Source organism: Flaviaestuariibacter terrae (assembly GCF_054777635.1).
In genome coordinates, this window is the sequence record NZ_BAAHAL010000006.1 from 857,650 (window position 1) to 970,416 (window position 112,767).

At 58.7% G+C, this 112,767-nt stretch carries 104 protein-coding genes, 1 tRNA gene and 1 other RNA gene (1 of these 106 only partly in view); 62 read left to right on the forward strand and 44 right to left on the reverse strand.

What is annotated here, in order from left to right; all coding sequences use genetic code 11:
• Window positions 1-81: 81 nt before the first annotated feature.
• Window positions 82-2,739, forward strand: coding sequence for a putative LPS assembly protein LptD (locus tag ACYU7Z_RS04465; protein ID WP_460567794.1), 2,658 nt, complete (start codon window positions 82-84; stop codon window positions 2,737-2,739).
• 38 nt (window positions 2,740-2,777) lie between these two features.
• Here ACYU7Z_RS04465 and ACYU7Z_RS04470 read toward each other — a convergent pair whose 3' ends face one another.
• Together ACYU7Z_RS04470 and ung are read right to left on the reverse strand one after the other, a co-directional pair.
• Window positions 2,778-3,518, reverse strand: coding sequence for a lysophospholipid acyltransferase family protein (locus tag ACYU7Z_RS04470; RefSeq protein WP_460567796.1), 741 nt, complete (start codon window positions 3,516-3,518; stop codon window positions 2,778-2,780).
• A gap of 91 nt (window positions 3,519-3,609) precedes the next feature.
• Window positions 3,610-4,281, reverse strand: a complete 672-nt coding sequence (gene ung, locus ACYU7Z_RS04475; RefSeq protein WP_460567798.1) for a uracil-DNA glycosylase — start codon at window positions 4,279-4,281, stop codon at window positions 3,610-3,612.
• A 439-nt stretch (window positions 4,282-4,720) separates the two neighbouring features.
• Between ung and ACYU7Z_RS04480 the strand changes: the two genes are divergently transcribed.
• From ACYU7Z_RS04480 to ACYU7Z_RS04490, 3 genes are all read left to right on the forward strand, one after another.
• Window positions 4,721-7,009 carry a T9SS type A sorting domain-containing protein gene (locus ACYU7Z_RS04480; RefSeq protein WP_460567800.1) on the forward strand — a complete coding sequence of 763 codons (2,289 nt, stop codon included), beginning with the start codon at window positions 4,721-4,723 and terminating at the stop codon, window positions 7,007-7,009.
• A gap of 156 nt (window positions 7,010-7,165) precedes the next feature.
• A complete protein-coding gene (locus ACYU7Z_RS04485; RefSeq protein WP_460567802.1) occupies window positions 7,166-7,789 on the forward strand; it encodes a hypothetical protein in 624 nt (207 codons plus the stop codon).
• Window positions 7,786-8,547 (forward strand): DUF3307 domain-containing protein, encoded by a 762-nt coding sequence (locus tag ACYU7Z_RS04490; protein WP_460567804.1) that lies wholly within the window; start codon window positions 7,786-7,788, stop codon window positions 8,545-8,547. The genes ACYU7Z_RS04485 and ACYU7Z_RS04490 overlap by 4 nt, the downstream gene beginning before the upstream one ends.
• Before the next feature lie 44 nt (window positions 8,548-8,591).
• Here the strand turns inward: ACYU7Z_RS04490 and ACYU7Z_RS04495 are convergent.
• Window positions 8,592-8,663, reverse strand: a tRNA-Arg gene (locus ACYU7Z_RS04495).
• Window positions 8,664-8,721: 58 nt separating this feature from the next.
• A complete protein-coding gene (locus tag ACYU7Z_RS04500) occupies window positions 8,722-9,252 on the reverse strand; it encodes a hypothetical protein (RefSeq protein WP_460567806.1) in 531 nt (176 codons plus the stop codon).
• Window positions 9,253-9,316: 64 nt separating this feature from the next.
• On the opposite strand from ACYU7Z_RS04500, the gene hutH reads away from it, so the two are divergent.
• From hutH to ACYU7Z_RS04520, 4 genes are all read left to right on the forward strand, one after another.
• Window positions 9,317-10,882 (forward strand): HAL/PAL/TAL family ammonia-lyase, encoded by a 1,566-nt coding sequence (gene hutH, locus ACYU7Z_RS04505; protein WP_460567808.1) that lies wholly within the window; start codon window positions 9,317-9,319, stop codon window positions 10,880-10,882.
• Window positions 10,883-11,022: 140 nt separating this feature from the next.
• Entirely contained in the window at window positions 11,023-12,723 is a 1,701-nt protein-coding gene (hutU, locus tag ACYU7Z_RS04510) for a urocanate hydratase (RefSeq protein WP_460567810.1), read from the forward strand.
• Window positions 12,724-12,727: 4 nt separating this feature from the next.
• Entirely contained in the window at window positions 12,728-13,213 is a 486-nt protein-coding gene (locus ACYU7Z_RS04515; protein ID WP_460567812.1) for an SdpI family protein, read from the forward strand.
• An 86-nt stretch (window positions 13,214-13,299) separates the two neighbouring features.
• On the forward strand, window positions 13,300-15,522 hold the full coding sequence (locus ACYU7Z_RS04520; protein WP_460567814.1) for a bifunctional alpha,alpha-trehalose-phosphate synthase (UDP-forming)/trehalose-phosphatase: 2,223 nt from the start codon (window positions 13,300-13,302) through the stop codon (window positions 15,520-15,522).
• Here ACYU7Z_RS04520 and treS read toward each other — a convergent pair.
• Window positions 15,505-18,819: a maltose alpha-D-glucosyltransferase gene (treS, locus tag ACYU7Z_RS04525; protein ID WP_460567816.1), complete on the reverse strand. Its 3,315-nt coding sequence runs from the start codon at window positions 18,817-18,819 to the stop codon at window positions 15,505-15,507. The two genes, ACYU7Z_RS04520 and treS, sit on opposite strands and share 18 nt — an antisense overlap.
• A gap of 125 nt (window positions 18,820-18,944) precedes the next feature.
• On the opposite strand from treS, the gene hutI reads away from it, so the two are divergent.
• Together hutI and ACYU7Z_RS04535 are read left to right on the forward strand one after the other, a co-directional pair.
• Entirely contained in the window at window positions 18,945-20,183 is a 1,239-nt protein-coding gene (gene hutI, locus ACYU7Z_RS04530; protein WP_460567818.1) for an imidazolonepropionase, read from the forward strand.
• The gene (locus ACYU7Z_RS04535; protein ID WP_460567820.1) at window positions 20,180-21,280 is read left to right on the forward strand and encodes a formimidoylglutamase; all 1,101 of its coding nucleotides are present in this window, start codon (window positions 20,180-20,182) and stop codon (window positions 21,278-21,280) included. The genes hutI and ACYU7Z_RS04535 overlap by 4 nt, the downstream gene beginning before the upstream one ends.
• Before the next feature lie 116 nt (window positions 21,281-21,396).
• Here ACYU7Z_RS04535 and ACYU7Z_RS04540 read toward each other — a convergent pair whose 3' ends face one another.
• From ACYU7Z_RS04540 to ACYU7Z_RS04550, 3 genes are all read right to left on the reverse strand, one after another.
• A complete protein-coding gene (locus ACYU7Z_RS04540) occupies window positions 21,397-21,816 on the reverse strand; it encodes an SH3 domain-containing protein (RefSeq protein ID WP_460567822.1) in 420 nt (139 codons plus the stop codon).
• Window positions 21,817-21,822: 6 nt separating this feature from the next.
• Window positions 21,823-22,158, reverse strand: coding sequence for a BON domain-containing protein (locus ACYU7Z_RS04545; RefSeq protein ID WP_460567824.1), 336 nt, complete (start codon window positions 22,156-22,158; stop codon window positions 21,823-21,825).
• Between the two features lie 98 nt (window positions 22,159-22,256).
• A complete protein-coding gene (locus ACYU7Z_RS04550; RefSeq protein WP_460567826.1) occupies window positions 22,257-24,245 on the reverse strand; it encodes an ABC-F family ATP-binding cassette domain-containing protein in 1,989 nt (662 codons plus the stop codon).
• Window positions 24,246-24,407: 162 nt separating this feature from the next.
• Between ACYU7Z_RS04550 and ACYU7Z_RS04555 the strand changes: the two genes are divergently transcribed.
• On the forward strand, window positions 24,408-25,034 hold the full coding sequence (locus ACYU7Z_RS04555; protein WP_460567828.1) for a DUF3347 domain-containing protein: 627 nt from the start codon (window positions 24,408-24,410) through the stop codon (window positions 25,032-25,034).
• Window positions 25,035-25,037: 3 nt separating this feature from the next.
• On the forward strand, window positions 25,038-27,389 hold the full coding sequence (locus ACYU7Z_RS04560; RefSeq protein WP_460567830.1) for a TonB-dependent receptor: 2,352 nt from the start codon (window positions 25,038-25,040) through the stop codon (window positions 27,387-27,389).
• A gap of 141 nt (window positions 27,390-27,530) precedes the next feature.
• Here the strand turns inward: ACYU7Z_RS04560 and ACYU7Z_RS04565 are convergent, their stop codons facing one another.
• Window positions 27,531-28,316 (reverse strand): hypothetical protein, encoded by a 786-nt coding sequence (locus ACYU7Z_RS04565; RefSeq protein ID WP_460567832.1) that lies wholly within the window; start codon window positions 28,314-28,316, stop codon window positions 27,531-27,533.
• A gap of 60 nt (window positions 28,317-28,376) precedes the next feature.
• Window positions 28,377-29,549 carry a hypothetical protein gene (locus ACYU7Z_RS04570; protein ID WP_460567834.1) on the reverse strand — a complete coding sequence of 391 codons (1,173 nt, stop codon included), beginning with the start codon at window positions 29,547-29,549 and terminating at the stop codon, window positions 28,377-28,379.
• Window positions 29,550-29,625: 76 nt separating this feature from the next.
• On the opposite strand from ACYU7Z_RS04570, the gene thrS reads away from it, so the two are divergent.
• The 7 genes from thrS (at window position 29,626) to ACYU7Z_RS04605 (ending at window position 35,742) form a co-directional block, all read left to right on the forward strand.
• Window positions 29,626-31,569 carry a threonine--tRNA ligase gene (gene thrS / locus ACYU7Z_RS04575; RefSeq protein WP_460567836.1) on the forward strand — a complete coding sequence of 648 codons (1,944 nt, stop codon included), beginning with the start codon at window positions 29,626-29,628 and terminating at the stop codon, window positions 31,567-31,569.
• A gap of 93 nt (window positions 31,570-31,662) precedes the next feature.
• On the forward strand, window positions 31,663-32,349 hold the full coding sequence (infC, locus tag ACYU7Z_RS04580) for a translation initiation factor IF-3 (RefSeq protein WP_460567838.1): 687 nt from the start codon (window positions 31,663-31,665) through the stop codon (window positions 32,347-32,349).
• Between the two features lie 112 nt (window positions 32,350-32,461).
• Window positions 32,462-32,809: an MmcQ/YjbR family DNA-binding protein gene (locus ACYU7Z_RS04585; RefSeq protein ID WP_460567840.1), complete on the forward strand. Its 348-nt coding sequence runs from the start codon at window positions 32,462-32,464 to the stop codon at window positions 32,807-32,809.
• Complete coding sequence (locus ACYU7Z_RS04590; RefSeq protein ID WP_460567842.1) at window positions 32,806-33,300, forward strand: VanZ family protein; 495 nt, start codon at window positions 32,806-32,808, stop codon at window positions 33,298-33,300. Before ACYU7Z_RS04585 ends, ACYU7Z_RS04590 begins: the two co-directional genes overlap by 4 nt.
• Before the next feature lie 176 nt (window positions 33,301-33,476).
• On the forward strand, window positions 33,477-33,674 hold the full coding sequence (gene rpmI, locus ACYU7Z_RS04595; protein WP_131445992.1) for a 50S ribosomal protein L35: 198 nt from the start codon (window positions 33,477-33,479) through the stop codon (window positions 33,672-33,674).
• A 50-nt stretch (window positions 33,675-33,724) separates the two neighbouring features.
• Complete coding sequence (rplT, locus tag ACYU7Z_RS04600; protein WP_460567844.1) at window positions 33,725-34,069, forward strand: 50S ribosomal protein L20; 345 nt, start codon at window positions 33,725-33,727, stop codon at window positions 34,067-34,069.
• Window positions 34,070-34,344: 275 nt separating this feature from the next.
• On the forward strand, window positions 34,345-35,742 hold the full coding sequence (locus ACYU7Z_RS04605) for a type III PLP-dependent enzyme domain-containing protein (protein ID WP_460567846.1): 1,398 nt from the start codon (window positions 34,345-34,347) through the stop codon (window positions 35,740-35,742).
• 30 nt (window positions 35,743-35,772) lie between these two features.
• Here ACYU7Z_RS04605 and ACYU7Z_RS04610 read toward each other — a convergent pair whose 3' ends face one another.
• Window positions 35,773-36,213: a hypothetical protein gene (locus ACYU7Z_RS04610; protein WP_460567848.1), complete on the reverse strand. Its 441-nt coding sequence runs from the start codon at window positions 36,211-36,213 to the stop codon at window positions 35,773-35,775.
• Between the two features lie 191 nt (window positions 36,214-36,404).
• On the opposite strand from ACYU7Z_RS04610, the gene ACYU7Z_RS04615 reads away from it, so the two are divergent.
• Window positions 36,405-38,012: a cation:proton antiporter gene (locus tag ACYU7Z_RS04615; RefSeq protein ID WP_460567850.1), complete on the forward strand. Its 1,608-nt coding sequence runs from the start codon at window positions 36,405-36,407 to the stop codon at window positions 38,010-38,012.
• Between the two features lie 110 nt (window positions 38,013-38,122).
• Here the strand turns inward: ACYU7Z_RS04615 and ACYU7Z_RS04620 are convergent, their stop codons facing one another.
• Window positions 38,123-38,566 carry an Hsp20/alpha crystallin family protein gene (locus ACYU7Z_RS04620; RefSeq protein WP_460567852.1) on the reverse strand — a complete coding sequence of 148 codons (444 nt, stop codon included), beginning with the start codon at window positions 38,564-38,566 and terminating at the stop codon, window positions 38,123-38,125.
• Window positions 38,567-38,748: 182 nt separating this feature from the next.
• Here ACYU7Z_RS04620 and ACYU7Z_RS04625 point away from each other — a divergent pair, with 182 nt between their 5' ends.
• The 7 genes from ACYU7Z_RS04625 (at window position 38,749) to ACYU7Z_RS04655 (ending at window position 45,092) form a co-directional block, all read left to right on the forward strand.
• Window positions 38,749-39,165: a BrxA/BrxB family bacilliredoxin gene (locus ACYU7Z_RS04625; protein WP_460567854.1), complete on the forward strand. Its 417-nt coding sequence runs from the start codon at window positions 38,749-38,751 to the stop codon at window positions 39,163-39,165.
• Window positions 39,166-39,292: 127 nt separating this feature from the next.
• The gene (locus ACYU7Z_RS04630) at window positions 39,293-40,591 is read left to right on the forward strand and encodes a prolipoprotein diacylglyceryl transferase (RefSeq protein WP_460567856.1); all 1,299 of its coding nucleotides are present in this window, start codon (window positions 39,293-39,295) and stop codon (window positions 40,589-40,591) included.
• A 243-nt stretch (window positions 40,592-40,834) separates the two neighbouring features.
• Window positions 40,835-41,692, forward strand: a complete 858-nt coding sequence (locus ACYU7Z_RS04635; protein ID WP_131445970.1) for a sigma-70 family RNA polymerase sigma factor — start codon at window positions 40,835-40,837, stop codon at window positions 41,690-41,692.
• Window positions 41,693-41,880: 188 nt separating this feature from the next.
• On the forward strand, window positions 41,881-42,774 hold the full coding sequence (locus ACYU7Z_RS04640; protein ID WP_460567859.1) for a DUF4249 domain-containing protein: 894 nt from the start codon (window positions 41,881-41,883) through the stop codon (window positions 42,772-42,774).
• A 146-nt stretch (window positions 42,775-42,920) separates the two neighbouring features.
• On the forward strand, window positions 42,921-43,868 hold the full coding sequence (gene trxB, locus ACYU7Z_RS04645) for an NAD(P)/FAD-dependent oxidoreductase (RefSeq protein WP_460567861.1): 948 nt from the start codon (window positions 42,921-42,923) through the stop codon (window positions 43,866-43,868).
• A 100-nt stretch (window positions 43,869-43,968) separates the two neighbouring features.
• On the forward strand, window positions 43,969-44,334 hold the full coding sequence (gene folB, locus ACYU7Z_RS04650) for a dihydroneopterin aldolase (RefSeq protein WP_460567863.1): 366 nt from the start codon (window positions 43,969-43,971) through the stop codon (window positions 44,332-44,334).
• A 2-nt stretch (window positions 44,335-44,336) separates the two neighbouring features.
• Window positions 44,337-45,092: a tetratricopeptide repeat protein gene (locus tag ACYU7Z_RS04655; RefSeq protein WP_460567865.1), complete on the forward strand. Its 756-nt coding sequence runs from the start codon at window positions 44,337-44,339 to the stop codon at window positions 45,090-45,092.
• Between the two features lie 116 nt (window positions 45,093-45,208).
• Here ACYU7Z_RS04655 and ACYU7Z_RS04660 read toward each other — a convergent pair whose 3' ends face one another.
• Window positions 45,209-46,552 carry an MATE family efflux transporter gene (locus ACYU7Z_RS04660; RefSeq protein ID WP_460567867.1) on the reverse strand — a complete coding sequence of 448 codons (1,344 nt, stop codon included), beginning with the start codon at window positions 46,550-46,552 and terminating at the stop codon, window positions 45,209-45,211.
• 281 nt (window positions 46,553-46,833) lie between these two features.
• Here ACYU7Z_RS04660 and ACYU7Z_RS04665 point away from each other — a divergent pair, with 281 nt between their 5' ends.
• From ACYU7Z_RS04665 to ACYU7Z_RS04690, 6 genes are all read left to right on the forward strand, one after another.
• Window positions 46,834-47,634, forward strand: coding sequence for a DUF3822 family protein (locus ACYU7Z_RS04665; RefSeq protein WP_460567869.1), 801 nt, complete (start codon window positions 46,834-46,836; stop codon window positions 47,632-47,634).
• On the forward strand, window positions 47,622-48,173 hold the full coding sequence (locus ACYU7Z_RS04670; protein WP_460567871.1) for an RsmD family RNA methyltransferase: 552 nt from the start codon (window positions 47,622-47,624) through the stop codon (window positions 48,171-48,173). Before ACYU7Z_RS04665 ends, ACYU7Z_RS04670 begins: the two co-directional genes overlap by 13 nt.
• Window positions 48,170-48,739 carry a 5-formyltetrahydrofolate cyclo-ligase gene (locus ACYU7Z_RS04675; protein WP_460567873.1) on the forward strand — a complete coding sequence of 190 codons (570 nt, stop codon included), beginning with the start codon at window positions 48,170-48,172 and terminating at the stop codon, window positions 48,737-48,739. The genes ACYU7Z_RS04670 and ACYU7Z_RS04675 overlap by 4 nt, the downstream gene beginning before the upstream one ends.
• Before the next feature lie 28 nt (window positions 48,740-48,767).
• Window positions 48,768-49,805 carry a tetraacyldisaccharide 4'-kinase gene (lpxK, locus tag ACYU7Z_RS04680; protein WP_460567875.1) on the forward strand — a complete coding sequence of 346 codons (1,038 nt, stop codon included), beginning with the start codon at window positions 48,768-48,770 and terminating at the stop codon, window positions 49,803-49,805.
• Window positions 49,805-51,934, forward strand: coding sequence for a ribonuclease R family protein (gene rnr, locus ACYU7Z_RS04685; protein WP_460567877.1), 2,130 nt, complete (start codon window positions 49,805-49,807; stop codon window positions 51,932-51,934). The genes lpxK and rnr overlap by 1 nt, the downstream gene beginning before the upstream one ends.
• Before the next feature lie 115 nt (window positions 51,935-52,049).
• Complete coding sequence (locus tag ACYU7Z_RS04690) at window positions 52,050-53,015, forward strand: polyprenyl synthetase family protein (protein WP_460567879.1); 966 nt, start codon at window positions 52,050-52,052, stop codon at window positions 53,013-53,015.
• Between the two features lie 24 nt (window positions 53,016-53,039).
• On the opposite strand, the gene ACYU7Z_RS04695 is transcribed toward ACYU7Z_RS04690, so the two are convergent.
• The gene (locus tag ACYU7Z_RS04695; RefSeq protein WP_460567881.1) at window positions 53,040-53,432 is read right to left on the reverse strand and encodes a hypothetical protein; all 393 of its coding nucleotides are present in this window, start codon (window positions 53,430-53,432) and stop codon (window positions 53,040-53,042) included.
• A gap of 298 nt (window positions 53,433-53,730) precedes the next feature.
• Between ACYU7Z_RS04695 and ACYU7Z_RS04700 the strand changes: the two genes are divergently transcribed.
• Window positions 53,731-55,446 carry an amino acid permease gene (locus tag ACYU7Z_RS04700; protein ID WP_460567883.1) on the forward strand — a complete coding sequence of 572 codons (1,716 nt, stop codon included), beginning with the start codon at window positions 53,731-53,733 and terminating at the stop codon, window positions 55,444-55,446.
• A gap of 90 nt (window positions 55,447-55,536) precedes the next feature.
• Window positions 55,537-56,556 (forward strand): Smr/MutS family protein, encoded by a 1,020-nt coding sequence (locus ACYU7Z_RS04705; RefSeq protein WP_460567885.1) that lies wholly within the window; start codon window positions 55,537-55,539, stop codon window positions 56,554-56,556.
• An 81-nt stretch (window positions 56,557-56,637) separates the two neighbouring features.
• On the opposite strand, the gene ACYU7Z_RS04710 is transcribed toward ACYU7Z_RS04705, so the two are convergent.
• Complete coding sequence (locus ACYU7Z_RS04710; RefSeq protein WP_460567887.1) at window positions 56,638-58,002, reverse strand: CHAT domain-containing protein; 1,365 nt, start codon at window positions 58,000-58,002, stop codon at window positions 56,638-56,640.
• A gap of 177 nt (window positions 58,003-58,179) precedes the next feature.
• Between ACYU7Z_RS04710 and rnpB the strand changes: the two genes are divergently transcribed.
• From rnpB to ACYU7Z_RS04725, 3 genes are all read left to right on the forward strand, one after another.
• Window positions 58,180-58,656: RNase P RNA component class A (gene rnpB, locus ACYU7Z_RS04715), an RNA gene on the forward strand.
• An 87-nt stretch (window positions 58,657-58,743) separates the two neighbouring features.
• Window positions 58,744-59,436 carry an SIR2 family NAD-dependent protein deacylase gene (locus ACYU7Z_RS04720; RefSeq protein WP_460567889.1) on the forward strand — a complete coding sequence of 231 codons (693 nt, stop codon included), beginning with the start codon at window positions 58,744-58,746 and terminating at the stop codon, window positions 59,434-59,436.
• 29 nt (window positions 59,437-59,465) lie between these two features.
• Window positions 59,466-59,987, forward strand: coding sequence for a hypothetical protein (locus ACYU7Z_RS04725; protein WP_460567891.1), 522 nt, complete (start codon window positions 59,466-59,468; stop codon window positions 59,985-59,987).
• On the opposite strand, the gene ACYU7Z_RS04730 is transcribed toward ACYU7Z_RS04725, so the two are convergent.
• The 3 genes from ACYU7Z_RS04730 to ACYU7Z_RS04740 form a co-directional block, all read right to left on the reverse strand.
• On the reverse strand, window positions 59,984-60,319 hold the full coding sequence (locus tag ACYU7Z_RS04730; RefSeq protein ID WP_460567893.1) for a cupin domain-containing protein: 336 nt from the start codon (window positions 60,317-60,319) through the stop codon (window positions 59,984-59,986). The two genes, ACYU7Z_RS04725 and ACYU7Z_RS04730, sit on opposite strands and share 4 nt — an antisense overlap.
• Window positions 60,316-61,830, reverse strand: coding sequence for a saccharopine dehydrogenase family (locus ACYU7Z_RS04735; protein ID WP_460567895.1), 1,515 nt, complete (start codon window positions 61,828-61,830; stop codon window positions 60,316-60,318). Before ACYU7Z_RS04735 ends, ACYU7Z_RS04730 begins: the two co-directional genes overlap by 4 nt.
• Window positions 61,831-61,966: 136 nt before the next feature.
• Window positions 61,967-62,839 (reverse strand): FxLYD domain-containing protein, encoded by an 873-nt coding sequence (locus ACYU7Z_RS04740; RefSeq protein ID WP_460567897.1) that lies wholly within the window; start codon window positions 62,837-62,839, stop codon window positions 61,967-61,969.
• A 206-nt stretch (window positions 62,840-63,045) separates the two neighbouring features.
• Between ACYU7Z_RS04740 and gyrA the strand changes: the two genes are divergently transcribed.
• Both gyrA and ACYU7Z_RS04750 read left to right on the forward strand, forming a co-directional pair.
• Entirely contained in the window at window positions 63,046-65,652 is a 2,607-nt protein-coding gene (gyrA, locus tag ACYU7Z_RS04745) for a DNA gyrase subunit A (RefSeq protein WP_460567899.1), read from the forward strand.
• 33 nt (window positions 65,653-65,685) lie between these two features.
• A complete protein-coding gene (locus tag ACYU7Z_RS04750; protein WP_460567901.1) occupies window positions 65,686-66,930 on the forward strand; it encodes a hypothetical protein in 1,245 nt (414 codons plus the stop codon).
• A gap of 384 nt (window positions 66,931-67,314) precedes the next feature.
• Here the strand turns inward: ACYU7Z_RS04750 and ACYU7Z_RS04755 are convergent, their stop codons facing one another.
• Together ACYU7Z_RS04755 and serA are read right to left on the reverse strand one after the other, a co-directional pair.
• A complete protein-coding gene (locus ACYU7Z_RS04755) occupies window positions 67,315-68,616 on the reverse strand; it encodes an NAD(P)/FAD-dependent oxidoreductase (protein ID WP_460567903.1) in 1,302 nt (433 codons plus the stop codon).
• 28 nt (window positions 68,617-68,644) lie between these two features.
• Window positions 68,645-69,871 carry a phosphoglycerate dehydrogenase gene (serA, locus tag ACYU7Z_RS04760; protein WP_460567905.1) on the reverse strand — a complete coding sequence of 409 codons (1,227 nt, stop codon included), beginning with the start codon at window positions 69,869-69,871 and terminating at the stop codon, window positions 68,645-68,647.
• A 162-nt stretch (window positions 69,872-70,033) separates the two neighbouring features.
• Between serA and ACYU7Z_RS04765 the strand changes: the two genes are divergently transcribed.
• From ACYU7Z_RS04765 to ACYU7Z_RS04810, 10 genes are all read left to right on the forward strand, one after another.
• Window positions 70,034-71,212, forward strand: a complete 1,179-nt coding sequence (locus ACYU7Z_RS04765; RefSeq protein WP_460567907.1) for a serine hydrolase domain-containing protein — start codon at window positions 70,034-70,036, stop codon at window positions 71,210-71,212.
• A gap of 164 nt (window positions 71,213-71,376) precedes the next feature.
• The gene (locus tag ACYU7Z_RS04770) at window positions 71,377-72,891 is read left to right on the forward strand and encodes an NAD(P)H-hydrate epimerase (protein WP_460567909.1); all 1,515 of its coding nucleotides are present in this window, start codon (window positions 71,377-71,379) and stop codon (window positions 72,889-72,891) included.
• A gap of 37 nt (window positions 72,892-72,928) precedes the next feature.
• Window positions 72,929-73,555: a hypothetical protein gene (locus ACYU7Z_RS04775; protein WP_460567911.1), complete on the forward strand. Its 627-nt coding sequence runs from the start codon at window positions 72,929-72,931 to the stop codon at window positions 73,553-73,555.
• 93 nt (window positions 73,556-73,648) lie between these two features.
• Window positions 73,649-74,353: a hypothetical protein gene (locus tag ACYU7Z_RS04780; protein ID WP_460567913.1), complete on the forward strand. Its 705-nt coding sequence runs from the start codon at window positions 73,649-73,651 to the stop codon at window positions 74,351-74,353.
• 47 nt (window positions 74,354-74,400) lie between these two features.
• Entirely contained in the window at window positions 74,401-74,952 is a 552-nt protein-coding gene (locus ACYU7Z_RS04785; protein ID WP_460567915.1) for a GNAT family N-acetyltransferase, read from the forward strand.
• Window positions 74,949-75,464 carry a GNAT family N-acetyltransferase gene (locus ACYU7Z_RS04790; protein ID WP_460567917.1) on the forward strand — a complete coding sequence of 172 codons (516 nt, stop codon included), beginning with the start codon at window positions 74,949-74,951 and terminating at the stop codon, window positions 75,462-75,464. Before ACYU7Z_RS04785 ends, ACYU7Z_RS04790 begins: the two co-directional genes overlap by 4 nt.
• A gap of 1,524 nt (window positions 75,465-76,988) precedes the next feature.
• Window positions 76,989-77,450: a DUF4265 domain-containing protein gene (locus ACYU7Z_RS04795; RefSeq protein ID WP_460567919.1), complete on the forward strand. Its 462-nt coding sequence runs from the start codon at window positions 76,989-76,991 to the stop codon at window positions 77,448-77,450.
• A 148-nt stretch (window positions 77,451-77,598) separates the two neighbouring features.
• A complete protein-coding gene (locus ACYU7Z_RS04800; protein ID WP_460567922.1) occupies window positions 77,599-78,147 on the forward strand; it encodes a hypothetical protein in 549 nt (182 codons plus the stop codon).
• A gap of 23 nt (window positions 78,148-78,170) precedes the next feature.
• Window positions 78,171-78,734 carry an RNA 2'-phosphotransferase gene (locus ACYU7Z_RS04805; RefSeq protein WP_460567924.1) on the forward strand — a complete coding sequence of 188 codons (564 nt, stop codon included), beginning with the start codon at window positions 78,171-78,173 and terminating at the stop codon, window positions 78,732-78,734.
• 32 nt (window positions 78,735-78,766) lie between these two features.
• On the forward strand, window positions 78,767-79,216 hold the full coding sequence (locus ACYU7Z_RS04810; RefSeq protein ID WP_460567926.1) for a VOC family protein: 450 nt from the start codon (window positions 78,767-78,769) through the stop codon (window positions 79,214-79,216).
• Window positions 79,217-79,248: 32 nt separating this feature from the next.
• On the opposite strand, the gene ACYU7Z_RS04815 is transcribed toward ACYU7Z_RS04810, so the two are convergent.
• A complete protein-coding gene (locus tag ACYU7Z_RS04815) occupies window positions 79,249-79,725 on the reverse strand; it encodes a Gmad2 immunoglobulin-like domain-containing protein (RefSeq protein WP_460567928.1) in 477 nt (158 codons plus the stop codon).
• Window positions 79,726-79,946: 221 nt separating this feature from the next.
• On the opposite strand from ACYU7Z_RS04815, the gene ACYU7Z_RS04820 reads away from it, so the two are divergent.
• The 4 genes from ACYU7Z_RS04820 to ACYU7Z_RS04835 all read left to right on the forward strand — a co-directional run bounded on the left by ACYU7Z_RS04820 (window position 79,947) and on the right by ACYU7Z_RS04835 (window position 85,418).
• Window positions 79,947-82,205, forward strand: a complete 2,259-nt coding sequence (locus ACYU7Z_RS04820; protein WP_460567930.1) for a proton/sodium-translocating pyrophosphatase — start codon at window positions 79,947-79,949, stop codon at window positions 82,203-82,205.
• Window positions 82,206-82,363: 158 nt separating this feature from the next.
• Complete coding sequence (locus tag ACYU7Z_RS04825) at window positions 82,364-83,308, forward strand: sterol desaturase family protein (RefSeq protein WP_460567932.1); 945 nt, start codon at window positions 82,364-82,366, stop codon at window positions 83,306-83,308.
• Window positions 83,309-83,340: 32 nt separating this feature from the next.
• Entirely contained in the window at window positions 83,341-83,724 is a 384-nt protein-coding gene (locus tag ACYU7Z_RS04830; protein WP_460567934.1) for a BlaI/MecI/CopY family transcriptional regulator, read from the forward strand.
• Between the two features lie 2 nt (window positions 83,725-83,726).
• Window positions 83,727-85,418, forward strand: a complete 1,692-nt coding sequence (locus ACYU7Z_RS04835; RefSeq protein WP_460567936.1) for a M56 family metallopeptidase — start codon at window positions 83,727-83,729, stop codon at window positions 85,416-85,418.
• 114 nt (window positions 85,419-85,532) lie between these two features.
• Here the strand turns inward: ACYU7Z_RS04835 and ACYU7Z_RS04840 are convergent, their stop codons facing one another.
• Window positions 85,533-86,555: a PorP/SprF family type IX secretion system membrane protein gene (locus tag ACYU7Z_RS04840; protein WP_460567938.1), complete on the reverse strand. Its 1,023-nt coding sequence runs from the start codon at window positions 86,553-86,555 to the stop codon at window positions 85,533-85,535.
• A 5-nt stretch (window positions 86,556-86,560) separates the two neighbouring features.
• Window positions 86,561-91,660, reverse strand: coding sequence for a PKD domain-containing protein (locus ACYU7Z_RS04845; protein WP_460567940.1), 5,100 nt, complete (start codon window positions 91,658-91,660; stop codon window positions 86,561-86,563).
• A gap of 721 nt (window positions 91,661-92,381) precedes the next feature.
• On the opposite strand from ACYU7Z_RS04845, the gene ACYU7Z_RS04850 reads away from it, so the two are divergent.
• Window positions 92,382-92,861, forward strand: coding sequence for a hypothetical protein (locus ACYU7Z_RS04850; protein WP_460567942.1), 480 nt, complete (start codon window positions 92,382-92,384; stop codon window positions 92,859-92,861).
• A gap of 20 nt (window positions 92,862-92,881) precedes the next feature.
• Here ACYU7Z_RS04850 and ACYU7Z_RS04855 read toward each other — a convergent pair whose 3' ends face one another.
• Together ACYU7Z_RS04855 and pyrE are read right to left on the reverse strand one after the other, a co-directional pair.
• A complete protein-coding gene (locus ACYU7Z_RS04855) occupies window positions 92,882-93,250 on the reverse strand; it encodes a heavy-metal-associated domain-containing protein (RefSeq protein ID WP_460567944.1) in 369 nt (122 codons plus the stop codon).
• Window positions 93,251-93,274: 24 nt separating this feature from the next.
• Window positions 93,275-93,910 carry an orotate phosphoribosyltransferase gene (gene pyrE, locus ACYU7Z_RS04860; protein ID WP_460567946.1) on the reverse strand — a complete coding sequence of 212 codons (636 nt, stop codon included), beginning with the start codon at window positions 93,908-93,910 and terminating at the stop codon, window positions 93,275-93,277.
• A 36-nt stretch (window positions 93,911-93,946) separates the two neighbouring features.
• Between pyrE and ACYU7Z_RS04865 the strand changes: the two genes are divergently transcribed.
• Window positions 93,947-94,525 (forward strand): NUDIX hydrolase, encoded by a 579-nt coding sequence (locus ACYU7Z_RS04865; protein ID WP_460567948.1) that lies wholly within the window; start codon window positions 93,947-93,949, stop codon window positions 94,523-94,525.
• On the opposite strand, the gene coaD is transcribed toward ACYU7Z_RS04865, so the two are convergent.
• The 7 genes from coaD to prfB form a co-directional block, all read right to left on the reverse strand.
• Window positions 94,514-94,993 (reverse strand): pantetheine-phosphate adenylyltransferase, encoded by a 480-nt coding sequence (coaD, locus tag ACYU7Z_RS04870; protein WP_460567950.1) that lies wholly within the window; start codon window positions 94,991-94,993, stop codon window positions 94,514-94,516. The genes ACYU7Z_RS04865 and coaD overlap by 12 nt on opposite strands.
• 90 nt (window positions 94,994-95,083) lie before the next feature.
• Complete coding sequence (locus tag ACYU7Z_RS04875; RefSeq protein ID WP_460567952.1) at window positions 95,084-96,007, reverse strand: aspartate/ornithine carbamoyltransferase family protein; 924 nt, start codon at window positions 96,005-96,007, stop codon at window positions 95,084-95,086.
• 40 nt (window positions 96,008-96,047) lie between these two features.
• Window positions 96,048-96,578 (reverse strand): bifunctional pyr operon transcriptional regulator/uracil phosphoribosyltransferase PyrR, encoded by a 531-nt coding sequence (pyrR, locus tag ACYU7Z_RS04880; protein ID WP_460567954.1) that lies wholly within the window; start codon window positions 96,576-96,578, stop codon window positions 96,048-96,050.
• Window positions 96,579-96,705: 127 nt separating this feature from the next.
• On the reverse strand, window positions 96,706-97,401 hold the full coding sequence (locus tag ACYU7Z_RS04885) for a porin family protein (RefSeq protein WP_460567956.1): 696 nt from the start codon (window positions 97,399-97,401) through the stop codon (window positions 96,706-96,708).
• Window positions 97,402-97,492: 91 nt separating this feature from the next.
• Complete coding sequence (locus ACYU7Z_RS04890) at window positions 97,493-98,086, reverse strand: porin family protein (protein WP_460567958.1); 594 nt, start codon at window positions 98,084-98,086, stop codon at window positions 97,493-97,495.
• A gap of 90 nt (window positions 98,087-98,176) precedes the next feature.
• Window positions 98,177-99,826, reverse strand: coding sequence for an L-glutamate gamma-semialdehyde dehydrogenase (pruA, locus tag ACYU7Z_RS04895; RefSeq protein ID WP_460567960.1), 1,650 nt, complete (start codon window positions 99,824-99,826; stop codon window positions 98,177-98,179).
• Between the two features lie 124 nt (window positions 99,827-99,950).
• Window positions 99,951-101,046 (reverse strand): peptide chain release factor 2 gene (gene prfB, locus ACYU7Z_RS04900; RefSeq protein ID WP_460567962.1). Its coding sequence is split into 2 segments (ribosomal slippage): window positions 99,951-100,985 and window positions 100,987-101,046, totalling 1,095 coding nucleotides; the frame shifts between segments, so codons are not numbered across the junction.
• Between the two features lie 176 nt (window positions 101,047-101,222).
• Between prfB and ACYU7Z_RS04905 the strand changes: the two genes are divergently transcribed.
• Window positions 101,223-101,372, forward strand: a complete 150-nt coding sequence (locus tag ACYU7Z_RS04905) for a hypothetical protein (RefSeq protein ID WP_460567964.1) — start codon at window positions 101,223-101,225, stop codon at window positions 101,370-101,372.
• A 33-nt stretch (window positions 101,373-101,405) separates the two neighbouring features.
• On the opposite strand, the gene ACYU7Z_RS04910 is transcribed toward ACYU7Z_RS04905, so the two are convergent.
• From ACYU7Z_RS04910 to ACYU7Z_RS04925, 4 genes are all read right to left on the reverse strand, one after another.
• Entirely contained in the window at window positions 101,406-102,209 is an 804-nt protein-coding gene (locus ACYU7Z_RS04910) for a class I SAM-dependent methyltransferase (protein ID WP_460567966.1), read from the reverse strand.
• A 162-nt stretch (window positions 102,210-102,371) separates the two neighbouring features.
• Window positions 102,372-102,590: a hypothetical protein gene (locus tag ACYU7Z_RS04915; RefSeq protein WP_460567968.1), complete on the reverse strand. Its 219-nt coding sequence runs from the start codon at window positions 102,588-102,590 to the stop codon at window positions 102,372-102,374.
• 148 nt (window positions 102,591-102,738) lie between these two features.
• On the reverse strand, window positions 102,739-103,227 hold the full coding sequence (locus tag ACYU7Z_RS04920) for a GAF domain-containing protein (RefSeq protein WP_460567970.1): 489 nt from the start codon (window positions 103,225-103,227) through the stop codon (window positions 102,739-102,741).
• Between the two features lie 78 nt (window positions 103,228-103,305).
• Complete coding sequence (locus tag ACYU7Z_RS04925; RefSeq protein ID WP_460567972.1) at window positions 103,306-103,695, reverse strand: hypothetical protein; 390 nt, start codon at window positions 103,693-103,695, stop codon at window positions 103,306-103,308.
• A gap of 64 nt (window positions 103,696-103,759) precedes the next feature.
• Here ACYU7Z_RS04925 and ACYU7Z_RS04930 point away from each other — a divergent pair, with 64 nt between their 5' ends.
• Complete coding sequence (locus ACYU7Z_RS04930) at window positions 103,760-104,125, forward strand: bleomycin resistance protein (protein WP_460567974.1); 366 nt, start codon at window positions 103,760-103,762, stop codon at window positions 104,123-104,125.
• Entirely contained in the window at window positions 104,122-105,027 is a 906-nt protein-coding gene (locus ACYU7Z_RS04935) for a CPBP family intramembrane glutamic endopeptidase (protein WP_460567976.1), read from the forward strand. The genes ACYU7Z_RS04930 and ACYU7Z_RS04935 overlap by 4 nt, the downstream gene beginning before the upstream one ends.
• Here the strand turns inward: ACYU7Z_RS04935 and ACYU7Z_RS04940 are convergent.
• Window positions 105,021-105,422, reverse strand: a complete 402-nt coding sequence (locus tag ACYU7Z_RS04940) for a hypothetical protein (RefSeq protein ID WP_460567978.1) — start codon at window positions 105,420-105,422, stop codon at window positions 105,021-105,023. The genes ACYU7Z_RS04935 and ACYU7Z_RS04940 overlap by 7 nt on opposite strands.
• 96 nt (window positions 105,423-105,518) lie before the next feature.
• Window positions 105,519-105,938 carry an EVE domain-containing protein gene (locus ACYU7Z_RS04945; protein ID WP_460567980.1) on the reverse strand — a complete coding sequence of 140 codons (420 nt, stop codon included), beginning with the start codon at window positions 105,936-105,938 and terminating at the stop codon, window positions 105,519-105,521.
• Between the two features lie 143 nt (window positions 105,939-106,081).
• On the opposite strand from ACYU7Z_RS04945, the gene ACYU7Z_RS04950 reads away from it, so the two are divergent.
• Window positions 106,082-106,663, forward strand: coding sequence for a fasciclin domain-containing protein (locus ACYU7Z_RS04950; RefSeq protein WP_460567982.1), 582 nt, complete (start codon window positions 106,082-106,084; stop codon window positions 106,661-106,663).
• 149 nt (window positions 106,664-106,812) lie between these two features.
• Here ACYU7Z_RS04950 and ACYU7Z_RS04955 read toward each other — a convergent pair whose 3' ends face one another.
• From ACYU7Z_RS04955 to pdhA, 4 genes are read right to left on the reverse strand one after another with little or no spacing between them, the layout of a single operon-like run.
• The gene (locus ACYU7Z_RS04955) at window positions 106,813-107,532 is read right to left on the reverse strand and encodes a (Fe-S)-binding protein (RefSeq protein ID WP_460567984.1); all 720 of its coding nucleotides are present in this window, start codon (window positions 107,530-107,532) and stop codon (window positions 106,813-106,815) included.
• Window positions 107,529-108,035, reverse strand: coding sequence for a 6,7-dimethyl-8-ribityllumazine synthase (gene ribH, locus ACYU7Z_RS04960; protein WP_460567986.1), 507 nt, complete (start codon window positions 108,033-108,035; stop codon window positions 107,529-107,531). Before ribH ends, ACYU7Z_RS04955 begins: the two co-directional genes overlap by 4 nt.
• 7 nt (window positions 108,036-108,042) lie before the next feature.
• Window positions 108,043-108,744 (reverse strand): tetratricopeptide repeat protein, encoded by a 702-nt coding sequence (locus ACYU7Z_RS04965; protein WP_460567988.1) that lies wholly within the window; start codon window positions 108,742-108,744, stop codon window positions 108,043-108,045.
• Window positions 108,745-108,774: 30 nt separating this feature from the next.
• On the reverse strand, window positions 108,775-109,770 hold the full coding sequence (pdhA, locus tag ACYU7Z_RS04970) for a thiamine pyrophosphate-dependent enzyme (RefSeq protein ID WP_460567990.1): 996 nt from the start codon (window positions 109,768-109,770) through the stop codon (window positions 108,775-108,777).
• A gap of 244 nt (window positions 109,771-110,014) precedes the next feature.
• Here pdhA and recF point away from each other — a divergent pair, with 244 nt between their 5' ends.
• Together recF and ACYU7Z_RS04980 are read left to right on the forward strand one after the other, a co-directional pair.
• Window positions 110,015-111,100: a DNA replication/repair protein RecF gene (gene recF, locus ACYU7Z_RS04975; RefSeq protein WP_460567992.1), complete on the forward strand. Its 1,086-nt coding sequence runs from the start codon at window positions 110,015-110,017 to the stop codon at window positions 111,098-111,100.
• A gap of 155 nt (window positions 111,101-111,255) precedes the next feature.
• Window positions 111,256-111,537, forward strand: a complete 282-nt coding sequence (locus ACYU7Z_RS04980) for a DciA family protein (RefSeq protein ID WP_460567994.1) — start codon at window positions 111,256-111,258, stop codon at window positions 111,535-111,537.
• On the opposite strand, the gene ACYU7Z_RS04985 is transcribed toward ACYU7Z_RS04980, so the two are convergent.
• Window positions 111,531-111,971: a CBS domain-containing protein gene (locus tag ACYU7Z_RS04985; RefSeq protein ID WP_460567996.1), complete on the reverse strand. Its 441-nt coding sequence runs from the start codon at window positions 111,969-111,971 to the stop codon at window positions 111,531-111,533. The two genes, ACYU7Z_RS04980 and ACYU7Z_RS04985, sit on opposite strands and share 7 nt — an antisense overlap.
• Window positions 111,972-112,094: 123 nt before the next feature.
• Window positions 112,095-112,767: the 3' portion of an ABC transporter permease gene (locus tag ACYU7Z_RS04990; RefSeq protein WP_460567998.1), read on the reverse strand. It continues 374 nt past the right edge of the window; the window shows 673 of its 1,047 coding nt (coding positions 375-1,047); its start codon lies beyond the right edge, outside the window; the stop codon is at window positions 112,095-112,097.

A 112,767-nucleotide genomic window follows, 5' to 3' on the forward strand; every position in this document is an offset into this window, starting at 1 on the left:
GGCTATTTTTGTTCAGCTTATATGATCGGTACGCACAAATTTAGTTTAAAAAAACGCTATCCGGTACCGGTACTATTCGCATTGTTTTGTGTTTTAACGTGGGCGCTAAACGCAAACGGTATCCCGGGCCCACGGATTAACAGCATTCTAACAGCCGACACCACGAAACCAGGCTCCGACAGCAGCAAGGGACGGCGCCCCGACAGCAGCCGCCTGCGGCAGGATACCACCGTTCCGGGCGACTCCGGCCGGCTCCGCCAGCGCACCGACACCTTTTCTTATAAGCTTTCCAAAGACAGCCTCGACGGACCCGTGCACTACGAGGCCGAAGACAGCGCTGTCATCCTGGTGCCCGAGAAGCGGATCGTACTCTATGGGAAGACGCACACCACCTACCGCGACGTCGTACTCGATGCACCGAAGGTGGAGCTCGACCAGAAGACCAATATCCTCGTAGCCACCGGCACTAAAGACAGCCTCGGCGACGTGGTGGAGCGCGCACGCATGCAGGAATCGGACAACAAGTTCCAGAGCGATACGATCCGCTACAACTTCAAATCACAGAAAGGCCTGCTCACCAACACCATCACGCAGCAGAATGAAATGTTCATTCATGCCGACGTGTCGAAAAAGGTGGATGCGAACACGGTCTTCATCAAAGGTGGCCGCTTTACTACCTGCGATCTCGACGAGCCGCACTTCGCCTTCCGCGCCAACAAGATGAAGATCATCAACAACAAGGTCGCGGTATCGGGCCCGATGCACCCCGAGTTCGAAGGCGTGCCTGTTCCGATCTACCTGCCTTTTGGCTATTACCCGCTAAGCCGCGGGCGCCACTCGGGGCTTATCGCGCCGCAGTTCGTGGCCACCGAGAACCAGGGCATCGGCCTTGAGGGTCTCGGCTACTACAAGGTGCTCAACGATTACTGGGATGCCACCGTGCGCGTCAGCGGGTACAGCTATGGCGGCTGGCGCGCCGACCTCACCACCGGCTACCGCAAGCGCTACCGCTACGATGGCAATTTCAACCTGAGCTTTCTTACGGCGAAGCAAAGCTTCCGCGGCGACCCGGATTATTATTCGCAAAAGACCTTCAATATTACCTGGGGCCACCGCATCGACCAGCGCGCCCGTCCCGGTGTTACCTTCTCAGCCAACGTCAACGCAGGCTCTACGAAGTACAACAGCCTCGTGGCCGCCAACCTGCAGCGGAACCTGACGAACCAGATGACGTCTTCGATCAGCTACACGAAGAACTGGATCGGCAAGCCCTACATGCTGACGCTATCTGCCAACCACAGCCAGAACAGCGTCAACCGGGTCATCAACATCACACTTCCCGACGGAAACTTCAACGTCAACACCATCTATCCGTTCCAGCGCCGCGACGTCGTGGGCGCGCAGAAATGGTTTGAGAAGCTTGGCGTCGGCTACAACGGAAGCTTCAAGAACACGGCCTCGTTTGTCGATACCAGCTTCAGCATCAAAAAGCTTGTCGACACGATGTCCTGGGGCGCCACGCACTCCGTGCCGCTCACCATCAGCCTGCCCAGCCTCGGGCCGGTGATCGTGGCACCCGGGATTTCCTTCCAGCAGCAATGGATCATGGCGCGCCGCTTCCTGACCTGGAACGAAGCGAAGCAACGCGTGGACACCGTATCGCAGAAAGGCCTGTACACGGCTACCAGCATGGCCTTCAACCTCGGTGTCAACACGAGCGTTTTCGGCACCTACCAGTTTCACGGCTCGCGGCTCCTGGCGATCCGCCACACGGTGCGCCCCACGGTCTCCATTAACTATTCGCCCAACCTGGCGCGCGGCTATTACCGTAATTACCAGAGCGACTCGCTCGGCACCATCACGAACTACAACATCTACTCGGCGGCCGGTCAGAATCTGTACACCGGCTTTTCGAACATCGAGTTCGGGGGCATTGGCTTCGGCATCGAAAACATACTCGAAGCCAAGTGGCGCTCGAAGAAAGACAGCGGCGACAATGCGATCAAGAAGATCCACCTGATCGACGGCTTCGGCTTTTCGTCGAGCTACAACTTCCTTGCTGACAAACGGAAGCTCGGAAATTTCGAGCTGCACCTGCGCAGCACGCTCTTCGATAAGGTGAACCTGAATTTCCAGGGAAATCTATCGCCCTACGGCGTGGATCCGCAGGGCCGCGAAACGGACGCCTATGCGTGGAAGACGGGCTACGGCCTCGGCCGCGTTACGAATATGACGATCTCGCTTTCGTCGCAGTTCCGGAGCCAGCCCCGCGATCCGTCCAAGAAAAGCGAGGTGCTGCCCGTGAGCAACAACCGCATCACCGACGCCAACGTGCTTGCCGACCAGGGCCGCCTGCTTGATTACATGCGGCGCAACCCGTCGGAATTCGTCGACTTCAACATCCCCTACGACCTCGGTCTCGACTTCGCCTTCAACGTGACGCGGAATTACAAGCCCGACTACGTGGTGGAGCGGGTCATCAGCTCGGGAATCAACTACCACAGCTCCTTCAGCCTGACGCCGAAGTGGAACTTCAGCACCTTCGGTTACTATGATTTCGGAACAATGAAGCTGACGGCGCTGTCGCTCAACATCAACCGCGACCTGCATTGCTGGCAGATGTCGATCGGATTGTCGCCGCTCGGAAGCCAGCGCTTCTTCAGCATCAGCATCAGCCCCAAGTCGGGCCTCCTCCAGAACCTCAAGATCAACCGTACGCGGTACTTTACGGATTTCTAAACCGTGCTCCCGCGGCGGGATCTGCGTTCGTTCGCTGCTTACGCCTTCGTCGTCTCGTAATACTGTTTCATGATCCCGAACACTTCCTCGCGCAGCTGCTCCGTGGTTTTGCCTTCCGGCGATACGGGCGGGAGGAAATGCATCGATACAGGATGTGGCCAGAAGAAAAACGTCTTGTTGTTGGGAAGCACCTTGTCGCTGTTGAACAGGAGCGCGGGGATGACGGGTGTGCCTGTTTCCACGGCGAGGCGGAAGGCACCGTCGTGAAAGCGCGTGAGGGATTCACCGGTACGGTTGCGTGTGCCCTCGGGATAAATGCACATATGCAGGCGAAGCTTCGTCAGCACCTCGCGCATGCGAACGTACGACTGCTTGCGGCTTTCCTCGCTCTTGCGGTCTACGAGAACGCTCCCGCGGCGGTAAATGGTGCCGAACAGCGGGATCTTCACCATCTCGGCCTTGGCGATGGTCTTGTTGCCACCGGCGATACCCGGCGTTGACAGCGGCGGATCGAGGTAGGAGCGGTGGTTGCTCACCACGATATACGGAACGCCCTTGCGGAAGTTCTTGCGGCCCACATAGCGGCGGCGCACGCCGGTGCCGAAAAAGAAGACGGCCATCCAGGCGCGGAAAATGGGCTGCATCAGGTGGGAGCGCCGCGGCTCATCCACAAGCCCCAACAGCCACAAGGGTATGAGCACGATGAGGAGTGTGACGACAAAAAGGAGGGCGGCCCACAGGGCGAAGACGCGGCCCAGGACGTTTTTGATGGCGGACATGGCGCGAAGATAAAACAGGAGGCGCCGGAATCCCGAGGTCGGTACGCTTCACGTCAGCAGCTGCTTCTCACGTCCGCCTTCCCTACCTTTTTCAGAGAGCCCAGTCGATCGGGTGCTCGCCGTGCTTCATCAGCCAGTCGTTGGTTTTGGAAAAGGGCCGGCTGCCGAAGAAGCCGGTGCTCGCGGACAGGGGAGAGGGGTGTGCTGATTTGAGTACAAGGTGCTTGCGGGTGTCGATCAAGGCTTCTTTCTGCTGCGCAAACTTTCCCCATAAGATAAATACCACGTGCGGACGTTTCTCGGACACGGTGCGGATCACGGCATCGGTGAAATGATGCCAGCCGATCTTCGAATGGCTCATGGGCTCCTGGGCCCGCACCGTGAGGGAGGCGTTGAGCAGGAGGACCCCCTGTTCGGCCCAATGCTCCAGGAACCCGTGCCTGGGAATGGGAACGCCCACATCGTCGTGCAGTTCCTTGAAGATGTTGACCAGCGAGGGCGGCGGCTGCACGCCTTGCTGCACGCTGAAGCTGAGGCCGTGTGCCTGCCGCGGGCCATGGTATGGGTCCTGGCCGAGGATGACGACCTTGACCTTTTGGAAAGGAGTGGCCGCAAAGGCATGAAAGATATTGGCGCCTGCGGGGTAGATGGTCTTGCCTTGCGCACGCTCTGTTTTGAGGTGCTCCACGACACCCTTGAAATAGGGCTGCCTGAATTCATCCGCGAGCACTTTCTTCCAGCTTTCCTCGATCTGTACGTTCATACCGCAGCCTGATTTTGCGGGGAAAGATAGGCAAAAACAAAACTGGGGAAGGCCATCCACAGACCCCTGAACGTTACTGTTAGCAGCTATGCCGCGTCAGCTCATCCGCAAGCCGGCAAAGGGACCTGCGGCCAAAGCGCATCCGCATGATGCCCTTCCGGAATGCAACCGTTACTTGTAGTTCTACGGTCGAGCTGCTGCCCATTTTGGGACCGATGGTCCCCGAATTGCATAGAAGGGTTTCACGGTGCTACATCCGAACATCCGGTACCCGATCCTCCATCCTGCGTCAAAACCAACTGACCAACTTTCATTCGCACACAGGCGCTGACGCTTGACATATGACCCATAACTCCAGTCCTGATTCGCAACGATCCCGGCAACCGCTGACTGGCATCGCCTGCCCCAATTCGTTCATTCTTAATTCAAACAGATACATATGAAGACTTGTTACGCACTTCTCTGGAAATTTTCAGCCAGCACGACGAAACGCCTGCTTCCCTTGCTGGTACTGATATGTGCGTCGGCCCTTTGGCTGACGGTTGCTGCCCAATCCTGCCCGACCGCCTCTATTTCGTACGGACGCACCTCGTTCTGTGCCGAGGAAGGCCGTGTGTACGTCACCCTGAATGGCTCGCCCGGTGGCACGTTCAGCTCCTCCTCGGGTCTTATGCTCAACACGACGACGGGTAGCTTCACCACGATCGGATCGGGCCTCGGCACGTATACGGTCAGCTACACGATCCCGGCGGCCGGCGGCTGCCCCTCGGTGAGCAGCAGCACCAGTGTTACGATCCTCGAAACACCCGTTGTAAACGGCCTTCCGAACGTGGCCGTCTGCTCCGGCACAACGGTATCGATCCCGGGCTTCACCGGCTCGATGAACGGACTTGCCTACACCTGGACGAACGACAATCCCTCGATCGGCCTGGCTGCTTCCGGCTCCGGCAACATCGCGAGCTTCACGGCAACCAACAGCAGCAATGATCCGCAAGTGGCGCACATCAAAGTGATGGCCACCTACAACTCCGGTGGTGCCACCTGCATGAGCAAGCCTATGAGCTTCGCGATCTTCGTGAATCCCGTTCCGGCTGTAGCGCAAATGGGCAACGCTGTATACTGCAATGGCTCCACGGTGCCCACGACCACCTTCACCGGACCCACGACCGGCGACGGCGTGCGTTACTTCTGGACGAGCAACAACACCGCTATTGGTATGCGCAGCAACGGTACCGACATGATCCCGTCGTTCACGGCTACGAACACAACGAACGCACCCATTTCGGCTACGGTAACGGTGACGCCCTATTTTATTCGCGGCTCCCGCTGCCCGGGCAGTCCGATGTCGTATACCATCACGGTGAACCCGACGCTTCCCGGCAGCGCTTCGTTTGATTATGGCGCTACCCCGTATTGCAACAACGCGGGCACGGTTACACCTACCTTCACCGGTACGTCCGGCGGCACCTTCACGTCCACCGCGGGGCTCAGCATCAATGCCGCCACCGGCGCTGTGAACACGGGCGCCAGCACGCCCGGCACCTATACGGTCAGCTATACGGTTAACAACGCCGGCGGCTGCGCCGAAGTGAATACCGCCACGATCACGATCGATGCAGCCTCGGCGGCCATCAGCTATCCCGGCACGGCTACGTATTGCACATCCACTACGACGATCGCACCGACGGTCACCGGCACCACGGGCGGTACTTTCTCCGCTCCGGCCGGCCTCTCCATCAATCCCGCTACCGGTGTGATCGACCTGAGCACGAGCACGACCGGCGAATACACCGTTACCTATTCGGCCAACACGAGCAACTGCGGTACTGTTGTTACAACGACAATTGTTCGTGTGATCCTGACGCCTACCGTCAACGGACAGCCGAACCAGGCCATTTGCTCCGGCGGATCCACGGCTCCGGTTAACTTCATCTCCAACGACCCGGGCGCCAGCTTCGTTTGGACCAATAGCAACACCGCGATCGGCCTGGCCGCTGGTGGTCATGGCGACATCGCTCCGTTCACACCGGCTAACAACACGGCTGCGCCGCTCACGGCCCGTATCCTGGTTACACCGGAAATCACCCGCTTCGGCAGCACCTGCGTCGGACGCCCCATCGCGTTCAATATCGTCGTCAACCCGACACCGGTGGTAACAGCGATCGCAAACCAGCCCGTATGCGTCGGCCAGGCTACGGCACCGATCACGTTCTCGAGCACAGTCAACAACAACGTTACCTACAGCTGGACCAACAGCAACACGTCGATCGGCCTGGCTTCTTCGGGCACCGGCAATATCCCGTCGTTCACACCCACGTCGGCTGGTAACGCTTCGATCGCCGTACGCGCTATCTATCATGGCAGCAGCGTCTGCACGAGCAGCCCCATTGGCTTTGCGATCCAGGCAGCCGTTTGCGGCAACACACCCGTGGGCACAGGCGGCGGTGGCTCTACCGGCCGTTTTGCTACAGCCCAGGACCAGTTTGAAAGCCAGGTAACTGCTGCGCCCAACCCGGTAGCCAACACGCTGAAAGTAGCGTACAGCGGCTCTGAAGGACCTCTGACAGTGCGCCTGCTCGATCTCTACGGCCAGCCCCTGAAGGTTGATCGCAGCTTCAGCACGAGCACCTTGATCGACATGAGCAGCCTGCGCCCCGGCAACTATGTGCTGCAGGTCATCGACGAGCAACGCAAGTTGACCGTACAGCGCAACATCATCAAGCTGTAAGCTTAGCTGAGTAGGATATCTGGAAAGCCCCCGGCCTGTGCCGGGGGCTTTTTTTTGCTTTCCCCCGAACCAAATTGTATAGACCGAAAAACCTATATCGATGATTTATAGACTTAAAAGCCTATATTGCGATAATATAGCCTCAATCATCTATACATGAATGGAATAGCAGCTGTGCTCACAGCGGATATAGTAAACTCTACAGCGCTCGGCCAGGCTGCTTCAACGGAGCTGCGGGCGGACCTGGAAACCGGCATGAAGGCTGAGCTCTTTGAGTTCTTCCGCGGCGACTCCTTCCAGGCTTTGCTGCGCGATCCTGAAGAAGGGTTGAAGGCCGCACTGGCGGGACGCTGCGCGGCGCGAAGCTTGGGCACCGAATACGATGTCCGGTGCAGCATCGGGATAGGTCGCGTCGACGGAGCAATTACGCAGCTCGCTACCGCCTCCGGGGAAGCGTTCCTGTTGTCAGGCCGTGCCTTCGACAGCCTGGGTTCGGACCAGCGGCTTTCGATCGTTTCAGGCAACGCCGCCTGCAACGCCGCCTTCCGGATTCTCGCCGCATACTGCGATCACCTTTTCCAGGGGCTCACTGCGAAGCAGGCATCGGTGGTCCTTGCGCTGCTATCGGGAAAGACCCAAACCGAGGCGGCGACGCAACTCCAGGTAACGCAGGCCACCATCAGCAACCACGCGCACTCGGCCGGCTGGTCGAAGATCGAGTGGCTGCTTGCGGAGTACGCCGCACTCTGCCGAACCCTCACCCAAAACGATCGGTCATGAATTTCATTCCGCTGCTGCAGCTCCTGCTGGCGCACCTGCTTACCGACTTTGTATTGCAGCCCAAAAGCTGGGTCGAGCGTCGTGGCCGCCTGCATTTTGCCGCCAAGGAATTGTACCTCCATGGCGCGATCACCGCGCTCGTAGCAGGCCTGCTCACCGGCTTTCAATCGTGGACGGTTGTGCTGCTGATCTTCAGCTCCCACACGATCATCGACGGCGTCAAATCGTATGCAGCGCCGAAGCTCCTGTACTTTTTGCTCGACCAGTTGGCGCACCTGCTGGTGCTCATAGGTTGCTGGCTTCTTGCCTGGCAGGGAAGCCTTTCACTGCCACGATGGGAAGAGCTCTTCACGGTGCGGCACCTGGTTCTCGCGACGGCCTTTGTGTTTGTCACGAAGCCGCTGGGCATCTTTATCGGCCAGTTCACCGCGAAGTGGCGCGAGCGCCTCAACACGGAGCTGGTGTCGGCAAAGCAGGTGGGCGATCCCTTTGCGACGAAAGCCGTAAACGACGACAGCCTCGCCACCGCCGGCTCCTGGATCGGGATGGCCGAGCGCGTCATCATCCTGATTCTTGTACTTAAAGGTCAATACGAAGCCTTCGGCCTGCTGCTGGCAGCCAAGAGCATCATCCGCTTCAGCGATTCGCAACGCACCGAGGCGAAGACCGAGTACCTGCTGATCGGAACGCTGACGAGTGTGCTGCTGGCACTGGGCACGGGCTTGCTCATTCAAAAGTTGCTGCACCTGGTACACTGACATAAAAAAACCCGGATGGAAGTCCGGGTTAAAAAGTTTATCGGTAGCCCCACTAGGAATCGAACCTAGATCACCAGCTTAGAAGGCAGGCGCTCTATCCATTGAGCTATGGAGCCGTTCCGGCATACACGCGTGGCGCATGCCGAAAGGCGGCAAAGATAAGCCTCAGCGGGATTATACCAACTTGCGGGCCGCGGCAAAACGGAAGGATTCGAAGAAGGCATCCTGCCGGCGGAAATCGGTGATGGAAATATTGCGGATGTAGAGCACGGCCATGAGTGTGCCGTCGGTCCAGCCAACTACTTTCCAGTCTTTGCCATCGGCGTCCTGCCAGTATTCGCTCATACCCACCACTTCGGGGAAGTCGGGATGCTCGATGCCGTGATCGAGGCCGGCGGTGCAATCGATGTTATAGTGCGGGTGGAGCTGCTCCATGAACAGGAACAGGCGCTGCTCGGCAAGCATGCGGTCGGAGAGGGGATTGGCGAGGCGGCAGGTCACAAAGCCATACATCACCTTGCGGTCGAGGCTCTGGCCGGTGAAGATCTCGTTGCCTTCCTCGTCGTACGACTGGTGTACAAAGGGCGCTTTGTAAAATTCAAGGGTGGCGCCGGCGCTGCAGCAGCGGAAGCGGCGGGTTTCTTCGTTCTTCGGAGCGAGGCGGCCTAATAGTGCCGTCGCCAGCGCGGAAATCAGGTTGCTCATAGGGCGGATTATTGGGTAAAAGCTTGTCGCTCTAAGTTAAACGTTATTTTCGCTTCCCACTGTTATGATACTTCCATTTTTCTTCGGAACCGATATTTTAAGCGTTGAAAGCGCCCTTTCGCTGGCCGCAGGCACCCGCCCCGGCAAGCTGGATGCGGCCACCATTGCCCGTGTACGTCAAAGCCAGGAAGATGTGCAGGCGATCGTCCGCTCCGGGCGCACCGTTTATGGCATCAACACCGGCTTCGGCATCCTCGCCGATACCGCCATCAACGAGGCCGATACGCGCCTGCTGCAGCATAAGATCCTTCAAAGTCACAGCGTCGGCGTCGGCGACCCGATCCCGCGTGCAACCGCGAAGCTCATGCTCATTACCAAGGTGCAGGCGCTGGTACAGGGCCACTCGGGTGTACAGCTGAGCACGATCGAGCGGATCCTCTGGCATATTGACAACGACGTTATCCCGGTGGTGCCGGAGAAAGGCTCCGTCGGGGCTTCCGGCGACCTCGCGCCGCTGGCGCATCTCTTCCTGCCCCTCATCGGGCTGGGTGAAGTATATCATAAAGGGGAGCGGAAACCTTCTTCTGCCATGTTGCAGTCCGAAGGCCTCGAGCCGATCACGCTCGGACCGAAGGAAGGACTTGCCCTCATCAACGGAACGCAGTTCATCGTCGCCTTTGCGCTGCAGGGTGTGCAGCGCTTACACAACTGCCTCGAAGCCGCCGACATCGTGGGTGCGATGAGCCTCGAAGCCCTCACCGGCACCAAGGCTCCCTTCGACGACCGCCTGCACCAGCTGCGGCCGTACACCGGCAACCGCCTTGTGGCCCAGCGCCTCCGCGGGCTGCTCGACGGCTCCGACATTATGCAAAGCCACGTTGATTGCGGGCGTGTGCAGGATCCGTATTCGCTGCGCTGCATGCCGCAGGTACACGGCGCCTCACGCAATGCCTGGCTGCACCTGAAAGAGCTCGTATCGATCGAAGCGAATTCGGTGACCGATAACCCGATCGTTTTCGGCCCCGAAGACACGATCAGCGGCGGCAACTTCCACGGGCAACCGCTGGCGCTCCCGCTCGACTATGCCTGCCTGGCCGCGGCCGAGATCGGCAACATCTCCGACCGTCGCTGCTACCTGCTGCTGGAAGGCAAGTGGGGCCTGCCGCTGCTGCTGATGAAGAACGTCGGACTGAACAGCGGTTTCATGATCCCGCAATACACGACCGCGGCGCTGGTGACCGAAAACAAAACGCTTTGCTTCCCCGCCTCGGCCGACTCCATCCCGACCTCCCTCGGGCAGGAAGACCACGTGAGCATGGGCTCCATCAGCGGCCGCAAGCTGGCCAAGGTGCTCGACAACCTGGAGTACATCCTGGCCATCGAGCTCGTGAGCGCCGCGCAGGCCATCGAGTTCCGCCGCCCGCTCCGCAGCAGCGCCCTGCTCGAATGCGCGCACCAGCACCTCCGCGAGACCGTCGGCTTTGCCGAGGAAGACCGCATCTTCGCCGACGATATCCAGAAAGCCCATGCCATCATTGCCAGCGGCAGTCTTGTACAACAGGTGAACGCCTGTGCGGCGGCGGCGGGAAGAAAACTGAATGAAGGCTTCGATAACTTTACACTCAAATAAGTTCTTAAGGTTCTTAAGGTTCTTAAGGTTCTTAAGGTTCTTAAAGTTCTTAAAGTTCTAGGGGTTGGGGTATCAGTCTCCGAAACCTCCAGAACCTTCAAAACCATTAGAACCTTCAAAACCTAACTAAAGCTTGCTCTATGTCCGAACTCATTAAGTCGAAATACGACCCGATCAAATACAAGACACCCACCGGAACCGGGCTTTCCTGCAAAGGCTGGATCCAGGAAGCGGCGCTCCGGATGCTGCTCAACAACCTTGACCCGGCCGTTGCCGAGCGCCCCGATGACCTGATCGTGTACGGAGGCCGCGGAAAGGCCGCGCGCAACTTCGAAGCGCTCGACAACATCATCGCCGCGCTGAAGGTGCTGGAGAACGACGAGAGCCTGCTGATCCAAAGCGGCAAGCCCGTGGGGATTCTCAAAACCCACAAGGACGCGCCGCGTGTGCTCCTTTCCAACTCGCAGCTCGTACCCAACTGGGCCAACTGGAAGCACTTCGAAGAGCTCGAGCGCAAGGGCCTGATGATGTACGGGCAGATGACCGCCGGATCGTGGATCTATATCGGCTCGCAGGGTATCGTACAGGGCACCTATGAAACCTATGCGGCCCTCGCCGACAAGCACTTCCCGCGCAGGGAGGGCAAGGGTGGCAGCCTCAAGGGAACGCTCAACGTCACCGCCGGCCTCGGCGGGATGGGTGGCGCCCAGCCCCTGGCCATCACCATGAACGAGGGCGTGGCCCTTGTTGCCGAAGTGGAGAAATGGCGCATCGAAAAGCGCCTCGAAACCCGCTACCTCGACCTGCTGATTGAAAACGTTGACGAAGCGATCGACCGCGCCCTCGAAGCAAAGCAGAAGGGAGAGGCCCTTTCCATCGGTGTTCATTGCAATGCCGTAGAACTACTGGAGCGCCTTATCGCCCGCAATATTGTACCCGACACACTGACCGATCAAACATCGGCGCACGACCCGCTGATCGGCTACTGGCCCCACCAGTTGAGCGAAGAGAGCGCCCGCGTTCTGCGCAGCGAAAATCCCGAGCAGTACCTGGAGTACGCTTATGATTCGATGTACCGGCACGTGGAGCTGATGCTCGAGCTGCAGCAAAAGGGTGCCGTCACGTTCGACTACGGCAACAACATCCGCGCACGCGCGAAGGAGCGCGGACTCGAAAACGCATTCGATTTCCCGGGCTTTGTACCGGCCTATATCCGCCCGCTGTTTTGCGAAGGAAAAGGTCCTTTCCGCTGGGCGGCTCTCAGCGGCGACCCGGCCGACATCGCCGTTACCGACGAGCTCATCGCCGGCATGTTTCCCGAGAACGAATCGCTGCAACGCTGGCTGAAGCTGGCAAAAGAGCGGATCGCCTTCCAGGGGCTTCCTGCGCGGATCTGCTGGCTTGGACAAGGCGAGCGCGAAAAGGCCGGACTCGCCTTCAATGAGCTGGTACGAACCGGCAAGGTCAAGGCGCCGATCGTGATCGGGCGCGACCACCTGGATACGGGCTCGGTGGCTTCGCCGAACCGCGAGACCGAGGCGATGCTCGATGGCTCCGATGCCGTTGCCGACTGGCCGATCCTCAACGCGCTTGTCAACACTGCCGGCGGCGCCTCCTGGGTGAGCCTGCACCATGGCGGCGGCGTTGGTATGGGCTACAGCATTCACTCTGGAATGGTGATCGTGGCCGACGGCTCCGACGATGCGGAGCAGCGACTTAAACGCGTGCTGCGCAACGACCCGGGCATGGGTGTCATCCGCCACGCGGACGCCGGCTACGAGATCGCGCAGCGGACGGCCAAAGAGCAGGGCCTCGACCTTGAATCCCGTTTACAGAAGTAATCGTATGCGCGTCTCCGTTCGTATCGCGAACCTGTTGGCCGGCTACTTGCTGCTGCTTTGCTGGATACTCGTGATCCGAAGCTACAGCTCGCTGCCGGCAACCGTGCCAATCCATTTCGATGCGGCGGGCCGGGCCGACGACTGGGGCCCTCGCTCGAGCGTCTGGATGCTGCCCGTCATCGCGAGCGCGGCGTATGCCCTGCTCACGCTGTTGCACCGATATGCTCACCGCTTCCCGCGGAAGCCCCAGGACGATACAGACCCCGAACGGGCGCTGGAGCTTGTGCGGCGGCTGTTCCGACAATTACGCCTCGTGCTGATGCTGGTACTGGCCACCGCTACCTTCTATTCACTTCGCGCGGCAAAGGGACTGCCCAACCCCGAGCCGTCACTGCCCGTGCTGCTCATTCTCCTGCTCCTGGCTACCCCCACGCTGCTTTTCCTGTACGGAATGCTCCGCGCGCCGCGGAAGCCCCGGAACGAGGGCTAAATCGGCGGCCCTATTGAACCCGCGGAAGCACTTTTCCCGAAGGAGGAGTAGCGGCCGCATGGCTCAATTTTTGGACAAATACTGGCATGGCCCGACTTCTTGTTGTATCGAACCGATTGCCGTTTTCGCTGGAACGCACCGATGGACGTCTACAGTCCCGCCAGAGCTCCGGTGGCCTTGTATCGGCGATCAAAAGCTTTTTTGAGAAAGAAGTGCATCCCGATTTCGCGGAGCGCATCTGGGTGGGGAGTGTGGACGCCGCGCGCGCAGACTGGCAGGAAGCGAAGGCGTCGGGACTGTTTCCGACCGATTTCGGGATCGAGCCCATCTTTCCGCCGAAAGAGCAGTACGACCGCTATTACAACGGATTTTCAAATGCCACCCTCTGGCCGCTGTTTCACTACTTTCCCTCGCTTACCGAATTCCGCAACGAAGACTTCGATGCCTACCTGGAGGTGAATGCCCTTTTCGCGGAGCGCATCGCCGAGATCTACGAGGCGGGCGATGTGATCTGGGTGCACGATTACCAGCTGATGCTCGTGCCGCAGCTGCTTCGGCGACGCCTTCCCGACGCAACGATCGGGTTCTTCCTGCACATTCCCTTCCCGTCGTACGAGATCTTCCGCCTGTTGCCAACGCACTGGAAAACGCTGCTGCTACAGGGGTTGCTGGGCGCCGACCTGCTTGGCTTCCATACCTACGACTACGTGCAGCACTTCATCCAGTCGGCCAAGATGGTGCTCAAGATCGAGAACCAGTTCAACGCCCTGTATTACGACAACCGGCTGATCCGCGTGGACCTGTTCCCGATCGGCATCGACTACCCGAAGTTCCGCGACGCGTTGCTCAACGAGCTCGCCGCCCGTATTTCTACGGGATTGGAGCACAAGTTCGCCGGGCAGAAGATCATCTTCTCCGTCGACCGCCTCGATTACACGAAGGGGCTCAGCTACCGCCTCGACGGTTTCCAGGAATTCCTGAAGCGGCACCCCGAGTGGCATGAGCGCGTCGTGTTCATCTTCAACATCATTCCCTCGCGGGCCAATATCGCTTCCTACGCCGAGATGCGCGGGCAGATCGAGCAGCAGGTAAGCACCATCAACGGTAAATTCTCCTCGCTGCACTGGCAGCCGCTCATCTACCGCTACAATCACCTCAGCTTCGAAGAGCTCTGCGCCCTGTACCAGTCGGCCGACGTTGCCCTGATCACGCCGCTTCGCGACGGGATGAACCTCGTAGCCAAGGAGTACATCGCTTCCTGCCTCGACAAGGGCGTGCTGATCCTGAGCGAGCTGACGGGCGCGGCCTCCGAGCTGAGCGAGGCGATCCTGGTCAATCCCACCGATACGTCGGAGGTCGCCGATGCGATCAATACGGCGCTCACGATGCCGCTCACCGAGCAGCGCAACCGCCTCTCGTTCATGCAGCGCCGCCTCGCCGATTACGATATCCAGCACTGGATCGACGATAACCTCGAAAGCCTTGCTGAAGTAAAGAAGGAGCAGGAGCAGGAGCAGTCGAACTTCCTCGACGGCCCGACAACGCAGTTGCTCCTCAGCGAATACCTGCACGCCCGGAAGCGCTGCATCCTGCTCGATTACGACGGCACGCTGGCGCCCTATGCAAAGCTTCCCTCGATGGCCGTTCCCGGGAAAGACGTGATGCAATTGCTCGAGGAGCTTGCAACGCAGGAGGCCACCGAGGTGGTGATCATCTCCGGCCGCGACCCGGAAACACTCCATAGCTGGCTTGGACACCTGCCCGTTGGTCTTGTGGCGGAGCACGGTGCCTATATCCGCTACCGCGGCGATGCCGACTGGCAGTCGCAGGTATCGCTAAGCCCGGAATGGAAGGCAGAGATCCGCCCGCTGCTCGAGCTGTTCGTCACCCGCTGCGTGGGATCGTTCATCGAGGAGAAGCACAATACGCTGGCCTGGCACTACCGCAACACGCACCCCGACCTTGGCTTCACCCGGTCGCGCGAGCTGCGCAACAGCCTGCTGCAGCTCACGACCAACACGGCGCTGCAGGTGATCGACGGCAACAAGGTGCTCGAGGTGCGCCTTATCGGCATCGACAAAGGCACGGCATCGCAGAAAGTGCTCGATCATTTCAGTCCCGACTTTATGCTTTGCATCGGCGACGACACGACCGATGAGGACATGTTCCGCGTGCTGCGCGACAAGGCCGTCACCATCCGGGTGGGAAAGAACAAAACGGCCGCTCGGTACAGCCTCTGGGCGCAAAGCCAGGTGCTGCCGCTGCTTCGTAAATTCCTGTTGCCGCGGGCCTCAGTGGCCGACCGTTGAGGGCGCCTGCGCAAATACCGATTCGATAAGGCAAAGCGGCGCCAGTATCCGCCCGCTGCCCTGCTGCAATTCCTGGCTGAGGACGCGCAGCGAGCGCTCCAGCAGGAAGGTATGCAGCAGCATGGCGCAGTCCTCGGGGTCTTTCGGAAGGAAGGCTTCGTCGCGCACATTCTCCATATACGCTTTCAGGAAAAAGCCGCTCATGATGTAGGCCCAGCGCTCCGCGTAGGGGAGGTGCTCTTCGCGCTCGTTCGACAGGTGGCCGCTGCTGGCGAAGGCATCAAAGGTCGCCGTATAAATACCGGCGATCATCTGTGCCACGTCGCGCACGGGAGAGCGCTTGATGCGGCGCTCGGAGAAGCTTTTGAGGATGTTGCCGCCGAAGTCGTAGAGCACGAGATCCTTCCCGGTGAGCAATACTTTATTGAGGTCGAAGGCGCCATGGGTGCGGATCTTGACCACGTCGAGCTTGTGATCGTACACGCGCTTGAGCAGGGCCAGGAGCTCGGTGCGCCGGCCGAGAAGGCCACGGATACGAACGGCAGCGGGCTCGGGGTTTCCATCGGAGCGGTTCATGCGGTGAAAGGAATCACGCACGAGCGACACCATGGAGGCGAAGAGCGAGCGCTGGTAGTGGAGCGAAAAATCCTCCGGCGCAAATTCCTTCACGGTATTGTTACGCGCGAAGGCCTTGTGCATCTGCGCCGTCCGCTCGCCAAGGAGGCGCATCAGTTCGGCCGCGCGGCCGCCAAGCAGGTCCTGCAGCTCCTGCGGCAACTCGTCGGGACCGGCGGGACGCGACCAGGGACGCAGGTCGTATTGCAGCAGTACCTCGGCATTGGGACGCGCAAGGACGCGCTCGATAAAGTTGTTCACGCGCTCGCGCATATACGCATAACCGTTGCCGTGATTGTCGACAAGCTGCTGCACGATGGCCAGCACCATGCGCCCGCGGCCCGACTGCCACTCGGCGGAACCGAGGTAGGTAGGTGTATAGGGGAAGCCCGCATCGAGCGACAGGTAGCGGTTCAACTCCACATCCGGGTTCACAAAGAACTCCACCTTGCGGTACCATTTCAGGAAGAGATGGTTGTCGTAAACGATGGAGGTATTGAACTGGTTTTGCGGGAAAATCCGCGGCGTGGCTTCTTCCCAGTTGTAACGCGAGAGCTCCTCAACGGCATCGAAGAATACCGTGCCGTCATTGAGCTTCAGCTGCTCGCTTTGCACGAAGCGGCGCAGCAGCGAGCGCTGCAATCCTTTGAGGTAAAAGGCGTCGCACAACATAGCGCCCGGCACGCTTCCTTCCACATGGGCGATAATCGCCTCGGGGCAGGTGCTTCCGAGCTCGCGGGCCGTGTCGTTGGACACGATGCTGACTGCCAGCTGGTACCACTCGGGAAGCCCGCTTTCGTAGGCAACTTCGAGGAGCAGCCACCAGGCATGGCGCCCGTTCTCCTCGAGCAGGTAATGGTCGGTGACGCTGAGGCTGTACACGGTGCGGCCCTTGCCGGCAAACCAGGGCCGGCTGAATACATAGGCAGGCAGGATATCCTGCTCGAGCTGCGTCCGCTCAAAGGCGTCGAGGATGCCGTCGCCGCGCATTTCGAGCGTTGGTATCGTCCGTTCCTCGTCGGCGCGCGTGCGAACCTTTTCGAGCTCGAACCATTGGAAGGAGTGGGGGCCCATCGTGAAGAAGTAAGGGCTGTCTTCGCGCACCGTCGGGAATTGCGTGCGGCTGAACAGCTCCACCGGCTGGTAGCCTTTGAAGTTGCGCAGGTCCACCTCGGCGGGCTGCGCGTATTTGGAAAGATTGACCACCACCAGGATCGTTTCGTCTTCGAACGTGCGGGTGAAGGCCAGGACCTTCGGGTTCTCGACATTGATGAATTGCATGTCGCCGCGGCTGAAAGCTTTCGAAGAGCGGCGCAGGGCAATGAGGCGCTTCATGAACCAGAACAGCGACGAGGTGTTGCGCCGCTGGAGCTCCACGTTGACAGCCTCGTAGTGATACTCGGGATCGAGGATCACGGGGAGGTACAGCTGGTGCGGGTTCGCTTCGGAGAAACCCGCGTTGCGGTCGGCGCTCCATTGCATGGGCGTGCGCACGCCGTCGCGGTCGCCGAGGTAGAAGTTGTCGCCCATCCCGATCTCGTCGCCGTAGTAGAGCACGGGGGTGCCCGGCAGCGAGAAGAGAAGGGAGTTCATAAGCTCGATCTTTCGGCGGTTGTTGTCCATCAGCGGTGCGAGGCGGTGACGGATACCGAGGTTGATGCGCGCCTTCGGGTCTTTCGCATAGACCTTGTACATGAAGTCGCGCTCCTCGTCAGTCACCATCTCGAGCGTCAGCTCGTCGTGGTTGCGGAGGAACATCGCCCACTGGCAGTTGTCGGGGATCGGGGGCGTTTGCTCAAAAATGTCGGTGATCGGGTAGCGGTCTTCCTGCTGAACGGCCATGAACATGCGCGGCATTACCGGGAAGTGGTAGTTCATGTGGCACTCGTCGCCGTTGCCGAAGTAGGAGGCGGCTTCCTCGGGCCACATATTGGCCTCGGCAAGAAAGAGCGTGCCGGGAAACTTGTCGTCGACGTGGGCGCGCAGGCGCTTGAGGAAGGCGTGGGTCTCGGGAAGGTTCTCGCCATTGGTTCCTTCGCGCTCATAGAGGTAGGGGATGGCGTCGAGCCGGAACCCGTCCACGCCGAGGGCGCACCAGTAGTCCATGACGTTGAAGATCTCCTGTTGCACCTGCGGGTTGTCGAAGTTGAGATCGGGCTGGTGGTGAAAGAACCGGTGCCAGTAGTATTGCTGGGCCACGGGATCCCAGGTCCAGTTGGAGGCTTCGAAGTCCTGGAAGATGATGCGTACATCCTTGTATTGCTTCGGGTTGTCCGTCCACACGTAGTAGTCGCGCTCGGGCGATCCTTTTGGTGCGCGGCGGGCCCTTTGGAACCACGGGTGCTGGTCGGAGGTATGGTTGACGACGAGCTCGGTGATGACCTTCAGTCCGCGGCGATGGGCCTCGTCAAGGAAGGCCTTGAACTGGTCGAGGTCGCCGTAGCGGGGGTTGATGCTGTAGTAGTCGGCGATATCGTAGCCGTCGTCGCGCAGGGGCGATGGATAGAAGGGGAGCACCCAGATGGCGGTTACGCCCAGCTCCTGTAGATAGTCGAGTTTTTCGAGAAGTCCACCGAAGTCGCCGATACCGTCGCCATTGGAATCGCGGAAGGCTTTGATATGGAGCTCGTAGATAACCGCGTCCTTGTACCAGAGGAGGTCATTGTTGGGTTTTGTTGCCATAGATGGGAGTCGATGGGGAGGTAGTAGAAAAAATCGTTCCTGAACGTGGACCCATCCCTGGCCTCCATGGGGGCAGAAGGCCGCGAGATGGGTCTATGCCGGGAACTCCCTACTTTAGCCGCCACATGGATCTTCTCCTCAGCAACATCAGGCAGCTCGTCAATACCCGCGCCATCGATCGCCCACTCCGCGGCGCCGACCTGGCCAGCCTGCCCTGCATCGACCATGCCTACCTCGTCGTGGAAGCGGGGCGTATCGCCGAATTCGGGCCGATGACGAAGCTCCGCCATCGCCCGGCCGATTTCCGCAGCCATATCGACGCGACGGGCCGCTTCGTGCTTCCCGCCTGGGTGGATTCACATACCCATCTGGTTTTTGCAGGCTCCCGCGAAAATGAATTTGTCGATAAAATAAAGGGTAGGAGCTATGCCGAGATCGCCGCACGTGGCGGGGGCATCCTCAACTCGGCACGCGTGCTCAACGAGACCAGCGAAGACGAGCTGTTCCGCCAGTCCTGGTCGCGCCTGCAGGAGGTGATGCGCCTCGGCACCGGCACTATCGAGATCAAAAGCGGCTACGGCCTCACGGTGGAAGGGGAGCTGAAGATGCTCCGCGTGGTCCGCCGTCTGCGCGCGGCAAGCGGTATCGACATCCGCAGCACCTTCCTCGGCGCCCACAGCTTCCCGACAGAATACCGCGAGGACCGCGAGGGCTATATCCGGCTGCTAATCGAAGAAATGTTGCCACGGATCGCTGCCGAAGGACTCGCCGACTACATCGACGTCTTTTGCGAGGAAAACTTTTTCACGCCCGAACAGACGATCCGTATTTGTACGGCCGGGAAGCAATACGGTCTGAAGCCGCGCCTGCACGCCAACCAGCTGGCCGTGTCCGGCGGTGTCCAGGCTGGAATTGACCTGGGCGCACTTTCCGTTGACCACCTCGAAAGCATGGACGATGCCGCCACGCGGGCACTGGCCGCTTCGGATACCATCGGTACGTTGCTGCCCACCGCCGCGTACTTTCTCCGGATGCCCTTCCAGCCTGCGCGGCAACTCGTCGACGCCGGCTGCGCCATTGCGCTGGCCTCGGATTACAATCCCGGATCATCGCCTTCGGGGAATATGAATATGGTTGTGTCGATGGCCTGCATCGGGATGAAGCTGCTGCCCGAAGAGGCGATCAACGCCGCTACCGTCAACGCGGCCTGCGCCCTGGAGCTGCAGCACGAAGTCGGCTCCATCGCCGTGGGGAAAAAAGCGCAGCTGCTTTTAACAGCGCCGATACCTTCTTTGGCGTATCTTCCTTACGCCTTCGGCAGCCATCTCATCGAAACCGTGCTGCTGAACGGGGAACCCATATGACACAGGAACAAACCATCACCCATAAGCCGCAAACGACGATGCAGACGCCGCATTTCCGCTTCTACAATAAGAGCGACATTCTTGCGCTCACAAAGATCCGACGCTTCGAAACCAAACTGGGCGAGCAGGTACACGTGCTTACCGAAGACCATGGCCCCGAGGCCTTTGGCAAGATCGACGCGCGCTACGTGCTGTTCGGCATCCCCGAAGACATTGGCGTACAGGCCAACGGCGGTACCGGTGGTGCTTCCACAGGCTGGGCCTCGTTCCTGCAATCGTTCCTGAATATCCAGAGCAACGACTTTCTGACCGGTGATGATATCTGCGTTGCCGGCCATTTCGATTTTAGCGATATCCAGGACCTCATCGAAAAGAATGCAACGAACGAAGAGGAGCGCCTCGAGGCCTTCCGCCATGCCGTGAATGCCATCGATGAGGAAGTGGAAAAGCTGGCCAAGGCCGTCGTTACGGCAGGAAAGATCCCGGTCGTGATTGGCGGGGGACACAACAATTCCTACCCGCTCCTGAAAGGCTGCGCCAAGGGCCTACACCAGGACCTGCAGATACCGCTCCCGCAGATCAACGCCATCAACCTCGATGCGCATGCGGACTATCGCCCGGCCGAAGGCCGCCACAGCGGCAACGGCTTCCGCTATGCCGAAGACGATGGATTCCTGCAGAAATACTGTGTTGTCGGTCTCCACGAAAACTACCTGCAGCAGAACGTGTGGGTCGACATCGTCAACAATCCGTTCTTCGATTGCATCAGCTACGAAGACATCTTCCTCCACGGCAAGCGCTCCTTCCTGCAGGCTATTGCCCACGCCGTGGAATTCACCAACGACACCTGGTGCGGCATTGAGCTCGACCTCGACGTGATACAGGATACCCTCAGCAGCGCACAAACGCCTTCGGGCCTGCTTCCGCTGCACGCCCGCCAGTACGTGAACCTCTGCGCCGGCAACGCCAAATGCGCCTACCTGCACATCAGCGAAGGCGCCGTACGCCTCGCCAATGGCAAAACCGACGAATCAACGGGCAAGCTGATCTCGTACCTCGTATCGGATTTTATCAAAATGCATTCGGCGGAGAAATAACACAGTTTGGAGTTTGGGGTCTGTAGTTTGAGGTTCCGCGATGCATGCAAACGTTAGCGCCAGACGATTCCCGCGCCAGCCAACTACAAACTCCAAACTACAAACCTCAAACTGATCTACTCCGGCGACAGGTACTGCGCAGACGCATACCCTTCCGCGCCGCTGCTCGTACGCACGAGCCACCACTGGTCGTTGGCTTTGCTGATCAGCGTTACATAATCGTTGTGGGCCGCTTTGGCCACGATCTGCTGGTCGGTGCCGGGGCCTTTGCGCACGTTCAGGTTCGACTCCTGCGTCACCACCTTGGCGCGTTGCCCCGCGGCCGAAGCGCCAACATTCACATCGAGCACAAGGTCGCCGGCGCGGAAGTCGGGGTCGATCTCGTTGTATACCTGCCAGAGCTGGTCTTTTACCTGGCCATTCGGCGCCTCTCCCTCGATATAAAGCACATTGTTTTGCTCACGTACCGCGAGGTTGCGTACGCCGGCCTGCTGGGCTGCCTGCACGAGGCGCCCGTATTTATCCTGTAATGCCATGATTGCTTATTTGATGGTTAACTGGTTGTTGACCTTGCGCGGGTTGAGCGCATGAATCGATTGCATGAGTCGCGGAAGGCGATCGCGCTCTACCGTACCTGTCAGGGTCACCTCGCCGTTGTTGACCGTCGTGGTTACGCCCGGAAAGTCCTTCGTCACGTCGGGCAGTTTCTGCCGCAACGAGTCGTCGGCTGAGATGACTACCGGGGTGTTGGTTGTTGGAGCGGGCGCGGGGTAAGTTGTTTCCGTTTCAACCTTTTGCTTGTCCTTGCCCTTGCAGGAGCTCAGGCTTCCGGCCAGGACCATCCCCGCCAAAGCCGTGCATAAAAAAAGCTGCTTCATAAACATTGGTTTAATGACGCAGCAATGCAGCAATGATTATACCCGATCTTTTCGTTGGAGGCGCCAGCCAACTCCAACCTACAAACCACAACCTTTTCTTACAGCTGCGCCTCCAGCTCGATGATCTTGTCGAACAGCTGCTCGTATTGCTTGTTGAGGTCGGCGATTTTCTTTTGCACCGCGGCATAGTCAGCCTCGGTCTTCTTGAACTGCTCCGGGTTGGAGTAGGTTTCCGGTGCGGCCAGGGCCGCTTCCAGCGTCGATTTCAGCTCGTTCTGCTTCGCGAGGTCGTGCTCCACCTGCCCGAACTGCCGCTGGTATTTCTGCAGCTCTTTCTGCAATTCCTTATTGATGGCCTTCTTCGCCACCGTCGGCACGGGCTCCTCAGCTTTCTTAGGCTCTTCTTTCTTTTGCCCCTTATTTTTCTGGTCCTTGTTCTGTTGTTCTTTGTTCTGCTGTTCCATCCGGCTCTGTTCGCGCTCTGCAAGAGCACGGCGCTCCTTCCAATCCACCCACTCATCATAGGTTCCCTTGAACTCGCGGATCTGGTGATCGACGATCTCCCAGATTTTGTTGGCCGTTTTGGAAATGAAGTAGCGGTCGTGGCTCACCAGCACGTAGGTGCCTTCGTAGCGGTTGAGCGCTTCCACCAGCAACTCGGTAGAGTGGATGTCGAGGTGGTTCGTCGGTTCGTCGAGCAGCAGGAAGTTGGCCTTGCTGATGATGGTCTTCGCCAGGGCCACGCGGGCCTTTTCGCCACCACTCAGCACCTTGATCTTCTTATCGGCATCGTCGCCGCTGAAGAGGAAGCATCCCAGCAGCGTGCGCAGCTCCTGCTCCGTCTTTTGCGAGCCGGCGTCCTTCAGCTCGTCGAGCAGTGTGTTATTGAGGTTGAGGGCTTCCATCTGGTGCTGGGCGTAGAAGGCCTCATCCACGTTGTGGCCCCACTTGCGCTCACCCTCGATGGGTTCCGTGCCGGCAATGATGCGGAGCAGCGTCGACTTACCCTTACCGTTCGCACCCACCAGCGCGATCTTGTCGCCCCGCTCGATCTCGGCGGAGGCGCCGTCCACAATGGTCAGTTTCGGGAAGCGCTTTGTAACGTTCTTGAGCTCCACGAGCACTTTGCCCGGCGTTTTATCGATCGCAAAGTTGATCCGCAGGTCGGGGCGCTCGAGTGCGGCATCTTCAATGCGCTCCAACTTATCGAGCTTCTTCATTATGCTTTGGGCCATGGCGGCCTTGGAGGCCTTGGCGCGGAAGCGCTCCACGAGGCGCTCGTTCTGGCGGATATAATCCTGCTGGTTTTCGAAAGCCCGCTGCTGCTGCTCGATGCGTAGCTCTTTCTCCTGCTCGTAGTATTCGTAGTTGCCGGTGTAGAAGTGCAGCTCGCGCTGGTACAGCTCCACGATCTTCTTCACCATCCGGTTGAGGAAGAACCGGTCGTGGCTCACCATCACCACGGCGCCTTTATAGTGCTGCAGGTATTTCTCCAGCCATTCGATGGAGGGTAGGTCAAGGTGGTTGGTCGGTTCGTCGAGCAGCAGCAGGTCGGGCTGCTGCAGGATCATGCGGGCCAGCAGCACACGCATCCGCCAGCCACCGGAGAACTCGGCGTAGGGCCGCTGCAGGTCGGCATTCGAAAAGCCGAGGCCCTGGAGTACTTCACCGGTCTTGTATTCCATCTCATAGCCGCCGGCCTCCTCGAATTCGTGCAGCTTTTCGCTGTAGTCGTGGAGGAGCTCGTCGGTCTGCTCGGTTTCCAGTTTTTTCGTCAGTGCGTCCAGCTCCTTGCCGATGGCCATGGCCCTGTCGAAGGCATGCATCGCAACCTGGAGAATCGATTCGGTGGTCTCAAAGGAGAGAAGGTCCTGGTGTAGGTAGCCGATGGTTGTGTTGCGGCCCCGCTCCACGGTGCCGTTAGATGGGAGGTACTCGCCCACCAGCACCTTCAGGAGGGTCGATTTGCCGGTGCCATTGTAGCCTACGAGCCCGATACGCTCGAGGGGGTGAATATGCCAGGTGGCGTCTTTCACGATGGTCCGCGCGCCGAATTCGAAAGTCACGTTTTGAAAGCCTGCCAGCATAGAAAAGCTAAGGTTTTAGAGGCGCAAAGATAGTTTGAAGTTGCTGCTTTGAAGTTTGTAGTTCGCCCATAGGCGAGAAAAGCGTTGCCGGGCACCGGCTTCGCAAGTCCGGCAACCACAAACCACAAACTACAAACCACAAACTGTCTTAATTTTGCCTCCATGCGGAAATATATCTGGATCCTGGCGCTTGTGGCCGCGGTTGTCGGCGTTTACTTTGTCTCCTGTAACGGCGGAAACGACCAGCCCGCCACGCCCGAGCCACCCAAGCAGCAACCCATAGCCCAAAGCAAGTACAGCGTCGCCTTCAACAGCTCCGTAAGTAAGGCTATGGCCGATTACGACGCCCTCCGTGAGAACCTTGTCAACTGGGACAGCGCGGCGCTGAAGCCACAGGCCGCGAAGCTGCAGGCCTCCCTCAACGGGATCGCCTACGAAGAGCTCAAGAAGGACCTCCCGATCTACGAAACCGCCGTCAGCTATAAAGACATGTTCGGCGGCGACCTCACCGCCATGCAAAACGCGCCCAACCTCACCGAGGCGCGCCGTAGCTTCAACTCCCTCTCGCAGAACCTATACGACCTCCTGCGTGTTATCCGCTACGATGCGTCACCGATCTACCTGCAGGAGTGCCCAATGGCCTTTAACGACAACGAGCCCGGTGTCTGGCTCAGCCCGACCAGCGCCGTGCGCAACCCCTACATGGGGCTGCACCACCCGCGCTACCAAAAGTCGATGCTCGATTGCGGCGGACCGAAAGACAGCCTCCAGTTCGCCCACAATAAATAACCTATGCGCGTAGCGGCGATGCTGGGGCTCCTGTTGCTGACACTCGGGGCCGTGGCGCAGACGAAATACACGATCAGTGGCTACGTGCGCGACAGCGCCACAGGCGAAACCGTTATCGGCGCTACCATCAGCCTGGCCGGCACCGGCCGCAGCGTCACCTCCAACCAGTACGGCTACTACTCGCTCAGCAGCGAGGGTGGGGAATATACGCTTACCGCCTCCCACGTATCCTTCTTCGCCATGGGCCGGCCGCTGTCGCTCCATGCAAACGTGCAGCTCAATCTCCTCCTGCAATCCAAGTCGGCAGCGATGACCGAGGTTGTGGTGTACAGCCGCCGCCGCGACGCCAACGTCAAAAACACGCAGATGGGCAAGATCGACCTGTCCATGGCCCAGATCAAAAACATTCCCGCCTTTCTCGGCGAGGTGGACATTCTCAAAACGATACAGCTCCTGCCCGGCGTGCGCAACGCAGGGGAGGGGAACGCCGGCTTCTACGTCCGCGGCGGCGGCCCCGACCAGAACCTGATCCTGCTCGACGATGCCGTGGTGTACAATACCGGCCACCTGTTCGGCTTTTTTTCGATCTTCAACTCCGACGCGATCAAGAACACCTCGCTTATCAAGGGCGGGATGCCGGCGCAGTACGGGGGCCGCTTGTCGTCGGTGCTCGATGTGGCGATGAAAGACGGCAACAACCAGAAATTCACGGGCGAGGGCGGCATCGGGCTTATCGCATCGCGCCTGTCGCTGCAGGGCCCGCTGCTGAAGAACAAGGCCTCGTTCATGGTCTCCGGCCGCCGCACCTACATCGACGTACTGACAAAACCACTCGTGAGCAAAGATGCCAACGCGAGCGGCTCGGGCTATTATTTCTACGACCTCAATGCAAAGGTCAACTATCGCTTTTCGGAAAAAGACCGGCTTTACCTGAGCGGCTATTTCGGGCGCGACGTGTTTCGCTTTGTCAGCAAGAAGCGTTCCTTCAGGGCTGATATCCCCTGGGGCAACGCCACAGCGACGCTCCGCTGGAACCACGTGTTCGGGCCGCGACTCTTTTCGAACGCGACGCTCGTCTACAATGATTACCATTTCCGCTTCGGCGCCACGCAAAACAACTTCGAGGTGGGGCTTTCCTCGGGCATCCGCGACGGCAACGCCAAGGTCGACTTCGACTGGTACCCCGTTCCGAGCCACCGCGTGAAGTTCGGCGGCCAAAGCACCTACCATAAGTTCGTGCCCAACCAGGTATCGGGCCGGCAGGATTCGGTGGAATTCTCACCCAGCAACGCGGAGCTCAAATACGCTTTGGAAAATGCGCTCTATGTGCAGGACGACTGGGAACTGTCTGACCGCCTCAAGATGAATTACGGCCTCCGCTGGAGCCAGTTCACGCAGCTCGGCCCGTATAAGAAATTTATCCGCGACGCCGACCAGAACAAGCTCGATAGCACCGTGTATGGAAGCTGGGAGCCGGTGCAGTCGTACTTCGGCTTCGAGCCGCGGGTGACGCTGCGCTACCAGCTGGACTCGGTATCGTCGCTGAAGGCGGCCGTTACGCGCAACCTTCAATACATCCACCTGGTAAGCAATGCCGGCACCACGCTGCCCACCGACCTGTGGGTGCCGAGCACCTACCGGGTGCGGCCGCAGGTAAGCTGGCAGTATGCCGCGGGCTATTTCCGCAACTACCACGACAACCAGTACGAGACCTCGCTCGAAGTGTATTACAAGGACATGCAGAACCAGATCGAGTTCGAAGAAGGCTACCAGCCCAACGTGGGCGATCCGGAGGAGCATTTTGTGTTTGGCAAGGGCTGGAGCTACGGCGCCGAGTTGTTTCTCAACAAGGTGCGCGGACGGTTCACGGGATGGATCGGCTACACGCTTTCCTGGACCTGGCGCCAGTTTCCCGACATCAACGCCGGCGAGCGCTACCCGGCCAAGTACGACCGCCGCCACGACCTCTCCGTAGTGGGCACCTATGAGCTGACGCCCAAATGGAAAGTAGGAGGCGTGTTCGTGTACGGCACCGGTAATGCCACCACGTTGCCCGAGCGCTTTTACATCGTCGACGGAAATCTCACGCAGGAATACAGCAAGGTGAATCAATACCGGCTGAAGCCCTACCACCGCATGGACCTTTCGGCCACCTATACACCGCAGCCCAAAAAGATCCGCCGCTTTACCAGCAGCTGGGTGTTCAGCATTTACAATGTGTACAGCCGCCTCAACCCGTATTTCATTTATTTCGACCAAGAGGGAAGCCCCGCCAACGGCACGCTCAAGGTGCAGGCCAAGCAGGTGTCGCTGTTCCCGATCATCCCGTCGGTGACGTGGAATTTCAAGTTCTGATTCGGCTGCAGGATGGAGAGAAAGAACGCGGATTTCTTATGATTGTTAAGATTGACGCGGATTTTCTTTTTCGTGCGTCAGCAAATCATAACCAATCTTAATAAATCTGCGTATCACGCTTGCGGGATCTGCCTTCTTTCTCTACTTCGGAGGATCATAGATAAACCGCACCTTGGCGCTTTTGCTTTCCGTAGAAGTCAGGTACAGCTTGTAGCGCTTGCCCGCCGCCGTTACCACGAGCAGCGCCGTGTTGGGTGGGATGCGACCGAGGTTGACGGCCACCATCTCCACTTCCTGGAACGTATGCTGCAGGTCGATATGCACGAAGGCCGTTACGGGCGTGACATCGAGCTTCTTGTTGGTCAGGATCGTCGTGCCGTTAACGCGTACACTGATCGAATCGCCGTCGATCTCGGCATTGTCGTAAAAGTCGAGGCGGATCATCCCGGTGTCGACTTCCACTTCCGGAATTTCGGCAAAGGCCGATTCCTTTACCCGCGTAAGGGTGAGCTGGCCGGGTTGACAGGAGGCGTCGGTGTTCATCACTTTGCCGCTCCATTCGCCGCGGAGTGTTTCCACGTTGCCGCTGCGCGAATACCACAGCTCGTAATTCTTGATACAGGGAATGCAATCCGGCGGGATCTTGAAGGTCTGCACGGGTCCTTCGCTCAGGTACAGCTTGCGCACGGAGGGAAAGTAGGTGCCGTGAAATTTCTTCTTGACGTAATTGCTGATATCGGAATAGTGGTACGATGCGCCAAAGGCGGAATCGTTGGAGATATCGATCTGCAGCTCGATGTAATACTTCGGAAAGCAGCCGCCGGCGCTTTGCGTCAGGGTGCCCTTCCAGATGCCGTTCAGGTTCGGTTCCTGCGCAGCACACAGCAGCGACATCAGGCACAACAGGGGCAGGAACAAATGTTTCACGAGCGGAATTTAGCGGAGAAGCCGGGTTGCGGCCCTGCCTTTTCGATGAGCGGTCTGTTGTTACGGAGTCCCGGCACGGGCGCCGGTGTACCGGAAGCGGACCATGGCGTTTTTCTGGTCGGTGGAGGTGATCTGTGCCTCGTGACGCGTGTCGCCGTCCCAAACGATCATGAGCGCGGTGTTGGGCGGAATGCGCCCCATATTCTCGGCAACCATGACCAGCGTGTGATCGGGACTTTGCGGATCGAGCTTCACGCGCAGTTCGAGCGGAGAGGCACTGAGACCCTTATGCGACAATACAAGCTTGTTATCAAGGTACACCGAAATCGTATCGCCGTCGATCTCGCCATTGTCATAAAGCTTCACCAGGATCTCCTGGTTCTGCACTTCGAACACCTTGGCCGTGGTATTCTCGCGGTTGCGGGTCTGCACCGGGATCGCCAGCGGCTCGGGGCGTCGTACCGGCGGGGGCGTTTTTTCGACCGGGGCCACATCGGCGCGGGGCGCCGTTTTCACGAGGGGCGCGCCGGCCTGGGGCTTCGGCTTCGGCGTCGTTGTTTTAGCTACGGGCGGGGTGGCCTTCTTCACCGGGGGCTTCACGATTGCGGTCTTCGGTCTGGCGGGCGGCGTTCGGCGAACGGTCGGCGGAGTCTTTCTCGCAACCGGCGGCTTTACCTGCGCAACGCTGTCGCGCTTTTTCAGAAAAGGCTCTTCGTAAAAGTCGGAGGTTTCGACGCGGCGCAGGAACACGCGTCCGCCGCCACAGTCGCCCCACTGGCCGCTGTTCTTCGGATTCTTGCGGTCTTCGCGCTTGCCGAGGTAGGTTCCTTCGAGAAACAGCTCCTTGCCCGACTGGGTGAAATCAAGCTTGTAGTTCATCAGGCAGGTGCCGCCACCGCCCATGTTCCGTACTTCTACGGTACGCAGCTCCTCGATGCTGAACCTGTTGGTAGCCGGGTTGAAGCTTCCCTTCATCGTCGACTTTCCATAAAAGCGGGTATCGAGATAAGAGTAGGAAACGCCGCGCACGGCACCGGTATTCTGGTCGATCTGGAACTCGAGCTTGTATTGGTCGCCGCTCTCGGTAATGAAGTACCCGCGCCAGATACCGCTGACGCCCTTTGCCGCTGTTTTAGCAGCCGCAGCGGGGCTCACCTGGGCCGTTGCCGGCCGGGTACCGAGCAGGAATAAGCAGGCGCAGAGCAACCGGAAGATGCTTTTCGTCGGGATCATCGGGGCGAATTTAACTATAAGAGCCCCGGAGGGGCGTGGAAGGGAAGCAAGAGTTTGTTAATTTTGCCATCCTTATATGAACGATCAGATCAACATCACGCTGCCCGACGGAACCGTCCGGCAGTACCCGGGCGGAACGACTGGCATGGACATCGCGAAGTCGATTTCGGAAGGACTGGCCCGTAAGGTGCTGGCCGCCGAAGTCAATGGCGAGGTATGGGACCTTAGCCGCCCCATCGAGTCCGACGCGTCCTTCAAGCTCCTGACCTTTGACGACAATGGCGGCAAGAGCACCTTCTGGCACTCTTCGGCGCACCTGATGGCCGAGGCCATCGAGGCGCAGTTCCCCGGCGTTAAGTTCTGGGTCGGCCCGCCGGTAGACAACGGCTTTTATTACGACATCGATCTCGGCGATCGCAAGATGACCGAGGACGACCTCGCCGCCATCGAGAAGAAGATGGCCGAGCTCGCGAAGCAAAGCAATCCCTACATCCGCAAGCCGATCTCGAAGGCCGATGCGGTGCAGTACTTCACCGAGAAAGGCGACGAGTACAAGCTCGACCTCCTCGAGAACCTGCCCGACGGCGAGATCACGTTCTATACGCAGGGCGGCTTCACCGACCTGTGCCGCGGCCCGCATATTCCCAACACAGGTTTTATCAAGGCCATCAAGCTGACCAACATCGCGGGCGCCTACTGGAAAGGCAGCGAGAAGAATAAGATGCTGACGCGCGTCTACGGCGTCACCTTCCCGAAGAAAGACCAGCTCGACGAGTACCTCGCCCTGCTGGAGGAAGCGAAGAAGCGCGACCACCGCAAGATCGGTAAGGAGCTGAGCATCTATACCATGGACGACGACGTCGGTCCGGGCCTCATCATGTGGCTGCCCAACGGCACCGTGATCATCGAGGAGCTGGAGAAGCTCGCGAAGGAAACGGAAGAAGACGCAGGCTACAAGCGCGTGGTGACACCGCATATCGCCAAGGAGAACATGTACATCACCTCCGGCCACCTGCCGTACTATGCGGACAGCATGTACCCGCCGATGGAAATGGAAGGGGAGAAGTACTACCTCCGCTCGATGAACTGCCCGCACCACCACAAGATCTTCGACGCGCTGCCCAAAAGCTACCGCGACCTGCCGTATCGCATTGCCGAGTACGGAACGGTCTATCGCTACGAGCAGAGTGGTGAGCTGTTCGGCCTCATGCGCGTGCGTTGCCTGCACATGAACGACGCGCACATCTATTGCACGAAGGCGCAGTTTGCCGACGAGTTCCGCGCGGTGAACGAGATCTACATGAAATACTTCAAGATCTTCGGCGTCGACAAATACCAGATGCGCCTGTCGCTGCACTCGCCGGAGAAGCTGGGCGTGAAGTACGTGAACGAGCCGGAGCTCTGGAAAGAAACCGAGACGATGGTGCGTGAAGTGCTGATCGAATCCGGGATTCCCTTCGTGGAAGTCCAGGACGAGGCCGCCTTCTACGGGCCGAAGATCGACGTGCAGATCTGGAGCGTCATCGGCCGCGAGTTCACCCTGGCCACCAACCAGCTCGACTTCTCGCAGGGCCGCTCGTTCAAGCTCCACTATACTACTGAGGAGAACACGGTCGACACCCCGCTGATCATCCACCGCGCCCCGCTGGGCACCCACGAGCGCTTTATCGGCTTCCTGCTTGAGCACTACGCCGGCAAGCTCCCGACCTGGCTGGCACCGGTGCAGGTGAAGATCCTGCCCATTTCCGACAAGTTCGTGGAATACGCGAAAGAAGTGCGCGCGCAACTGAAAAAAGCAGATATTCGTGTAGAGATCGACGACCGCAACGAGAAGATCGGCAAGAAGATCCGCGATACAGAGCTCCTGCGGGTTCCGTATATGCTGGTGGTGGGCGAGAAGGAAATGAGCGAAGGCAAGGTATCCATCCGCCGCCAGGGCAAGGGCGACCTCGGGTCGCAGTCCATCGCGGAATTCCTTGGCTCGGTCGTTCCGGAAATCAAGGAGCGCCGGGGCGAGTAACAAGTAAAACCAGGTTCGACAGCGTAAACCCAAATAAAAACAAAACATCCCCGACGGCGCCGGCTGTCGACGGCAAAAGGCGGGGGAAGCATTATGGCATTACCAAGTAAGAGCGGCGGCGGATTCCGCCCGGGTGGCGGCTTCAGAGGCCGTTTCATCCCGCGCAAGGAAGCAGAACACAGAATCAACCACCACATCCGCGTACCGCAGGTGCGCCTCGTGGGCGACAACGTGACCATGGGTGTATACCCCACGCAGGAAGCCCTGAAGATGGCGCAGGACCAGGCGCTCGACCTGGTGGAGATCTCCCCGCAGGCCGACCCGCCGGTGTGCCGCATCATCGACTACAACAAGTTCCTTTACGACAAGAAGAAGAAGGAAAAGGAGATGAAGGCCAAGGCGAAGACGACGGAGATGAAAGAGATCCGTTTCACGCCCAACACCGACGACCACGACTTCGATTTTAAATCCAAGCACGCCGAAAACTTCCTCAAGGAAGGCAACAAGGTGAAGGCTTACGTTCAGTTCAAGGGCCGCGCCATCCAATTCAAAGACCGTGGTGAGCTGCTCCTGCTGAAGTTTGCCGAGCGCCTCGGCGAGGTGGGCCAGCTGGAAAGCATGCCCAAGCTCGAAGGAAAGCGCATGCTTGCCATCATCAGCCCCAAGGCGAAAAAAGCCAAGGAGCCGCGCGAAGGCAAGGAGCCCAAAGAGCCGAAAGAGCCTAAGGAGCCACGCGAGCCGAAGGCCCCGGAAGCAAAACCCTCAGAGCCGACCGCGTAAGCGTGCCGCATAGCTAATCAGAGAACCCCACACACGTGGGGTTTTCTTTTTCAGCTCGCCGCGAAATCCGATATTCACCCCGCCGTAAATCATCATTCAATAAGCGATACTTATGGACCGCGACAGCCTGCGCAATGCCTGCCTCGCCCTGAAAGGGGTGCAGGAGGAGATCAAATGGGAGCACGACCTGGTGTACACGATCGGGGGAAAAATGTTCTGCGTGACCGGCATGGAAGGCCCCGTGGACTTCAGCGTGAAGGTTCCCGACGATTCCTTCGAGGAGCTGTGCAGCGTGCCGGGGATCGAGCCCGCCCCGTACCTGGCGCGCGCCAGGTGGGTACTCGTTACCGAAAAGTGCAGCTGGAAACCCTCCAAAAAGCTGGAATTGGTGCAACAGAGTTATGGGCTCGTGGCGGCCAAACTGACCAAGAAAGCCCGTACCGAGCTCGGCCTGCTATGAGTGCGGGCGCCACAACCGGCAGGAGCGCCGGCATTGCGCTGCGCCGCATCGGGGCGATCCTCCTGCTGCCGTACCTGGCGGCACTCACCTTCCTGTTTGTCGTCAAGCGGCCGGACTATTTCTGGCAACAGGTCACTTCGTTCCGCTGGAGCGCCATGGGGCGCACGGTGAACCTGCTTCCGGGCCGCACGCTACTTTACTACTTGACGCTGCAGGAGAACTGCTTTACCGGGATTACGCAGCTGGGCGGCAACCTGCTCGGGTTTGTCCCCTTTGGCATCCTGCTCCCGCTCTGCTGCCGCCCGGCCCGGCGGGCTACCGGGCTAACCAGCTTCGCGGCCGCGCTGAGCCTGCTTTTCGAGCTGTTCCAGTTTGCCACCAACGTGGGCACCTTCGACGTCGACGACCTGCTCCTGAATGTCGCCGGGGCCGTTTGCGGATTCTTTATGCTCCGGTGGATGCTGAAGCGCTTCGCCCTATTGAGTTTGTAGTTGCGCAGGCAGGCACAAAGGAAAGATTTTCAACTGGTTAGGCGATTTAACGTCAAACTACAGACTACAAACCACAAACTTTCCTTACTTTTGCGCTCCCTTTGTCTGAAAAGGCTCCCTAAGTGCTCGCCCGTGCGCGCCGCCTCCAGGACGGAATCTCAAATTTGCATTGTAAAATGCCTAAAGTAAAAACGAACTCCAGTGCCAAGAAGCGTTTCAAGGTAACGGGCACCGGAAAGATCACGCACCAGAAGTCCTTCAAGCGTCACATCCTGACCAAGAAATCTACCAAGCGGAAGCGCCACCTGCGGAAAGACGGTGTTGTTGCCAAATCCCACATGGATTTCGTAATGCGCCTCCTGCGCCTGAAGTAATTCAGCGCAGCAGTTAGAAACCTCCTTTAAAAAATTCAAACTGATTTCCCATGCCTCGTTCCGTAAATGCCGTTGCCTCCCGTGCACGCCGCAAAAGAATTCTTAAGCAAGCCAAAGGCTTCTATGGCAAGCGTAAAAATGTATACACCGTAGCCAAAAACGTAGTTGAGAAGGGTATGACCTACTCCTACGTAGGCCGCAAACTGAAGAAGCGCGAGTACCGCCGCCTCTGGATCGCGCGTATCAACGCCGCCGTCCGCGAAGAGGGCCTGACCTACTCGCAATTCATGAACCTGATCGCGAAGAAAGGCATCACCCTCGACCGTAAGGTGCTCGCCGACCTTGCCATGAACAACCCCGAGAGCTTCAAGGCGATCGTGGCCCAGGTAAAATAAGTTTGTGGTTTGGAGTTTGTCGTTCTATCCGGACGCAGACACTAGGAATACAACGAAAAGAATTGAGCCGCCTTCGGGCGGCTCTTTCGTTGGCTATTCTTCTGCAGGTAATGATGGGCACATTTCGTTGCCGCGCTTCGCGCAACTCCAAACTCCAAACTATAAACTCCAAACTAGGCCGCCGCAGGAGGCTTTTGCCGTTGCGGCGTTTGTTTTCGGCGAAAACGTACATTTGGAAAAATTTTGTCACCGACAACAACCCCTCTACCCGGTAAATGACGAATTCATATTTCGGTCTCGTTGAACAGACATTCAACTTCCCACAGGAAGGACTCGAAGTAAAAGACGGTTACCTTCACTTCAATGGCCTGGACATCAAAGCCCTCATCGACAAGTATGGGACGCCCCTGAAGGTTTCGTACCTCCCCAAGATCGGCTCCCAGATCAACAAGGCAAAGGACATGTTCGAGAAGGCTATGAAGAAGCACAAGTACGAGGGGCAGTATAATTACTGCTATTGTACCAAGAGCTCGCACTTCTCGTTCGTGGTGGAGGAAGCCCTGAAGCACGGTATTCACCTGGAGACTTCCTACGCTTACGACATCGAGATCATCAAGAAGCTCCACGAAAAGCGGAAGATCAATAAAGAGATCTACATCATCTGCAACGGCTACAAGCAGAAAGGCTATACGCGCCGCATTGTGCAGCTCCTCAACAGCGGCTTCCGCAACACCATCCCGGTGCTCGACAACAAAGAGGAGCTCGCGGCCTATAAATCGGTAAAAGGCACCTTCAAGATCGGCATCCGCGTAGCAGCCGAAGAAGAGCCGACCTTCCCGTTCTATACCTCGCGCCTCGGCATCCGCGCCAAGGACATCCTGGAGTTCTATGTAGACAATATCGAGGGCTACGAAGACAAGTTCCAGCTCAAGATGCTCCACATCTTCCTGAACAAAGGCATCAAGGACGATATCTACTACTGGTCGGAGCTCAATAAGATCATCAACCTGTATTGCCAGCTGAAGAAGATCTGCCCCGAGCTCGATTCGATCAACATCGGCGGCGGCTTCCCGATCAAGCACTCACTCGGCTTCGAATACGACTACCAGTTCATGATCACGGAGATCGTGGGCAACATCAAGGCGGCCTGCAAGCGCAACAAGGTGCCGATGCCGAACATCTTTACGGAATTCGGTTCGTTTACGGTAGGCGAGAGCATGGCCCATATCTACAGCGTTATCGGCGAGAAATCGCAGAACGACCGCGAAACCTGGTACATGATCGACTCCTCCTTCATCACCACGCTGCCCGACACCTGGGGCATTGGCGAGAAGTTCCTGATGCTCCCGATCAACAAGTGGGACAATGAGCCGCAGCGGGTTGTGCTGGGCGGTATCACCTGCGACAGCCACGATTATTACGACTCGGAGGAACATATCAACGAGGTGTTCCTGCCCAAGACCAACGGCGAGGAGCCGCTTTACGTGGGCTTCTTCCACACCGGCGCCTACCAGGACCAGATCTCGGGCTATGGTGGCATCAAGCACTGCCTGATTCCCTCGCCCAAGCACGTGATCATTGAGCGCGACAAGAACGGAAAGCTTGTCGACTGGCTTTATGCGAAAGAGCAAAGCGCCCAGAGCATGCTGAAGATCCTGGGTTACATCAAATAAAAAAAGCCCCTCGCTTCGAGGGGCTTTTTCTTACTGTTTTCTTCCGAGGATCCGGTCGGCTGCGTTCTGCCGTCGCTGGTCGTTCTGCTGGCGTATCTGGTCCTGCTGCTGCGGTGTTTGCTGGATGTAGCCACCGCGGCCTCCCGACCGCTGGTGCCGGTAGCCACCGCGGGAAGGGTAGGGGTTGTAGGCGCCGTAGGGGGCAGGGTAGCCAGCGCCGTACGGGCTGTACGCGCCATAGCCGCTGCTAACGGGGTAATAACGTCCGGAGAACGGGTCGCGCTCCATGAGGATGCTGGCACCGGGACGATAGGGATCGTCCACCCAGATGCGGGACGGCGCCGTTGTACTCACACGCGGATCGGGCTCGTAATAGTCGTCGCCCGTACTTTGCTGGAGGGGCGCGCAACCAACCGCGAGCGCCGCCAGGAGTCCGGCTCCGACTATTGATCCCAAAAAGGTGTTTTTCATAGTAGCTTACTTTACATTGAAGACGCAAAAACAGATCCCATTATTCATAACAGAAAGCAGATATGAAACGACTCCTGGCAATCTTAACGTTTTGTACGACAACGGCCTCCGCGCAATGCGCCGAAGACAGCGTCCGCGCCACGATCAACGGGCTTTTTGAAGGCATGCGGAAGGCCGATTGAATCAAGCCTATGCAACATCCATTTTTACAATACATCGGGCTCATTGCCATTATCCTAGCACTCGTAATGGTCGCCGGAAAGCTCCGGCTGGCCTACCCGATCGTACTGGTGCTCGGAGGCTTGGCGCTCAGTTTTACAAGCGCCTTCCCCGACAGCAGCATCGACCCCGACATGGTATTCCTGATCTTCCTTCCGCCGCTGCTCTACGAGGCCGCCTGGCAGGTATCGTGGAAAGAATTCTGGAAATGGCGGCGCGTCATTGCCAGCTTCGCATTCCCGATCGTCATCCTCACGTCCTTCGTGGTGGCATTCGTGGCACACGCTACCATCCCGGGCTTCACGCTTGCCCTTGGCTTCCTGCTTGGTGGCATCGTGTCGCCGCCGGATGCCATCTCTGCGACCACCATCATGCGCCGCGTGCAGGTACCGAAGGTTTTGCTGAGCATTGCGGAAGGAGAGAGCCTCCTGAACGACGCGTCCTCCCTCATCGTGTTCCGCTTCGCGCTGGCGGCTGTGGCCACCGGGCAATTTTCGTTGCGCACAGCCACGGCCAGTTTCTTCATCGTCATAATCTTCGGCGTTGCCATCGGCCTGCTGGTAGGATTGATATTTTACGCGATTCACCGCTGGCTTCCGACAACCGCCAGCATCGAAACCGTACTCACGCTTCTGACACCCTACTGCATGTATTACGCAGCGGAGTACTTCCACTTTTCAGGCGTCCTGGCTGTTGTGAGCGGCGGCTTGTTTCTTTCGCGGAAACGCCACACACTGCTTACGTACGAAAGCCGCATCCAGGGCGTCAATGTCTGGAACAGCCTCGTGTTTGTATTGAATGGTCTAGTGTTCCTGCTGATCGGTCTCCAGTTGCCGCATATCAGCAGGCAAATGGGCAGCACGCGGATTCCCGAAGCGGTTGGTTACGGGTTGCTGATATCGGGCGTGCTGATCGTAACAAGACTTGCCTGCTCCTTCGGGGCGTCGCTGTTTACGCGCTTTATGAGTCATTTCATTACGGTAGCCGACCCCAACCCCGGCTGGCGCGGACCGGCGGTTCTTGGCTGGGCAGGAATGCGGGGCGTCGTATCGCTGGCGGCTGCGCTGTCCATACCGGTTTATCTTTCCGGCGACCAGGCCTTTCCGAACCGGAACCTTATCCTGTTCATCACGTTCGTCGTAATCCTCGTAACGCTGGTGCTCCAGGGGCTCTCGCTGCCCTGGCTGATCCGGAAAATGAAGCTCGTCGACCGCGCCGCTGTTTTTTCGGAAGAAGAGCAGGAGCGCATCATCCAGCGGAAGCTTGCTGCCTACTCGCTCGAATACCTCGAACAGCACCCGGAAGCGGCCGATCCGCAGAATCCCTATATCAAAAACCTGGAGAACCGGCTTCGGACCGACCTGCAGGTATTTGCCGCAGTTCCCGACGACGCGCGCAGCAGCCAGATGGCGCCGCTTGGAAGCTTCCAGCAATTCTACCTCGGCCTGCTCAACGAGCAACGTCGACTGCTCAAACTAATGAACAAACGATCGGAGTTTGACGAGGAACTGATTCGCAAATACCAGGGGCTGATCGACCTTGAAGAGCTCAAGGTGCATGGAAAGCTCGTTAAGCTTTGATGGCTGCATACAACTGTGGCCTGTGTTACAAAAGCAAAGCCCCGCGTAGACACGCGGGGCTTTAAACCAAAACCAACTGCTTATGAGAAAACGTTTAGAAGCGTTGCCGCTTACTGAATTTCAATTTGCTTTACGGAAGGTTTGACCTCCGCACGCTTCGGGAGGTTTAACGTCAACACACCATTAACATATTGTGCTGAAACCGCCGTAGCGTCAATGTTTTCATCCAATGTAAAAGAACGCTTGAACGAGGCAAAGGTGTATTCGTGACGAAGAAACTTCTCTGATTTAGCAGAGTCTTCACGTTTCTGCTCGGCCGAAACTGTCAGCATCTTGTCGTCGAGGCTGATGCTGAAGTCTTCCTTTGCATAACCGGGGGCAACCACATCGAGCTGGTAGCCGCTTTCGGTTTCGCGAACATTCACCGGCACCATCTTGCGGCCGTTGCTTGCAGCGCGCTCACTGTTATAAGACGGGAACGGAGCAAAAAAGTCGTCCAGTAAATTGTTAAAAGTGCCGGCAACGGGGCGGCTGTTGAATCGAGTCAGTGTCATAGCTTTTATTTTTTCGGTTTTTTAATTCGGAGTAACGCAGCCTGCAGATCAAACAAAGCACCAACCCACGGTTTCCGGCCACTATGTCATTGTTGCAACATCAAATACGCCAATATGTCCGGCGGGCGCGGGTTGCACTGCAATACTTACAGTTGCGTACCTTTGCGCAAACACGAAAAAATATGTATCCCGCAGAGATAGTACAACCCATGAAAGAAGAGCTGACCGACAATGGCTTTTCCGAATTGCTGAATAGCTCCGAGGTAGAGGAGCAGCTGAAAAAGAACGGCACCACGCTGGTGATGATCAACTCGGTGTGCGGCTGCTCGGCCGGCACAGCGCGCCCCGGTGTGCTGATGGCGGTACACAACGCCAGCAAGAAGCCCGACTTCCTCGCAACCTCTTTCGCAGGCTTCGACACGGAAGCGGTGCAGACGATCCGCAAGCACCTGATGCCCTACCCGCCCTCGTCGCCCGCCATTGCCCTCTTCAAGGACGGCGCGCTGGTGCACTACATCGAGCGCCACCAGATCGAAGGCCGCTCGGCACAAATGATCGCGAGCAACCTGATCTCCGCATTCGAGCAATACTGCAATTAATCGCAGCCCGAAGGCGTGCCACGCTTAGAACGCTACGTTGGAAAGTCCCGCACTGCGGGACTCTTCTTTTTCGGGGCTGCCGCGCTTTCTGCGTGGCCTATTTTCCTTTCTGCTATTTTCGCAGCCTATGTATCCCAACCTTTACTACGCTTTCCGGGATCTCTTCGGGATTGAAGTTGGCTTCCTGCGCATCATCAACACCTTCGGCTTTTTCGTTGCCATTGCGTTCCTGATCGGGGCCGCGCTATTGAGCCGCGAGCTCCGGCGCAAGGGCCAGCTCGGGCTGCTGCAACCCACCGAGGAGCAGGCGCTTGTGGGTCAGCCGGCATCGATCGGCGAGCTGCTGATCAATTTCATAGGCGGCTTTGTGCTCGGCTTCAAGATCGGCGGGCTTATCACGCTCGGCTCCGACGTGCTCCAGGATCCGCAGGCGTATATTTTCTCCGGGATGGGTAGTCCCCTCATCGGCATTCTCACGGGTGGCGCCCTCGCTGCCTGGAAGTGGTGGGAGAAGCGCAAGGAGCAGCTGCCGAAGCCCGAGAAGCGCAGCATCCGCATCTGGCCGCACGACCGGGTAGGGGAGTTCACGATCCTCGCGCTCATCTTCGGGCTGCTGGGCGCGAAGCTCTTCGACATTTTTGAAAACTGGGGCGACTTCCTCAAGCACCCCTCGGACTATATCTTTTCCCCGGCCGGACTTACGTTCTACGGAGGTCTTATCTGCGCCGGCATTGCGATCGTTGTCTATGCCCGCCGCCACCGCATCCCCGTACGGCATCTTGCCGATGCGATGGCACCGGCACTCATGATCGCCTACGCCGTAGGCCGTATCGGCTGCCAGACAGCCGGCGACGGCGACTGGGGTGTTTACAATTCGGCCTACGCGGTAGATGCCAACCAGAAGATCGTGGAAGCAGCCCCGGGCAGCTACGAGCGCACGCTGCAGGCGCACCCGGGCTACATGCAAAGCCGCTGGCGCGAGAGTGGCGGCGTGCCCGAGCACCGGTATTTCAAGAATCCCGTCGGCTTCCTCCCGAACTGGTTCTTTGCCTACAATTACCCGCACAATGTGAATGAAGACGGCGTGCCCATCGCGGGCTGCACCGATAATAAATACTGCAATGCCCTGCCGGTACCGGTTTTCCCGACACCGCTCTACGAGATGCTGGCCGGAACGGCGCTCTTTTTCCTGCTCTGGGGGCTTCGCAGGCGGATCCGCACTGCGGGTGGGTTGTTTTGCCTTTACCTGGTCGTGAACGGCATCGAGCGCTTCCTTGTGGAAACGATCCGCGTCAATACCCGGATCGATTTTCTCCCGGGCCACCCCACGCAGGCCGAAGTGATCGCGGTAGGATTGGTGCTCGCCGGGGTCATTGGCTGGATCCTGCTGGCCAGAAAAAAGGAGGCCAGCCCCGCCGCATTGTGAATAATTCGCCTTTTCGGTGTATAAGTGACCCCTTTGCCCATTTAGCGATAGTTACACAGGCTTTCTGCCAACGTAGTACAGTTTTTGCTGCGCATAATATACGGAAAATTGTTATGCAAATTCATTTTTCCGGCTTACCTTTGCAGACAGTGCCAAAAAAGTTTAACTCGGCTTTTTCGCAGCGTTTTGCAACAGGCAAAGGTCTTCATTCGTTCAATATCTAAACGCAAGGAATAACACACTATGAGGCAACTCAAAATTGCTACCCAGATTACTAACCGGGACTCGCAAGCCGTTGAAAAATACCTCCAGGAAATCTCCAAGATCCCGATGATCACACCGGAGGAGGAAACAACGCTGGCCCAGCGCATCAAGATGGGCGACCAGCGGGCGCTCGACAAGCTGGTGCAGGCCAACCTCCGCTTCGTAGTATCGGTGGCCAAGCAGTACCAGCACCAGGGTCTTTCGCTTTCCGACCTCATCAACGAGGGCAACCTCGGCCTCATCAAGGCTGCCCAGCGCTTCGACGAGACCAAAGGCTTCAAATTCATCTCGTACGCCGTTTGGTGGATCCGCCAGTCGATCCTCCAGGCGCTTGCCGAGCAGGGACGCCTTGTGCGCCTTCCGCAGAACAAGATCGGAACCTACAACAAGGCCAACAAGGCCTATATGGCTTTCGAGCAGGAGCATGAGCGCGAGCCCAGCACCGAAGAGCTCGCCGACATCCTCGAGATGAGCGAGACCGAGATCAACAACATTTTCCAGAGCAATACGCGCCACACCTCCCTCGACGCCCCCGTGCACGAGGCCGAGGACGTAGCCATGGGCGACCTGCTGGAAGGCTCCGACGATACCGACGACGACGTGATGAAGGACTCGCTCCGCGCCGAGATCCGCCGCGTGCTGAAGTCGCTATCGCCGCGTGAAGCCGAGATTGTCAACGCCTACTTCGGCCTCGACGGCGAAAACGGTGTCACCATCGAGCAGATCGGCCAGAAATACGACCTGACCAAGGAGCGTATCCGCCAGATCAAGGAGCGCGCCATCAAGCGTCTCCAGAAGGCACGCTACAGCAATGCGCTGAAGGCGTATTTAGGATAAGAACGTGAATCGTCAATCGTGAATCGTCAATACGCAAAGCGCAGTTAATAAAGAACGGATGCCACAGGGCATCCGTTCTTTTTGTAACCAGATCTCCCCGCGCAAACACTAGGGCCTCTCGTTACACAGAAGCCATTCACGATTGCCGATTCACGATTGACGAATTCTCCTGTCTTACCTTTGCCCCGATGAAACACCGCCGCCTCCTTCTCGCGCTGCCGGCCGCCGTTTTCTTCGCCGGCTGCGAGAAAAACATCGACTTCAACCTCAACGACGTTCCGCCGAAGCTGGTGGTGGAAGCAACTATCGAGAACGGGCAACCGCCGTTGGTGATCCTCAGTAAATCGATGGGCTATTTTTCAAGCCTTAGTCTTGACCAGCTGGCCAACTCCTTTGTGCACGGCGCGCAGGTGGAGGTATCGAACGGTGTTGTGACGCACCGGCTCCGCGAGTATACAATCCCCGCGGGTAACTCCGGCTATTTCGTCTCTTTTTACTCGATCGACTCCAGCAACCTGTCGACGGCTTTCCTGGGCACCCTGCAATCGAATTATTCCCTCCGGATCGTATCGGAAGGGGAGACCTATACTGCGCAAACGCGGATCCCCGCCATCACGAAACGCATCGATTCGATGTGGTGGCGCATCAACCCGCGCGATACGACCGACGGCAAGGTGGAAGTGATGGTGAAGGCAACCGACCCGCGCGGCTACGGCGACTATGTGCGGTACTGGACGCAACGCAACAGCGAGCGCTTCCTGCCGGGGCGCAACTCGGTATTCGACGATCTCGTGATCGACGGCACCACCTACGACCTGCCTGTGGACCCGGGTATCGACCGCGCCGGCACCAACAACGGCTTTGACGAGCGCGCCTTCAAACGCGGCGACACCGTGACCCTCAAGCTGGCCAACATCGACAAAGCCACCTACGACTTCTGGCGCACGATGGAATATACGTACCAGTCGGTAGGCAACCCCTTTGCCTCACCCACGCGCGTGCTGAGCAACATCAGTAACGGAGCGCTGGGCTACTTTGGCGGCTACGCAGCGCAGTACCGCACGATCATCATTCCGAGATAGGTACGTAAGGTTCTAAAAGTTCTGAGGGCTCTGAGCGTTGTGTGTGGGGGAGATTTCAATTTTCTCCAAGACCATTCAAAACCTTCAAAACCTTCAGAACCCTTAGAACCTTTTTCCCGCTAAATTTGCCCCCCGAAGTCACTCGTATGGATAACAACAGCCCCGAAAAAGTACAGCTCCTCATCATTGGTTCCGGCCCGGCCGGCTACACCGCCGCCATCTATGCCGCTCGTGCCAACCTGAAGCCCGTACTGTACCAGGGTATCCAGCCCGGTGGACAGCTGACCATCACCACCGAGGTGGAGAACTATCCCGGCTTCCCGGAAGGCGTGCAGGGTCCCGAGCTCATGGTGCATTTCGAGAAGCAGGCACACCGTATGGGTGCCGATCTTCGCTACGGGCTCGCCACGGCAGTCGACTTTTCGGTGCATCCCTTCCAGGTGACCATTGACGAAGAGAAACAACTGGAGGCCGATGCCATCATCATTGCCACCGGCGCCTCCGCCAAGTGGCTTGGTCTTGAGAGCGAGCAACGGCTCAACGGCTACGGCGTTTCCGCCTGCGCGGTATGCGACGGATTTTTCTTCCGCGGCAAGGAAGTGGCCATCGTCGGAGCCGGCGATACAGCGGCCGAAGAAGCCCTCTACCTCTCCAAGCTTTGCTCCACCGTGCATATGATCGTGCGCCGCGACGAAATGCGCGCCTCCAAGGTGATGCAGGACCGCGTGAAGGCAACGCCCAACATCAAGATCTATTGGAACTCGGTGACCGACGAGATCATCGGCGAGAAGACCGTCGAGGCGGTACGCATCTGCAACACGCAGCTTGATGAAAAAACCGAGATCCCCGTCAAGGGCTTCTTCGTCGCCATCGGCCACCAGCCCAACTCCGATATTTTCAAAGGCCAGCTCGATATGGACGACGCCGGCTACCTGATCACCGTGCCCGGCACCGCCCGCACCAACATCGAAGGCGTGTTCGCCGCCGGCGACGTGCAGGACAAGATCTACCGCCAGGCGGTAACGGCCGCGGGATCCGGCTGCATGGCCGCCCTTGATGCCGAGCGCTTCCTGTCGGAGAAAGGCCTGCACTAGGCTTCCCCGGCCGCCTTCGGAAAGCGGGCCGGCCGCCGCGGTTCCGAAATTGCTCTTAAAAGGGGCAAACCGCAACGGCTATTTTCTTAAATTGAGGATGATGACTTCCTTCTTTACGATCGCACTCGAAGGTTTGCGCTTTCATGCGCCGCACGGCGTGTATGCCGGCGAGGCCGAAACGGGCAACGACTTCGAGGCCGACCTGCGTATCGAGGTGGACGGTTCGGCGGCAGTATTGCATTTGTCCGACACGGTAAACTACGTGCGGGCCTACGAGGTGCTGCGCCGCGTTTTTTCGGAGCGCGAGGCCCTGCTCGAAACACTCTGCCAGGCGGCAGCGGTGCAGCTCGAGGAAGCCTTTCCGCAGATGCGGCGCCTCGACTTATCGATCCGCAAGCTGACGCCCGCCATTCCGCATTTCCAGGGCACGGTGCGCGTCTCATTTTCGAAAGCCTATAACACCTGACCATGATCTCACCCCGTTACCTTTTTTTTCTCGGGCTGCTCGCCGCCGGAGTCGCGCAGGCGCAGCCCGAGCGCGAATGGCTCGAAACCGCCCAGCGCCAGGAAGCCGCGCTCAACGAAGGAGCTGCTTTTGAAACGCTTAAGGTTGCCGTGAAGGTCAATCCTTCGAGCTACCCCGCGCTCTGGAAGCTCAGTGAGCTGTGCAGCCGCATCGGCAAGCGCCAGTCGCAAAAGGAGCAGCAGCTTGCCTATTACCGGCTGGGCAAATCCTATGCGGAGCGCGCTGTCACCGTGAACCCTTCGGGCGCCGACGGCTATTACGTGCTGGCGGTGGCCATGGGCCGCATGGCGATGACACAGTCGGGAAAGGAGCGCGTGCATTCGGTAAAAGATATCCGCACCTATATCGAGAAGGCCTTGCAGCTGAATCCCAGTCACGGGCGCGCCTGGCATGTGCTGGGCAAGTGGCACTACGAGGTAAGCAACCTTGGTATGTTTGAAAAAGCGGCGCTTCGCATTGTGTACGGTGGACTGCCGCCCGCTTCGCTTTCGGAGAGCATCAGCTGCTACGAGCGCGCCCGGCAGCTGGAGCCCGACTTCGCACTGAATTACCTTGAGCTTGCCAAAGCCTACCACAAAAACAACCAGGACGATAAAGCGCGTGAGTGTCTCCGCCGCCTCGCCACTGTTCCGCTCCGCACCGGCGATGACGCCCATATCAAGCAGGAAGGCGCGCGGATGCTGAAAGAATGGAGCTAAATGGTCTGCTAATAGGGTAGCCTGCTAGTCTGCTAATGCTGGTTTGTTACCAGCAGAGTACCAACAAGAACTTTCATTAGCAGACCAGCAGATTAGCAGACTAGCAGACTATTTCATTAGATTTTTTTCTCCCGCCACCTTCCTTTTTTGATGTAGAAATACGACCCGGTGAAGAGGATGGTCCAGTACAGGAACTCCGACATCCAGGCCCAGACGATCGAAAGGTGCCAGCGCTCCAGTACCAGGAAGACATAGAAGCAGTAAAACACGATCGCGCCGAGCTCGATGAGGAAAGTGACGCGGCTGTTGCCCGTGCCCGTAACGGCATTGAGCCAGATGGTTGCCACCGACATCAATACGAGTGCCGCCGACACCACGCGGATCACCGGGACGCCGGCTTCGACAAAGGTGCCCTGCAACCCGTAGATCGATAAGTACACTGACGGAAATGCATTGAGAAACACGAATACGGCGGCCGCAAGACCCAGCGAAATCCATTGGATCTTCCTGATACAGCCGACCACGAGCTCCTGCTTGCCCTGGCCGATCAGGTTGCTCACCATGGCATTGGACGTCGCGGCGAAGGCCCACACGAATACCCCGAAAAATCCGAAGATGTTGCGCATCGTGTTCGACACGGCGAGGCCCGTCTGCCCGCTGTTGCGCTCAATGAGGATGTAAAAGAAAAACCAGGCAATGATGCTGATGGCGTGCTGGAACACGAGCGGCCCCGACAGCGACAGGATGGCCCGGATGTTCGCGGGATCCCATTCGGTTTTTCGGAACAGCGCGAACTCGCGGTCGAGGCCACGGAGGCGGATGATGATAAAGATGGCGAACATCCCGAGGAACTCGGCGATGATGGATGCATAGGCGGCACCGTCGAAGCCGATCGCCGGAAGGCCAAAGTGGCCGAAGATGAGCGCGTAGTCGAACAGGACATTCGCCACCGCTTCGACGACGGTGCCCGCCACGAGCAGGCGGCTGTTGTTGGTGCCTACCAGCAGCGCGTTGCGCATCTGGTAGATATACAGGAAGGGGAGGCCCCAGATGCGGATCTGGAGAAATCGGATCGCTTTTTCGGCGGTGCCGGGATGATGCACCACGGCGCGCAGAATGGCGGGAGCTCCGGTGAACGTAAGCACGATACCGAGCAGCGCGATGCCCATCGCTACCAGAATCCCCTGGTGAAAGATCTTGCCGATCTCCTCGGGCCGGTTTTCGCCGGCGCGTCGGGCAATGAGCGCCTGCAGACCGTTGTTGAGCCCGTAGCCGACGCTTGAGAAAATGAGGTAGTATACGCCCGTGATGCTCGCCACGGCAAGCGCCTCCTCGCTCAGGTGACCGAGGAACACGTTGTTGATGATGAAATTGAGGTTCGGAACCAGCAGCGCCAGGCTGATGGGCAGGGCGATTTTCAGGATCTGCCGGTTGCTGACCTCTACTTGTAGCGACGACATAAGGGCGCAAATATAGCCCCCTGTCCCCCGAAGGGCCATTTAGAACGGACATCATTATCGTTGGGAAGGATCCTCACAACGACGCTCATAAGCGGCGCATCAACCATCACCGGAGGCGGCGCCGTTGCGTCAGCGGGCAGGTGGTCCAACGGTTTGGGAGCGCCTTGTCGTGCCGGATCGGCAATTCTTTTGTGTCGTCCCGCTTTCCGAAACGAACCCGGCAAAAGATTCTCCCATCGAAGTGCCCCCTTCGGGGGACAGGGGGCTTTATATTTGCCTCAATGAACGTACTGTTTGATATCCAGGGCAGTGGCCGTGCTTCGGGTGGCTTGCTGCTTTGCGAGTGGGGAGCGGCGTACTGCTGCGTGGCCCTGCTCGACGGTGATACACGCCTCGTGCACCGGCTCCGCTACTGGGCCCTCGAGGATCCGCTCCCGGCCGATGACTTCGACGCGATCCTGGACGGCATCCGCCAATGGTCGGCGCATGCCGCGCGGGTGGTTTTCTGCTCGGCCTTCCCCGAAGCCGTGCTGCTACCCCAGCGCTGGGCCGGCGGCGCGCAGGAGGTGCTTCCCACACTGTTCCCGGTGCTTGGGCAGGTGCAGCAGGACCGCCTTGCCGAATGGCAGCTCACGACGGCCTATGCGTTCCCGCCCGCGCTCGACGCAGCGCTCCGCGCCGGTTTCCCGGGCGCCGAGTACTACCATGCCTTTACCCCGGCGCTCAAATGCGGCAGCGGCATCGACGCAGCGACGCAGCTCCAGGTGCACTTCGCGCCGAAGCAGTTCCGCGTACTGGCGAAGCGGGATGGTTTCCTGCAGCTGGCGCAGGTGTACCGCTACGACAGCCCGCTGGACGTAGTGTATTACCTCCTGCGGATCGCCGCGGAAACGGGTCTTCCCGGGCGCGACACGCCACTTGTGCTCAGCGGTCTTATCGACGAGCAGTCGGCCCTGTACCGCGAGCTGTACCAGTACTTCAGCAACCTTCATTTTAGCCGCACCGACGGCATGGCTACCGAAGAAGGCCGGCCGGCCCACTATTTCACGTCACTTCATAACCTGGCCCAATGCGTATCATAAGCGGAAGCCTCGGCGGACGGCGCATCCAGCCCCCGGCCAATATGCCCCACACACGGCCTACCACCGACATCGCCAAGGAAGGTCTTTTCAACATCCTCCAAAACAACCTCGACTTCGACGAGCTCCGGACGCTAGACCTGTTCGGCGGCACCGGCGCCATTACCTACGAGCTCGCTTCGCGCGGCGTTCCCGACCTCACCATCGTGGAGAAGGACCCGAAGATGTTCGACTTCATCCGCAAAACGGCCGAGGCACTGAAGATCGAAGGCATCAAGCCCGTGCGCTCGGATGTATTCCGCTACATCGACGAGTGCAGCCAGCAGTACGACTTCATCTTCGCGGGCCCGCCCTATGCGCTGACGACGATCGACGAGCTCCCGCGCAGGATCTTTGAAAAGGGACTCCTGAAGCCGGGCGGCTGGTTCATCCTCGAGCATACGCCGCGCAACGACTACAAGAAGTTCCCGCACTACAAATGGGAGCGCAACTACGGCACAACTATTTTTACCCTCTTCGAAAACGAAGTCCCCGAAGCATGACGAAGAAGGAAGCACGTACCCATTTCCGCAAGCAACGCGACAGCATCGAGCCCGCGTGGCAATCGAAAGCCGACGACCTCATCCTCATCCAGTTCCAGACGATCGACTTCCCGTTCCTGGAGCGGGTCATGAGCTTTTACTCCATTTCGGAAAAGAAGGAAGTGAATTCCTTCCTGCTCACCGATTACCTCCACTTCCGCAACCCGGCGCTGCAGCTGGCCTACCCGCGCATGCGCGTAACCGATACCTCGATGGAAGCCGTAGCGGTGGCGGCCGATGAAGCCTTCACCGAAAACGAATACGGGATCACCGAGCCCATCGGCAATGCCGTCATCGACCCGCTGCACCTCGACCTGGTGCTCGTGCCGCTGCTTGCCGTTGACCGCCAGGGGCACCGCGTGGGCTATGGGAAAGGCTATTACGACCGCTTCCTGGCGCGTGTTTCGGCAGATTGCATCAAGGTGGGCGTATCGTATTTCGAGCCGATCGGGCGCTTCGAGGACGCCGATGAATTTGATATACCTTTGGACCTTTGCGTTACCCCCGAGCAGGTCTATGTTTTCTAGCTTCTTTCTGAAATCCTTCCGGATCCTTTTGTTCCCGCTGTCCCTGCTTTACGGCGGCATCGTCATGCTCCGCAACTGGCTCTACAACCGCGGTTGGATGCGCTCCGTAACCTTCGGCCTGCCGCTCATCTGCGTGGGCAATCTCTCGGTTGGGGGTACGGGTAAGAGCCCGATGGTGGAATACCTCGTGGGGCGCCTCCGCGGCCGCTACCGCGTGGCAACGCTGAGCAGGGGCTACAAGCGCAAAACGCGCGGGTACGCCCTCGCCAATGAGCAAACCACCGCGCTGGAGATCGGCGATGAGCCGATGCTGTTTCACCGCAAGTTTCCCGATGTGCCCGTAGCGGTAGGCGAGGAGCGGCTCGTGGCCATCCCGCAGCTCCTGCACGACCGTCCCGACACGCAGGCCATCATCCTCGACGATGCCTTCCAGCACCGTCCGGTGAAGGCGGGCCTCAACATCCTCCTCACCGATTACGGCAACCTCTACACCCGCGACTTCTTCCTGCCCACGGGCGACCTCCGCGACAGCCGCAGTTCCGCTGCGCGGGCGCAGGTGATCGTGGTAACGAAATGCCCGCCGACGCTCGACACTTCCGAAAAGGAAGCGCTTCGCCGCGAGCTCGCCCCAAAGCCGGGGCAGCAGCTCTTCTTCACCACGATCGCCTACGGCGCGGCGTACCATATTCTCAACAGGCAGTTTACTACCATCGACGAGCATACGGAAGTGTTGCTGGTAACCGGCATCGCCAACCCGCGCCCGCTGAAGAAATATCTCGAGGAGCGCGTGCACACCTATTCGATGATGCACTACGGCGATCACCATATCTTCAGCATCGACGACTGGAAGGAGATCCGTGAGCGCTTTGCCACGCTGGAAGGTCCGCGCAAGATCATCCTGACCACCGAAAAAGACGCCATGCGCCTCCTCAAGTTCGAGGGCGAGCTGGCGGAGCTTCCGTTCTATGTACTTCCTATCGAGCACCGGTTCCTGTTCGAGGAGGGAACACAATTTGATAGTATCGTAAATAACTTCATACAAGAGTTCAAACAACCCGGTCAATAATGGGCAGAAAAAACCAGAAGAAGAAAACAGGCGAGCGAGACGATGCCGGACGAAAAGGACAGCCGAGGGGCGGACAACGCGGCGGTGGTGGTCGCAGGCAGGGCCCGCGCGCCGGCAACAGCGACACCTACACGGGTAAGCTGGAGGTCACGCGGTCGGGGATGGGCTTTGTGGTGGTCGATGGTCTCGACGCCGACATCCTCGTGCGCCCCAACGATTTCAATACCGCCCTCCACGGCGACAAGGTGCGCGTAGCCGCAGCTCCCGGCCAGGAAGGCCGCCGGATGCAGGGCGAGGTGGTACAGGTGCTCGAGCGCAAGCAAAGCGAATTCATCGGCACCCTCCAGTCGAGCAAGGGCTTCGGCTTCGTGGTGATCGATGGCGACAAGAAAACGCCCGACATCTTTGTACCCGAATCGTCCATGAACGGAGCCGTCGACGGAGACCGCGTGGTGGCCCGCATCAAGGAATGGGAAACCGGCAGCGGCAAGCGCCCCATCGGCGAGATCGTCAGCGTGCTTTCACCCGAAGACCGCAACGACATCGCGATGAAGGAGATCCTGCTCGAGAACGGCTTCGGGCTGCAGTTTTCCGACGAAGTGCTCGAAGAAACGGCCCGCATCCCCGATACCATTCCGCAGGAAGAGATCGACAAGCGCCGGGACTTCCGCAACATACTCACCTTTACCATTGACCCGGTCGATGCCAAAGACTTCGACGACGCCCTTTCGATCCGCGTGCTCAAGAACGGCAACTACGAGATCGGCGTACACATCGCCGACGTGGGTCATTACGTGGCGCCCGGCACCGAGCTCGATAAGGAAGCCTACCAGAAAGCCACCTCCGTATACCTGCCCGACCGTGTAGCGCCGATGCTCCCCGAGCATATTTCCAACGTGCTCTGCTCGCTCCGCCCGCACGAGGACAAGCTGACCTTCTCCGCCGTTTTTGAAATGACGGCCAAAGCCCAGGTTAAAGGCTACTGGCTTGGTAAAACGATCATCCACTCCGACCACCGCTTTACCTACGAAGACGTGCAGGAAGTGATTGAAAAGCAGGAAGGTCATTACGAGGACGAGATCATGCTTCTCAACAACATGGCCCAACGCCTGCGTAAAAAGCGCTTTGAGAACGGGGCTATCAATTTCTCGTCGCAGGAAGTTCGCTTCAAGCTCGATGAGAAAGGAAAGCCCATTGGCATCGTCGTAAAAGAAAGCAAGGAAGCCCATAAGCTGATCGAGGAGTTCATGCTGCTCGCCAACCGCTACGTGGCCGAGCACGTGTCGAAGATCGAGGTGAAGAAAAAGCCCGTGCCCTTCGCCTACCGCGTGCACGACCTGCCCAGCGAAGAAAAACTGCTGCCCTTCATGGCCTTCGCAAAGAAGTTCGGCCACCGCTTCGATATGTCTTCTCCCGACAGGATCGCAGCGAGCTTCAACAAGATGCTGGAGGATGCCCACGGCAAGCCCGAGCAGCATGTGCTGGAGCAGCTTGGCATCCGCACCATGGCCAAGGCAACGTATACAACAGAGAACATCGGTCACTACGGCCTCGGCTTCGAGAACTACTGCCACTTTACCTCGCCCATCCGCCGCTATCCCGACATCCTGGTGCACCGCGTGCTCCTGAGCATCCTCGAGCAGGACATCGAGATCATCAAGGACATGGCCGAGAAATGCAAGCACTGCTCGGAGCGCGAGCGCGCGGCGATGGAAGCAGAACGCGCGGGCAACAAGTACAAGCAGGTCGAATACATGCTCGACTTCCTGGGCGAGGAGTTCGACGGCGTCATCAGCGGCGTGTCGGCCTTTGGCTTCTGGGTGGAAACGGTGGAGCACAAATGCGAGGGCCTGGTACCCGTTACAAGCCTGGTGGATTACGACGAATTCCGGCTGGTGCAGGAAGACTACAGCCTCGTTGGCGCACGCTCCGGCAAGAAGTTCCGGATGGGCGACAAGGTGCGGATCAAGGTCGTGGCAGGCTCGCTCGAAAAGCGTACGCTCGATTACGACTGGGTGCTCACGGCCGGCGACGAAGAGGAAGCCGAAACGCGCCGCAGCGCAAAGACCGGCGGAAGTACGCGCAGCGCCCGCAAGCGGAAGAACAAAGAAGACGAACCCGATTTTTAACGACTAGCGTGTTCGTGAATCGCCAATCGTCAATCGTGAATAGATTTACCAAAACTAAACGTATGTTTTCCAGCTCCGCGTTCTTTCGGGATGGGGCTGGGGGATGGGTCTGAACATGCATTCCTTCGAAACACTCGCGCAGCAATTTGCTGCCCATTTCAATACAGAGCACTTTCCGCAGGAGCCGGCATCGCTGTACGAGCCCAACCGCTATTTTCTTAAGCTCGGAGGAAAGCGCGTGCGCCCCGTCGGCGTGCTGATGGGCAACGAGCTGTTCGACGAGATCCATGCCGATGCGTGGAAGGTGGCGACCGCCGTCGAGCTGTTTCACAACTTCACGCTCATTCACGACGACATCATGGATGCCGCGCCGCTCCGCCGCGGTCAGGCCACGGTGCACGAGAAGTTCGGCTCCAGCACAGCGCTGCTGGCCGGCGACGTGATGCTGGTGGCGGCCTACGATTACCTCAACCGCATTGGCGGCAATCACCGCTTTGCCATCAACGCGCTGTTCAGCCAGACGGCGCGCGAGGTATGTGAAGGGCAGCAGCTCGATATGGACTTCGAGAAGCAATCGTCGGTAGGGCTGGAGGAATACCTCCGGATGATCAACCTGAAGACCTCGGTGCTCCTGGCTGCCTCGCTGCGCATGGGGGCGATCCTCGGTGGCGCGCTCGAACGCAACCAGCAGCTGCTCTACGAGTTCGGGCGCAAGCTGGGGCTGGCCTTCCAGGTGCAGGACGACTACCTCGATGCCTTTGGCGACCCGGAAAAGTTCGGCAAGCAGGTGGGTGGCGACATCAAGGCAAACAAAAAAACCTTCCTGCTCATACATGCACTCGAAACAGCCAGCCCGGCCCAGCGATCGGAGCTCGAGGACTGCCTCGCCGGCAACAGCGCCGATAAGGTAGACCGCGTGCTGTCGGTGTTCCGCGCCTCCGCTGTCGATGCCTGGGCGCGCGAACTGAAAGACCGCTACCTGCGCGAAGCGCTTGCCCACCTCGATGATGTGGCGGTGCTGTCCAAAAGAAAAGAGCCGCTCCGGGAGCTGGCTCTGTTCCTCATTCACCGGGATTCCTGACCGGCCGTGGTGTCCGGGCCGACGTTAGATGTAGGTTCCCGCGATATTGAATCCATGCACGAGGCAAGCTATGATGATCGTTACGTCCACCAGGATACTGGCGAAGAAGACGGGCACGGTTACTTTGGTGGGCTGTGCGGCGAGGTTGCAGACGAGCGCCGTACCCATGGCAACGATGGCCGCTATCCAGAGCGCAATATTGCTGCCCGCTAATACGATGGCAAAAAGCGTAATGGGGGTGATGGCACAGCCGTGGGCAACCAGGATGCCGGCTACCCAGCCGAAGTGATATTGCTCCTGCCGCTCACACCAGGCCATAAAGCGGCTGAAAAGGGTCGTCCGGGGTTTCGAAACCAGTGTAGCCTGGATGCTGCGCGGAAGGTAGGTTCTGTTCGTAGGGTTGGTAATCGCTGCCATTATTGATGTTTTTGATAGCACAAAGCTCGCGCTCCCGGCCAGCGAAGGCGCTGATGGAAGCCTTCCTGTTCCCTGACCTTCGTCAGTCCGCCCGCTGACCTCCGCTGTCTCCCTTCGACATACTCAGGACCACAGAAGGTCAACGCTCGCGCCGCGCAGCCGAAGTGCCAGCCTTTCCTTCGTTCAGGATGACCGCGCTTCGCTCTATTACCGCATCACCCCATTACGCCATTACCACATAACCCCATCAGCCCATTCGTTTTATATTGTAATTTCCCGCCTCAAATACCAAAACCGGATGCCGAACCAGCTTTTTCGGAAGAAGCAGATACACGTTATTTTACGGGAAGCCCAGGAAGGGCTCAGTGATGCCGAAGGACATGCGTCCGGGCTGCGCAAGGTGCTTGGCGTGCGCGACCTCACCGCGATGGGTATTGCCGCCGTCATTGGCGCGGGCATTTTCTCCTCCATCGGCAAGGCCTGCTTCGACGGCGGTCCCGGTGTGATCTTCCTCTATATTTTTACCGCCATCGCCTGCGGCTTCGCGGCACTTTGCTACGCCGAGTTTGCGTCGACGGTGCCCGTTTCGGGCTCGGCGTATACGTATTCCTACGTGGCCTTCGGCGAGATCTTCGCCTGGATCATCGGCTGGGACCTGCTCATGGAATACGCCATCGGCAACATCGCCGTGGCGATCTCGTGGAGCGACTACTTTACCGGCCTGCTCGACAAGGCAGGCATGGCCATCCCGCGCTGGCTCACCATGGACTATACGACGGCCCACAACGGCTTTCTCATGGCTACCGGAAAGATGGCCAGCGAAGGCATGGACCCGGCGGCGATCGCAGAGCGGGCACAGGCCTGGACCACTGCGCCGACGCTTGGCGCCCTGCACCTCATTTTCGACCTGCCCGCGCTCCTGATCGTGTCGCTCATTACCGCGATCGTGTTTGTCGGCATCAAGGAGTCGCGCTCCGCCTCCAACATCATGGTGGGCATCAAGCTCGCTGTTATCTTCCTCGTGATCGTGCTCGGCGCCTACTATGCGCACCCGGCCAACTGGACGCCTTTCACTCCCAACGGCATCTCCGGAATTCTGAAAGGAGTGTCGGCCGTCTTCTTCGCCTACATCGGCTTCGACGCCATCTCGACGACTGCCGAAGAATGCAAGGACCCGCAGCGGGACCTGCCCCGCGGAATGATCTGGTCGCTCATCATCTGCACGATACTTTATGTGCTGCTCGCACTGGTGCTCACCGGGATGGTCAACTACAAGATGCTCAACGTCGGCGACCCGCTGGCGCTCATCTTCCAGGCCCGGGGCATGCCCTGGATCTCGGGAATCGTTGCCGTAAGCGCCATCATTGCCACGGCTTCGGTGCTGCTCGTGTTCCAGCTCGGCCAGCCGCGTATCTGGATGGCCATGAGCCGCGACGGCCTGCTGCCCAAGATCTTCTCGCGCCTGCACCCCAAGTACAAAACGCCCTCGTTCTCCACGATCGTTACCGGCCTCGCCGTTGCGATCCCGGCGATGTTCCTCAACCTCGACGTGGTGCTGGCACTGACCTCTATCGGTACCCTGTTTGCCTTTGTGCTCGTATGCGCGGGTGTGCTGGTGCTCCGCGAGCAGCGCAACAAGCCCGAGTCGAAATTCAAAGTGCCTTACATCAGCGGGAAGTACATCGTACCAGTGCTTTACCTGCTGGCCGTTGGTCTTATCCTGCGTTACGATCCGGGCCACTTCGCGGGCACATTGTCGAAAGAAGCTTTTCCGATGGCCCTGTTCTGGATCGTGGCAACGGTAGTGGCCGTGCTTTCGTTCCTGCGCTCCTTCTCGCTGATCCCCGTCATGGGGCTCATGAGCTGCTTTTACCTGATGGCGCAGGAGCACCACAGCAACTGGCTCCGCTTCCTCATCTGGCTGGCCATTGGGCTCGTGGTGTATTTCACCTACGGCTACCGCAACAGCCGCCTCAACCAGGAAACACTGGCGGGCGCTGGGGCGCCCATGTAGAAATCTCGGATCTCGTGATCTCGGATCTATATAAACGAATCTGAAATCCTAAGATCTGAGATACGTAGAATCCTATAGTACCTTTGCCGGATGAAATTCGATATCGGTGACAAGATCGTGGTCAAGGCTACGAATGAAGAAGGTGAAGTGATCGACATCATGAATGAGAAGATGGTGATGATCGAGGTGCGCGGGGTGAAGTTCCCGGCCTATATCGACCAGCTCGATTTTCCCTATTTCAAGCGGTTTTCCGAGAAGAAGCTTTTCGAGCCCAAAAAAGAGAAAACCTATATCGAGAACGTACGCAAGGAAAAGGCGCCCCGCGAGCGCATCGTTGATGGCGTATGGCTTTCATTCCTGCCGAAGTTCGATGTAGACGAATTCGGCGATGACGTGGTAGTATCGCTGAAGATCTACGTGATCAACCATACCGAGGCCGAATACAAGTTCACCTACAAGCAGCTGTTCTTCGGCCGCTCCGACTTCGAGCTCAACGGCGTGCTCCATGCCTTCGAGGATTTTTATTTGCACGATATCCCGTTCTCCGACCTCAGCGACAGCCCCGTGTTCTCGTTTGAGTTTTCGCTGAAGACAGCGCAAAAGGGCAAGGCCGACTATTACGAATACACGCTGCGCCTGAAGCCGAAGCAGCTCTTCGACCGCATCGAGAAATTGAAAGAGGAGGGAGGCGCCACCTTCACTTACAAGCTATTCGACGAATATCCCAACAAGGTGGAGGAAGCACCCGTTGACTTTGGCTACCGGGCCCAGGCCGGGGCGCCGATCTACGACGCGAGCGATGTCCGCCGCCACCTGCCGCCCGCCCGCACCGTGGTAGACCTGCACATCGAAAAGCTGGTCGACGACCATTCGGGCATGTCCAATACCGCCATTTTGGGCATTCAGCTAAAGGAGTTCGAGAAGTGGTACGACCTGGCGCTGGCGCACCGCTTGCCCAAGCTGACCGTCATCCACGGCATCGGCAAGGGCCGCCTCCGCGACGACATCCACGACATCCTGCGGCGCAAGAAAGAAGTGAAGTCTTTCGTCAACCAGTATTCAGCCGACTTCGGCTTCGGTGCGACGGAGATATTTTTCCAGCACAAATAGCCGTGCAGTGTGAGGGGGGTGAGCGGGTGAACAAGTGAGCAGTGAGCACACGGTCACCGCTCACCGATGACCGCTCACTTCTTAATGCACCAGGTCCATAAAGCTCCAGTCGACCTGGGGCTTTGTTGCTTTGAGCTGGCGGAGGGTGTTGTTGAAGGCCGCATCGGCATCAGGCACTTTCAGCAGTTGCCGGTAGAAGGCGGTCATGAACTCGGTGGTTTCCTGGTCGGGGATGGCCCGGTTGGAAAGCACCATGGCCTGCACGCCCTGCCGCAGCAATGCGAGCGTCAGGCCAAAGGGCGCCGAGGAATGCTCCGTATTGCCGCTGCCGGAGTAGCAGGTACTCAGCACCACGAGCCGCATATGCGCCGCATTGAGCTTGCGGAAATCCATGGCGGTAAACATTCCGTGCTCATCGATCGGCTCGGCGCTGGCCTTACGGCTGTTGGCGCCGCTCAGTACGATACCGGTGAAGAGCAGCGGGTACGACGCGCGGGTAAGCCGGTAACGGGCATTGCCGTCGGGCGGAAAGTAAAAGCCATGGGTGGCCAGGTGAAGAATATCGTAGGGCGTCTTGTTGATCTGCTCCACAAACCGCGCCTCGGTTGCCTTGCAGGAATCCAGCATGTCTACCTGGTGCACGCCCTTCAGCAGCGCTGCAATATTGTTGATCTCGAGCTTCGAGCCGGGAAGCGGCTGCCAGAAGGGCTCGTACTGGTCGTCGCTGGCGCCGTCGCATTCGTAGGAAATGTTGCCTACGAGGAGCACCTTCATCTTCTTCGGGAACAGGAGCCGGTGGCGGTTGCCGAGGAAGGAAGCAGCCGTATGCAGGCGCACGAGATTGTATTTTTCAAAAAAGTAGCGCCCGTCGCGGCACTTCAGGAAGCGCAGGTTAACGAGGTTGAGCTCGTTGCTCGTGGAATAGTACACGGTTTGCGCGCCTTCGAGCTGCGGCTCGAGGTAGGCCATCAGGTTCTTGTAAGCGAGGTAGGAAGTAGAAGGCGCCGTGCCGCCGCTGATGCCACGCGCTGCCGCCTGCACGGCTTCCATTGTTTTTCCCGGTGTAAGTTTCGGTATGACCAGCACCTGCGGCAGGCCTGTGCTGCGGATCACGGAGGTCAGAAAAGTTTCCTTGTCGTTGAATTCCGTGAGCATGAAATCGAGGTACACCTCGCCGGCACGGAGATGCTGCTGTACGAAGCGCCAGCGCACCTCGGGGAGCGAATCGGGCCTGCGCTCCACGCTCACGTAAAACTGGTCGGCCTTTGCCTGGATGAAATCGGTTGCATCGTACTCCTCGGCCGTTTCGAAGCTCCAGCCCGACGTACTGTAGGAGCCACCTGCAGACAGAACGGTGTCCATTTTCATCGAGCTGCTGTCCCACTCGGTTTGGGCCGCGGCGGGAAGCGCGCCGAACAGGAAAAAAGGAAGTAGATATTTTCTCATACGCCAGGTTTCGGTTTCGCGCAGTTACTGATTAGTGAGTTTTGGAAAAGCAGCAAACAGGAAGGCAGTGGGCTGCCGATCGGAACGTGCCTTATCAAAAATAGCCTAATAAAGCGCGATCCTTGATGCTAATGTGCAGCCGCCCGGCTTCTTGAAAGTTCGGCGTACCTTCGCCGCACTGCAGGCCGCGCTATCGATCCCAGCCTTCCGGGCTGGGGTAGGAAAGTCCGGACAGCACAGGGCAGCGCATCCCGCTAACGGCGGGACATGCTTCGCAAGGAGCGTCGAGACAGTGCCACAGAAAATTACAGCCTCAGGCAGTCATCGCTTCGGCGACGGCTGCCTAGTTCGTCCCGCCTGTGCCAAGGCTTAGGCGGGCGGAGGGTGATGGTGAAAATGTGGGGTAAGAGCCCACGGTCGGGCATCGGAAGGTGCTCTTCGGGTAAACCTTGCGCGCTGAAATGCCATGTATAGGAATCGTCAGGGGCGGCCCGTCCCTGTTTGCCTCGCTTCGGCGCTGGCGAACCGGTTCCAGGGTAGGCAGCTCGAGGCGGCCAGTAATGACCGTCCCAGATAAATGATAGCGCTTCGGCCGCCGTAGCTTCGGCGAAGGCGGCAGGAAGACAGAATCCGGCTTACAGGCCTGCAGTAACTTTATTGAGAGTCAAAATTCAATAGCCAAAAGCATTTGCCGGCGGTTTTTTGGATTTTGACTTTTTACTTTTACCGAAAGGCAAGCGCATGGAAAAGAAAAAACTCGTGGTACTAACGGGCGCCGGCATATCGGCCGAAAGCGGCCTGAAAACCTTTCGCGATGCCGACGGGCTCTGGGAAGGATACGACCTGGAGGAAGTGGCGACGCCACGGGCCTGGAAGAAGAACCCGGAGCTCGTACTGGAATTCTACAACATGCGCCGCCGTAACGTGCTCGACGCGGAGCCCAACGAAGCCCACCGCATCCTCGCGGAGCTGGAGCAGCATTTCGACGTAACCATCATCACCCAAAACATCGACGACCTCCACGAGCGGGCGGGCTCCGGCGATATCCTGCACCTCCACGGGGAGATCCGGAAAATGCGGAGCGAGCACGATGAAAACCTTGTGTATCCTATCGACGGCGATATCCGTATCGGTGACAGGGCAGAGGATGGCGCGCAGCTGCGGCCGCATATCGTTTGGTTTGAAGAACCCGTGCCGCTCATCACGGAGGCGGCCCGGATCGTGAGCCGCGCCGACCTGTTCCTGATCGTTGGCACGTCGCTGCTGGTGTACCCGGCCGCCGGACTTGTTGATTTTGTGCACCCGGGACGGCCGAAGTTCCTTGTCGACAAAAAGCTGCCTGCTACCGCACTGCACGGACTCACGGCCATCGAGGCGCCGGCGACGGAAGGCATGAAGCGCCTTCGGGAAATCCTGCTGGCGGAATACACCTGAAGAATTAATTTTGTTGAAAACCAACTTGTATGGAAACGACTGATTCGACAATTCTTACCGGGGTGATCATGATTACACTCGCCATGCTGCTGGCATGGGTAGTCGTCAATATCTTCTTCATTATTACGTTGCAAAACACGCTCAGGCTCGTAAAGCCGCAGAACCGACGGATGCGTCCCGGGCAGGTGTGGCTGCTGCTGATTCCGGTCTTCAGCCTCGTCTGGAATTTCATCGTGGTCAACCGCGTAGCCGAGTCGATACACAACGAAAACTGCGACGAGAAATTCAGCTTCGAAGACGGCAGCAGCGCCGGCGATCCCTTCGCGGATATGAAAGAGCGCCCGACGCGTTCCATCGGGCTGGCCTACAGCATTTGCTCGGCCACAGCCTGGATACCCATGATCGGCACACTTACAGGCCTCGGCGGCTTTGTATGCTGGATCATGTATTGGGTGGAGGTGAATAAATGCCGGAAAGCGCTCGAGCAGCGTCAGTGGCAGGAGCAGGTGTCGATGGCAGCACCCGCCGGTTTTTCCGTCGACCAGTATTAATCCGGGACCCTTTCGCCGCCGTCCGGGCCGTAAAAGATGACCCAGCTGGCAAAGTCATGTGAGAAATTCTCGAAACGGTGCTTCATGCCCGCGGGCACAAACAGCACATCACCTTTCTGGAACGAACTGCGCTCCCCGTCGCGCACAAAGGTCCCGTGCCCGGACGCGATGATGTAGAGCTCGTCCTGCCGGTGTGGCTGCTGCAGGTCCTCGTGCATCGGCGCGTACCATTCCACTACGAGGCTGCCGCGCTCCAGGAGAAGCGCAAAAGGCTGACCGCCGCTGTTTTTCAGGAGGTTCTTGGCTTCGTCCTGGGAGACCTGGTATTTCATGAGAGCGACCGTATTTCTTCGGTAAACTGTATATCCCATTGCTGGAGCTCGGCGAGCACGGGCCCGTAAAAGGCCGGGGTAACCGGAATGCGGAGCCCGCGTTCCTGCAGGCTCCCATTGAGGAGCAGGCGTGCGGCGATACCCAGCGGAAGACCCACCGTTTTCGCCATGGCCGTATGATGGTCGTCGCTGCCCTCGAGTGCAAAAGAGCTCCGCGCCTTGTAGGAGCGGCCATTCAGCTCGTAGCTGATCTCGTGGAGCATGACCACCAGGTCGCGGTCGCCGGGCTGCAGGGCGAGCTTCCGTTCGAGCGCAAACTGCAGCACATCGGCGGCGCTGCAGCGGCCACGGTTGATGACCGTTGTCTTATCGTCAAGACCCAGGTAGAAAAGCTGGCTCAGCGTCAGCTTTGCGTCGTGCATTTTCATCGCAACGGTTGCCGCGGCATTTGTTTTCAATTCCTCGATGTCCACGTCCTGCAGCGAGCCCGTCTCGTTGACCATCATGAACTGCTCCACGCGCTCCGGGCTTTTGTCCGATACTTCTTCCTGTAGTTCTACAAGATTCATCAGGTCTTCCAGTATCTTCTTGCTGACCTCGAACTGGTCGTTCATCCGCTGCTGCAGCCAGCCGCCAAAGCCATGCCGCTCGAGATGCTCGTGGAAGAAATCCGAGAGCGTCCGGCCATCGGTGTCGTAGGCCGGCGTCTCGTCGGTCAGCTTCAGGTCGACGATGTTTTTCCAGCCGTAAATGAAATCGGGATAGCGCAGTGTGGTGCGGATGAACGTAGGGCAATCTGTAAGTCCATAGATGGGAATATACGACAGCGAATCGCGGTTGGGATACCAGCAGAAGGGCTCATAGCCCGCAACTTCCACGAAGCGTTTTTCCGCGAACAGCTGTTCGTACTCCATCCGCTTTTCGATGCTGCCTTCCCGGTACACGGCGCCTGCCTTACCGGCCAGCACCACGTTGCGCGGGTTCCAGGATATCTTGTAGCGCCAGGGGTTGTTGTCGCTCTCGGGAGCTACCAGCCCGCCGCAGTGGGAGTGGAAGGATGTGATACGACCGCCTTCGGCCTGGATATGATCAATCAGTTTCTTGGCGCTCATGTGATCGATACCCGGATCGAGGCCCATCTCGCACAAAAACAGGAGGCCTTTTTCAAGGGCTGCCTCCGCAAGGCTTCGCATGTTGTCGTCGACATACGACGCGGTGAGCAGGTGCTTGCCATGCTGCAGGCAATCACGCGCCACCAGGAAGTGCAGGGAAGGAGGGAGGAGCGAGATGACCAGGTCGCTGCCGGCAATGGCCTGGCCGCGGAGCGCTTCGTCCGAAACGTCGAAAGAAACGGCTTCGCCTCCAAGTGCATGACCGATCTTTTCCTGCGCCAGGGCGAGGTTGGCATCGACGACCCGCAGCGTCCAGTTCTCACTCAGGGCATGGCGCAACAGGTAATCGATGAGCACCGTTGCCGACTTGCCGGCACCGAAGAGCAGGATCTTCTTCATAGCCCAAAGAAAAGCAATCTCGGATGTAAGAGCACAGATGTGCGATTGCAATTCACGAAAAGTTCCTGATCGCCCACGCTAACATCCGAGATCAGCGATCTGACATCAGCGATCCGAGATCCGATATCCGACATCACTACGCGGGTGTTTGCTCGGCATTCACCGTCGACTCCACACCCGTCAGCTTGTATTTCACACGGGCGCCGTGGCGTACGGGCGGCACCACGAGGATCTTGTCGCCGCCGGGAGCGAGCGCATTGACGCTGTAGGTTTCGCGGCGGATCAGCGAGCCATCGGCCTTCAGGAAGGTCACTTCGAGGTTCACCTGGTCGAGCGTACGGCCGGAGTTGTTGTGCACGCGGATCTGCAGGTCGTTGATGCCTTCAAAAACGCCTTCCTTGTCGCTGTTGGTGCTGAGGGTAACGTCGCGGCGCAGGTCGCGGAGCGATACATTGGAAGCGCTCCTGGCGGCGTCCTCGCCGGGAAGCACCGTCTCGGTCTTCAGCGCATTCTGGTAGTTGAAGCCGGCGTCGGCATCACCGCTGCTGTGCTCCTCACTTTGCTCGGGGAGGGGCTCGGTGGCCATCGCCAGCGCCGGGCTATGGGCCAAGGCATTTCCGTTCTCGATGATTTTTTTCACCACACCGGCGCCGCCGACCAGGCAAACAAAGAGGGCAAGGATCCACAACCCGTTCGGCGCGGGGCGCTCCGCGGGCCGGAATTCGAAGGGGCGGAAGCCGCGGGTACGCACCGGGATGGCGGGGGCGGCCAGCGTCACCTCGTCGATAACGGCGGCCGGGCGCGGGCGGGCCGGCAGCGGCGCGGGCCGGCGGCGGGGCTCTTCCCGGACAAATTCTTTCAGCTCGGGACGCTCGTAAACCGGCTCCCAGCGCTCACTTTCCCCTTCCACCCACACGAGATCGGCGGGCCGGAGCGGCAGGGCGCGGAGCGCCTCGGTCGTATAGGGGCCGGATTGCGTATTGGCACGGAGTAATCGGTATTCTTTCATGGTCAGCTGCATTCGTTCCACCCATACCGTTGAAAAATATGTGCCGGTTTGGAGCGGCCCCAAATCGGGCCCGTTCCGACCCCGGGAAACATTAACAGCGCCTTGTGGATAAAGCGCGCTAAAGCGGTGATAAAGAGGCGCTTTTTTCGCGGTTTTCCCGTCCCGAATCGGTAAATTTGCCGACCTCATTTTTATAAGCTGAACGAATGGAAGAAACACTGTTGCCGCAAGAAACAAACGACTACAACCGGATCATCCCCGTCAACATCGAGGAGCAGATGAAAACGGCCTACATCGACTACTCCATGTCGGTGATCGTAGGCCGCGCCCTGCCCGATGTGCGCGACGGCCTCAAGCCGGTGCATCGCCGCATCCTCTTCGCCATGAACGAGCTCGGGATGGGCTACAACCGACCCTATAAGAAATCCGCCCGTATTGTGGGCGAGGTGCTCGGTAAGTACCACCCGCACGGCGACTCCTCTGTGTACGACGCCATGGTGCGTATGGCGCAGGAGTGGAGCATGCGCTACCAGCTGATCGACGGCCAGGGCAACTACGGCTCGCAGGACGGCGACGGACCGGCGGCCATGCGTTATACCGAAGCCCGCATGCACCGCATCGCGGAAAGCATGATGGGGGATATCGACAAGGAAACTGTCGATTTCCAGCTCAACTTCGATGATACCCTGCAGGAGCCGACGGTACTCCCGACGCGGATCCCGCAGCTGCTGCTCAACGGATCGAGCGGTATCGCCGTTGGTATGGCCACCAACATGCTCCCGCACAACCTCAACGAGGTGATCGACGGCTGCGTGGCTTATATCGACAACCGCGAGATAACGGTTGAGGAGCTGATGGTACACATCAAGGCACCCGACTTCCCCACCGGCGGCCAGATCTATGGCATGGAAGGCGTGAAGCAGGCCTACCTCACCGGCCGCGGCCGCTGCGTGCTCCGCGGCAAGCTGCACGTCGACACGAAGACCTCGGGGCGCGAGCAGATCATCATTACCGAAGTGCCGTACCAGGTAAACCGCGACGCGCTTTGCGACCGCATCGGCCAGCTCGTGACCGACAAAACGATCGAAGGCATCGCCCACATCAACAACGAATCGAACAACAAGGAAGGCACCCGTATCGTCATCGACCTGAAGCGCGACGCGGTGTCCAATATTGTCATCAACCAGCTTTACAAGTTCACGGAGCTGCAAACGAGCTACGGCATCAACAACGTAGCCATCGTGAAAGGCCGCCCGCGGGTACTGAGCCTGAAGGACCTCATCTCCGAGTTCATCGAGTTCCGCCACGAGGTGGTGGTGCGCCGTACGCAGTACGAGCTCCGCGAGGCCCGCAAGAAGGCCCACATCCTCCAGGGCTACCTCATCGCGCTCGATCACCTCGACGAAGTGATCGCCCTTATCCGCGCTTCCGCCACGCCCGATATCGCCAAAGAAGCGCTCGTGGGCGCCGGCTGGGGTCTCGACGAGATCCAGGCCAAGGCCATCCTCGAGCTGCGTCTCCAGCGTCTCACCGGCATGGAACGCGACAAGATCAAGATGGAATACGACGAGCTCATGGCCCTCATTGCCCGCCTCGAAGCCATCCTGGCCGACGAAGGCCTCCGTTTCCAGGTGATCAAGGACGAACTCGCCGAAGTGAAAGAGAAGTTCGGCGACGCCCGTGCCAGCGAGATCTCCTTCCTCGAGAACGAGATGAACATCAAGGATTTCATCAAGGAGGAAGACGCTGTGATCACCATCTCGCACCTGGGCTACATCAAGCGCACCAGCGCCACCGAGTACCGCTCGCAGAAGCGCGGCGGACGCGGCGCCATCGGCAGCCGCTCACGCGAGGAAGACTTTATCGAGCACCTTTTCGTTGCCTCCACGCACCATACGATGCTGTTCTTCACCGAGAAGGGACGCTGCTACTGGCTCAATGTGTACCAGATCCCCGAAGGGGAGAAGGGCGCCAAGGGACGCGCCATCCAGAACCTGCTCCAGCTCGCGCAGGACGATAAGATCCGCGCGGTGATCGACGTGAAAGACCTGCAGGACCTCGATTTTGTTTCGAAGCATTATATTATTCTCTGCACCAAGCAGGGTGTGATCAAGAAGACGGCACTCGAAGACTTCAGCCGCCCGCGCTCGACCGGCGTCAATGCCATTACGATCGTGGAAGGCGACCAGCTCCTCGAGGCACGGCTCACCGACGGTAATTGCGACATCATGATGGCCGTCAAGAGCGGCCGCGCCATCCGCTTCCCCGAAAGCAAGGTGCGTCCTACGGGCCGCGGCGCCATCGGCGTCACCGGCATCGAGGTCGACGACAGCAAGGACGAAGTGGTGGGCATGGTATGCGTCAACCCGCAAACACCGGAGCGCACCACGCTCGTGGTGAGCGAGAAGGGCTTCGGCAAGCGGACCTCGGTAGAGGAGTACCGCATCACCAACCGTGGCGGCAAGGGCGTGAAGACCATCAGCGTTACCGATAAAACGGGCGCTTTGGTCGGCATCCTCGACGTGGCGGAAACGGAAGACCTGATCATCACCTGTAAGAGTGGTGTCACCATCCGTATGAAGGTGGCCGATATTCGTGAGCTCGGCCGCGCCACGCAGGGCGTGAAGCTGATCCGCATCGACGACGGTGATGAGATCGCCGCCATCACGCGGATCGACGTGCAGGACGAAGCCGGTATCGTGGAAGAGGGCGCCGAAGGAGCAGAAGGCGTGGTAGCCGAAGCCGCCACCGATGTGCCTGAAGTTCCGGGAGCCGATACAACGGATACCGCCGAAAATGCATCTGAAGCTTAGTAATTCCTCGTTAACCCAATAAACATTCAATACATGCGTACATTGATCGTTACCGCCTTATTGCTGGCAGGCAGCACAGGAGTGTTTGCCCAGAAGTCGGTGGACAAGGCACAGGAACAATTCAAGAACGGCAACCTCGACGAGGCGCGCGCCGAAATCGACAAGGCATCCGCTGACCCGAAGGCCGCCGGCAACGCCGACTACTGGTTTACCCGCGCCCGGATCTATAACGGCATCAGCCGCCAGGCAACCGACACCGCCGCTGCCCGCCAGGCGCTCGTTGCGATGCAGCACTACGTAGAGATGCAGTCGGGCGTGAAAGACGAAAGCCGCCAGTATATCTCGTCGATCCTCGAAAACCACAAGACCGCCGAGGACATCTACACGGCCTATCTCAACGCCGGTATCAAGAACCTCAACGGCAAGCAATACAAGCTCGCGGAATATGATTTCGCCAGTGCTCTTGATGCCTTCGAATACCTCAAGAAAGCCAAGATCACAACCGCCACCTTCGATACAACGTCCACACTTTACGCAGGCTACGCCGCCGAGAGCTATGAGAACGCCGATGCCGCCGCCCGTTACTACGGGATGATCGCCGACCGCCGCATTCCCGACACGTCGATGGTGGGTGTGTACCAGTACCTCGTGCGTTATTACAGCAAGAAAAAGGACGTCGCCAACAAGGACAAATACATGAAGCTCGGGAAGGAGCTGTTCCCGAAAGATCCGTGGTGGAATGCCTGGGACCTGCAAAGCATCGAAGGCGACAAGCCGGCCAAGATCGCGCAGTACGCCGAGCTGTTCAAGAAGGACCCCAAGAATGCCGATGCCGCCGAGGCCTACATCGTTGAGTTGTACAACTACCTCTATAAGGATTCGCCGGCCGATGCCGCCAAGCGCGCCCAGGAGCTGACGACGGCCCTGCAGACGGTTGTTGCGAATGACCCGGGCGACCTCCGCTGGAACCAGATCCTCACGCAGCACCTTGCTTACCAGAATGCCGATATCGAAACGGCCTGGAAAGGAGTAAAAGGCACGAAGCCCGAAGATGTGCGCAAGAAGCAGGACCTGCATAAATCGCTTAGCGCATCGTACGACGAGCTGCTGCCGCAGGCCCTCAAAACCGCCGCGCTCTACGAGGCGAAGCCGGAGCTGACACCTGCCGAGAAAAACGGCTACAAGCTGACCATCAACGCCATCATGCTTGCCTACCAGTTCAAGAAGAACGACGCCGAGCTGAAGAAGTGGGATGCGAAGCTGAAGGCTATCAAATAAGCAAGCAATTACCAGGCTGAAATGCCGGTCCTGACAAGGGCCGGCATTTTCGTTTCTGCGACGAGAAGACCATCAAAAAATGGAGCTGCGGCCGTTCTGTTACTTAACATAATATAAATTATAGGCTATTTGGACTCGGGGAGCGATCTTCTTATAAAAGGCTTTCACGGTTGATAACCAACAGGTTACCCGTTGGTTGGATATTGAAAATGCTGCCGACTCGGCCGTTCAGCTGCGGCTGTGAGCTAGCCTGCAAGATCCGGAAAGTGGATCTCATGTAGGTGCAGAAACAGGATTTGTTTGCCTTCGTCGTGCCGTCGCGCCGTCGCGCCGTACCGCCGTCGCGTAAAAAAAGTGGCCATCGGCCGCTTCGAAAATGTATGATCACACAGGATTCACCTGCGCCTGCTTCGTGGCATCCACCGGTTTCTTGGGCCGGTAAAATTCCTTGAAAATTAACCGCAGGCTCTGGTCGTAGGTAATATAGCTGTATACCCAGTTGAGGAACACGAAGAGCCGGTTTTTGACCCCCAGGATCAGGAACAGGTGCAGTCCCATCCAGATCAGCCAGGCAAATAATCCCCGGAAATGCAGCTTCGGCTTCGGCACGTCCACTACGGCGAGGTTGCGCCCTACGGTAGCCATCGAGCCCTTGTCCTTGTATTCGTATTCTTTGAGCGTCTCGCCGCGCTGCATGGCCCGCAGGTTGTGCGCCAGCGTTTCGGCCTGCTGGATCGCCACGGAGGCCACCTGCGGATGCCCGTTGGCCCAGGTCGGTGTCGACATGGCCGCGAGGTCGCCGAGCACGTACACGCCATCGAGGCCCTGCACGCGGTTATAACGATCGACGGTGATGCGGTTTCCACGAACCACGAGGCTTTTGTCGATGCCTTCGGGCACGTTGCCGCGGATACCGGCCGCCCAGATCAGCATCTCCGAGCGGATCGTTCCGCCGTCGGCCAGTGTCGCTTGCTTGCCGTCGTAATCTTTCACGAGGGTCTTGAGATGCACCTCTACGCCCAGCTTTTCGAGGTAATGCTGCGCGTCGGCCGACGATTTGGGATCCATGGCTGCCAGCAGGCGCTCGCCGCCGTCGAGGAGCATGATCTTCATTTGCCTGAAATCGAGCTCTGGGTAATCGCAAGGCAACACGTACTTTTTCATTTCGGCCAGCGCACCCGCCAGCTCCACGCCCGTCGGCCCGCCGCCGGCGATCACGATATTCATCAGGCCCTGCCGCTCCTCCGGCGTCCCGGCGCGGACGGCATCCTCGAAATTTTGGATAAACCGGTGCCGGAGCTGGATGGCTTCCACCGTCGACTTCATCGGGAATGCATTGGTCATCACATTCTGGTTTCCGAAGAAGTTGGTGTCGGCGCCGAGGGCCAGCACGAGCACGTCGTAGTTCAGGGTTTCGCTTTCGGTGATGATCTTCTTTTCCTGCGTATTTACCTGTTTAAGCTCCTCCACGCGGATCCGCACGTTCTTGCTCTTGTGAAAGGCCTTTCGGAGCGGGAACGAGATATTCGACGCATCGAGCGCCGCGGTGGCAACCTGGTAAAACAGCGGCTGAAACTGGTGGTAATTGAACTTGTCGATCAGCAGTACCTCAAATCCTTCCTTGTTGTTCAGCTTTCGGGCGAGGCGGAGTCCGGCAAAGCCCGCGCCGACGATGACTACTTTCATAGATGGGTCGTTTTCAAACGCGCCCGGATCAATACAATAATCGCACCTTGACGGTTTCCGGCACTTCCTTCAGCAGGCTCAGCGCCCGCTTCGACAGCTGCTTGTCCACATCCACCACCACGTAGCCGATCGCTTCATTGGTCTTCAGGTATTGCCCTACGATATTGATCCGGTGCTGCGAGAGTTGTCCGTTGATCTGCGAAAGTACACCCGGAACGTTGCGGTGAATGTGCAGGATCCGGTGCGCGCCTTCCTGGGGCGGCAGCGCCAGGGCCGGAACTGTGTGCGAGCCGAGGCTCACGCCTTTTTCGAGGTATTGCAGCAGCTTGTTGCTCACGTCCTCCCCTATGTTTACCTGCGCTTCTTCGGTGGATCCGCCGATATGCGGCGTCAGCAGTACGTTCGGCAGGCCCTGGAGCGGCGTTTCAAAGCGGTCGCCGTTCTTTTCGGGCTCCACCGGGAACACGTCGACGGCCGCGCCACCCACGGCGCCGCTTTCGATCGCCTTGCGGAGTGCGGGCAGGTCGATCACCTCGCCGCGGGCATAGTTGATGACGATAGCGCCCTTACGGAGCCACTTGATGTTGGTTTTATTGAGCAGGTTCCTGGTCTCGGCGGTTTCGGGAACGTGGAGCGTCAGCACGTCGGAGGCCGCCAGGAGCGCCTTCAGGCTGCGGGCATCACTTGCATTGCCCAGGGGCAGCTTTGTTTCGATGTCGTAAAAGAGCACTTTCATCCCCAGCGCCTCGGCCAGTACGCTTACCTGCGAGCCGATATTGCCATAGCCGATGATACCGAGCGTTTTGCCCCGTAGCTCATAGGCGCCCGAGGCTTCCTTCAGCCAGATTCCCTCATGGGCCGCCCGGTTCTTGTCGGGCACGCGGCGGATGAGCATAATGGCGGCGCCAATGACCAGCTCGGCCACCGACCGCGTGTTGCTGTAGGGCGCGTTGAACACCGCAATGCCGCGCTCCGTGGCGGCGGCCAAGTCTACCTGGTTGACGCCAATGCAGAAGCAGCCCACGGCCTGCAGCCGCTCAGCTCCTTCGAGCACCCGTGTGGTCAGCTGTGTCTTGGAGCGGATTCCCAGCAGGTGGCACTGCCGGATCTCCGCCAGCAGCTCCTCTTCGGGAAGAGCGCGCGTCAGCTTCCGCACCTGCGTGTAGCCGGCCCGCCGGAAATTCTCAACGGCCTTCTCGCTCACATTCTCGAGCAACAGGATATTGATCTTCTCTTTGGGATAGCTGGTATTCATATTGCAAATAAAAAGGGTTTTGAAAGGTTTTGGAGAGTTTTGACGGGTCGGCCGGGTTGGGACGCGCGGCAGGCTCACGATTCAAAACCTTTCAGAACCTGTCAAAACCTTTTCAAAACCTTTTGCCGAACCCTAACTTCGCCACCTTTCTGTTTGAAACCAATGAATCTACATAAAATACTGCCCGCTGCGTGCCTGGGATGGATGCTGACGATGAGCGGCTGCAGCGGCAACGCCAATAACGTGAAGGTCGTGCCCGTCGACACCCTCAACAACAACGCGGCGATGCCCGTGGCCTCGCTTCCCGAGGACGTCCGCAAGCGCTACCACGACAACATTGAGGCCTTTATGAAGCGCACCGGCTTCCTCCGGACCTTCAACGGGTCGATCCTGATTGCCAAGAACGGCGTGCCCGTGTACGAATATTACGGCGGTTACCGCGACTATAAGACCAAGGACTCGCTGACCGCCGAGACGCCGCTCCAGATCGCTTCCACCAGCAAGCCCTTTACCGCTGCCGCGGTGCTGCAACTCGTGGAGAAAGGAAAGATCGGCCTCGACGACCTTCTTACGAAGTATTTCCCGGGTTTTCCCTACGACCAGGTAACCGTGCGGATGCTCCTCAACCACCGAAGCGGCCTGCCCAACTACCTCTACTACATGGACAAGCAGCACTGGCCCGACCAGCGCAAGCTGGTGAGCAACCAGGAAGTACTGCAGTCGCTCATGACCTGGAACATCCCGCGCTCCTATCGCCCCGGCGTTCACTTCAGCTACTGCAACACGAACTACGTGCTGCTCGCGCTGATCGTGGAAAAAGTGACCGGGCAGGACTTCCCTACCTACATGAAGAAGAATTTCTTCGAGCGTTTCGGGATGAAGAACACGTACATCAAGACGATGAACGAGACCAGCTTCAACATGTCGTACCAGCGCAACAACGCACCCTGGCCGCTCGACTTCAGCGATGGCCCCTACGGTGACAAGAACGTTTACTCCACGCCGCGCGACCTGCTCCAGTGGGACCGCGCCTGGTACAACAACCTCGTGGTAAGCGCTGCGATGGCCGACTCGGCCTTCACGCCCAACAGCAACGAGCGCCCCTCGATCCACAACTACGGCCTCGGCTGGCGCCTGCTCAAAGCGCCGGGCGATAAAAAGGTGGTGTACCACAACGGCCACTGGCATGGGTTCAACTCGGCCTTCGCCCGCCTCATCCATGAGCAGGGCACGGTCATCATCCTGAGCAACCGCTTCAACCCCGCCGTCTATCCCTTTGCCCGCGCGCTGTACAACGCCTTCGGCAACTATGATGGCAAGCAGCCGGAAGGGGAAGAATAGCGCCGCAAGCGGCGGAGAGAAAGAACGCAGATTTTTTATGATTTTTATGATTAGCGCTGATTTCTTTGTGTGCGTCAGGAAATCATAACTGATCTTAAAGATCCGCGTATCGCGCCTGCGCGATCTGCGTCCTTTCTCTCAGTCCTACTGCTATCTTTATCCTGATGAAGATTTTCTCCGCCGCCCAAACCCGTGCCTGGGATGCCTATACCATCGCCCACGAGCCCGTGGCGTCCATCGACCTGATGGAGCGCGCGGCGCGGGCCTGCACGGAGTGGCTGCTGCGCCGGTTCGGGCCGGAGCGACCGATGACGCTCTTTTGCGGCCCCGGCAATAACGGCGGTGACGGCCTTGCGATCGCCCGCCTCCTGCATGGCGCGGGGCGGACTGTTACCGTATTTATACCGGCCGAGGGTGAAGGCTCCGCCGACTTCGGGCAAAACCGCGAGCGCCTCCTGGCAACCAACTTGCCACTGCAGCCCTGGAGCGCGAGCGATCTGCCGGGCCCGGAAAACAGCATCATTATCGACGCGCTTTTCGGAACGGGCCTGGGCCGGCCACTGGCGGGGGCCGCGGCGGACTTGGTTGAGCGGATCAATAACAGCGGACGCACGATCGTCTCCATCGACCTGCCCAGCGGACTTCAGGCCGACGCGCGCAGCGAGGGCACCGTGGTCCACGCGACCCACACGCTCACGTTCGGCGCACCCAAGCTGGGCCAGCTGCTGCAGGAAAACGGCGCCTTCATCGGTGAGCTTCACCTGCTCGACATCGGGCTCCCCAACGCCTATGCCTCCGACACGGAAACCGCCTTTGAATACGTCGACCGGGCTTTCGCACAGAGCCTGTACCGGCCGCGTTCGCGCTTTGCGCACAAAGGCTCTTTCGGCCACGCCCTGCTGGCTGCCGGGGCCTACGGTAAAATGGGTGCTGCGGTGATGGCCGCGATGGCCTGCCTCCGCGGCGGCAGCGGGCTCCTCTCCTGCCATTGCCCGCGCGCCGGCGCAGCCATCCTGCAAAGCACGGTGCCCGAGGCGATGCTCATCCCCGACAACCACGAAACGGAACTCGCCACGCTCCCCGAAAAGCTCCGGCGCTTTGCCGCTATCGGCATCGGTCCGGGTATCGGCTCGGGCGACGGGACCGTAGAACTACTGGCCGCCTACCTGCGAAATGCTGCCTGCCCGCTCGTGCTCGATGCCGATGCCCTCAACATTTTGGCGCGTAACAAAGCCCTCCTGTCCACGCTTCCTGCCGGCTCTATCCTGACCCCGCACCCGAAGGAGTTCGACCGCCTGTTCGGTGAGCACGCCTCCGACTTCGACCGTATATCTACGGCCCTGGCGCAGGCGACGCGCCTCAACTCGGTGGTACTGCTGAAGGGACACCATACGTTCGTGGCAACGCCCGCCGGGCGCGGCTTCTTCAACAGTACCGGCAACGCGGGGATGGCCAAGGGCGGCTCGGGCGACGTACTCACCGGCCTCCTGACGGCCCTCCGCGCGCAGGGCTACAGCGCCGAAGATGCGGCCGTGCTGGGCGTTTGGCTGCACGGCAAAGCAGCCGACATCGCCGTAGAAACACAGTCGTACGAGAGCCTGCTGCCCACCGACCTCGTGGCCCATTTCGGCGCGGCCTTTCGCGGCCTGTACGGGGAGCGCTGCGGAAACGTAGTCTGAAAAGAGGAGGGTTCTTCACAATTTCCGAACTTGGAGCATGCGCATGATAATTCGCTATGTACCGGCCGTCCTGTTGGGGCTGCTTGCCTGCCGGGAGCCTGAACAGCGGCCCGAAGCGGGCACCGTGATCAGCAACACGAACCTGAAAGGAGCTCTTGCCGACAGCGCCGCAGCCGCCCGGATGCGCGCGGCTGCCGATACCATCTGCGGCGACTTCAACGGCGACGGGCAGCCGGAAAAAGCCTGGCTGGAGCCGCCGGTGGGCCTGAGCTTGGATTCGCTGACCTGCGCCGACAGCAGCTGCACCGCGCAGATCCGTTTTTCCAACCGGGCAATCCCGCCGATCGCCGTGCGGATGTGCATCGGCGGTATCCCCGACAATCTCGGAAACCTTTATGGCGACGGCCGCGACGTCATCGGCCTCAACCCGGACTGGTTTACAAGCTGCTGGCACGGCTACTATACCTGGACCTTTCGCGGCGGCAGCTGGAAGGCCGCGCTCGACACCTTCTCCACGCACTGTAACCAGTGGGACGACGGTGGCATGCCGCCGGTGCGTGCCGTTCCCGGCAAGCCCGGCTGGGCCGAGATCCGCTACAGCGAAAGCACCGAGGACAGCATCGTGCTGCGGACGGCCGAGAGGCCCCTCCGGCAGTATCCTTAAAGTCCTCTCATTGAAAAGAAATCCTCCTGGCGAAAATTCTGGCTCCTGGTACCGCAAACTGCCTGGTTCGATCCGGCACATCAATAACAAGCCATGGAGGATGTTCTGGTGAAAAAAGCGTTTCCGGAAATGGTCCAGCCCGAGTGGCCCGGAACAATACACCGATTAATTTTTGTTGCTGCTAATCCCATGAAAAGAATCCTCCCTGCACTTGCCCCGCTGCTGCTCCTGTCGATTTTCGGCTGTACGGATTTCGTGGCCCTCAATGAGCGGATTCTCGACGCACAGCGGGAGGCCGCTTACCATTCACCTTACAAAAGCGCCGGTGGAGCCACCGGCTATGCGGAAGCACAGGCACCCATGCGGGCTTCGCTGCCGCGGCGCCTGCGCGACCGGATGCACCTGCGCGGCCTTGGGGCTGATACGCTTTGGATGATCGAATCCTTCGACGCTTCCTGCATTTTTTGCCCGGCGGACTACATACGGGTACTGTACCGCGATTCGATGTATACCCTTCAACACCGGGGTAACGAGTGGATCCCCAAAAATTACGATCTCGAGGTACGCCCCTTTCCGCGCCCTTCATCGACGTTTGACGACAGGTTGCGTTACGATAACCTGGAAGAGTTGAGCGAGAAGGTGCGCCAGGGCCAGGATTGGCGCGCCAACCCGCTACAATACGGTGCCGATGACTGCAACGACGGAGACTACACCTTTCTGAGCGTCGTCTACCCAGATGGCCGCGTTGAAGCGCTTTTTGTACGCTGCCTGATGCCACGGATATACCGGAAACATTAGTGTACACGGAGGCTCCGCGCGCCAATTTGAATTTACTTTGTAGCGCCATGCTACCCTCCCTCCGCAGCTCCCGCCTGTTGCTCCGCCCCTTTACTGATGCCGACCTCGGCGACGTTTACCGCGGCCTCTCGCACCCGCAGGTGATCCCCTACTATGGCGTTCGCTACGACAGCCTCGAGGCCACCCGAGCGCAGATGGAGTTCTTTGCCGCCCTGGAGCGCGACGGCACAGGCGCCTGGTTTGCCGTCTGCTCGGCGGACGACGGCAGCTTCCTCGGCGCGGGTGGCCTCAATGGACTTGACCGGGTACACCGCAAGGCTGAAGCGGGCTTCTGGCTCCTCCCCGATTACTGGGGCCGCGGGATCATGCAGGAGGCCATGCCCGCGATTTGTGGTTACGGCTTCACGGGTCTCGGGCTGCACCGCATCGAAGGGATCGTGGAGTCGGAGAATGCAGCCTGCAAACGGGCGCTCGACCGCCTCCGCTTCCGGTACGAGGGCACGCTGCGCGATTGCGAATGGAAAGACGGACGCTTCATCAGTCTCGACTACTACTCGCTCCTGGCTCCCGACTTCATCCAAAATAACCCCAACCGATGACCCATATCCGCCCTGCCACGATCGATGATGTGCCGCTCCTAGCCCGCCTCGCCGCCGACACGTTTGTTGAGTCGCACGGGCACAGCGCCGCCCCGGCCGACATCGCGGCCTACAAGGCAGAAAAATATTCGGAAGAAGCACTCCGCGCCGAACTCGCCGACAGCGCCAACCGGTACCACCTCATTTTCGATGACGATGAGGCCGCCGGCTTCTCGAAGATCGTCTTTGATGTGCCCTGCCCGGGTCGCGACGAAACGAACCTGGCCAAGCTGGAGCGGCTCTACCTGCTGCGGCGCTTTTACGAGAAGCGGCTTGGCGCGGCGCTGTTCGACTTCCTCGTCGACCTCGCCCGGAAGGCCGGCCAGCAGGGCATCTGGCTGTACGTGTGGACCCAGAACGAGCGGGCACTCCGCTTTTACCGGAAGCAGGGGTTCGAAATAGTGGGCACGCACGACTTTGTCCTCTCCCCCACCCACAGCAACCCGAATTACCGGATGCTGCTGCTGTTCTGACGAGAGAAGGTTTGCTGGCAAGGCAAATCATGATTGGCAGATTACCGATGGCCGTGCCACGCGTCAGAACGTGTAAACCTTTATTGGCCGGTCCGGAAGAAGCCCGCGCAGGCCGGGCAAGTTACTTGCATCTTTCATGAACTCCTGCCCCGCAGGGGCAGCGTCTCACTGGCCCCGGACGCGGTCCGATTAGGATCCGCTCCGGAGCAAATCCCGGCAGGCAGTGACATGCGGGCAAGTTACTTGCAGCTTTCATGAAGCAATGCCCCGCAGGGGCATTGTCTTACTGGCCACGGACGCAGTCCGTTTATGATTCGCACCGGAGCAAATCCCGGCAGGCTTTCATCATTCCCTTGCCCCGCAGGGGCAACGTATAACTGGCCCCGGACGCAGTCCGGGGTAACCTGCAGGCAATGGACCCATGCGCCCCGCAGGGGCGCCGTCGACACGTTCTACGCAGCGGCGCCCCTGGGGGCGCTTTGATCCCGATCATCCCGAAGACCCCGGGTTGCACCCGGGGCCAAAAACATGCTGCCCCTGACGGGGCAGTACATTACTCTCCCATCCGCCACATAAACCGGCAGCGGCCGGCAGTGTCCCGATGCCGCATCATCAGTTGCCGGCACAGCCCCGCAACGATTACGAAAAAGCCCCGCTCAGCAGGCCAAAATCGGCCGATGCGACGGACTAGCGATCGAGTATTTGTGGCGAAAGAGCTTCCAAAAGTAGACGAGTCATTTTGGCAATCAGGACAGGCGAAGTTTGTCTTGCGTAGACAATATGGATACATTAGCTATTAGGTTGCCGCGATTCCGACTGTGCCGGGTAACGGCTTTCCACAATGCCGGTTGATAGCAAAAACATTATCTTGGTTACAACTACAAACCACTGGTAATTAAACGCCCACTAATGAGAATCCTCCTGGTCATTCTTTTTCTTCCACTAGCAATTGCAGCAAACTGCCAGCTTGCGACAGTCACCGGAAGGATAATTGATACCACCGGTGATATCAGGTATTTCCCGCAGGAAGTCTACCTGCTCCGATCGGACAGTTCCCGTTTGCAAAGCGTGTTAACGGACACCTTGGGGCGATTTCGGATGCTTAATATTCCGGTCGGGCAGTATATAGTACGGCTGGAGCGGCAAATGAAGATCGTGTCTCATTACAACGTAAGTATCAGTTCTGTCAACCCGGATAGTTTGATCATCAGATTTCCCGAGGCATGCCGGTTTATTTACACTGGGAGAAAGAAGCCGAAATGTCCTATTGATCCGTCTGATAAAATAGTCAAAGTGATTTATGGGTTACCCGACGAATGGGAACTAAAATGGGCCAAAGCTGGAAAGATATATTTGGGTGGTTGTATCATCACCGGCTGTGACCCACGGTTCAGGTGCATTCGGCACGGGCTTGATCTGTGACACAGAAGTTAGTAGCGGATGTTGCGCTCTATCTCGCCATCACGCCGAATGGTTGTACTTTCATTCACCGCCAACAGTGCATCATCGAGAACCGTTTCCCACATGCCAGAAGAACAGCACGTCAAAGTACTAATCCGTTATGAGAGCGACATCCTCGACCAGGTGGTCGTCGAGACCATGTGGGCAATACCTGTTGACGAGGCGGCAGGACTATACCGCCTTGACTCCATTCCTTTTTACGGTCCTCCGATCGCAACGGACGACATTTTCTTTGCCGAGTACGTCGAAGAGGAGCAGATGCTGACCTTCCGCGAAGTCCGGGAGCGCTCCGGCAACTCGATCGTGCAGGTGGTGCTGATGCAGGAGCCTTTTGACACGGCTCCCTTGCGCGGGGAGCTGATGGAGCTGGGCTGCCCCTCAGAAGGACTGAACGACCGGTACTTCGTGCTGGAAGTTCCTGCAGACGTGGACTATTCGCCGGTGAAGAAGCGCCTCGAAGAACTCGAAGCCGCAGGAACCATTGAATATGCGGAACCGGTACTGAGCGAGCGGCATGCCTCCTGAACTGACCCGATAAGTGAGCGGATGGCCTAGCCATCTTGTCCTGTTGCTAGTTCCGCAACGGATTTTCAAGGCGCCGTGATCGGTTTCCTTCTTCATCGTGATATTTGCGAACCTTCGGCCGTGCTTCATGCCGCGGTAACCAGCCCGTATGATCGAAAAGTTTATCTTCTATGTAATAGTAGGCGTCGCTGTTTCCGCATCGCTGCACTACCTGAACAAGACCTCCGCCAAACAGCCAGAACCCGGCGATGACGGGAAATACCTGCTGCGGATGAATAAGCTCTATCACTATGTCGGCCTGGTCGGTATCGTAATCGCTTTTGTCTTTGCGGTAGTTCCACCCATTGCAGACGAGCCGGACCTGACCATGCTTGTGCTGATCCTCCTGATGCTCCTGCTGTTTGGCGGTCTCGGTGTGCACTCCTTTCTCCTGTACCGGAATCACTTCCTGCAGTTCGACGACCAGGTAATTCGTGTTCGCAATCCACGCGGAGCTGCGCGCTCCGTTGATTGGGATTCGTTGCAGCGGGCCACGTTTCAACCATTTTCCGGCTACCTCGTACTGACCACAACCGACGGCTCGAAGCTGAAGATCCACCAGCACCTGGTCGGCGTTCAACGATTTGTGACGTTGCTGCAAGCGAAAAAGGGCTGGACTGCCGGCGAGATGCGGCTCCCGCCAAACCTGGTGAAATAATCAGGCACGTAACTTAATGAGCCATGCCGCAACCTTCCGATAAAACGATCAGCAAATTCCTGTCGCTCGTACTCCGGCACAAGCCCGGGACCATCGGTCTTACACTCGACGAAAACGGCTGGGCCGACGTAGAGCAACTGTTGGAGCGCTGCGCCGCCCACGATATGCCGCTGACGCGGGAGAAGCTGGAAACCATCGTGGCTCAAAACGACAAGCAGCGCTTCGCTTTTTCCGGCGACGGCAGCCGCATCCGCGCCAGCCAGGGGCATTCCGTTGCCGTCGATCTTGGACTGTCGCCCACGGAGCCACCGGCCATACTTTACCACGGTACCGCGGAGCGCAACCTCGCCCCGATACAGGAGCAGGGATTGATCCCGGGCGAACGGCAACAGGTGCACCTGTCCGCCGACAGGGCCACTGCAAGGGCCGTCGGGGCCCGCTATGGGAAGCCGGTAGTGCTGGTGGTAGATGCCGCGGCCATGCAACGCGATGGCTATTTATTCTATTGCTCCGCGAACGCTGTCTGGCTGACCGGCAATGTCCCGCCCTCCTATCTATCCGCTGCGCAGGAATCGAAAGACCGTTAACTTGGGCTATACCTAACGGAAACAAACAGGCTATGTCGAAAAGCAAGCTGCTACGGATGGACAATGTCGGCATCGTCGTCGAATCGCTCGACGCTGCCATCGAATTCTTTACCGAGCTCGGGTTGAAGCTCGAAGGCCGCGCGATGATCGAAGGTCCCTGGGCCGGGCGCGTCACCGGGCTGGCCGACCAGCGCGTGGAGATCGCGATGATGGCCACACCGGACGGGCACAGCCGCCTGGAGCTCTCGCGCTTCCTCGACCCGCCCACGGTTGCGGACCACCGGGAAGCCCCTGTCAATGCGCTCGGCTACCTCCGCGTGATGTTTGCTGTAAGCGATATCGACGATGTGCTGGAGCGGCTGTACCAGCGCGGTGCGACACTTGTTGGCGAGGTGGTTCAGTACGAAAATGCCTACCGCCTTTGTTATATACGTGGTCCTGAGGGCATCCTGATCGGGCTTGCCGAGCCGTTGGGCGGTTGATAAGACGCCCATTTCATAAGAGCGACACCGGGCTAGTGCAGCCACAAAGGCAACCGCTCCCGCCGGTCGCGCAGCGTGTCGCCCGACGGATTGTCGGCTTCGAAAACAAGGAATCCTTTGCCGCGGTATTTCTCCCAGCGAAGCTCGCCACGGAACGGCACAAGTGTCGTTGTCGTCCACTCGGATTGCGCCTTTGCCGGTGTTGTTGCTAGTAGACGCTGCGCGCTGTCGTACAATTTCAGCACGAACTGTCCTTCGAAGTACCAGGTGCCGGGCGCCTTTCCCGAAACGACAAGGGGGCTCCGTACGGTATCGCCCGGCTGCGGCCGCAACGGGTTGACGCGTCCTTCAATCTCCACGCCGGGTGGCGGCGTCGACGGCGGGGGCGCGGGCAGGGCGCTTCCGGCGGGTTGCACCGGATCGGAACTTGTCTTACCGGGACCCCGCTCCGCCTCATTACCGCAGGAAGCTGCCAGTGCCAGCAGGAAGATCATAAGGAACGAACGCATCATCCAAAGCTAGCGAAAAGAAGCCCCGGCCGCAGGCAACGTGTACGTGCAAGGCCGCTCCCTACCGGCCTTCGATATTCGCCATTCGTTATCCGATATTCGATATTCGACTCCCCGTTATTGCCCCGCTCCCCTATCTTTGCCGTCCGCCAAAAGGGCCGTTCACGTTTTTTTAACGAACGCCGCGAGGCATGGTATAAACTTCAAAACCAAAAGAGCACATGAATTCGTACGACAAGTACCTGTACCTGGTGCCCGTTCTGGGCCTGATCGGATTGCTTTACACATTCTGGAAATTCGCCTGGGTAGCGAAGCAGGACGACGGCACCGACCGCATGCGCGAGATCGGTAACTACATCGCCGAGGGCGCCATGGCGTTCCTGCGTGCCGAGTGGAAACTCCTCGCCTACTTCGGCGCCATCGTAGCCCTCCTCCTCGGCTACATGGGCAGCCGCAACTCCGAGTCGCACTGGACGATCGCCGTGGCCTTCATCATCGGCGCCTTCTTCAGCGCACTTGCCGGCTACATCGGCATGCGCGCCGCCACTAAAGCAAACGTGCGCACAGCACACGCTGCCCGTACTTCCCTTGCCAAAGCCCTGCAGGTGTCCTTCACCGGTGGAGCCGTAATGGGTATGGGTGTTGCCGGACTGGCCGTACTCGGTCTTGGCGGCGTATTCATCGTACTCCTCAAAACCTTCGCTCCCGGCGCCATGGCCAACTCCCACGAGGTGACCCGCGCCATCGAGGTGCTCACGGGCTTCTCGCTCGGTGCTGAATCGATCGCCCTCTTCGCCCGTGTGGGTGGCGGTATCTATACAAAGGCTGCCGACGTCGGCGCCGACCTCGTAGGTAAAGTAGAGGCCGGAATCCCCGAAGACGATCCGCGCAACCCCGCCACCATCGCCGACAACGTAGGCGACAACGTGGGCGACGTGGCCGGCATGGGCGCCGACCTGTTCGGCTCTTATGTAGCCACGGTTCTTGCCACCATCGTGCTTGGCCACGAAGTGACCGGCAACGGCGGCACCAACCTGAGCGACGGCTACGACGGCTTCTCCCCCATCCTGCTCCCCATGCTCATCGCGGGCATCGGTATCATCTTCTCCATCATCGGTACCTTCTTCGTGCGCATCTCCGAGAGCGCGCCGATATCGACCGCCGTGGTGCAGCGCGCCCTCAACATGGGCAACTGGGGCTCGATCATCCTGACGGCCATCGCCTCCTACTTCCTTTGCATGTACATTCTCCCCGAGGGTAACCTGATCCTCCGCGGCTTCACCTTCGACCGTATGGACGTATTCTACGCCATCGTCGTGGGTCTCGTGGTAGGAACCCTCATGAGCATCATCACCGAATACTACACCGCCATGGGCAAGCGCCCGGTGCTCAGCATCGTGCGCCAGAGCGGCACGGGCCACGCCACCAACGTCATCGGCGGTCTCGCCGTTGGTATGGAGTCAACCTTCCTGCCGATCCTCGTGCTCGCCGGTGGTATCTACGGATCCTACTACTTCGCCGGTCTCTACGGTGTGGCGATCGCCGCTGCCGGTATGATGGCCACCACCGCTATGCAGCTGGCCATTGACGCCTTCGGTCCCATCGCCGACAACGCAGGTGGTATCGCCGAAATGAGCGAGCTTCCCAAGGAAGTACGCGAAAAGACCGACACCCTCGACGCTGTGGGCAACACCACCGCCGCCACGGGTAAAGGCTTCGCCATCGCTTCCGCCGCCCTCACCGCCCTGGCCCTTTTCGCCGCCTACGTAGGCGTTGTGAACGCCAACGGCTTCAACATGGAAGGCATCAACATCTATAAGGCTGATGTGCTCGCGTCGCTGTTCATCGGCGGCATGATCCCCTTCATCTTCTCCTCGCTGGCCATCCGCGCCGTGGGTGAGGCCGCCATGGCCATGGTGGAGGAAGTTCGCCGCCAGTTCCGCGAGATCAAAGGCATCATGGAAGGCAAGGGCAAGCCCGAGTACGACAAGTGCGTTGCCATCTCCACCGAGGCTTCGATCCGCAAGATGATGCTTCCCGGCGCCATCGCCATCGTTTCCCCGATCATCATCGGCTTCCTGCTGGGCCCCGAGGCACTCGGCGGCTTCCTGGCCGGCGCTACAGTGAGTGGTGTGCTCATGGGTATGTTCCAGAACAACGCCGGCGGCGCATGGGACAATGCCAAGAAGAGCTTTGAGAAAGGCGTGGACATCAACGGCCAGAAGTACTTCAAAGGCTCCGATCCCCACAAGGCTTCGGTAACCGGCGACACCGTAGGCGACCCCTTCAAGGATACCTCGGGCCCCTCGATGAACATCCTCATCAAGCTGATGTCGATCGTTTCCCTCGTGCTCGCCCCGACGCTGGCTGAGGTTCATAAAGAAAAAAGCATCGAGCGTGCAGCGAACCCGGCAACCGAGCGGTCTATCCAGACAACGACCGTTGCCCAACCCTCCGCCACATCGGTTACCTATCGATAAACTTCCTATACTGCTTAATTTGTGAGAAGACCCCGCTTTTTAGCGGGGTTTCCTTATTGAACAGTAGAACAAGGAACAAGGAACAAGGAAGGGTGAAGGGCGAAGGGAAGTCTGAATGGCGACGCTACGTCTTACGTTCCCAGGCTGTAACTTTACTCATGCCGCCGGCCTTACTTTTTTACGCAATTCCCGGTTTCCTCCTCCTGCTGTCGCTGGAGGCCTGGCTCTCTGCCCGCGAGCAGCGTCATCTTTACGAACGGCGGGATACCTGGAGCAGCCTGGCGCTCGGCATCGGCAACGTGGTGACCGGCTTTGCCACGAAGGCACTCATTTTCGGGCTCTTCACCCTTATCTACCGCTACCGCATCCTGGAGTTGCCGGCAAACCGGTGGTGGTTCTGGGTCCTGCTTTTCCTGGCCGACGACTTCTCCTACTACTGGTTTCACCGCACCGCGCATAACGTCAACTGGTTCTGGGCCTCGCACGTGGTGCACCATTCGTCGCAGCGCTACAACCTCGCGGCGGCACTGCGGCAGACCTGGACGGGCAACGCCACGGGCACGTTCCTGTTCTGGGCCTGGATGCCGCTTGTTGGCTTTCACCCGATCTGGATCCTGCTGATGCAGCAGGTAAGCCTCATCTACCAGTTCTGGATCCATACGGAGCTCGTGAAAAAGCTGCCGGCGCCGATCGAGTTCCTGTTCAACACCCCCTCTCACCACCGTGTGCACCACGGCTCCGACCTCAAGTACCTCGATAAGAACCACGGCGGGATCCTGATCATCTGGGACCGTATCTTCGGCAGCTTCCAGCCCGAGGAAGAACGCCCGACCTACGGGCTGACGACGAATATCGCCTCGTTCAATCCCTTTGTGATAGCGCTCAAAACCTGGGGCGACCTCTTTCGCCGGGTGCTCGGGGCGGCGAGCTGGCGCGAGCGGGTCGGGTATCTTTTCGGCGCGCCCGGCTGGAGCCCCGACGGAAGCACGCTGACGACCAGCCAGCTGCGGGCCCTGAATGGCGCTCCCAAGCCCGGCCGCGAAACGTTAAATAGTGTTAACATCTCTGAAAAAAAGAAGCACGGGGCTGTTCGTACGAAATAGGTCGTATATTCGTTTCAGAAATCAAGAAAGTTATGGCAGCATCCAAATCCATCAAACCCACGGAAAGCGAGCTCGAGATCCTGCAAATCCTTTGGAATAAAGGGGTTGCAACGGTTCGTGAGGTGCACGAGGAACTCGCCAAGACCAAGGAAGTGGGCTATACTACCACCCTGAAGCTGATGCAGATCATGCACGAAAAGGGTATTGTAAAGCGCGACGAGTCGATGCGTACGCATGTGTACCAGCCGGCCGTGAACAAGGAAAAAACCCAGAAACATTTACTGGGCAAGATGATCGATTCGCTTTTTGGCGGATCTTCGACTCAATTAGTGTTGCAGGCATTGGGCGAGCATAACGCAAGCCCCGAGGAGTTAGAGCAGATTCAGAAATTGCTGAATAACCTCAAAACCAAGTAACCATGGCCTGGAGCCAGTCGATCTTTTTGCAGGCCCTTGGCTGGGCTACCCTCAACAGTTTCTGGCAAATGGGGCTGTTGTGGTGCGCGTACCAGCTGGCCAGCCACTTCGCCCGTCCCAACAGCAACCAGAAATACCTGCAGGCGGTATACAGCCTCGCCGCGGGTGCCGCCTGGGCCGCCTGGACCTTCTTCTCCTACTATTCCAGCGGGCAAACAACCTTCTCCTTCTTAAACGAGCCGCTCTTTGGCGAACAAGTGCTGCCGACGGTACTCACTGCCGCTTCGATTGCGTACCTGTTCCTGCTCGTTGTTCCGTCTGTTAATGTATACCGCAACTGGCGCTACCTGCAGGCGATCCGCCGGCACGGGCTTACCAAAGCGCCGGTGAAGCTGCGGATGTTTGTCGACCGCATCGCCGGCCCCATCGGCATCCGAAAGAACGTTCGCGTGTATCTTTCCAGCCTGGTCACCTCGCCGGTAACGGTCGGCTACCTGAAGCCGGTTATCCTGGTGCCGATCGCTGCGCTCAACAGCCTCAGCCCCGCGCAGGTGGAAGCCGTACTGCTCCACGAGCTGTCGCATATCCGCCGCTACGACTACCTCGTTAATCTCTTTGTTACCGCGCTCAACGTCGCTCTTTATTACAATCCTTTTGTACGCCTCTTTATCCGCGCCCTCGAAGCCGAACGCGAAAACTGCTGCGACGAGCTCGTACTCCAGTTTGAATACGACAAGGTCGGCTACGCTTCCGCCCTGCTGGAGCTCGAAAAGACCAACCACCGGAGCGCCGCGCTGGCCATGGGCGCCACCAAGGGCAACAACCTCCTGCACCGCATTGAGCGGATCGTGGGCATCCAGCGTAAGCCGCGTCTGAACATACAGCACCTGATGGGCGCCTTCGCAGCCCTAATGCTTCTTTTCGCACTCAACTCATTGGTCATCGCCAGCCGGCAGCCCGCAAGCGGTTTCGCTTACTACTCCGGAAGTGGCGCTCCCTATGCCTTCCTCCAGCTCGATCAGAGCCGCGCTCCCTGGCAGCCGACGGCAGCACCCGCAACGGATCGGAGCATGCGCGATGCTGTCAATACGGCCGGCACCGTCTCCCCCGCCGCCCTGGCAGCAGCCACGGTCACAGCCCCTCCGCCGCCCGCAGCTGACGAGACAGCCGATGCCGCTCCCGACCCGGCTTTCCGCACGGTAGCCTTTGATGAAAGCGCTGCCAATCTCACGAACGAGCAACGCAGCGAGGTACAAACCGCAGTTTCGAATGCCCGTAAGCTCCTGGAAGTTCAGTGGACGGAAGTCGAGAAAAATATCCCGGACGGTCTGACCGCCGGAGAACGCGAGCAGGCCCGCCGCCAATACCTCAGCCAGGTGGAAGCCCTGAACTGGCAGCGTCTCGCGACGAACCTCCAGAATGGCTACAGCCAGGGCGATGTTGACCTTACCCGGATCAACAGCCAGATGGACCAGCAGATCGCGCTGGCCCGCCTCGATAGTGTGCAGGGCGCCTACCGCATGGCCCTGTCGCAACTCGAAAAGATCCATGCCGAAGCCCGCAGCGCCGCCACGCCCCTCCCCGACGTTTCGGTATCAGAGCTGAAAAAAGTACGGCAGGAGCTGCAGCAAAAGATCGCCGAGATCGACGCGCTGAAGGGAAAGAAAGACAAGAAGGGCTCTGTTAAGCTGTAAGCCGGAGCAGTTGGCTGGTTAATAAGTCAGCTCGTAAAATAGTTACAATTGGAAAGGCCGCTCAGAACGAGCGGCCTTTCCAATTGTATTGAGCGGTCAGATCGGTTATCTCAATTACCACACATTCCGCGGGCAGGTATCGCCGTAGCGGTTTCCAAGAAGGAAGCCGACCATGAGCTCGTGGGTGCCACGGCTCGCCGTGTTAATGGCCGTTGTGGTATAATCGTAGGAATAGCTGATATTAAATGTGTTCCCAACGTTGAAACCGAGCATACCGGAATAGCCTTCTTTCAGCCGGTAGCCGCCACCCAGCCAGAGCAGGTCGCGGTACTGGAGCTTCGCATTGAAGTCGTATTGCAGCGGCAGGGGCGCGCCGGCCACGTATTTCACCATCACCGACGGCGTTGCGTTGACGTCTTCGGACAGGAGGAACCGGTAGCCGGCCGTTCCAAAGAGGTGCGGCACAAGCTTCCCCTTGTTGAAGGATGCATCGTCGGCGACGACGTATTTCTGCGGAATTACCTGCTGCGCGGCGGCGCCCACGAAGAAGTCGGCACCATAAAGCCACAGGCCCAGGTTCAGGTCGGGACGAAACTTGCTGATGTACACATTCACATCGCCCAGCGCCACGTCGCCGGCAACGGCCGGTGTCGCCTTGGAGCGGTCGTAGCCCATTTTGCTCACACCCGCGGAGAAGCCGGCCGCCAGGTTCAGGCGCGGGCTTAATCCCATATGGTAGGCGTACGAAATGTCGGCCGTAAAGCGATTCAGGTTGCCCGTGCGGTCGTTCATGACGACGAATCCGATGCCGTGGTGCGGCGCGGATGCTTCGTAGGCGCCCCAGTAGTTTTCGCCACGCGGGTTTTCGCCGGGCACCCCGAAGCCCGTAGGCGAAGGCTTGTAATCCTGCTTGCCGATCGGCTGATGGTATGTGACATAGGTCGTTCGCGGCGCGCCATCGAGGCCGGCCCACTGGTCACGGATGCTGAATTTCAGGTCGCCGTAATTCTCAATTCCGGTAAGTGCCGGGTTGAGCACATAATTGTTCAGGATATACTGGGTATAGTGCGGGCGCTGCTGCCCCGCCGCAGCCAGGGCCATGCCCGCTCCCAGGAGCGAAAGAATGTGTTTTTTCATGGTTGTCAGCGGATAAGGTCGACGAAGCCGGACATCTGCTTGCGCCCGTTCTTCGGGTTGATAATGTAGTAATAGGTGCCTGTCGGCAGCGGCTTGCCGTTGAGCGTACCGTCCCACGGAGTCGCGTAGTTGACCGAGCTGAACACCGGTTGGCCGTAGCGGTTGAAGATATCCACGGTAGCGCCGGGATAGCTTTCGAGGTACTGGATCACCCAGCGGTCGTTGACGCCGTCGCCGTTCGGTGTGAATACGTTCGGAATGACCGGTGCCTTCAGCATCGTAACGAACACAGCGTCCTCGTTGGTACATCCATCGGCGGAGGTCACTGTCAGTGTATACAACTGGTCGCCCTGCGGACGCACGAGCGGGCGGGCGATCGAATCGTCGCTCAGCCAGCGGGCGGGCGTCCACACGTAAATGATGCTGTTGCCGGTTCCCGTGCCATCGAGCGTATCGACACCGCCTTCGAGAACGAATTTATCGGCGCCCGCGCTCACCGTCGGCACGCTGTACACCGCGATCGCCATCGACGTATCGTTGACGCAGCCGTTGGCACCGGTAACAGTGTAGGTAATGTCGTGAAGGCCTGTGCCGGCGCCCGCCGGGCTGAAAAGACCGGAAGCGCTGACGCCCGTTCCCGAAAACCGCGGCGTGCCGTTGATGACGCTGTTATTTGCCGTGCTGGCTTGCGTGAGCGTGAAGGGCGGTACGTTTTCACAAATGCCGGTCACGGGAGCGAAGCGCACATCCGGTGTTGCCAGGAGGGTCAGCGGCTGGCTCATTTCGTTGGCGCAGGTCTGTCCCGAATACGCCACGAGCTTGATGTTGAGCGGACGGGATGCCGGGCTGAAAAACTCCGGGTACTTGTGGGAATAAATGCTCGCGCGCACCGGGTTGAGCACCGTTTGCAGGCTCGACGGGTCGCTCGCATCCCACCAGATATCAATGCGAATGACGCTCCCGATGTCAACCCACGAACTGTCCTTGATCCGGACGCTGTCGTTGCTGCACACGCTGTTTTGCACGACCGTCAGTACGGGTACCGGCGAGGTTCCGGCGATCACAACCTGCTGGGTGGTATCCGCCCTGCAGCCGTTGTTGCTGGTTACGCTGAGGTTCACCTGGTAGGGACCGAGCACCGTAAAGCGGTGGCGAGGGTTCTGGGAATTCGAAACGTTCGAAGAGGGCGGGTTGGAGGCGTTGTCACCGAAGTTCCAGCTCCAGGTGCTGATGGCATCGGGTGCCGCGATCCGGCTGGTATCGTTGAATTGCGAATAAGGATCCGCGAGGCAGTTTTGCGGGATCACAAAGCCCGGCTCCGGCAGCGGGTGCACATGGGCGCTGTCGATAACATTGGCCGTGCAACCCTTATCGGTCGTAACGGTAAGTTTCACGCCGTAGGTTCCAACCGTGTTGTAAACGTGAACCTGGGGACCGCGGCCGGTTGCCGCTGCGCTGCCATCGCCGAAGTCCCAGCTCCAGGACTGCAGGGCACCTGAGTTGGCCTGCGACGCATCGGTGAATGTGATGTCGCGCGTGGCGCACATCGGCGATGCGATGGTAAATAAGGCGGTCGGCAGCCTGTTGACCGTTACCGAAAGCGGTGTCGGCGCCGACACGCAGCCAACGGCTGATGTAACGGTCAGGCGCACCTGGTAAACGCCAGCGGCGGCGTAGGTATGTACCGGGTTCTGAAGCGAGGAGTGATTGCCGTCGCCGAAATCCCAGTCCCACTGGGCAACGCTCGATGCGGGCGCCGTGCTCGCATCGCTGAAGGTAAAGGCATTTCCGAGGCAGAGCTCGGGGCTGCTGGCCGTAAAGACCGCCTGCGGCTGGGCATAAACGGTAGTAAGCTGCTTCACTGTGTCTTCCACGCAACCGTCGGCCGAGGTAGCCGTGAGGCGCACATCGAAAGGCCCGGTGCTGCTGTAGCTGTGGGTCGGCGCCGCCTGGGTAGACGAGCCCGCATCGCCAAAGCTCCACAGGTAGCTTACGGTGCCGATCGTGCCATCGCTGATGGTCGTGTTGTTGGCAAAGGTTGCCGTGCCTGCCGGGAGACAGACATTCGGTAAGGTAAAATCGGGAACCGGCTTCGGGTGCACGAGCACCGCGATCGTGGTATCATCGGCACAACCAACCTCCGTTTGAACGGTCAGGACGACGGATTGGCTGGCGGCCGAAGCAGGCACGAGGTACATCTGTGCGACCTGCGGACCGGTAAGCGGGGTAGCGTTGGCGGTCCAGGAGTAGCCGGTTATGCTGCTACCTGCAGCAACAGCCGACGAATTGGAAAGCAGCGAGATCGAATCACCCGCGCAGCGGTGCGCGCCGACCACAAAGCTTGCCGTAGGAAGGGGCACGATCGTAATGGTCAGCTGCGTCGTATCCGACGAACAGCCGCTTGCCGATTCCACCCAATGCTTCACGATATAGGTGCCCGCCGTCGCATAAGTTTTGGAGGCGACCTGGCTGCTGCCGGTTGTGTTGTCGCCGAAATCCCAATGATAGCTGCTCACGGAGCTGGCGGGAGCGCTGGCGCTGCTGCTGAACGTGACCGCTGCATTCAGGCAGTATTTCCCGGCAACCGGCGTGCCCGAAGGGCTGAAGGTCGATGTGGGTCGCGCATATACCGTGTTGATCACCTGGCGCGCCGTATCGGTGCATCCATCCACTGTCGTAGCCACGAGGCTGGCGTTGAAGGGGCCTGTAGAGGAATAATTATACGTCGGCGTCGTTGCAGTGCTCGTTGCTCCTGCGGGTCCGAAATTCCATTGGTAGGTCAGCGCGCCGGCGCCGGTAACGGTCGACGTATTGCTGAACGTCATCGCGCCGGAGGGCAGGCAGGCGTTGCCAAAGGTAAAGCCGGCCACCGGGTTCACGCCCACGGTGAAGGTCCGCGGAAATACCGTGCTCCGGCAGCCTCCGCTCGAGGTCACCTGGAGGGTGGCCGTATAGGTGCCGGACGTCGCATAGCTATGCGTTTGCGCCGCTCCCGTGGCCGCGTTGACGACCGTGGAGCCGTCACCGAAATTCCATTGCCAGTTGGTGAGCGTACCGCCATTTACGATCGATGTGTCGGTGAACGTAACGTTTTTGCCCACACAGTAAGGTGCGGCAGCCCCGAAATTGGCGACCGGCGGCTGGCTCACGTTGACGGTCTGCGGAAGGGTATCGGAGATACAGCCGATATCCGTGATCACCCAGTGCTTTACCTGGTAGGAACCGGCCGAGGGGAACGTGTAGAGCGGGTTTTGAAGGGTTGAAGTTCCGGCGCCCGCTCCAAAGGTCCAGTTGTAGGTACTGAAGGGCCGCCCCTGGCCGTTGCTGGCATCTGTGAACTGTACGGGGTCGGAAACGCAGCCGGTGGATGTGAAAGTGAAGCCCGCCTGCGGCCGATCGAGCACCTGGAGGTCAAAAGCGATCTCCTGGTCGCCGCCGCAGCCGTCGGCAGTGGCACCCGTGGCCCTGATCAGGATCGGGAACGTACCGGTGTTGCCCGTGGCGTAGGTGTTCGGCAGCATATAGCGGTACACCATTTTGCCGCCGATCAGGTAGCTCGAGTCCGGCGATGGGCTGTTAATCGTTACATCCGGAAAGAGACCATTGAACTGCCATACGATCTGCGTGGGCTGGAACGGGAAGGTCATCGAAAACCGGAAAGGCGTGTTGCGGCAGGTAGCCGGGAAGTTGACCGTTGCATAGTCGTTCCGGATCGAGGCAAACTGGTAAAGGTCCTTTACGTTGGCACCGGCCGAGTACCCGTAGCTCTCGGCGTCGGCATAGCCATAGGCCAGTGCGAGAAAGCCCGAGTCGGATGTCAGCTTATGGTAACCCTGGCTCACGCCCACCGTCGCCCGGCTGTCGGTCAGATAGGCGTACGAATAGCTGGCGTCGCGGGGGTGAACGGTCCAGGAGGATGCCGGAACCGGGTTGCCGTCGAAGCGGAAAGAGGAAATGCCCGTGCCGCTGTTTTTGATAATGACGTGAATATGGTGCTGCCGGTTCTGGTTGGCCGCCAGGTTGGAGTTGATCAGGGTAACGTTATTAATGTTCTGCTCGATCGGGTTGAGCATGATCATATCCGGGTCGTAGGGGGCGCCGTTGCCATCGCAGCCCTGCGTCGTGAAATACTGGGCAACGCTGATAGGCGCATTGGCTTCAAAAAGCTGCGGCGTGCCCACCGGCCCTACCTGGGCGTAGCCGTCGGCATTGAAGGCAACCGGGCTGCCGTTGACGAGCAGGCTGGTGCCGGCGTCCTTGCTGTACACCCGGAAGTAGTTATTGACGTTGGTCTCGCTCGGCACCGTCAGGTAGCGCTTGCCCCAGGTACCCGTCGGGTAGAGCTGCTGGTACAGGTTGTCGGAGGAATTCTGGCAATTGGAGCTGGGGATGCGGATCTTTCCCGAGCCCGAGAAAACAGCGATCCGCTTACAGGCCGAAGTGCCCGTGGAAACGGATTTGATCCGGGTGCCGCTGAGGTCCTGCCCGGTCAGGCCACCGGTGAAGCCCAGCACCTGGTAGATCTGCCCCTTGTTGAGGGTTACCTGGTGGGTCTCACCACGGAGCCAGCCGTTTACGGTATTCCCGGTTAAAGTGATATCGACGGCCGTATTGTCCTCAACAGCGATGATGGAGATAAAGCAGTTCGAGGCATTCTCATTTGAAACCTGGGTGAACGAGGAGGCGATATACTCTTTTCCCAATACGGTCGTAGGCAGGCAAAGGGTGGCCGCCGAGGCTGCCGAGCGGGTAATATAGGAGTAGACCACGATGGGTTGCGCCGACGTAACGTGGATGGCGTGGTTCGAAAACGGCCCCTCGCTGTTCAGGGCGTAGGCGCTCGGAATGTTGACCGTGCCCTGTCCGCCAGCCGTAAGAGTGCCGGTAGCGATAACGCTTCCGCCGTAGGCCTCGACCGTATAGGTAGTGGTGACATCAGAAGTAAGGTAGAGGGTCATGGTCGGCTGGGCGCCGCTCGCCATACCAACGTGGTAGCTGTAGGCGATCCAGAACTCTTTTCCCTTGTTGGAGAAATCCTGAGCATAGGTGTTTCCACTCACTGCGAGGGCAATGAATAGTAAGAAGGAAGCAATTAGTTGTTTCATTATCCGCGTAGGAGATTCGAAATGAAGGCCCAAGTTACGATAATCCGCAGTTCAGCCCCGGCTGCCCGCAACCATTGCCGGTCAACGGGCGCCAAATGCCGGGAAAGCCAGTTGTTCGATCGGTCCGGCAGCCAAAGGTTTAACGCGGGTGAAATACCCGAATAAGACATATTGACAGCGCCGGCTTCGAAGCATTCCGGCTTCCGCAGGGGGACACAGCCAGGGACAGAACGATCGTTTCGATCGCGGCGATCCGGCCGGCCGTGTCCCGGGCGGCTGCCTCCCTAAGCCATTGGGAGGTGATTTAAGTCCCCTGATTCCGGGAAGGTGCCGCAGGTCGAATTCGGAAAAGGAAGCCAAAAACGACGATGTGAATAAGTCCGAAAAAGGAAACGCTTCAAAATGCCGCCTAATTCCAATTATTACATGCTTACAAGCTATAATTAACTTGAAATGAGATTATTAATAACCGAGTTAGCACCGATGTTTAAGTTTACCTCAGAAGATTGAGGGCTAAATTGCAATCAGCTAAAACATCTTAGATAAAAGTTTCATTAAGACTTATAAAGTTCAGACTTACAAATATTTATTACTCAACCTATTTACTAAAATAGTTGGCAGTGAAGAAGCTTCAACCAAAAGTTCAGTTGCCAAAAAAATTAGTTGTTGATAACCGAAGGGTTGTTTCGGGTTAGCATGGCATTTGCCCTAGCTTTGCCGTATGAGATTATGGATGACGATTCTGGCAGCGCTCCCCCTCCTTTCCGGGTGTACCCGCATCAAGGACCCCGAGTTCCGGAGAGTGGACCATTTCGGGGTGCGCAAACTTGGCTTTGAGGAGACGACGGTGGGCTTTTCGGCGACCTACTTCAACCCCAATAATTTCGGGGTGAGTGTCAAAGAGGCAGTCATTGATGTGCGGGTGGATACCGTCTACCTGGGGCAGTTTCGCCAGCCGGCGGAGGTAGCGGTTCAGAATCTTTCCGAATTTTCGATCCCCCTCGAAGGAACGATCGGGCTCCAGAAGGCGCTGCGGTTTGACCTCCCGGGACTGCTCGGTAAGACGGTGACGCTCCGGGCGGATGGATCGGTGAAGGTGGGCAAAGCCGGAATTTTCATCAGCAAGCCCATCCATTACGAAGGCCGGCAGACGATCTCGGCCGACCTAATAAAAAATCCAGCCGCTGGGGCTGGACAATAATTCTTGAAAACGTACTTCCTTTATTGGACGGGTTTGGCTCCCGCTTTAACCTCGGGCGCCTTGCAGCATTTCGGAAGGCGGTTGTAGGCGTCGGGCTCTGCTTTCACCTCGTTGGCGTCGAAGCCGGCGGTGGCGATGGCGGCCTTGATATCCTCGTCGGTGATCCGGTCGGTCAGGTATTTGACCACTGCCTCCTTGCGCCGGAGGTTGACGACCACGCTCGTCACGCCGTCATAGCGCTTCAGGTAGGTCTCGATTTTCTCTTTGCACACATCGCACTCCTGGAGCGTGGGGAGGCTGATTTTGAGCGTTTGCTGGGCCTTTGCCTGGGCAAATGAGCCTTCCGACAGGCCTACGGCCAGCAGGAGCAGGAACAGGATTTTTTTCATGTTGTCGGCGGAATTTGTCCCAATTTAAGAAACTCCGGTCCAGTTGGCCGGGTCCTCGCGCCATTTTAACAATACCGCCCGCTCGTCGGCGCCTACCTGGCCTTTTTGCTCCGCCACTTCAACCAGGTGGTTATAATCGGTGAGGGTAAACAGCGGTACCCCGGCGGCTTCAAACTGCGCGGCACCCTGCGGGAATCCGTATTGAAAGATGGCGGCCATCCCCTGCACCACAAGGCCGGCCGCACGCAGTACATCCACGACCTGCAGGCTGCTTTTCCCGGTCGAAACAAGGTCTTCGAGCACCACGACCTGCTGCCCTTCGCTGTAGCTGCCTTCTATCTGGTTGCCCAGGCCATGCTCCTTGGGCTTTGGCCGCACATAGAGGAAGGGAAGCTTCAGCTGGTCGGCCACAAGGGCGCCCCAGGCAATGCCGGCAGTGGCGACGCCCGCGATGGCGTCGGCGTCGGGGAAACGCTCGAACACGAGGTTGCACAGCTCGCTTTTGATATAATCGCGGATAAAGGGCTGCGACAGTACCCGACGATTGTCGCAATAGATCGGGCTTTTCCAGCCCGAAGCCCAGGTAAACGGGGCGCCGGGGCTCAGCCGAACCGCCCCGGACTGGAGCAGCTTTTCAGCGGTAACGTGCGCATCGGTCATGCCGCGAAGGTAGTGGGAAACAGGTACCTTCGTTTCATGCCCCTCATCACGTTCAACGAGCGCCGGTTAGTGCTCACCGAAGACAGCCGGGCGGCCGGTCACGCCCTGGTAACCCCGCGGCAGCTGGAAGCCGCCATTGCAGCCTTTGCCGCCGGCAAAGAGGAAAGCCAGGCGATTGCCATTGCCTCCAACCTCGATTGGAAAAAGCTGTTTACGGTATGGCCTACCGGTGGTGGCGCCGTTCGCAATGCCGCGGGCGAATTCCTCCTGATCCGGCGCCTGGGCTGGTGGGACCTACCGAAGGGCAAACTCGATCCGGGTGAAACGCTCCAGCAATGCGCCCTGCGCGAGGTGAGCGAGGAAACGGGTGTCGGCGACCTGCGCATCGTCAAGCCTCTGACCGTAACCTACCACAGCTACGAAGAGGGCGGGAAACGGATCCTGAAGGAGAACCATTGGTTCCTGATGGAAACGGGTTACACGGGACGCCTGAAGCCGCAGGAAGCGGAAGACATTACCGAATGCACGTGGGCCGCTGAAGCCGCACTTCGCGAGCGCTGGCCGGGCATGTACCTGGCCGTGCAGCAGGTGCTTGAGGCAGCCCTAGCGGGTTGATGTGGCGCGGATGCTCTCCAGAACAACTTCCGGAACAAACTGGCTGATATCACCACCGTAGCGGAGCACGTCACGCACCAGCGTTGATGCTACCGAAGTATACTGCGGAAGGCAGGTCAGGAAGATCGTCTCGATACCGTGATCGATGGAGCGGTTCATGTCGGCTATCGCTTTCTCATATTCAAAATCCGACACATAGCGGATACCCCGAACGATATAGTTCGCACCCACCAGCTTACAGCAATCTACCGTGAGCCCTTCATACACGACTGCTTCGACCTTCGGCTCATCGGCAAAGATCTCCCGGAACCAGAACCGGCGCTGCTCGGCGCTGAACATCGGCTGCTTGTTGGCATTGACGCCAATTCCGATGAACAGCTTGTCGAATATCGGGAGCGCGCGCTTGACGATATCGATATGCCCGTGGGTAACGGGGTCGAAAGTGCCGGGGAAGAAACCGATTCGCATGAGGCGAAGGTAATGAGGCAAAGGCAGATCTAGGATCTCAGATCTCGGATCTAGGATCTAGGATCTCGGATGTAGGATCTCGGACTTTATTTAGGCTTTGCTTGAAAGCAGGTAAAGTACCGCCATGCGGACGGCAACGCCGTTCTCCACCTGCTGCAGGATCAGTGAGTGTGGTCCGTCGGCGACGTCGGAGTCAAGCTCCACGCCGCGGTTGATGGGCCCCGGGTGCAGGATGGTGACGGGGCGTGGGAGGCTTTCCAGAAGGCGGCGGCTGATACCGTACGAGAGATTGTACTCCCGGAGCGAGGAAAAGAGCACCTGGTTTTGCCGCTCCAGCTGGATGCGGAGCACGTTGGCCACATCACAGCATTCAAGGGCGCGGCGGAGGTTGTATTCGACGCGGACACCGAAGGCCTCCGTTAGGTATTTGGGAATAAGTGTCGGCGGACCGCAAACAATTACCTCGGCACCCATCTTTTGCAACAGGTGAATATTGCTCTGCGCCACGCGGCTGTGCATGATATCGCCGATGATGGCTACGCGAACGCCCTGCAGGGAGCCGAGCGCCTCCTGGATCGAAAAGGCGTCGAGCAGGGCCTGCGTGGGGTGCTCGTTGATGCCGTCGCCGGCGTTGATGATGGCTGCAGGAATATGCTTGGCGAGGAAGTGCGGGGCTCCGCTGGCACTGTGGCGCATCACCACCATATCGACCTTCATCGACAGGATGTTGTTGACAGTGTCGAGCAGCGTCTCCCCTTTCGATACCGATGACCCGGAGGCACTGAAGTTGATCACGTCGGCGGACAGCCGCTTTTCGGCCAGCTCAAAAGAGATGCGCGTGCGGGTGGAATTCTCGTAAAAAAGGTTGACGATGGTAATGTCGCGGAGCGAGGGCACTTTCCGGATCGGCCGCTGCAGTACTTCCTTGAACTGCGCCGCCGTTTGTAAAATGGTTGCAATATCCGATGCCTGGAGCTCCTTGATGCCTAGCAGATGTCGGGTGGAAAGGGCCATTAAAAAACAAAGTTAAGCGGTAGGAAGTTCGAAGTCGGAATTATTCATTGTCGAGCAACTGCACCTCGTCGCGGCCGTCGCGCTCCTCCCACAGAACCTTCACGCGCTGCGATACGATGGAGTCGATGGAGCGGCCGGTGTAATCGGGCTGCACCGGGAGCTCGCGGCTGTAGCGCCGGTCGATCAGCACCAGTAGTTCCACTTTAGCCGGACGGCCGAAATCCATCAGCGCGTCGAGCGCGGCGCGGATGGTGCGGCCCGTATACAGCACGTCATCCACCAGCACCACGCGCTTTCCCTCGATCGAAAAGCCAATGTCTGTGTTCGAGGGCACGTGGAGTCCCTGTCGGATATCGTCGCGGTAGAAGGTGATGTCAAGGCGCCCGTAGTCGAAGCCGGGCGTGCCGGGCTGCCGACGAAGCTCGCCTGCAAGCCGGTCGGACAGGTACACACCGCGGGGCTGGATGCCGATTAGCGCCGTGCGCTCCAGTTCCGCGGGATCTTCGAGCAGCTGCTGCGCCAGCCGTTGGATCGTCAGGGCCATTTGTCCGGCAGGAAGTATCGGCTTCACACGAAAAAGTTTGTACGAAAGTAAGCGCTTAACCGCTCCGGTGAAACGCGCTGCTCACAGAAAAAGAAAAGGCCACCCGAGGGCGGCCTTTTGTTCGTTGGTTGGCGTATCAAATTATTGTTGTTGCTTATTTAGCAGCACCAAAATGGTAGACAAGGCCAAAGGTCCAGGCGCGGTTCTTCCAGGAAGCACCGCCGCGGGCAGCCGGGCTGTCGTCGTTCAATACGTTGTTGAGGCCTACATTGTATTTCGCTTCAAAGCCAAGACCGATGCGGGTGAGGTAACCGACACCGCCGAAGGCGCTGAAGTCGAAATTGTCAAATGCGCTCTTGTTACTGCCATCACCACTGCTGTTGGCGCCGGGCGTCTGGTTTTTGATCTTGGCGGCAACGAGGAAGTTTGCCTGGGGGCCGGCCTCGAAGAAGAAACCGGTGTTACCGGGCATCACCTGCAGCGCTACCGGGATGCTGACATAGTGCAGGTCTTCCTGGTAGTTGTTGGTCACACCCGAAGAGGTCTGGCGATACTTCGTGCCATAGATATTGTAGGTTACACCCGGCTGAACGTGCAGCACGGTTCCCACGGGGATGTTGACAAACAGACCGCCGTAGGGTCCGACCTTCATGGTTGTCGACGTGCCTTCCGTTCCGTTTCCACTGGCGTAGAACTTCGCCGAGTTAATACCAGCGGTGATGCCGAACCGAATTTTCGATGCCATCGGCGTACGCAGCGGCTTGTGGTCATTGTTGTGATCGGTGCCATCCTGTGCCATTACTGAAATTGCAGCCATGCATCCGAAAGCAACTAAACTGATCTTTTTCATATTCGTAGAGTTTTCGATGGTTCTCTACCATGCAAAAAAAAGGCCGCGATGCGGCCTAACTGTACTGTAACGATCGATTTTGTCGCCGGTGCTAGCGCGATTTTGCCTTGTGCGACCGGTCGAGAAGGTAGAATAACGAGATCTGCCCAACGCGGTTTTTGAGGTTCTCCCCGCCTTGCAGCTTGTTGATATTGGTCAATCCGAAGTTGTAGCGCCCCCCGATCCCGAAGCCCGAGTACGACAGGTAATTAAGCCCGAGGCCCACTCCGAAATCAGCCTCGGTGAAGCGGTTCGGGTAGGGCGATGAACCCGCGGCATCCTTTACCCGTGAGTTGAGGAGCACCCCTACTTGCGGTCCTGCCTCCACACGAAAGCCGTTATCGAACATATACTGAAGCATAAAGGGCACGTTGAGGTAGTCGAGCGCGATCGTGTACTCGGTGCCGCCCGATTTGGCCTTGAAACCCTGTCCGGAGTACAGCACTTCCGGCTGAAGGGCGATCTGTGGCGCGAGGTGAACGTGCACGAGCACGCCGCCATGGCCGCTGAGACGCGTTGTTGGCGAAGCCGAAGAACCACCGACGGTAGCGATGTTGAGGCCGGCCTTGAGACCAAGTTTGGGTAACTGTGCCGAAGCAGTGCCGGCCGCGAAGGCCAGCAGCAACAGTGCAGGTATTTTCTTCATGATTGCTTGTTTTGCCCGCATGAAGCAAAAAATACGCCGAAAGAAAAAGTCCCGCCGTGTGGCAGGACTTCTCTTACAAAAAGTATCGGGTCAGATTCCTTCGCTTTCGCCGCGGAGAAACGCATAGCGATAGTCGGTGGGCGGAACGAAGGTTTCCTTGATCGTGCGGGCGCTGAGCCAGCGATAAAGATTGAGCTGCGAGCCGGCCTTGTCGTTGGTACCGCTGGCGCGGGCACCACCAAAGGGCTGCTGGCCAACGACGGCGCCGGTGGGCTTGTCGTTGATGTAGAAGTTGCCCGCGGCATGCCGGAGCTTCTCGGTTGCGAGGGCAACGGCGGCACGGTCCTGGGCGATGATCGATCCCGTCAGTGCATAGGGCGACGTGCTGTCAACGAGTTCCAGCGTTTCCTCGAAGCGGTCCGCATCGTATACGTGTATCGTGAGCACGGGTCCGAAGATCTCCTCGCACATCGTAACATATTTGGGATCGGTAGCCTCAATGATCGTCGGCTCGATGAACCAGCCGACCGACTTGTCGTAGGTACCGCCCACGAGTATGCGCGCGGCGCCGGCAGCTGCCGACTTCACGTCGTCGATATAGCGGGCGATGCGGTCGAAGCTCTTTTCGTCGATTACGGCATTGACAAAGTTGCCGAAGTCTTCCACGCTTCCCATTTTGAAGCTCTTCACCCCTTCAATTAGAAGGCGCTTCACTTCGTCGGCGATGTTGGAAGGAATGTAGGCGCGCGAAGCCGCCGAGCATTTCTGCCCCTGGTACTCGAAGGCACCGCGGAGAAGCGCAGTGGCCACCACGTCGGCGGAGGCCGATTTATGGGCCAGCACGAAGTCCTTACCGCCGGTCTCACCCACGATGCGGGGATAGCTGCGGTAGTTGGCCACGTTGGCGCCGATGGTCTTCCACATATTGTTGAAGACACCGGTGGAGCCGGTAAAGTGAACCCCCGCGAACTCGCGGTGGGCGAAGCATACTTCGCCGATGGTCGGGCCGTCGACGTACACCAGGTTGATGACGCCGTCGGGCAGGCCGGCTTCGCGGAGAATGCGCATGAACATCTGCGCGGAATACACCTGGGTATTGGCGGGCTTCCACACTACGACGTTGCCGCAGAGGGCTGCCGACGTGGGCAGGTTGCCACCGATCGCGGTGAAGTTGAACGGCGTTACGGCCAGCACGAAGCCCTCGAGCGGGCGCCATTCGAGGCGGTTGTGCATGCCGGGGCCGCTAACGGGTTGCTGCTTGTAGATCTCGCTGAGGAAGTGCACGTTGAAGCGCAGGAAGTCGATCAACTCACAGGCGGCGTCTATCTCGGCCTGGAGCGCGTTCTTGCTTTGCCCGAGCATCGTGGTGCCGTTCATGTACGTACGGTACTTCGTCGAGATGAGCTCGGCGGCGCGGAGAAAGATGCCGGCACGGTCTTCCCAGGGCAGCGACTGCCAGCTCTCGCGGGCAGCGAGGGCGGCATCGATGGCCTGCTTCACATGGCTCGCATCACCGGCATGAAAATGACCGAGTACGTGCTGGTGCTCATGCGGCGGACGCAGCGCGACGAGCTTGCCGGTGCGCACCTCCTGTCCGCCGATATACATCGGCACATCGACCTGCTGGCTTTTCAGCTCGGCAAGCGTTTGCTGCAGGGCCTTGCGCTCAGCGGAGCCGGGAGCGTAATTCAGTACCGGTTCGTTGGCCGGCACCGGGTAAGAGAAATATCCGAGGTTCATAGTGTCAGGTTTGAAATATGATTGTTCATTCTGAAGTCAACGGGAACCGCAAGAACGATCCGATTTGATTGAAACAGATTGCTTCGCTTTGATCGCAATGACGTCCAAAGGCGCTTCATCTTCCTTAACTCGCTTCATCTTCCTTCTGCGACATCAGGTAGGCCTTGATAAAGCCGTCCAGCTCGCCGTCCATAACCGGACCGATGTTGCCGACTTCGTAATCGGTGCGGTGGTCCTTGATCATTTTGTACGGATGGAATACGTAGCTGCGGATCTGCGAGCCCCACTCGATCTTTTTCTTGTTGGCGTTCACAGCATCCTTGGCTTCGTTGCGCTTCCGGAGCTCGATCTCGTAGAGACGGCTGCGGAGCATTTCCATGGCGCGCTCGCGGTTACCGAGCTGCGAACGGTCCTGCTGGCACACCACCACGATACCCGTCGGGATGTGGGTGAGCTGCACTTTCGTTTCCACCTTGTTTACGTTCTGTCCGCCGGCGCCGCCGCTTCGTGATGTTTCCATCTTGATATCGGAGGGCTTGATCTCGATCTCGATCGAATCGTCGACGAGCGGGTACACAAACACGGATACAAAGGATGTGTGCCGGCGTGCGTTCGAGTCGAAGGGCGAGATCCGCACGAGGCGGTGCACGCCGCTTTCGGCTTTGAGGAAGCCGTAGGCAAAGGGTCCGTCGAACTGGTAGGTAGCCGTCTTGATGCCGGCGCCATCGCCGTCCTGCCAGTCAAGCTCGGTCACGGTCCAGCCCTGCTTCTCGCCGTACATGCGGTACATCCGCGCGAGCATCTCGGCCCAGTCCTGGCTTTCGGTACCACCGGCGCCTGAGTTGATCTGGAGCACAGCGGGCAGCTCGTCTTCGGGCTGGTTGAGCGTACTCTTGAACTCGGCATCCTCGATAGCGGCAGTCGCCTTCTCGTAGGCCGCGCGGACGTCGTCTTCGGTCCCCTCTCCTTCTTTCCAGAACTCGAAGAGCACGGCAAAGTCTTCGACAGCGCCTTCCACGGTTTCGTAGAGGCCGGTCCAGTACTCGTTTACCTTAATTTCTTTCAGAATGCCCGTTGCGCGGGCGTTGTCGTCCCAGAATCCGGGCGACAGGGATAGTTGTTTATCCTGGTCAATCTTGGAGCGTCGGTTCTCGACGTCAAAGAAACCTCCTCAGGACAACGACGCGGTCCCTCATATCTTTAATCGCTTCTTGTGTCATAGGGCGCAAAGATAAGGGAAGGGAGGAGGGTTTGGGGAGGTTTAGAAAGGTTTAGGGAGGTTTAGCAGGGTTTTGGAAGGTTTTGCAGGGTTTTGAAAGGAAGATCGCGGGGTGGGCAACGAGGCCTTACGGAAGGATTGGCAAAGCTTTTGCTCCGCTTACAGAAACACCCTACCATGGCGATCGGAGAGATACTGGCAGCGCGGATCAACGAGATCAGTTTTGTGTTGTCGCTGGGCGTATGCGCCTGGTTTTACCGGCAGTTCCGGAAGCTGGAGCTACAGCAATACAACGAGGAGCTGCTTGAGCAACTGTTAGCGGAATAAGTTCGGGCCACATTGCTGGCCTTTTTTATGGACTTACCGGACGGCTTCCACCACGATCGCCTGCATCGGCACCGACTTGCCATAGGTAGGATACTGCTCGTCGAGCGCGGCGTACAACCGGCCCTTGATCCGGTCGCGCAACCCGGCGCCGAGCCGGTCGAGATAATCACCTAACGGCGACCCATCCACGAAGCCTTCCACCAGCTCTTTCGGCTCGTTGTATTCGCTGGTTCGGGCTACCCGTTCCAGGCGTACAGATGAAAAGCCGGCTTCTTCCAGCAAATGCGCGATCCGTGCTTCGTTGTGAAAGCTGTAGGGACCCACGGCAAGAAAATCGGGCGACCGGTTGCCAAGCTCCTCCTCCATTACCTGCATAATGAGGCCCGCGCGCGGGTTGGTCGAAAAGCCGTCCCAGGTGTTGAACAGGAAGGTGCCGTGCGGCTCGAGCACGCGATACACTTCCCGGAAGGCCTGCAGCTTGTCGGGGAAGAACATCACACCGAACTGGCACAATACAAGGTCGAAAGAGGCATCGGCGAAAGGCAGGCTCTGGGCATCGGCTTCCCGCCATTCGATCCGCGGGCTGAAGACGATGCTGCGGGCGAGGCGAAGCATGTCGGCATTGAGATCCGATGCCACGATCCGCGCCGATGCATGGAGGCGTCTTTCGAGGTGGCTCGTGACGCGGCCGGTACCGCAGGCGATCTCCAGAACCGAGCGCGCACCTTCAGGCACCCGGGCAGCGAGGTCGGCCGCGTAGGGCTCAAACAGGATCGGCCCGAGGTACTGCTCATAGTGCTGCGGGATATTCCCCAGGTAAGACGAAGCGCTCGACATGAGGCGTGATTTGCCGTAAATGTACGGAGGGCGCCGGGCAACGGACATGAGGCGGCGCTGCAGGAAAATCCGGTGTGGCGGATGGCACTGCCTGCGCATAGCACTTCGAAGAAGATAGCTGCAGCTGTTCCGAGGCCTCCCCCAGTCTATCCGTATAACCGCCTACAGGATGCCGGGGATGTCTTCACCCAGCCGGGCCGTTTCGCCCTCGTCAAGGTCGTCGTTGGGGCTGTGGATGGAGAGATCAGGGTCCTCGGCAATATCGTGGTCGGCCTGCTCATGCGCCACACGGGCCGCTTCCTGCTCGCGCTGGCTGATCTCCTGACGCAGCGGATGCTCGTGGCGGCCTGTACCGCCGGCGGGATTATTTCGTGCTTCCATACCGTTGTTTTCTCAAAGCCCCGAAATACTGTGCCATTCGCGGGTTTCCGGCGTTAAACCATGCAGAAGGACCGGCAAAAAAATGGCACGGGAAGCCTGGTCCGGACCGGCCCGATGAGCACCAGGCTTACTGGCTGTCGATTACCGATCAGGCTGTTTGCGAAGGGTATGTGATCAGCTCCAGCAACTGCTGGAGGTAGCGGCGGTCGGTTTCATCAAAGCTGGCCAGCTCGGTGCTGTCCACATCGAGCACGGCCCAAACTTTTCCCTCATGCAGCAGCGGCAGCACGATCTCGGAGCGCGAAAGCGAGCTGCAGGCGATATGCCCGGGGAATTTTTCGACGTCAGGCACGACGAGGGTTTTCGCTTCGGCCCAGGCGCTGCCGCATACGCCGCGTCCCTTGCGGATACGCGTGCAGGCGACCGGCCCCTGGAAGGGACCCAGCACGAGCTCGTCGCCCTTTACGAGGTAGAAGCCCACCCAAAGCCAGCCGAACTGCTCCTTCAGCGCTGCGGCCATGTTGGCGAGGTTGGCCACCAGGTCGGGCTCTCCGTCGAGAAGCGCCTTTACCTGGGGCAGCAGGGATTCGTATTGTTCGCTGCGGGTTCCGCTGCTGATCTGGAGGTCTTCGGCCATAGGTTGTACTTGAGGGATGCAAGGTAAAAGAAAAGCTGCCCCGTAGGAGCAGCTTTACAATTTCGTACCGGTGCGTTCTTACTGGCCGCCACCGCCGTTGGCGCGGTTCTGGCGTGCCTGCTGGCGCTGCTCTTCGAAGAAGCGCATAACCGAGCCGATCTGCTCCACGGTGAGGGGAACAGAGAGGAGGCTTTTCTCAAGCTTCTGATTCAGCTCGCTCATTTTCTGCTGGCGATCTTCCTGCGACATGTCGCGGAGGCCGCGCATTTCCTGGCGCTGGGCAATATACAGGTCCATCACCTGCTCGGCCTGGGCATCGGTGATATGGGTGCGTTCGATCAGTTGCGGCTTCATGCGTTCTTTTATACGCTGGGCCATTTGCTGCGGGTCGCGCTGCTGCTCCTGTGCGTGGAGCGAAGTAGAGGAGACGCCAACGGCAAGGGCGAGAAGAAGGAATAGCTTTTTCATGGCGGTTTTGTTTGAAGGCGTAAGTTAGCGGCTATTCCGGTTAACGGAGGTTAAAATTTTGGGTATGAAATTGTTGCACCTGCGCCCAGTGTTGTGGGTACCGGATGTACGCGCCAGCGCCGACTGGTATGTGCAGACCCTCGGTTTTTCCGAGCGGGCTTTTTCGGAAGAATGGCAGTGGGCCTCGCTTGGGCGCGATTCCATTGAACTGATGCTGGCCCTCCCGAATGCACATCTGCCCGCTGGCGAACCGCAATTCACCGGCTCCTTTTACTTCGCCACCGACGATGTCGAAGGCTATTGGAACCGCCTGCAGCATTGCCCCGGCGTAGTGTACCCGATCGAGACTTTCGAATGGGGCATGCGCGAGTTCGCCATCCGCGATCCCAACGGCTATATCCTACAGTTCGGACAGGAAGTGCAGCCATGAGGAAACTGTTGACCGCCATTAAAAGCTACGTGTTGTCGGTGCCGCCCCTCGTGGCGACCGCAACTGCGCTGTTCACGACAATCCTTGTCTGGCTCAATTACGGCCATGGCCTCGAGCCGGCGATGATGGAGCTTCCCGTAGTACTACGGATCGCCGCCTGGTATGCGCTCTTCGCGCTGGCCTTCTGGACGCCCTTCGTTTGGTACCGCCTCGCCGGCGCCCTGCCGCTCCAGCCCGGTACTCCCTTCCGCTTCCTGCTACTCGTCGCTCCAGCCGTCTTCGCGCTGAAGCTGGCCCTGCCGCTGCCGGGACTGGGCGCCGATCCTTATTGGAAAACGGTTTGTTATTACCCCTACAAGCTGCTGCTGGTGGCCGGGCTGCTGTACCTCACCTGGCGGCGCTTTCACCGCGACGAGCCATTCTATGGTACCAGTAACAGCGGCCAGAGGCTCCGCCCCTACCTGCTCATGCTGGCGGCCATGCTGCCGCTGATCGCACTCGCTTCGTTCCAGCGCGACTTTCTTTCCGTGTACCCGAAGTGGCAGCATATAGGTGCGGTGCGGCGATCGGGCGACTGGGGACATTTCCTGTACGAGCTCTCGTACGGAACCGACTTCATCACCGTAGAATTGTTTTTCCGGGGATTCCTGGTGCTGGCCTTCGCGCGCTACGTAGGTGCGGCAGCGCTCCTGCCGATGGCAGCCTTCTACTGCACGATACACTTCGGCAAGCCGCTCGGCGAATGCATCTCCTCCTTTTTTGGCGGCATCCTTCTCGGCGTCGTTACGCTCAACACGCGGAGTATCTGGGGCGGGCTGCTCGTGCACCTCGGCATCGCCTGGCTGATGGAGCTGGGTGGCAGCATCGGCCACCAGCTCCGGCCAGACCTATGGGGTCACTGACGCGTGAAGTACATCCGCGATGAGTCGCTCGTGCGGAGAATAAGTGCGCTATCGGATGTGCGGATCACATCGAGCTTCTCGCGCGAAGAATCGAGCAGGGTGATCTGTGGTTTATCGTAACGGTAAGGCGCCGTTTCGATCCGCGCCGTGCCGCTGGCTACCTCGATGCTGTCGCTGCGGAATGTGTAGGTAACCCTGCTGCTGTCGCCGGCAGCGAGGGCCGTCATGATCATCGGAAGCGCGCTTGCCGCGGTGTCGTGGGCCCGTACAACCGAATCAAGACGCCAGCTGCCCGCGATGTCGGGAGATGCATCGGGGCGCTTAGGGTTATTGCAGGACGCGAGCGCAAGGGCAAAAAGAATCGGTGCGGCGAAAGCCGTGAAGTTGCTTTTCATACAATGTTTTTTTGAAGAATTGTTTATTCGCGCAGCTGCTTCTATTGATACAACGCGCGTCGAAAAGTAACCTTAAGGATTTGCTAAGACCGCCCGCTATTTTTTTGCCTTCTGTCCTGCGTGCTCGAGGATGATCGCGTATTCCTCATCGGTAACCGGCTGCACCGAGAGGCGGCTGAGGCGCATCAGCGCCATATTGCTCAGGCGCGGGTCGGCCTTGATGGTCTTGAGGCTAACAGGATGCTTCAACCGCTTTACAGGCGCCACGTCGACCACCACCCAGGCTTCGTCGTCGCTGGTCGGATCGGGATAGGCCTCGCGCACAACTTTGGCGATGCCGACGATCTCGAGACCTTCATTGCTGTGGTAGAAAAAAAGCTCGTCGCCCTTTTTCATCGCGCGCAGGTTGTTGCGCGCGGCGTAGTTGCGCACGCCGTCCCAAAACGTTCGTCCGTCTTTTTCGAATTGATCCCAGCTGTACTTGAAGGGTTCGGATTTGATAAGCCAGTATGCCATAGGTGATGCTTGCGCGCTAAAATAGCGCAGAAAAAATTTGCCGGCCTTTCAATCCAAAGTAGAACAGCAGCCGTAATTAATCCGAACATGTTTTTCGGAGCATGAAGAGACCGCACAGTAACTAAAAAATCAAATTACTTATTATGAAACAGCTCAAGCAAGCAGCCCTGCTGCTGACCGGAATCGTATTGTCCTATTCGACCTTTGCCCAGGAGGCTACGCCCGCGGCGATGCGCGAAAAAACCGTTACCGTTGGCGGTGCGCCGATGTACCCCAGTAAGAATATCGTGGAGAACGCCGTCAACTCGGCCGACCATACCACGCTTGTGGCCGCCGTGAAAGCCGCCGGTCTCGTGGAGACGCTGCAGAGTGCCGGTCCCTTCACGGTATTTGCGCCGACCAATGCGGCCTTTGCCAAGCTCCCCGCCGGCACCGTGGAAAACCTCGTGAAGCCCGAAAACAAGGCGCTCCTCACGAAGATCCTGACCTACCACGTGGTAGCCGGCCGTCTCGACAGCAAAGACCTCGAGCGGAAAATGCGCAAAAGCAAGAACGGAACTGCCGAACTGAAAACCGTGCAGGGCGAGCGTCTCTGGATCATGAAAGACAAGGACGGCAAATGGTGGGTGAAGGATGAGAAAGGTGGCGTTGCCCGGATCACGATCCCGAACGTCTACCAGAGCAACGGTGTGATCCACGTGGTTGATGGCGTGCTGATGCCCTAGGGAATATCGAACAAGGAACAAGGAATTAAGAACTAGGAATTCAAGCTGAGAATAAAATGAAGAAGGGAAGTCTGAGACTTCCCTTTTCCTATTTCAACAATGTTACTCCCTTCAAAATTCCTTGTTCCTTGTTCTTCTGTTCGGCTGATTTACCAGCCGGAGGCCAGTACATCAGCGAGGTGCATTGTTTTGATCGGCGAATTCTTGAAGTTGATATAGCCTTGCAGGTGCATGAGGCAGGAAAGGTCGGTGGAGATGAGGTATTCGGCACCGGTAGCCAGTGCGTTTTCAACTTTCTGCTCACCCATACCGATGGAGATGGATTCGAACTTGACGGCAAAGGTGCCGCCGAAGCCACAGCAGGTTTCGACATCCTGGAGCTCGGTGAGCTCGAGGCCTTCGACGTTCATCAGGAGCTGGCGCGGCTCCTCTTTAATGCGGCATTCGCGCAGGCCCGCGCAGGAATCGTGGTAGGTGGCCTTGCCCGGGAGCTTCGCGCCGAATTGCGTGATCCCCAGCTGCTGTACCAGGAACTCGCTCAGCTCGAAAATATTCTTGCTGATGGCCTGCACGCGGTGATGAAGCGAGGAGTTGTCGAACAGCTTGCCGTAGTAATTGCGCACGAAGCCAACACAGGAAGCGCTGGGCGCCACGATGGGAAGCTCCGGGTCGAAGTCGTTGAGAAACTTGCTGCACACGGTCCGCGCATCGTCGACAAAGCCGGCGTTAAAGGCAGGCTGCCCGCAGCAGGTTTGCGCCGGGTTGTAGCGCACCGTGCAACCGGCTTTCTCGAGCACCTTGATCATGTTGAACGCGGTGTCGGGGAAAAGCTGGTCTACAAAACAGGGAACAAAGAGTTGAACGGTCATTCGTCTTTCTTTTTGAGCCGGCGGCTCAGCTGGATCATCTTAAGGGCTGTAACAGCGGCTTCCTCGCCTTTGTGGCCGTGGCTGCCTCCGAGGCGCTCGTCGGCCTGCTGCTGGCTGTTTACGGTGAGCACGCCGAAGATCGTGGGAACGGGCAGCATCAGGTTGAGCTGCGTCACGCCGACGGTCACCGACTGGCACACGTAATCGAAGTGCGGGGTATCGCCGCGAAGCACGCAGCCCAGCGCAATAAAAGCGGCGGGGCGGTCTTTTTTGCGGCGCTGCTTCCAGCAGTAGCGGATGGCGAACGGTATTTCTACGGCCCCGGGTACGAGGATCGTTTCGCTGCGGAGGCCGTTGGCGGCGAGCACACGCAGGGCACCCTCTTCAAGGGCGTCGGCGGTGGCGGCATTCCATTCGGTCTTGACCAAAACAACGAGGGCATCCTGAAGATCAGGGATGCCCTCGATATGGTTGAGTAAGCGGCTGTCTTTGATATCGGCCATGGATCTCTTACTTTTCGTCGGTAGCGTATACACCCAGCTGGGCGAGGTATTTGTCGGCCTCGATGCCACGCTGGCTGCGCGGGTATTTTGTTTTCAGCTCGGTGTACAGGTCGGTGGCTTCCTTGGAGTTGTTGAGCACACGCTGCGCGAAGTAGGCGGCTGTGAACAGGTATTCGGAGGCGTTCAGTTCGTCCTGCTCGAAGTGGTGGGCTGCTTTCTTGTAGCTGGCGAGGGCGTCGTCGTTCTTGCCTTGCTCGGCATAAGCGTCGCCGAGCAGCTTGTAGGCGCGCGCCTGCACCTGCTGGGCATCGGTGGAGAAGTCGGCCAGGAATTTCTGGGCCTTGGCCGCGTCGCCCAGCTGGAGGCTGGCAGCACCGGCATAAAAGCGGGCGAGGTTGCCGGCCTTGGTGCCACTGTACTTGTCGGCGATCTTGGCGAAGCCGGGGTTCACACCGTCGCCGTTGAGGGCCTTTTGCATCGAGTCGGCGCGGAAGTACTCCTCGGCGCGGAAGGAAGCCTCGGCGGCCTTCACCTCGTTGGGCTCCTTGATAAAGTATTTATAAGCCAGGTAGCCTCCTGCCAGCAGGATAACCGCCAGGCCGATCGTCATGACAAGCCGGTTGTTGCGGGTCCAGAAATCTTTCGCACGTTCCACCACGATTTCGTGGTCTTCACGGATTTGGGGCGTAACCGTTTTCGTTTCAGCCATTGTAGTAATGTTTAAAGTACTATGTTAGTTTTAGTCGGTGATGAAGGGATAGTTCTCGTCGACATAGATGTCTTTGTAGACCTCGCTGTCGTCGGGCCAGGGCGATTCCTCGGCAAATTTGACGCTTTCGGCAACGGCCGCGTCGACGCGCTCGTTGATTGCAGCGATCTCCTCGTCGGAAACGAGGTTATTTTCTTTCATGGTAGCCAGCAGGGCCGTGATCGGGTCCTTGCCTTTGTACTCCTCCACTTCTTCCTTGGTACGGTATTTCTGCGGGTCGGAGATGGAGTGGCCCTTGTAGCGGTAGGTTTTGATCTCGAGCAGTGTCGGGCCATCGCCTTCGCGGGCGCGCTTCACGGCGCGGCTCACGCCTTCGTGCACTGCCTCGGCGCTCATGCCGTCGATGACGTCGCTGGGCATTTCGTAGGCGTCGGCGAGCTTGTAGATATCGACGATGTTGGAGGTGCGCTTCACCGAGGTACCCATCGCGTAGTTGTTGTTCTCGCAGATGAAGATCACGGGAAGCTTCCAGGTCATGGCCAGGTTGAAGGTTTCGTGGAGCATACCCTGGCGGGCGGCGCCGTCGCCGAAGTAGGCGAGACACACGTTGTCGGTACCCTTGTATTTTTCAGCGAAAGCCAGGCCGGCGCCGGTGCCGATCTGGGCACCCACGATCCCGTGGCCGCCGTAGAAATGCTGTTCCTTGCCGAAGAAGTGCATCGAGCCGCCTTTACCCTTGGCGTTACCCGTGGCCTTGCCATAGAGTTCGGCCATGCAGGAATTGACGGAGATGCCCTTGGCGATGGCCAGGCCGTGGTCGCGGTAGGCCGTGATAAAGGGATCCTCGGGACGCGTAGCCGTCATGCAGCCGGCGGCGATCGCCTCCTGGCCCACGTAGGCATGGAAAAAGCCCCGGATCTTGCCTTCCATCTTGTATTTCTCCTCGGCCATCAGCTCGAACTGGCGGATCAACTGCATCAGCTCGTACCAGTACAGGTATGTTTCTTTCGTGTATTTCGTCGACACGGGTCCAATTTTGAAGCGCGAAAATAAGACTTTCCGACGGGAAGTAACCAGCCTTTTTCAGCCTGAAAAAGAAGGTTTTGAAGCGGAAAAAGTGTTTTCAACCGCGAAGAAAAGAAGAAAGGAAGCGGTTCGCTAAGAAGAATTGTCGGTAGTGGTGCGTTGCTGCGATCACCGCAAAGCACTTCGCGGATACCTTATTTGCTTCTTTTCTTAGCGGTTCCGAACCTTCTTTACCTTAGCCGCCTTGAGCCTCTTTGTTTCCGACATATCACTCTTCCAGTTCAAAAATTACTTCCACCAGGAATTCCGCTTTACCGAGCGGATCGTGGGGATCTGCGGGCGCAACGGCCGCGGGAAGACAAACCTGCTCGACGCGATCCATTACCTCTGCTTTACCCGGAGCTATTTCACCCGTCTCGACCAGAACGTGCCGCAGCACGGCCAGCAGGGCTTCCGCCTCGAGGGCCATGTTCGGCTCAACGGCCGCGACGAAAAGGTGGTCTGCGTGCTCCGCGAGACGGGCCGCAAGGAGTTCAGCGTCAACGACCAGGCCTACAGCCGCTTTTCGCAGCATATCGGGCGCTACCCCTGCGTGGTCATCGCTCCCGACGACGTGCAGCTCATCATCGGCGGCTCCGAAGACCGCCGGAAGTTTCTCGACACGCTCCTCTCCCAGCTCGACCCCGCCTACCTGCAGCACCTGATTGCCTACAACAAGATCCTGCAGCAGCGCAACTCCTTTCTCAAGAACTACGGCGACGGTCCCAGCCGCGACCTCCAGGTGCTCGACATCCTCGACACGCAGCTCGCCGGCGAGGGAGCTCCCGTGTTTGAAAAACGCGAGCGCTTTCTGATGGGCTTCCTGGCCGATGTAAAGCACCTGTACAACGAGATCGCCCAGAGCTACGAGCCGCTGCAGCTGCTGTACGACAGTGAGCTGCTCAACGCTTCCCTCCCGGAACTCCTGCGCTTCAACCGCCCGAAAGACCTGCTCATCCAGCGTACGGCGGCCGGTATTCACCGCGACGACCTCCTGTTCCAGATGGGTGCGCAGCCCTTCAAGGCGATCGCCTCGCAGGGGCAGCGGAAAAGCCTGCTCTTTGCGCTGAAGCTGGCGGAGCTCGAAGTGCTCAAGGAGGAAAAGCGCCTGACGCCCCTGCTCCTGCTCGACGACGTATTCGAAAAGCTGGACGAGGAGCGGATCGGCAACCTGCTGGGCCGCGTGTCGGCCGACGAGGAAGCGCAGATCTTCATTACCGACACCAGTTGCGCCCGGCTTACGAAGCAACTGGAGGGGCTGAAGCAGCCGTTCCAAATCATTGAACTCTAATCCTTGAGATCGTCATTGCGAGGAAGGCGGCGCGCAACGACGCCAACGAAGCAATCCCTTGGAGCGTATACAGCTGCCCGCCGATCCGCTGACAAAGCCCCATCAGATTGCTTCGCTGCGCTCGCAATGACGTTCGGGCGCTGTATCTTCGTTTCATGGCCCAATACTCCCTCGGCGACGCAATTCAAAAGTTCCTGCAAGGAAGCCGCATCAAGGGCGAGATCCAGGCGCTGCAGATCGGCGACGTGTGGGCGGAGCTGATGGGAAAGACCATTGCCAAATACACCGACCGGATCGCCATCATCAACGGCACGCTCTTCATCACGACGCACGTGGCGCCGCTCAAGCAGGAACTCTCCTACCAGAAGGAAAAAATAAAGCTTCGCGTGAACGAAGCTTTGGGAGAGGCGGTTGTGAAAGACGTGGTGATTCAGTAATTCCAGCTATGCGATTCGGGCTTCGTCTCGTCTTCAAAAAAGGAGGCGCGCTTCGACAGGGCCTGCTTCATCAGGTCGTGCGACGACACGACGCCCTTGAAGTTGAAGCGGTCGTATACGGCTACATGGCGCACGTTGTAGCGTTCCATCAGCTGCATGCAATATTCGAGCGTATCGTTAAGCGTCGCCACCGGCAGGTACGTGCTCATAAATTCTTTTACCGTAGCCTGCTCGAGCTGGCCGGAGCGGTACAGCACTTTCTCGGCAATATCATGCTCGGTAAGGATTCCCATAAAGCGCTCTTCGTCGAGCACGATGAGGTAATCGACGTTCTCGCAGTGCATCTGGTGCAGCGCTTCGGTGATCTTCCGGCGCGAGCTCGTGGTGTTGAACTGCGGGTACTTGTGGCGAAGGATGTCTGCTATTCTTTCCATGGTTAAGGGGGTTTAAGGGGTGAGCCTCAAGGGTGGGTTCTGGCTGTGGAAAGCCCGTTCCGGTAAAATTAGAACTTTCAATTATACGAACCATGCATTGTGTACTCCGGACACGCCATTTTCTCAGCGCGTCCGTACCCGTGGATCTACAACACCGTATAGCAAATCGGCGAAGACATTGACCAGGATAAAAAAGCTGGCGGACAGTAATACGGAGCCCATGACCACCGGAAAGTCGAGCTTCTCGAGCGCGTCGACGGTAAGCTTGCCGATGCCCTGCCAGCCGAAGATGTACTCGATGAAAAAGGCGCCCGCCAGCAGCTCGGCAAACCAGCCGGTCACGGCTGTGATGACGGGATTGAGGGCGTTGGGCAGCGCATGCCGCCAGAGCACGCTGCGTTGCGAAAGTCCCTTAGCGTAGGCCGTGCGGATATAATCCTGCTGCAGTACGTCGAGCAGGGCGCTGCGGGTCAGCTGGGTGATGATGGCAAGCGGGCGGATCCCAAGTGTAATGGCGGGCAAGACCAGGTTTTGAAGTGTGAGCCGGCGTTGCCCGTTCATGTCGGTGGTGAACCAGCTCCCGGTGAGCGAAAGCCCGGTCCAATTGCTGAGCACGAACCCGAAAACGTAGGCGATGATGATGCCGATAAAAAAGGAGGGAGCGGAGATGCCGAGGATAGATCCGCCCACGGAAAGGCTGTCGACCCAGCTCCCCTTGCGCAGCGCCGCCAGCATCCCCAGCGGAAGCCCCAGCAGCACCGCAATGAGCATGGCCATAAAGGCCAGCAGCAGGGTG

Bases quoted from the DNA above. Each gene is read 5' to 3' on its own strand.
- ACYU7Z_RS04470 (WP_460567796.1), bottom strand. From the start codon at position 3,518: ATGTCCGCCATCAAAAACGTCCTGGGCCGCGTCTTCGCCCTGTGGGCC.
- ung (WP_460567798.1), bottom strand. From the start codon at position 4,281: ATGAACGTACAGATCGAGGAAAGCTGGAAGAAAGTGCTCGCGGATGAA.
- ACYU7Z_RS04480 (WP_460567800.1), top strand. From the start codon at position 4,721: ATGAAGACTTGTTACGCACTTCTCTGGAAATTTTCAGCCAGCACGACG.
- ACYU7Z_RS04485 (WP_460567802.1), top strand. From the start codon at position 7,166: ATGAATGGAATAGCAGCTGTGCTCACAGCGGATATAGTAAACTCTACA.
- ACYU7Z_RS04490 (WP_460567804.1), top strand. From the start codon at position 7,786: ATGAATTTCATTCCGCTGCTGCAGCTCCTGCTGGCGCACCTGCTTACC.
- ACYU7Z_RS04500 (WP_460567806.1), bottom strand. From the start codon at position 9,252: ATGAGCAACCTGATTTCCGCGCTGGCGACGGCACTATTAGGCCGCCTC.
- hutH (WP_460567808.1), top strand. From the start codon at position 9,317: ATGATACTTCCATTTTTCTTCGGAACCGATATTTTAAGCGTTGAAAGC.
- hutU (WP_460567810.1), top strand. From the start codon at position 11,023: ATGTCCGAACTCATTAAGTCGAAATACGACCCGATCAAATACAAGACA.
- ACYU7Z_RS04515 (WP_460567812.1), top strand. From the start codon at position 12,728: ATGCGCGTCTCCGTTCGTATCGCGAACCTGTTGGCCGGCTACTTGCTG.
- ACYU7Z_RS04520 (WP_460567814.1), top strand. From the start codon at position 13,300: ATGGCCCGACTTCTTGTTGTATCGAACCGATTGCCGTTTTCGCTGGAA.
- treS (WP_460567816.1), bottom strand. From the start codon at position 18,819: ATGGCAACAAAACCCAACAATGACCTCCTCTGGTACAAGGACGCGGTT.
- hutI (WP_460567818.1), top strand. From the start codon at position 18,945: ATGGATCTTCTCCTCAGCAACATCAGGCAGCTCGTCAATACCCGCGCC.
- ACYU7Z_RS04535 (WP_460567820.1), top strand. From the start codon at position 20,180: ATGACACAGGAACAAACCATCACCCATAAGCCGCAAACGACGATGCAG.
- ACYU7Z_RS04540 (WP_460567822.1), bottom strand. From the start codon at position 21,816: ATGGCATTACAGGATAAATACGGGCGCCTCGTGCAGGCAGCCCAGCAG.
- ACYU7Z_RS04545 (WP_460567824.1), bottom strand. From the start codon at position 22,158: ATGAAGCAGCTTTTTTTATGCACGGCTTTGGCGGGGATGGTCCTGGCC.
- ACYU7Z_RS04550 (WP_460567826.1), bottom strand. From the start codon at position 24,245: ATGCTGGCAGGCTTTCAAAACGTGACTTTCGAATTCGGCGCGCGGACC.
- ACYU7Z_RS04555 (WP_460567828.1), top strand. From the start codon at position 24,408: ATGCGGAAATATATCTGGATCCTGGCGCTTGTGGCCGCGGTTGTCGGC.
- ACYU7Z_RS04560 (WP_460567830.1), top strand. From the start codon at position 25,038: ATGCGCGTAGCGGCGATGCTGGGGCTCCTGTTGCTGACACTCGGGGCC.
- ACYU7Z_RS04570 (WP_460567834.1), bottom strand. From the start codon at position 29,549: ATGATCCCGACGAAAAGCATCTTCCGGTTGCTCTGCGCCTGCTTATTC.
- thrS (WP_460567836.1), top strand. From the start codon at position 29,626: ATGAACGATCAGATCAACATCACGCTGCCCGACGGAACCGTCCGGCAG.
- infC (WP_460567838.1), top strand. From the start codon at position 31,663: ATGGCATTACCAAGTAAGAGCGGCGGCGGATTCCGCCCGGGTGGCGGC.
- ACYU7Z_RS04585 (WP_460567840.1), top strand. From the start codon at position 32,462: ATGGACCGCGACAGCCTGCGCAATGCCTGCCTCGCCCTGAAAGGGGTG.
- ACYU7Z_RS04590 (WP_460567842.1), top strand. From the start codon at position 32,806: ATGAGTGCGGGCGCCACAACCGGCAGGAGCGCCGGCATTGCGCTGCGC.
- rpmI (WP_131445992.1), top strand. From the start codon at position 33,477: ATGCCTAAAGTAAAAACGAACTCCAGTGCCAAGAAGCGTTTCAAGGTA.
- rplT (WP_460567844.1), top strand. From the start codon at position 33,725: ATGCCTCGTTCCGTAAATGCCGTTGCCTCCCGTGCACGCCGCAAAAGA.
- ACYU7Z_RS04605 (WP_460567846.1), top strand. From the start codon at position 34,345: ATGACGAATTCATATTTCGGTCTCGTTGAACAGACATTCAACTTCCCA.
- ACYU7Z_RS04610 (WP_460567848.1), bottom strand. From the start codon at position 36,213: ATGAAAAACACCTTTTTGGGATCAATAGTCGGAGCCGGACTCCTGGCG.
- ACYU7Z_RS04615 (WP_460567850.1), top strand. From the start codon at position 36,405: ATGCAACATCCATTTTTACAATACATCGGGCTCATTGCCATTATCCTA.
- ACYU7Z_RS04620 (WP_460567852.1), bottom strand. From the start codon at position 38,566: ATGACACTGACTCGATTCAACAGCCGCCCCGTTGCCGGCACTTTTAAC.
- ACYU7Z_RS04625 (WP_460567854.1), top strand. From the start codon at position 38,749: ATGTATCCCGCAGAGATAGTACAACCCATGAAAGAAGAGCTGACCGAC.
- ACYU7Z_RS04630 (WP_460567856.1), top strand. From the start codon at position 39,293: ATGTATCCCAACCTTTACTACGCTTTCCGGGATCTCTTCGGGATTGAA.
- ACYU7Z_RS04635 (WP_131445970.1), top strand. From the start codon at position 40,835: ATGAGGCAACTCAAAATTGCTACCCAGATTACTAACCGGGACTCGCAA.
- ACYU7Z_RS04640 (WP_460567859.1), top strand. From the start codon at position 41,881: ATGAAACACCGCCGCCTCCTTCTCGCGCTGCCGGCCGCCGTTTTCTTC.
- trxB (WP_460567861.1), top strand. From the start codon at position 42,921: ATGGATAACAACAGCCCCGAAAAAGTACAGCTCCTCATCATTGGTTCC.
- folB (WP_460567863.1), top strand. From the start codon at position 43,969: ATGACTTCCTTCTTTACGATCGCACTCGAAGGTTTGCGCTTTCATGCG.
- ACYU7Z_RS04655 (WP_460567865.1), top strand. From the start codon at position 44,337: ATGATCTCACCCCGTTACCTTTTTTTTCTCGGGCTGCTCGCCGCCGGA.
- ACYU7Z_RS04660 (WP_460567867.1), bottom strand. From the start codon at position 46,552: ATGTCGTCGCTACAAGTAGAGGTCAGCAACCGGCAGATCCTGAAAATC.
- ACYU7Z_RS04665 (WP_460567869.1), top strand. From the start codon at position 46,834: ATGAACGTACTGTTTGATATCCAGGGCAGTGGCCGTGCTTCGGGTGGC.
- ACYU7Z_RS04670 (WP_460567871.1), top strand. From the start codon at position 47,622: ATGCGTATCATAAGCGGAAGCCTCGGCGGACGGCGCATCCAGCCCCCG.
- ACYU7Z_RS04675 (WP_460567873.1), top strand. From the start codon at position 48,170: ATGACGAAGAAGGAAGCACGTACCCATTTCCGCAAGCAACGCGACAGC.
- rnr (WP_460567877.1), top strand. From the start codon at position 49,805: ATGGGCAGAAAAAACCAGAAGAAGAAAACAGGCGAGCGAGACGATGCC.
- ACYU7Z_RS04690 (WP_460567879.1), top strand. From the start codon at position 52,050: ATGCATTCCTTCGAAACACTCGCGCAGCAATTTGCTGCCCATTTCAAT.
- ACYU7Z_RS04695 (WP_460567881.1), bottom strand. From the start codon at position 53,432: ATGGCAGCGATTACCAACCCTACGAACAGAACCTACCTTCCGCGCAGC.
- ACYU7Z_RS04700 (WP_460567883.1), top strand. From the start codon at position 53,731: ATGCCGAACCAGCTTTTTCGGAAGAAGCAGATACACGTTATTTTACGG.
- ACYU7Z_RS04705 (WP_460567885.1), top strand. From the start codon at position 55,537: ATGAAATTCGATATCGGTGACAAGATCGTGGTCAAGGCTACGAATGAA.
- ACYU7Z_RS04710 (WP_460567887.1), bottom strand. From the start codon at position 58,002: ATGAGAAAATATCTACTTCCTTTTTTCCTGTTCGGCGCGCTTCCCGCC.
- ACYU7Z_RS04720 (WP_460567889.1), top strand. From the start codon at position 58,744: ATGGAAAAGAAAAAACTCGTGGTACTAACGGGCGCCGGCATATCGGCC.
- ACYU7Z_RS04725 (WP_460567891.1), top strand. From the start codon at position 59,466: ATGGAAACGACTGATTCGACAATTCTTACCGGGGTGATCATGATTACA.
- ACYU7Z_RS04730 (WP_460567893.1), bottom strand. From the start codon at position 60,319: ATGAAATACCAGGTCTCCCAGGACGAAGCCAAGAACCTCCTGAAAAAC.
- ACYU7Z_RS04735 (WP_460567895.1), bottom strand. From the start codon at position 61,830: ATGAAGAAGATCCTGCTCTTCGGTGCCGGCAAGTCGGCAACGGTGCTC.
- ACYU7Z_RS04740 (WP_460567897.1), bottom strand. From the start codon at position 62,839: ATGAAAGAATACCGATTACTCCGTGCCAATACGCAATCCGGCCCCTAT.
- gyrA (WP_460567899.1), top strand. From the start codon at position 63,046: ATGGAAGAAACACTGTTGCCGCAAGAAACAAACGACTACAACCGGATC.
- ACYU7Z_RS04750 (WP_460567901.1), top strand. From the start codon at position 65,686: ATGCGTACATTGATCGTTACCGCCTTATTGCTGGCAGGCAGCACAGGA.
- ACYU7Z_RS04755 (WP_460567903.1), bottom strand. From the start codon at position 68,616: ATGAAAGTAGTCATCGTCGGCGCGGGCTTTGCCGGACTCCGCCTCGCC.
- serA (WP_460567905.1), bottom strand. From the start codon at position 69,871: ATGAATACCAGCTATCCCAAAGAGAAGATCAATATCCTGTTGCTCGAG.
- ACYU7Z_RS04765 (WP_460567907.1), top strand. From the start codon at position 70,034: ATGAATCTACATAAAATACTGCCCGCTGCGTGCCTGGGATGGATGCTG.
- ACYU7Z_RS04770 (WP_460567909.1), top strand. From the start codon at position 71,377: ATGAAGATTTTCTCCGCCGCCCAAACCCGTGCCTGGGATGCCTATACC.
- ACYU7Z_RS04775 (WP_460567911.1), top strand. From the start codon at position 72,929: ATGCGCATGATAATTCGCTATGTACCGGCCGTCCTGTTGGGGCTGCTT.
- ACYU7Z_RS04780 (WP_460567913.1), top strand. From the start codon at position 73,649: ATGGAGGATGTTCTGGTGAAAAAAGCGTTTCCGGAAATGGTCCAGCCC.
- ACYU7Z_RS04785 (WP_460567915.1), top strand. From the start codon at position 74,401: ATGCTACCCTCCCTCCGCAGCTCCCGCCTGTTGCTCCGCCCCTTTACT.
- ACYU7Z_RS04790 (WP_460567917.1), top strand. From the start codon at position 74,949: ATGACCCATATCCGCCCTGCCACGATCGATGATGTGCCGCTCCTAGCC.
- ACYU7Z_RS04795 (WP_460567919.1), top strand. From the start codon at position 76,989: ATGCCAGAAGAACAGCACGTCAAAGTACTAATCCGTTATGAGAGCGAC.
- ACYU7Z_RS04800 (WP_460567922.1), top strand. From the start codon at position 77,599: ATGATCGAAAAGTTTATCTTCTATGTAATAGTAGGCGTCGCTGTTTCC.
- ACYU7Z_RS04805 (WP_460567924.1), top strand. From the start codon at position 78,171: ATGCCGCAACCTTCCGATAAAACGATCAGCAAATTCCTGTCGCTCGTA.
- ACYU7Z_RS04810 (WP_460567926.1), top strand. From the start codon at position 78,767: ATGTCGAAAAGCAAGCTGCTACGGATGGACAATGTCGGCATCGTCGTC.
- ACYU7Z_RS04815 (WP_460567928.1), bottom strand. From the start codon at position 79,725: ATGCGTTCGTTCCTTATGATCTTCCTGCTGGCACTGGCAGCTTCCTGC.
- ACYU7Z_RS04820 (WP_460567930.1), top strand. From the start codon at position 79,947: ATGAATTCGTACGACAAGTACCTGTACCTGGTGCCCGTTCTGGGCCTG.
- ACYU7Z_RS04825 (WP_460567932.1), top strand. From the start codon at position 82,364: ATGCCGCCGGCCTTACTTTTTTACGCAATTCCCGGTTTCCTCCTCCTG.
- ACYU7Z_RS04830 (WP_460567934.1), top strand. From the start codon at position 83,341: ATGGCAGCATCCAAATCCATCAAACCCACGGAAAGCGAGCTCGAGATC.
- ACYU7Z_RS04835 (WP_460567936.1), top strand. From the start codon at position 83,727: ATGGCCTGGAGCCAGTCGATCTTTTTGCAGGCCCTTGGCTGGGCTACC.
- ACYU7Z_RS04840 (WP_460567938.1), bottom strand. From the start codon at position 86,555: ATGAAAAAACACATTCTTTCGCTCCTGGGAGCGGGCATGGCCCTGGCT.
- ACYU7Z_RS04845 (WP_460567940.1), bottom strand. From the start codon at position 91,660: ATGAAACAACTAATTGCTTCCTTCTTACTATTCATTGCCCTCGCAGTG.
- ACYU7Z_RS04850 (WP_460567942.1), top strand. From the start codon at position 92,382: ATGAGATTATGGATGACGATTCTGGCAGCGCTCCCCCTCCTTTCCGGG.
- ACYU7Z_RS04855 (WP_460567944.1), bottom strand. From the start codon at position 93,250: ATGAAAAAAATCCTGTTCCTGCTCCTGCTGGCCGTAGGCCTGTCGGAA.
- pyrE (WP_460567946.1), bottom strand. From the start codon at position 93,910: ATGACCGATGCGCACGTTACCGCTGAAAAGCTGCTCCAGTCCGGGGCG.
- ACYU7Z_RS04865 (WP_460567948.1), top strand. From the start codon at position 93,947: ATGCCCCTCATCACGTTCAACGAGCGCCGGTTAGTGCTCACCGAAGAC.
- coaD (WP_460567950.1), bottom strand. From the start codon at position 94,993: ATGCGAATCGGTTTCTTCCCCGGCACTTTCGACCCCGTTACCCACGGG.
- ACYU7Z_RS04875 (WP_460567952.1), bottom strand. From the start codon at position 96,007: ATGGCCCTTTCCACCCGACATCTGCTAGGCATCAAGGAGCTCCAGGCA.
- ACYU7Z_RS04885 (WP_460567956.1), bottom strand. From the start codon at position 97,401: ATGAAAAAGATCAGTTTAGTTGCTTTCGGATGCATGGCTGCAATTTCA.
- ACYU7Z_RS04890 (WP_460567958.1), bottom strand. From the start codon at position 98,086: ATGAAGAAAATACCTGCACTGTTGCTGCTGGCCTTCGCGGCCGGCACT.
- pruA (WP_460567960.1), bottom strand. From the start codon at position 99,826: ATGAACCTCGGATATTTCTCTTACCCGGTGCCGGCCAACGAACCGGTA.
- ACYU7Z_RS04905 (WP_460567964.1), top strand. From the start codon at position 101,223: ATGGCGATCGGAGAGATACTGGCAGCGCGGATCAACGAGATCAGTTTT.
- ACYU7Z_RS04910 (WP_460567966.1), bottom strand. From the start codon at position 102,209: ATGTCGAGCGCTTCGTCTTACCTGGGGAATATCCCGCAGCACTATGAG.
- ACYU7Z_RS04915 (WP_460567968.1), bottom strand. From the start codon at position 102,590: ATGGAAGCACGAAATAATCCCGCCGGCGGTACAGGCCGCCACGAGCAT.
- ACYU7Z_RS04920 (WP_460567970.1), bottom strand. From the start codon at position 103,227: ATGGCCGAAGACCTCCAGATCAGCAGCGGAACCCGCAGCGAACAATAC.
- ACYU7Z_RS04925 (WP_460567972.1), bottom strand. From the start codon at position 103,695: ATGAAAAAGCTATTCCTTCTTCTCGCCCTTGCCGTTGGCGTCTCCTCT.
- ACYU7Z_RS04930 (WP_460567974.1), top strand. From the start codon at position 103,760: ATGAAATTGTTGCACCTGCGCCCAGTGTTGTGGGTACCGGATGTACGC.
- ACYU7Z_RS04935 (WP_460567976.1), top strand. From the start codon at position 104,122: ATGAGGAAACTGTTGACCGCCATTAAAAGCTACGTGTTGTCGGTGCCG.
- ACYU7Z_RS04940 (WP_460567978.1), bottom strand. From the start codon at position 105,422: ATGAAAAGCAACTTCACGGCTTTCGCCGCACCGATTCTTTTTGCCCTT.
- ACYU7Z_RS04945 (WP_460567980.1), bottom strand. From the start codon at position 105,938: ATGGCATACTGGCTTATCAAATCCGAACCCTTCAAGTACAGCTGGGAT.
- ACYU7Z_RS04950 (WP_460567982.1), top strand. From the start codon at position 106,082: ATGAAACAGCTCAAGCAAGCAGCCCTGCTGCTGACCGGAATCGTATTG.
- ACYU7Z_RS04955 (WP_460567984.1), bottom strand. From the start codon at position 107,532: ATGACCGTTCAACTCTTTGTTCCCTGTTTTGTAGACCAGCTTTTCCCC.
- ribH (WP_460567986.1), bottom strand. From the start codon at position 108,035: ATGGCCGATATCAAAGACAGCCGCTTACTCAACCATATCGAGGGCATC.
- ACYU7Z_RS04965 (WP_460567988.1), bottom strand. From the start codon at position 108,744: ATGGCTGAAACGAAAACGGTTACGCCCCAAATCCGTGAAGACCACGAA.
- ACYU7Z_RS04980 (WP_460567994.1), top strand. From the start codon at position 111,256: ATGGCCCAATACTCCCTCGGCGACGCAATTCAAAAGTTCCTGCAAGGA.
- ACYU7Z_RS04985 (WP_460567996.1), bottom strand. From the start codon at position 111,971: ATGGAAAGAATAGCAGACATCCTTCGCCACAAGTACCCGCAGTTCAAC.